Below are 115343 nucleotides of genomic sequence, written 5' to 3' on the forward strand. Positions count from 1 at the left end.
GCTTCGAATGCGGATACCCACTGGGCACGACAACCTCCCAAATCAATGGATGTTGTCTTGACCGTATGAATCTGCCGCGGATTTCTCGCCATCAAGTTCACGTTCGGCGCGCGCCTTACAGCGGCGGCGGCGCCCAGGGCAGGGTGATCGGGGCCAGACCCGGGATCTCGAGCACGTGCGACGGCGGTGCCGGCTCGGCGGGAGCTGCCGGCTCGGCCGGGGCCAGCGGCGGATGCGCCGGGTTGTCGACGGGCGAGGCCGGCGGCGCCGGCGGCACGGTCGTGTCGGTGACCGCCGGACTCGGTGCCTCGGCGGTATGGGTCACCGCCGACGAGGACGACGACGAGGACGACGACGAAGACGACGACGGCGCCACCGCTTCGGCACTCGGCGCGACCGCCGGAGCCGCGGCGGTGGTCGGGGTGTTGCTCGTCGGGGCGACGGTCGTGGCGGTGGTGACGGGCGCCTGTGCCACCGGGTGCGGGGCCACCGGAGCCGGTACCGCCGTCGCGCCGCCGGGGGCCTTGATGCTGCCGGTCATCGGCGCGGGTGTCCGCGGTGCCAGCGTGCAGAGCACCTGGTGGCTGCCGGCGGACCAGCTGGCCGGTCCGATGGGCCGGTGGTTGACGGTCAATGCGCTGGCGGACAAGGTCTTTGGTGCCAGATATGCGGCGGCCATCGTGAGGCAGGCGGGCCGCAGTACATCCTCCTGGTCGGCGTCCGAGGGCGGCGGGCCGTCGTGGAAGTGCGCGCCGAGATCGATGGGCCCGACGACCTCGACCGAGTGCGGCTCGGCGCAGTCCACGGGTACGAGGCCCGTCTGACCGCCCTTCATGTCGGCGCCCAGGCAGGTGCCCGGCGGCCACACCCGGGACTGGTCCTGCTCGGCGACCAGCCCGCGGAACGGCAGCTGCTCGCCATTCGGGCCGGGCAGCTGCAATCCGCACAAGGAGATGTGTGATCCGGAACCCTCGGCACCCACCGAGCGCAGCAGGCCGTACGCGAACCGGCCGTTGGGGTCGTAGCGCGGTCCGAGGTACCGGCGGCCCGACACGGCGCAGGATTCCTGGTCGCCGTCGCCCTGGACCGAGTTGACGACCTCGAACAGGTGCGGGCTGCTGCACTGGACGAAGGCGGGGCGCTGTGGCGGCTCCGGTTGCCAGGTCAGGCAGCTGCCGGCGTGCGCGCTGCGGAAGACGGCGTCGGTGTGGTCGGCTTCGGTCGCGCCGCCGGCGGACGGGCCGACAGCGGCCACGGTGACCACGCCGGCGATCAGCTGGGCGCACAGCAAAGCCGCTAGCAAAGCGCGGCGTGGCGCCCAGAACTTGACCGATAGCACACTCATCGGTGCCTAGCGTGACATATTCGGCCGATCTACGCAGCTTGGCGGATCGATCTCCACCGAGTCTCTACCGTCTCGTGACGGGCGGAGGACTACTTGAGCAAAGGGTCGCGGGGCAGTCCGAGAATGCGTTCGGCGATGGTGTTCCGGGTGATCTCCGAGGTACCGCCGGCAATGGTCATGGCGCGGTAGCCCAGGTAGGCCTGGGTGAGTGTGGGAGTTTGCCCGGTCACGGCCGCGGGACCGGCCAGCTTCATGCCCAGCTCCGTCTGCCGCTGCCCCTGCTCGGCGACGACCAGTTTGGTGACATTGCCCTCGGGTCCCGGACCGGTGCCGGCGATCGCGCGGCTGATCCGTCGCAGATTCAGCAGCCGCAGGGTGTGTCCCTCGGCGATCACCGCGCCGGCGCGGTCGCGCAGCCCGGCCGCCTGCTCCGGCGGTGCCGCGTCCAACAGGGCGACCAGGTCGTCCGCGCTGAAGCCGGATTGCGCGCCGGAGCCGCCGCCGATCGACAGGCGCTCGTTCCCCAGCGTCGCGCGCGCCACCAGCCAGCCCTTGTTGACGTCACCGATGACGTCGGCGTCCGGGACGAACACCTCGTCGAAGAACACCTCGTTGAAGTGGGCGTTGCCGGTCAGGCCCTTGAGGGGGTTGACGGTCACGCCGGGCGCCTTCATATCGATCGCCATCATCGTGACGCCGGCGTGCTTGGGAGCATCGGGATCGGTGCGCACCGTGGCCAGACCCCACTGGCAGTACTGGGCCAGGCTGGTCCATACCTTCTGGCCGGTCACCAGCCAGCCGCCGTCGACCTTCTTGGCGCTGGTGCGCACGGCGGCCGCGTCCGAGCCGGCCTCGGGCTCGGAGAACAGCTGGCACCACATGATCTCGCCGCGCAGCACCGGATACACCCAGCGCTCACGCTGGTCGTCGGTGCCGGCCTGGGCGATGGTCAGCGTCACCCAGCCGGTGATGCCGAGGTCGGGCCGCTCGACGTCACGGAACTCCTCCTCGATGGCCAACTGCTCCAGCACGCCCGCGTCCCGGCCCCACGGCTTGGGCCAGTGCGGCACCAGATAGCCGGAATCGACAAGGAAGTCCCGCTGCTCGTCCTCGGGCAGTGACCGCAGCGTGGCGACGGCATCGCGGGCGGCGGTGCGGTATTCGGCCGCTTCCTCGGGGAGGGCGAACGATGCGCCGTGGGCCCGGCCGGTGCGTTGTCCGTCGACCACATCGGCCAGCGGGTCGGCGCCGTCCGCGGTCAGCGCGGACAGCGTGAGGGCGCGGCGCAGATACAGGTGTGCGTCGTGTTCCCAGGTGAAGCCGATGCCGCCGTGCAGCTGAATGTTGTTCTCGGCGTTGAAGACCTGGCTGTGGATCGCCTGGGTGGCGGCCACCGCCGCGCCGAACCAGGCGTCGTCCAGATCGTCGGCGCGAGCCGCATCCCACGCTGCGGCGGTGGTGAGTTCGGCCGCCACCAGCATGTTGGCGGCGTGGTGCTTGACGGCCTGGAAGGTGCCGATGGTGCGGCCGAACTGCTCTCGCACCTTGGCGTATTCGACGGCCATTTCCAGTGCCGCCCAACTGATCCCGACGGCCTCGGCCGCGGCCAGGATGCGAAAAGCGGTGTGCGCCTTGGTCGCCGCATCGCGGATGACGGCGATCGCCTCGGCCTGGTCCAGCGTCACCGAGCCGATGCTGCGCGTGGTGTCCGCGCTGTCGAGCGGGGTGACGGTGACGCCGGTGGCCTGCGCGTCGACGACCACTACGTCGTCGCCGGCGACCAGGACCAGCAGCGCGGCATCGGGGGCGCCGAGCACCGTCGGGCTCTCGCCGAACACGGTGTGGGCAGTGCTGTGAACGTGGCCCGACAATCCCAGCGCGGCGACGGTGCTGCCATCGGCCAGCCCGGGCAGCAGCGCGGCACGCAACTCGTCCGTTCCGCACCGGTCGATGACGACGGCCGCGGCGACGGTCGGCAGGAACGGCCCGGGACACAGGTCGCGGCCTTGCGCCTCGAGTACCACCGCCAGCTCGGGCAACCCGAACCCGGACCCGCCGAACTCCTCGGGGATGGCCAGGCCCTGCCAGCCCAGATCCGCCGCGGCCGTCCAGAAACCGGCGGGATGCGACGGTCCGCCCTCGAGCGTGGCGCGGGCGGCGGCCCGGCTGCCGAGCCGGCGCAGCAGTCCCGTCGCCGAGTCCGCGAGGTCGTTGTGGTCGTCGGTGATCGCCAGCGCGGAGGTACCCATGGCTCGACTGTAAGCACGACGGTACGGCTTCGAATAGGTCCTGACCAGCTGTGATGCACTTCACAAATGAACAGTCGCCGAACTGTGACCGCGAATGTGCTGTGGCCCCGAAACCCCGTGGTCAGGCCGGTGTACGCTCGCGAAATGACGGCTCGACCGAACAATGATGTTCACAGCCCTTCCTTGGCCACCCGGCTGCGCTGGTTCATGGCTGCCAAGCCCTCCGATCACCTGTTGGCGATGGCCACGGCCGCCGCGTCGCTGCCCGTGATCGGCAAGAGCCTCGAGCCGCTCGGCGGCGCCACCGCGATGACCCTCTGGGGTATGCGGCACGTGCCCAGCTTCTGGGCGTCGACGTCGAAGGCTCTGTTCACTCCCAGCGTTGCCGAGATCCGCCGCGCCGAGCGCGACTGCACCAACGAGGTCGTTCGGGCCGCGCTGACGGGCGTCCTGCCCCCGGCCGAACTCGACATCGAGTGGCCGGCGCCGGAGCGCACGCCGCCGTTCTGGCGGGCACGCGAACACCGGCGCCAGGTGCACCGCACCTCGGTGCGCTACGGCGACAGCCCGTCGCAGCTGCTGGATGTCTGGCGCGCCGACGACCTGCCCGCCGAGCCGGCCCCGGTTCTGATCTACCTGCCCGGCGGGGCCTGGGTGCACGGCAGCCGGCTGCTGCAGGGCTACGCCCTGATGAGCCATCTGGCCCAGCAGGGCTGGGTCTGTCTGTCCATCGACTACCGCGTGGCCCCGAATCACCGTTGGCCGCAACACATCACCGACGTCAAGACCGCGATCGCCTGGGCCCGGGCCAACGTCGACAAGTTCGGCGGCGACCGCAATTTCATCGCGATCTCCGGCGGCTCGGCCGGTGGGCACCTCGCCGCGCTGGCCGGCCTGACCGCCAACGACCCCGAACTGCAGACCGAGCTGCCCGAGGGCGCCGACACCTCGGTCGACGCCGTCGTCGGTATCTACGGCCGATACGACTGGGAGGACCGGTCGACCAAGGAACGCGAGGAATTCGTCGACTTCCTGGAGCGCGTCGTGGTCCGGCGCCGCATCGACAAGCATCCCGAGATCTACCGGCAGGCTTCGCCGATCGCGCGCGTGCACCGCGACGCACCGCCGTTCCTGGTCATTCACGGCAGCGGCGACAGCGTCATTCCGGTGGCGCAGGCGCGGGACTTCGTACACGAGCTGCGCGCGGTGTCCGCTTCGACGGTCAGCTATATCGAATTGCCCGGTGCCGGACACGGTTTCGACATGACGGACGGTGCCCGCACGGGATCGATGGCCACTGCCATAGGGTTGTTCCTCGATGAGGTTCGCCGGAACCAGAACCAGCACTGCGTCGAAGAGGTCGTCTAGACCGATCGACCGGCCGAGGTTCTGACCCGAAGCGCAGGAGAGGTCGAGTGAAACGACTGAGTGGGTGGGACGCGTTCCTGCTGTATTCGGAAACGCCCAACGTGCACATGCACACCCTCAAGATTGCCGTCATCGACCTCGCCGGCCTGGGCGACCGCACGTTCGGCATCGACGAGTTCCGCCGCGTGCTCCGCGAACGCCTGCACAAGCTGGAGCCTTTCGGCTATCAACTCGTCGACATCCCGTTCAAGTTCCACCACCCCATGTGGCGGGAGCATGCCGAGGTCGACCTCGAGTATCACGTCCGGCCGTGGCGGGTGGCCGCCCCCGGTGGCCGCCGTGAACTCGACGAGGCGATCGGCGAAATCGCCAGTACCCCACTGGATCGCAGCCGTCCGCTGTGGGAGATGTACCTCGTCGAAGGCCTGGCCAACGGGCGGGTCGCCGTGGTCGGCAAGATCCATCACGCATTGGCCGACGGGGTGGCCTCGGCCAACCTGCTGGCGCTCGGCATGGACATCACCGAGGGTCCGCAGCGGGACAACGATCTGTACGTGACGGATCCGGCACCGTCGCGCGGCCAGCTCGTCCGGTCCGCGTTCGCGGATCACCTCCGGCAGATCGCGCGGTTCCCCGGCGTCGTGAAGTACACCGCCGACGGCATGGCGCGGGTACGCAAGAGCAGCCGCAAGCTGTCGCCCGAACTGACCCGGCCGTTCACGCCGCCCCCGAGCTTCATGAACCACGTCATCACACCCCAACGGCGTTTCGCCACAGCGACTTTGGCGCTCGCGGACGTCAAGGAGACCAGCAAGAAGCTCGGTGTCACCATCAACGACCTGGTGCTGGCGATGTCGTCGGGGGCGCTGCGCGAGCTGCTGCTGAAATACGACGGCAAGGCCGACCACGCGCTGCTGGCGTCGGTGCCGATGAGCTACGATTTTTCACCGGATCGTATCTCCGGCAACCGATTCAGTGGTGTGCTGATCGCGTTGCCCGTCGACGTCGACGATGCCGCGCAGCGCGTCCAGCAGGCCCGCGAGGCCGCCTTGCTGGCCAAGGAGAGTCATCAGCTGGTCGGCCCGGAGCTGGTCGCCCGGTGGGCGGCCTACATGCCGCCGGCGCCGATGGAATCGATGTTCCGCCGCCTGTCCAACAAGGACGGGCAGAACAAGGTGCTGAACCTCAACATCTCCAACGTGCCGGGGCCCCGCGAACGCGGCAAGGTCGGCGGCGCGACCGTCACCGAGATCTACTCTGTCGGACCGCTCACCGCGGGCAGCGGGCTGAACATCACGGTGTGGAGCTACGTCGACCAGCTCAACATCTCGGTGCTCGCCGACGGTGCCACCACCGACGATCCGCATGAGGTGACGGCCGGCATGGTCGCCGACTTCAAGCAGATCCGCAGGGCCGCAGGGCTTTCCGAGGAGCTGACGGTCGTCGAGACCGCCATGGCGCAGTAGATTTGCGCCCGGTGGTGCGTCAGTCCGCCGGGCGGTTGCGGAATCGTTTGTGGAGCACCTGGCGTGACACGCCCATGATCCGACCGATCTCGGCCCAGGTCCATCCGTTGGCGCGGGCCTGGCGGACGGCCTGCTCGTATTGCGTTTTGGCGCTGACGAGGTCGTCGCGAGCCTGAGCCAGCGCTCGTCGGCTGATGCCGCCGAATACATCCGCGGCTATTGGATCGGGTTCTGCGGGTTCGTCATCAAATGACCAATCGTCGTCGTCATCATCGACGTCAAGGCCATGTGCTTTTCGGAAGGCATCGCCGGCGGCATCGATCTCTTCGCGCGTCGGACGGCGTTGTTGTGGTTCCCACCAGGGCCGCTCGGTTGGGTAGGTCATGGCTGTACCTTCCGGGGTCGATCACTGGGGAAAGTATGTGCCGACGGACCGACACGTTTCGTGTGACCGAGACCGGTGCGACCCGTCTCCAAGTGTGTTCGGGCTGGGAGCCGTCACCTTGGGCTGACAGTGTCAACCCAAGGTGACGATGTCAGCCGTTGGTGACGGATCCAGATCGGACATGTCCATGACAGCGGCGCGGTCACGTACCGCGCCGGCCGGCCGGACCGCCCGCTAGCCGACACTCTCGGAGTCGGCGACCTTCGCCTTCTCCGCCCGCACCCACTCCAGGAACCGCGTGATCGCCTCGGCGGTGTAGCGGCCGTGCGCCGAGCCGAAGACGTCGAATGCGTGCTGCGCGTTGGGGATCTCGGCGTACGCCACCGGCGCCGGTGACTGCTCGCGCAGCGCTGCGACGAAGTCCCGTCCCTCCTGGACGTCGATCAACGTGTCGTTGGTGCCGTGCAGCACGAAGAACGGTGGCGCGTCGGGTCCGATCCGCTTGATGGGCGAAGCGTCGAGGAACACCTGCGAGTCGTTGGCGTACCGCTTCTTGATGATCAGCTGCTCGAGGGCACGCATCATCTCGGCGCGGCCGGGGCCTTCGAAGCCGAACCAGTCGTACCGGCCGTACACCGGGACTGCGGCCACCACCGAGGTGTCGGCATCTTCGAAACCGGGCTGCCACTGGGGATCTCCGGGAGTCAGGGCTGCGAGCGAGGACAGGTGACCGCCCGCCGAGCCGCCACTGATCGCGACGAAATCCGGATCGCCGCCGTACTCGGCGATGTGCTCCTTGACCCAGGCCAGGGCCTGCTTCACGTCGATGATGTGCGCCGGCCACTGATGTTTCGGGCTGACGCGGTAGCCGATGGACACGCAGATCCAGCCGCGGTCGGCCAGGGCGCCCATCAGTGGGTACGCCTGCGGCCGGCGATCGCCGAGCATCCAGCCACCACCCGGAACCTGAAGCAGCACAGGGGCTTTACCGTCACGCGGCAGGTCCGGGCGGCGCCAGATGTCGGCCAGGTTGGCGCGGTGCGGGCCGTACTTGACGGTGTCCTTGTTGTACTTGCGGCGCGACAGCATGGTGCGCCCGATGCCGGGCAGGCGCGGGACGCCGGGATCGGCCGGGTTGCGCGGACCGATCACGTCATCCAGCGGCTCCTCGAACGCGGGCCGCGAGCTCCGGCTGCGGGTGAGGATGTAACCCAGGATGGCCCAGGTGATCGCGTTGATGGCCAACGCGATTCGGCCGCTGGTGCCCGAGAAGGCGCCATGCCGGCCCCGGCGGATCGCGGACAGTATTGAGGAACTGAGCACGAAGCCGGCTGCTTCACTGGACGGCCAGCCGTACGCGAACGCGACGATGCCGGGGTTCCCGGACCGGGCCAGCGGGCTGGCCGCGTTGGTGGCGTTGACGAGACCGAGGACAGCCCGTAGCAGGGTCACCGTTTTACGCGCCATCGGCCAGCGCCTTCAGCTCGCGGCGGTCGATCTTGCCGGTACTGTTGCGCGGCAGCTCCGTGAGCACCGTGATCGACCGTGGCACTTTGTAATTGGCGAGGTTGTCGCGCACGTGCTGCTTGAGGACGTCCTCGGTGGCCGTTGCCCCGTCGGCCAGCACGACGAACGCGGCCAGGCGCTGGCCGTACTGCTCGTCGTCGACGCCCAGTACCGTGGCCTCGGCGACGTCCGGGTGGGTGGACAGCGTCTTCTCCACCTCGATGGGGTAGACGTTCTCGCCGCCCGACACGATCATCTCGTCGTCGCGGCCCACCACGAACAGGCGGCCCGCGGCATCGAGATAGCCGACGTCACCCGAGGACATGTAGTCCTGGTGGAAATCCTTTGTGGCGCCGGAGGTATAGCCGTCGAACTGGGTCGAGTTGCGCACGTAGATGGTGCCCACCTCGCCTGTCGGCAACTCGTTGAAGTCGGCGTCCAGGATCTTGATCTCGGTGCCCTCGGCCGGGCGGCCGGCGGTGTCGGGGGCGGCGCGCAGGTCGGCCGGCGTCGCGGTGGCGATCATGCCGGCCTCGGTGGCGTTGTAGTTGTTGTAGATGACGTCACCGAACTGGTCCATGAACGAGGTGACGACGTCGGGGCGCATCCGTGAGCCGGAGGCCGCGGCGAACCGCAGCGAGCGGCCGCTGTAGCGGTTGCGGATGTGGTCGGGCAGTTCCATGATGCGGTCGAACATCACTGGGACGACGCACAATCCGGTTGCCTGGTACTTGTCGACCAACGCCAGCGTGGCCTGTGGGTCGAACTTGCGGCGCGTGACGACGGTGCAGGCCATCGATGCCGCGAAAACCAGTTGCGAGAAGCCCCAGGCGTGGAACATCGGTGCGACGACGACGGTCGTCTCCTCCGTGCGCCACGGCGTCCGATCCAGGATGGCCTTCAGTGCGTCCAGCCCACCGCCGGAATGCTTGGCGCCCTTGGGAGTTCCGGTGGTTCCGGAGGTCAGCAGGATCACCCGGCTCTTCTCGCCGGTGCGTCGCGGCTGCAGCCCCAGGTGGTCGATGATGAGCGACTCGACGGTCAGCGGGTGGTCGTCGGTATCGGTCCACGCCACGATTCGCGTGGTGCCGGTCCGGCCCTCGAGCGCACGATCGACCGTCGCCGTGAACTCTTCGTCGTAGATGATGACGTCGACGTTCTCGCGGGCCACGACCTCGGCCATCGCCGGGCCGGCGAAGGAAGTGTTGAGCAGCAACACATCTGCGCCGATGCGGTTGGCCGCGATCAGGGAGTCGACGAAGCCGCGGTGGTTGCGTGCCATGATGCCCACGACCTTGGCCGAGGGCAGCGTCTGCAGGGCGGCGGCGAAGGCGTCGCCGCGCTTGTCGAGCTCACTGAAGGTCAGCGTGCCCAGCTCGTCGATGAGGCCGGGGCGGTTCCCGCAGCGTTGCGCGGAACTCGCGAAACCCGAAGTGACGCTCATGTTTTCGCGCGCCATGGCACCGGCGATCCGCACGTACTTGTCCGGGCGGAGCGGGGCGATGACACCGGCCCGCACCATGGTGTTGACCAGGCCCGCTGTCGCGGTCAGCTTGTCGGTGATTCCCACGGCCGGTCAGCCTATTACCGGGAAGCGGCGCTCTTCGGCGAGTTCGTCGAGAGCGTCCTGCATGACCTTGCGGACGTGCGCGTCGACGGCATCGACGTCGGGCTCATCGCCGGAGGCGAAGGCGATCGCCGTGGGATCGACGGGCGGCAGCACCTGCATGACGATCTTCGACGGAAGCGGCAGGTTCAGCGGCAGCACGGCGGACAGCCCGAACGGCAGCCCGATGGACAGCGGCACCACCTTGGCGCGCGCGGCGCGGGCGATGGGACCGAGCGCCTTGGCGATCTTCTCGCCGCGGGTCAGGAACAGCTGGGTCTCCTGGCCGCCGATGCCGACCATCGGCACGATCGGGACGCCGGCGTTGATCGCGGCCTTCACGTAACCCTTGCGGCCGTCGAAGTCGATCTTGTTGGCGTCGGTCGACGGCCGGTAGACGTCGTAGTCCCCGCCGGGGAACACGACGACGAGGCCGCCGGAGCGCAGTGCCTCGTCGGCGTTCTCGTGGCTCGCCAGGATGTAGCCGGTCTTCTTGAAGAAGTCCGCGGTCGGGCCGACCATCAGCATGGCGTGGCTGAGAGTGTAGACGGGGCGGTCGTAGCCGTATTTCTCGTAGAAGTGCGACGAGAAGATCGGCACGTCCATGGGCAGCATGCCGCCCGAGTGGTTGCTCACCACCAGTGCGCCGCCGAGGGGAATGTTCTCCAATCCGCGGACCTCGGATCGGTGATAGACCTTCAGCAGCGGTCGGAGAATCCCCATGACCTTCTCGGTCAGCTCCGGGTCGAATTTGGTGATTTCGGGCAGCTTGGCCACGGTTTCTCCTCTGACTGCGGCAAAAACTAGAACATGTTCTAATTTTCGATTATTCACTGGTTGACCGCCGGACGCCAATCCCCTGTGGCTAGCATCACCGTCGTGACCGAAGAAGCCACCAGCGAAGATGCTGTCCTCGTCGAACAGCGCGACCGCATACTGATCATCACCATCAATCGGCCCCAGGCCAAGAACGCTGTCAACTCAGCGGTCAGCAAGGGCCTGGCCGCCGCCGCGGACCGCCTCGACGAAGACCCGGGACTGTCCGTCGCGGTGCTGACGGGAGCCGGCGGCTCGTTCTGTGCGGGCATGGATCTGAAGGCCTTCGCCAAAGGCGAGAACATCCTCTCGGATCGCGGCCTCGGCTTCACCCAGCGTCCGCCGGCCAAGCCGCTGATCGCTGCTGTCGAGGGCTACGCCCTGGCGGGTGGCACCGAGCTGGCGCTGTCGGCCGACCTGATCGTCGCGTCCAACGCGGCGGCCTTCGGCATCCCCGAGGTCAAGCGCGGCCTGGTCGCCGGCGCCGGCGGGTTGCTGCGGCTGCCGCAGCGCATCCCGTACGCCATCGCGATGGAACTCGCCCTCACCGGTGACAACCTGACCGCGACGCGGGCGCACGAACTGGGCCTGGTCAACGAGCTGACCGAGCCCGGTGGCGCACTCGATGCCGCGCTCGCGCTGGCTGAGCGGATCACCGCGAACGGGCCGCTCGCGGTCGCCGCGACCAAGCGCATCATCGTCGAGTCGTCCGACTGGTCCGACGCCGAGAAGTGGGAGAAGCAGGGCGCCATTCTGGGGCCGGTCTTCATGTCGAAGGATGCGCGCGAGGGCGCGGTGGCCTTCGCCGAAAAGCGCGCGCCGCAGTGGACCGGTAGCTGAGGCTGCCGACCATCGGCTCAGCCGATGCTGCTACCTCGGTTTCTTTTCCGGCTGCTGCACGGGGCACTGCTGCTCAACCCAGTTGTTGAGCGTGCGGCTGAACTGGCTGCGGTCGGGATCGCTGCTGTGCAGGCCGTTGGTCTTGACGAAATGCGTCACGGCGGCCTGCACATCGGCCGGCGGGTGGAAACCGTTGATGGTGTCCCCGGCTGCCTTCGAGTCCTCGGGGGACGCGCCGGACATCAGGTTCACCACCGCGCCGGTGAGTTGCAGGCACGTCCCGCCGTCGAGCTGACGGCTGGTGGGTGACGGCGGCGCTTCCGCCGCGGGCGTGCTCGGGGCGGCCGAGGAACTCTGCGCCGGAGCGCTCGACGTCGAGGAGGTCGGCTGCGCCGGCTGCTTGTCACCCGAACATCCGGCCAGCAGCAGGGCGGCTGCCAGCACGGCGGTCTGACCGCCGATGAGTCGCCGCGACGTCATGTTCTCCCGGTAGCGCATGTGTTTGTTCTACCGGGAGACGGCTGTCGTCGGCCAGTGGGGTCAGACCGAGGCGACGAAGTCGCTGCTGTAGAACTCGGCCGGGCTCTGCGAATGCGGCTGGGGCAGATCGACCGCGACCCAGACGCCGGTGGTGCCGGGGGCGACGGGCAGCTGGACGGTGGCGCTGCCGTTGCCCCAGCCGTCGGTGCTCAGCGGGGCGGTGCCGATGCTCGGGTCGCCCGGCAGGCAGCCGAGGGTGGCATGCGGTGCCGGGATCACGCGGACCGTGTACTGCGCGTTGCGCGCGCCGTCGAGCATCTCGATGTGGGCGGTGGCGGTGCGCCCATCGGAGGTGATCTCCGCCGTCGGGACTGCCGGGAAGCGGAACTTCATGTAGTTGATCGGCTGCCGATCGCAGGTGTAGGCCCGCGACATCAGGGTCTGACGGGCCGTGCCGGCGGCCTGGGCGGGCGCCGCGACGACGGTCGCGGCGGGCAGGGCGGCACAGACGGCCAACGCGGCGAAAGCGCCACTCTTCTTGGACATGTGTCGAGTTTTTACCGAGACCGCCGGTAGCGCAGTGGTGGCCGTCACAAGCGGACGGAACGCACTTTCCGCGCGGATATTGACTTAGGTCACAACGGGTTTCCGGTGCGGCCCACCGTCACATCCCAGGCGTCCGTCGTCGCCGTGCGGTCGGCCAGTCTCCGGGCGTGCCGACCGGTGCTACCGAACTCATCGGCCCAACTGCGAGCGCGCAGGGTGGCGCGCCACAGCGGATGTTCCGCCGTGGTGCCGATGGCGCCGTGCAGCTGATGGGCGATGGTCGTCACCGGGGCGACGGCCCGGCCGACGGCGACCTTGGCCACCGTGGTGGCGTAGGCGGTGCGGTCGTCGCCGAAGCCGTACCGAGCGGCGGCGGTGATCGCCAGAACGGTTGCCGCTCTGGCGCGCTCGATCTCCCCGAGCATCGTGGCCAGCGAGTGTTGCACGGCCTGGAACGCCGCGAGCGGGCGGCCGAACTGTATGCGCGTCTCGGTATGCGCGACGGTCAGTTGTGCGGCCGCATCGAAGGCGCCGACGATCTGCACGCAGCGACACCAGGCGCCGCGGATGGTCAGCTCGTCGGCGACCGCGAGTGGAAGCTGGACGACATCGGCTGCCGCGGTGTCGAATTCGACGATGGCGCGGAGCTCGCCGGCGAGATTGTGTCCGTCGTCGACGAGTGTCGGTGCGTCGCGCAGCGCGACGTACAGGGCGTCGGCACCTCGGGTGGCCACCACGACGGGCCCGCATTGTGGCCAGGTGGCGACGCCGTCCACCGCCAGTGTGAGCGGCCCCGATTCCGGTATCGGCAGTCCGGCTTCGGCGGCCAACCATGTTGCCAGCACGTCGGTTTCGGCGATCGGTACCGCGGCCCCGTGGCGGGCCAGAGCGCCCAGCACTACGGCCGTGGCGGCGGGCCCGGCGTCGGCGTCACTGCTCAGCCGGGTCAGCCCTGAACCCTCGGCGGTGCGCCACAACGCGTCGTCGAACGTCAGCGGCAATGCCCGCGCGGGCGCGGCCGTCCGGCCGATCTGCTCGGCCAGTTCGCGCAATTCCGCATACTCGTCCGAATGCTGTTCGGCAGCAACCTGTTTGGTCCAGTTCTTGGCGACGATGCCGCGCAGGACCTCATTCGTGCCGCCGCGCAGCGTGAACAGCGGTGCGTGCACGCGGGCGGTGTCCAGCATCGTCTGCAGCCGCCGGCGGTCGGGGCCCTCGTACTGGTCCAGCAGCTCCGCGGCGATCTCGACGGAATCCTGTTCGAAGCGGGTGCCGAGGTCCTTCACCAGTGCGGCGGACACCGCGGCGTCCTGGCCGGCCGTCAGCGCCCTGGCGACCGATATCGAGAGTTGGCGCACCGAGATCATCCGTGCCATCAGGTCGCCGACGTCGGCGCGGGGTTCGTCCCGTAGTGCCTCGACGAGGGCGAAAAGCAGTGTGGCCGTGGACAGGAAGCGCTCCGGCCCGCTGCGCTCGAAACCCAGTTCGGAGGTCACCTGATGCCAGCCGGCACCGACCGTGCCCAGCAGGTCGGCGTCGGTCAGCGCGACGTCGTCGAACAGCACCTCGTTGAAATGGTGCTCACCGTTCATCTGGACGATGGGCTCGATGGTGACGCCCGGAGCGTCGGTGGGGACGATGAACTGACTGAACCCCGCGTGCCGATGTTTCGGGTCCAGGGGGCTGGTGCGGGCGAGCACCACGATCTGGTGGGCCAGATGCGCACCGCTGGTCCAGACCTTGCTGCCGCTCAGCAGCCAGCCGCCGTCGGTGCGGGTGGCCCTGGTGGTGACGGCGGCCAGGTCGGAACCCGCCTCGTGCTCACTCATGCCGATGGCCGAATACAAAGTGCCGGAAGCTATTCGGGGTAGGAGCCGGCGCCGTTGCTCCTCGCTGCCGTAGCTCAGGAGGGCGGGCGCCACCTGTCGGTCGGCGATCCAGTGCGCGGCCACCGGGGCGCCGTGGGCCAGGAGTTCCTCGGTGACGACGTACCGGTGCATGTGGCTGCGCCCGCGGCCGCCGTACTCGACGGGGATCGTCAGCCCGACGAAGCCGGCCGCCGCCAGCCGCTTGCTGAAGTCGGCGTCCCACTTCGACAGCCAGCAGTCGACACCGGGCTGCCAGCCGAACTGCGCCGCGTCCTCGGCCAGGAACCGGCGCACGTCGTTGCGCAGTTCCGCCAGGTCACCGTCGTCGGCGCGGAGCGCGTCGAAATCGTCCATCGGGCAACAGTAATCATGGCGCCGCAGATTGTCGGTGGGTCACGGCATACTCGGCGAGATGGCGACCATCTACTACACCGCATCCAGCTTGGACGGCTTCATCGTCGATTCCGCGGGCAGCCTGGACTGGCTGCTCTCGCGTGACATCGACGTCGAAGGGCCGTTCGGCTACAAGGCGTTCGAGAAGTCCGTCGGTGCCCTCGTCCTGGGGTCGACGACGTACCAGTGGGTCGTCGAGCACGAGCCGGGCGACTGGCCGTACCCCCAGCCGACGTGGGTGCTCACGTCCCGGCCCGGCATCGTCGTCGACGGCCATCCGGTGCAGGCGGTGAGCGGTGATGTGGCGCAACTGCATCCGACGCTGGTCGAGGCGGCGGGCGACCGCGACGTGTGGATCCTCGGAGGCGGGGACGTTGCGGCGCAGTTCGTGACGGCCGGCCTGGTCGATGAACTGGTGGTGTCGTACGCGCCGTGCTCGCTGGGCGAGGGCGCGCCGGTGCTGCCGGTGCGCTCGGAGTGGCGGCTGGTGGAATCCGCCGTCAACAGGGACTTCGTGTGTGCGCGCTGGGCTCGCGCGGAAGGCTAACTGCCGGCGGTCGGCAGGCCGTTGTTCTTGACGAAAGCCTTTGCCTTGATCAGGAATTCGAGCTGAGTGGCAACATCGTGCAACGGCTCGACGCTGCGTGACGAGCGGCTCAGGATCACGGCGCCCTCGAGCGCGGCCAGGCAGGTGACGGCCAGGGTTGACGCGTCGGTGTCGCTGAAGCCTTCGGCGGCGAAGGCGTGTCCGAGCGCGGTGCGCCACCGGTCGAAGATCTCGGCGGCGATGGGGGTCAGGGTCGGCGCTTCGTCGCCCGACCCGACCGCCGCGGCGACCACCGGACACCCGGCGGTGAAGTCACTGTCGGCGAGGATGCGATCCCAGAACGTGACGAATCCGCGGACGAGGGCGATGCCGCCGTAGGCGGCGGAACCGTCGATATGGGCGGCAATCGCATCGCCGGCGAACTGCAGGGCCTCGATCAGCAGCTGGCTGCGGCCCTCGGGAAAGTGATGGTAGACCGAGCCGCGCGGGGCACCGCTACGGACCAGCACCTCGTCGATGGTCAGGCCCGCGGCGCCGCGTTCACGTAGCACGGCGGCGGCACTGCGCACCATCCGTTCCCGCGTGGCGCCCCGCTTGTTGACCGTCTTGGTGACGGGCTCAGCTGACGTCAATGCGTGACCCGGTTCCGCAGCTGCGTCATCCGATCCTGCACGCCCCGCGCCGCTTCACGCAGCCGCGCGTTGGCACCCAGGACGGTGTGCGTGAAGCGATGGCCCTTCACGTTGACCTCGACGACCCACATGGCGCCCTCCTTGATATGGGTCTCAGCATAAAACGTCGGACACATCGGGCCAAAGAATGTATTCCAGGTCACTAATGGGCGGCCACGGCGGCCAAATGTCGGCAAAATTATGGCTGGCTACATAATTCTGTGATCAGGAGTTCACTCCTGGGAATGACGCCCGAACTCGATGTGCAGACCGTCACCAGGGGTCTTCCGCGGGGGCGTTGTGGCTCCACCTCCGAGCGTGCGCTCAGATCGGGGATCTGGCCTGCAGGACGATCTGTCCGCACATTGGCGAAGATGTACGGCCGCGTTGATCACGAGCGTGCAGCCAGATCGAAGATCGGGCGAGAGGTGCGATCTGAGTGCACCCTCGTGGCGGGCAACGAGACGAGCAGACACAAAACTGCCCCCACTCCGAGGAGTAGGGGCAGTTTTGTTTCTGCTCGCGGAGAAAATTAGCCGGCGTTCTCCAGCGCGACGAGCGCGGCAGCGACGGCGAAGTACTTGTTGGAGCCGAGCTGGCGCACGGTCTTGATGTTGAATGCCGCGGCGAGGTGCTCGGCGTCGGAGTCACTGACCCCGGCCAGCGCGGCGGGCGATGCGTCGAGGATGTCCTTGAGGGACTTGTCCTCATATGCCTTGTCGAGCGACTTCTCGAGATCCACAGAGACAGCCATACGTTTCCTCCCAGATTGTTTGCCAGACCTTCGGACGGGCGTGACGCTATCAGCGTTCGCTGGGTGCCGCCTGGGATAAAACACCGGTGCTGAAAAGCCGAATGGCCACCCGGCCGGGTCCCCCGAGGGGCGAAGGACAAGGCGCGGATGGCCATCCGGACGAAGGCAGTACTGCTTACTCCGGGGTGTAGCCGAACGGCATGAGCACGCTCTTGGCCTGGCAGTAGGCCTCGATGCCCTCGGGGCCGTTCTCGCGGCCGATGCCCGAGTTCTTGTAGCCGCCGAACGGCGCGCCCGGATCGAAGGCGTACATGTTGACGGCGTAGGTGCCGGTGCGAATCTGCGAGGCGATCTTCATGGCCCGCGGGATGTCGGTGGTGTAGACGCTGCCGGCCAGGCCGTAGTCCGAGTCGTTGGCGATCCGGATGGCGTCCTCTTCGGTGTCGAAGGGGATGATCGCCAGCACCGGGCCGAAGATCTCCTCCTGGGCGATGGTCATCGAGTTGTCGACATCGGCGAACACCGTCGGCTGCACGAACCAGCCGGAGTCCAGGCCCTCGGGACGGCCGCCGCCGGTGGCGATGCGGGCGCCTTCCTCGACACCCTTCTTGATGTAGCTCTCGACGCGCTCGCGCTGCTTCTCGCTGATCAGCGGACCGATCATGGCGGCCGGGTTGTCCGGCAGACCGACCTGCATGGCGGCCGCGCCGGCGGCCACCTTCTCGACGACCTCGTCGTACCGCGACCGCGGGGCCAGGATGCGGGTCTGTCCGACGCAGGCCTGGCCGGTGTTCATCAGGCCCGAGAACAGCAGCATCGGGAGGGTGGAGTCCAGGTCGGCGTCTTCGAGGATGATCGCCGCGGACTTGCCGCCGAGTTCCAGGGTGCAGGGCTTGAGCCGCTCGGCGGCGACCTTGCCGATCTCCTTGCCGACGGCCGAGCTGCCGGTGAAGGTGAACTTGTCGATCTCGGGGTTGGCGGTCAGCGCGCGGCCGGTCTCGGGGCCGCCGGGCACGATCGACAGCACGCCCTCGGGCAGGCCGGCGTCGGCGAAGGCCTGCGCCATGGCGAAGACCGACAGCGGCGTCTCGGCGGCGGGCTTGAGGACGACGGTGCAGCCGGCCAGCAGGGCCGGGCCCAGCTTGTTGGCGGCCAGGAAGAACGGCACGTTCCACGCGGCGACGGCGGCGACGACGCCGATGGGCTCACGGGTCACCAGGGTCTGGCCGTAGATGCCATCGCGGATGTCGCTCCACTGGAACTTGTCCGCGGCACCTGCGTAGTAGTTGAACGACGACATGGCCGCGCCGTACTGCATCATGTCGACGATGCTCGGCGGCTGGCCGGTCTCGGCGGAGAGCAGGAACTTCAGCTCGTCGGCGCGCTCGGTCATGATGCGCGACGCCTCGGCGATCACCGCGGCGCGCTCGGCCGGGGACATCTTGGGCCACGGGCCCTCGTCGAACGCCTTGCGTGCGGCGGCGCAGGCGGCATCCACGTCGGCCTTCGAGGCCAGTGGCACCTTGCCGACGAGCTCGCCGGTGGCCGGGGAGTGCACCTCGATGACGTCCGACGTCGCGGGTGCGGTCCACTGACCGCCGATGAACAGCTGATCCCACTCGGTTTTGAATGCCGTGCTCTGTGTCATGGCCGTCACACTACCCAGTTTTCGGCCAAACGAGAACATGTTCCAATTAGGTCATTCAGCTGGGCCGGAGCACCAACACCAGGTTGCTCGTCAAGAACTCCTGTAACACCGGTACAGAAGTCGCACGCCAGGCCCATCGCGGGTGGTAGCGAGGGAATGCGGCGACCAGCGCCCCCGTGCTGCGCGCCCACTCCAGGCCAGCCGCGGCCGATACCGCGAACAACGACGATCCGTAGTCGTTCTTCGGCCGGTGGCCGTGTTTGCGGGTGTACATCTCGGCGGCCCGCCGGCCGCCGAGGTAGTGCGTCAGCCCCATCTCGTGGCCGCCGAAGGGACCCAGCCACACCGTGTACGACAGGATCACCAGCCCGCCCGGCCGGGTCACCCGCAACATCTCCCGGCCCATCAGCCACGGTTCGCGGACATGCTCGGCGACGTTCGACGACAGGCAGACGTCGACGCTGCCGTCGGCGAACGGCAGGGCCATGCCCGAGGCCCGCACGAAGGTGCCGGCGCCGTCGGGTTGGGCGGCCGGGCCGGCATGCATCTCCCGGGGGTCGGGTTCGACACCGATGTATGTCATTCCGGCGCTGGAGAATTCGGTGGCGAAGTAGCCGGGGCCGCCGCCGACGTCGAGCACCGTGGCGCCGTCGGGTGCGGCTCCGTTGAGGTCGCGCCAAAGGCCGTCCACCAGGGCGACGGTGTCCCGGGCGAGGCCGCCGTAGAAGCGGGCCGGGTCACTCTGCTCGAAACGGAACTCGCTGAGCAGGCGGATCGAGCGGGCGAGGGTGGCCCGCTCACGCGTGATGACCAGTCGTTTGGCTGCCCAGCGATTCACTCCGCAACCCTACTGACCGGTACCCTTCATTCGATGCCAGACCACCCCCAGCAACCCGCTGGATCTCCTGACGAGATCCGGTCGGTGCTGCTGCTCTGCTGGCGGGACACCGGCCATCCCCAGGGCGGTGGCAGCGAGACGTATCTGCAGCGCATCGGCGCGCAGCTGGCCGAGTCCGGGGTGCGGGTGACGCTGCGGACGGCGCGCTATCGCGGGGCGTCGCGCACCGAGGTCGTCGACGGCATTCGGATCAGTCGCGGCGGCGGCCGGCTGTCGGTCTACATCTGGGCCGGGCTGGCCATGGTGCTGGCCCGTGTCGGGCTGGGTCCGCTGCGCGGCGTCCGGCCGGATGTGGTGATCGATTCGCAGAACGGCATCCCCTTCCTGGCTCGCTTGGCCTACGGCCGGCGCGCGATGGTGCTGGTGCATCACTGCCACCGCGACCAGTGGCCGGTAGCTGGGCGGTTCATGAGCAAGTTCGGCTGGTTCGTGGAGTCGCGGCTCTCGCCCCGGCTGCACCGCAACAACCAGTACGTGACGGTGTCACTGCCGTCGGCCCGGGACCTGGTGGACCTGGGTGTCGACGCTTCGCGGATCGCCGTCGTCCGCAACGGGGTCGACCTCGCTCCGGCGGCGTCCCTCGCGCTGCCCCGCGCGGCCGAGCCGCGCATCGTGGTGCTGTCGAGACTGGTGCCGCACAAGCAGATCGAGGACGTGCTCGACGCCGTCGCGCTGCTGGCGCCGGTCGTGCCGGGACTGCGCCTGGACGTCGTCGGCGGCGGCTGGTGGGACGAGCGGCTGGTCGCGCACGCTCGCCGGCTCGGCATCAGTTCCGCGGTGACGTTCCACGGCCACGTCGACGAGGCCACCAAACACGAAGTGCTGCAACAGGCTTGGGTTCATGCGCTGCCGTCGCGCAAGGAAGGCTGGGCGCTGGCCGTCATCGAGGCCGCGCAGCACGGCGTGCCGACTGTCGGCTACCGGTCCTCGGGCGGCCTGACCGACTCGATCGTCGACGGCGTCACGGGCCTGCTGGTCGATGACCACCGCGGTCTGGTCACCGCGCTCGAGACCCTGCTGACCGACGCCGTCCTGCGCGACGAGCTGGGTGCCAAGGCGCAGGTGCGGGCGGCTGAATTCTCGTGGCCGCAAAGCGCTTCCGCGATGCGGACCGTTGCCGAAGCGGTCCGGGACGGCAAGTTCGTCAACGGGATCGTCTGACGTCGCATCCGGGCCGCGCAGTACTGCCGCCGGGCGTCCACGCCCACCCCGGAAATTCTGCGTGACGGCCAGCCAAATCTGCCGTTTTGCTGTTGGACACCGCCGGGCCGCATAAACTGACGGCCAAGTCAAATTTAATAGCAATGAGGGCCGCCTGCGGGTTCCGGCTTTCGCGGTGTCCCTCGAATTTTGCGGATCCAGGCAACTGGGCCCGGTGATGCAGTGCGTTCGAACTCCGTTCTCATTCATGTAATTGGATATACCGCTCCATCGAAGTACCACCGGGTCTGAGGAGTTGAGCATGTGGAGTTGCCGATGACGCTTTCGACGTTCGGGCTCACGCGGCTGGCGAGTTCACGCACGGTCTGGCAGCCGCATTACGCGCGTCGTGTGCTGCTCACCGACGCCGCGACCATCGTCCTCGCGATGCTGTTCGCACAATGGGTCCGATTCGGCGGAGTGGGCTACGGCCCGTCGGCCTCCATGCTCTATACCGGGTACTCGCTGGTGCTGGCTTGCCTGTGGCTGGGCGTGCTGACGCTTCATCACGCCCGATCGGCGTCGATCCTCGGCTGCGGCATCGAGGAATATCGCCGCGTCGTCGCCGCATCCTTCTGGACGTTCGGGGTCATCGCGATCGTGGCCCTGCTGGCCCGCCTCGAGATCGCGCGCGGCTACCTGGCTCTGGCATTCCCGTTGGGCACCATCGGATTGCTCATCGGTCGCAAGCTGTGGCGGCGGCGGGTGCGGGCGCGCCGACAGGCGGGCGAATGCCTGACATCCGTTCTCGCCATTGGTGATCGGGACGCCATCGCCGTCCTGGCAACTGAACTCATGAACGATCCCGGCGACGGTTATGTGGTGGTCGGCGCCGGCATCCCGGGAGACCCCGGCGCGCGCGGCGACGTCATCAGGGTCGGTGACCGGATGATCCCGATTTTCGGCGACGAGAACGACGCACTCGGTGCGCTCGGCGACCGCTGCGCCGCCGACACCGTGGCGCTGACCGACGCCGAGCACTTCGGTGTCGCCGGAATCCAGCGGCTCACCTGGCGTCTCGAGGCATCCGACGTCGACCTGGTGGTGTCGCCCGGCCTGCTCGACGTGGCCGGCGCGCGACTCGCGATGCGGCCGGTGGCCGGCATGCCGCTGCTGCACGTGGAAAAGCCGCAGTACCACGGTGCCAAGAGCTTTCTGAAGAAGGCGTTCGACTTCGGCTTCGCGCTGGCGGCGCTGATCGGGACGGCGCCGCTGCTGGTGCTCGCGGCCATCGCCATCAAGATGACGAGTCGCGGCCCGGTGTTCTACCGGTCGGAGCGCATCGGGCTGGATGGTGAGCCGTTCACGATGATCAAGTTCCGCAGCATGGTGGTCGACGCGGAGGAGCGCCTCGAAGACCTGCTGCCGTCGAACGAGATGGCCGGCGGCGTCATGTTCAAGATGCGCGACGACCCGCGGGTGACGATGGTCGGAAAAGTGTTGCGCCGCTACAGCATCGACGAACTGCCGCAGTTCATCAACGTGCTCAAGCAGGACATGAGCGTCGTGGGCCCCCGGCCACCACTGCGCCGGGAGGTCGAGACCTACAACGGCGATATCAGGCGCAAACTGCTCGTCAAGCCGGGTGTGACGGGGCTGTGGCAGATCAGCGGCCGGTCGAACCTCACGTGGGACAAGGCTGTGCGCCTTGATCTTTCGTACGTCGACAACTGGTCGATGCTCACCGATGTCGGCATCATCCTGAAGACCGTCAGCGTGGTGGCTCGCGGCGAAGGGGCGTACTGAGGCCCCGCCATCGCTGGATCACCATCGCGGTCAGGGCTCCGATCAGCACGCCCAGCCACACCACGTGCGCGGCGATCAACGATGCCCGTCCCGACGCCGCGGGCGTCGTCCCGCCCACTCGGTACAACGCAATGTCGTTGTCCCGGTATGCGATCGGTAGCGACAGCGGCGGAGCTGAGCCTTCCACCACCACCCAGCCCACCCCGGCCGCGGCCAATTGGTGCACGTCGGCGCCCCGCAGCAGCAGGTCCTGCACCCGCCGCGCCCGCACGCCCTCGCCGGGCACGGTCCGGCCCCCGATGACGAGGTCACCGGTCGCCAGCACGTCGGCGGACACCCAGCGCGGCAGCGGGTCGAGTACGGCCGTCGGGCCGGCCCAGGGGAACTGGCGGATGACGTCGGGCGGCAGGACCGCGACGGGTTTCGGGTCCGAGTTGATCTGTGCGGCAACCGCGTACCAGCCGGCCGGGTACTGCACCGACCGCAGCTGGCCGCCGACACCCCAGGCGAGGTCGGGCAGCGCCGCCAGCACCACTACGCAGCAGCCCGCAGCAGCGAAAGCCGTTGGTAGCCAGCGCCGTAGCACCGCCACCGCGGCCGCCGCGGCCAGGGCATAGCCCGGCATCGCCAGGGCCACCCACTTCTGTCCGTCACGCAGCACGCCGGTGCTGGGGACGGTCCGGATCAGCCAGTCGAGGAACGCCGACCCCGGGTCGGTCGCCAGCAGCGCGGGCACCACCACGGCGACGACGGCGAGCACCAGCAGCGGCCGGGCCGCGGTCACGGACCACGCCTTCCGCGCGCCACAGGCCACCACCGCCAGCAGCGCGACGGTCCCGACCACGGCCCACAGCGTCGTGCGGGACACCGGTACCGCCGCGGCGTTCCAGATGCCGCCGAGCCCGGCCAGGCTGCCCAGCGTCCCGAGCCCCGGTTCGGCCCGCGCCGCGAACGCCGGCACTCCGGCACTGGCCACCGGTAGGACCGAGCGGGCGACGACCGTCGCCACCAACCAGGGCAGCGCCGCTCCGACCGCGGCGGCCAGTGCGACCCACACGCCGCGCCAGGTGCGCGAACACGCCAGCGCCACCACCAACGCCAGCAGCAGGCCCGTCGGCGTCAGCCCGGCCAGCGCGATCCAAAAGACGAGGCCCCAGGGATTTGTGCACGACTTTTCGCGCTCACCGCGGAAAATCGTGCACAAATCACTGGAGAAGGCGACCCAGGGCAGGCAGCCGTAGCCGACGAGCAGGCTCCAGTGCCCCTGCAGCAGTCGCTCGGCGACGTAGGGGTTCCACACCGCGACGGTGACGGCCACCAGCTGCCCGCCGAGGCCGGCGTCCAGCACCGCGGCGGCCAGCTTCGCCGCGCCCCAGCCGGCGAACCACAAGCCGAGGATCGTCAGCCCCTTGACCAGCACCCCGCCGTCGACGACGGGCGAGAGGACGGCCAGGAAGAAGTCCTGCGGCAGGGCCCGGGGCGCGGCCTCGGACAAGCCGAGGGCGGCGTCGGATAGGTAGGACCGCGGCGTCGAGACCGCGTCACGCAGCAGCAGATAACCGGGCGCCAGCAGCGGCGCGGTGACAGCGAGCGTCAGCCCCAGCGCGTACAGCGCCGGCAGGGCACGACGAAAAGCGATCAGATCCGGTCCGGTGGCAGATCGGTCGGCCGCTGGGTGGGCAGCTTCTCGGTCATGGCCTCGGCCGCGGGCATCGGGCCGGAATCGGTCTCACGCCGGCCGAAGAAGCCGTGCCCGGCGGCGTCGAGGCCCGGATCGATCAGTGCGGCCTGCGACCGCAGGCTGTACCCGGCGAGCAGCACGCCACCGACCAGGAACACCAGGCCCAGGCCACCGAAGGTGATGGGCAGGATGCGGTCCCACAGGGCGAGCTTGTCGCGCTCGTCGTGGGCGGCGGCGACCTGCGACTCGACCGTCTGCTCGTTGGAGGTGACGGTGTAGTCGGCGAACGTCACCTCGGGCTTGAGGGCGTCACGCGAGTAGTAGTGGAAGCCGCGGTCCTTCTCCTTGACGATGGTGCCCGAGACCGGGTCCACCCAGAAGGTGCGCGCCGCGGCGTAGTAGCGCTGCATCGTGATCGGGTCGGTCGGCTCGGCCGACGGCACGCCCCACAGTTCGGCGCGCGCGGTCACCGAGCCGTCTTCATCCTTGTCGTACAGCGACGAGTACTTGATGGGCTCGACCAGCTTGCCGTCGGCGTCGAAGCCGACGTTCTGCGTGAACTTGTAGACCGACAGCCCGTTGACGTCTTCTTCGCCCTCGTAGTTGGCGTCGTACGCCTTCTGCGCGATCGGGTCGAACACCTGGTAGGTCTTCTTCTCCGTGCTGAACGGGAAGCGGTAGCTCAGCCCGGTGTGGGGCAGCGCGATGTTGGTCGGCGGGTTCTGGTCCTCGATGGTGCGTGGCTTCTGCACCGAGCCGGCCGCACCCGTCACCGCCGCGGCAGTGGTGCGGTTGAGCGTCACGGTGTCGACGAGCGCGAGCAGCAGGCCGTTGTCCTGCTGCTTGTCGGTGCGGCGCACCGTGCTGCCGACCTGCAGCGTCACCACATCGGCGTTCGCCGGGTTCTCGACACTGATCTGGCGTTGCAGCACCAGCGGCACGTTCTTGTTGACGACGAACTTCTCGCCCAGCAGCGACGCGGGGTCCAGCGCGGTCCCGGTGCCGTTGCTCACCAGCGTGGTGTCGATGTCGAGCGGGATCTTGGAAATCTTGCCCGACGTATAGGTACTCAAGAGCAGAGCAGCAATCAGCAGGGCGGCGCCGAGCCCCATCAAGACGCATGCCGCGATTCGCAACCCCACAGCGCGGTTCAACCCGTGCTCCTTACTTTGTCTGCCAGCCACACAGCAACCCGACTGACCCTAACAGCCCTTACTAAGGCACACCCTCAGAGTGGTGTGCGGGTGTCGGTGAGATTCGCCGCCGAGACCGGGCACCCGGCACACTGGGGTCGTGGGCGACCTGGGACACGACACCGCGGGCAGTGCTGAGGTGAGCGGCACCCGCAGTTTCCTGCCCGCTGTCGAGGGCATGCGGGCCTGTGCCGCCATGGGCGTCGTCCTCACTCACGTGGCGTTCCAGACGGCCAACAGCAGCGGCTGGTACGGCCGCTTGTTCACCCGGTTCGACCTGGCGGTCGCCGTGTTCTTCGCGCTGTCGGGCTTCCTGTTGTGGCGCGGGCACGCCGCCGCCGCGCGCGGCCTGCGGCACCGGCCGCCGACGGGCCACTACCTGCGCTCGCGCATCGTCCGCATCATGCCGGGCTATCTGGTGGCCGTCGTGGTGATCCTGGCGCTGTTGCCCGAGGCGCACGCCGACCTGACGGTGTGGCTCGCCAACCTCACGCTCACCCAGGTCTATGTACCGCTGACGCTGACCGCCGGGCTGACGCAGATGTGGAGCCTGGCCGTCGAGGTCAGCTTCTATCTGGCCCTGCCGCTGCTGGCGCTCTTGGCCCGCCGGTTGCCGGTGGACTGGCGGGTGCCCGCCATCGCGGCACTGGCGGTGGCGAGCTTCGCGTGGCCTGCGCTGCCATGGCACCTGCCGTTCGGCGTCAACCAGATGAACTGGCTGCCGGCGCTGTTCTCGTGGTTCGCCGCCGGCATGCTGCTGGCCGAGCTGACCGTCATGCCCGTCGGCCGCATGCACCAGCTGGCCCGGCGCCGCTGGGTGATGGCGGCCATCGCCGGGGTCGCGTTCGTCATCGCGGCGACGCCGCTGGCCGGCAACATCGGACTCGCACCGGGCGCCGTCAGCCAGGTCGTGGTCAAGACGGCGATGGGTGCGGTGGTCGCCGGGGCACTGCTGGCGCCGCTGGTGCTGGACGCACCCGGGACGCCGCACCGGATCCTCGGCAGCACCACGATGGTGACGTTGGGCCGCTGGTCCTACGGCCTGTTCATCTGGCACCTCGCGGCGCTGGCCATGGTGTTCCCGGTGATCGGTGAGTTCCCGTTCAACGGCCACATGCCGATCGTGCTGATCTTGACCTGGATTTTCGGTTTCGCGATCGCCGCCGTCAGCTACGGATTGATCGAGTCGCCCTGCCGCGAGTTGCTGCGCCGCTGGGAATCCCGGCACGCCCCGTCACCGCGGGACAGTGCGATCACGGACGTTCCGGAGCCGGCCTCGGTCGGATAGCCGTGTTTCAGGCACCACCGGAGCGCGTCTGGTGGCGAAGGTGCCGGCGCACCACCGTGCGCACGACGCGGCGTCGGGTGCGGGCCATCGGCCCGGTCGCGCGGATCTTGTGTGCGAATCGTTCGCCGGACTCCTTCAGCCGGTCTTTGACAGCGTCGATGTCGGTGTCCACCAGGGCATGGTGGCGCTTGCGCCAGGTGCCGGCGATCATGACTGCCTCGATGTTGGCGATGTCGGCTTGCAGTGCCGCGGCGACCGGGTCGTGCGCGGGCCACAGGTTCAATGCCCGGGCGTCGATGACGACCAGATCGGCCTGCATGCCAGGGGCGAGGTGGCCGACCCGGTCGGACAGGCCCAGGGCGCGGGCACCGTGGACGGTCGCCCAGGACAGTGCCTGCTTACTGGTTGGCGCGGCGGTCGGTGCGCTCAGTCCGGTGCGGCGCAATTCCAGGTCGTGGGTCAGTCCGCGCTGGCGGGCCAGGGTTATCCGGGCGGCGGTGAGAACTTGGCCGGAGACAGCGGTTTCGGTGTCGGTACCCAGTGACGGGGCCGCGTGCGCACGCAGCAGTTGTTCGGTGATTGACGTGCAATGTCCTTGCCCCAATTCATTTTCCGGGGTGGAGGTGAAGCTGGCTCCCGCGTCGACGAGGCGCTTGACCCAATCGTCGGTCAGGCCGGTGCCGTGCACGATGTTGGCGTGTGGCCCCCACAGGCCCGCAGCGCCGACAGCTGCCCAGCCCTTGGCGGGGGCTCCCGCGCTCTGGTGCATCGAGGCGATCACGCCGCGTTCAAGGGCGGCCCGCAAGTCCCCGATCGCCACGTCGGGTGTCGACAATTGCGGGCCCTTGATGGCCATTCCCAGCGTGAGCAGTGTGCTGTTGGCGACCGGCCCGTCGAGGAGCCGGTCGACCTCGCGCACGTCATGCGGTTTGGTCGGGCCGCCGTGCGGGGTGCCGTGCAAGAAGACCGCGCGAATGCCGGCGGCGGTCAGCGCGTCGATGGCGGCATCGGCGTGCTCCGGAGTCAGGCAGTTGTGACACCAGTCGCCCAAGGTGGTTGTCCCGCAATTGATCTGGTTCAACGCGCCGGCCAAGGTGCCGATGTACATGTCTTCGGGTCGGTATCTGCGGGCGACGTGGCCGTGGGTGTGGGCGAGGTATTCCAGCAATGACCAGTCCGCGCCGGCGAACCGTAGCGCGGTCTGCCAGGTGTGCAGGTGGGCATTGACGAGCCCCGGGATGACGATGCGGTCGGTGAGGTCGACGACGTCGGCGCCGGTGGGGTCGAGGCGGTCGCCCATCGTCGCGATTCGATCGTCCTCGATGAGGATGTCGGTGTGTTCCGTGTCGGGTCGATTCGGAGCCATGGTCACTACATGCGCGCCGCGCAACAGAATTCGGGTCACTCGTGATCTCCTGTACGGCCTTCGTGGGGCGCAGTAATAACGGATACAGTGTGTCCGATAATACTGGGAGGTGTCAACCACGCATCGACCGGCGACTGATGGCGCTAGTGGGTGGTGAGCGCGCTCAGGTCGGTGGTGAGGGCGCCGTTGCGGATGGGCACGCACGCGTCGGGGAAGCCCTGAACAATTTCGGCGCCGAGCCGGTCGAGCTCGTCGAGGAAGGCCGGCAGGTGACGCATCGCGCCTGTGGGCAGGTCGTGGATGACCACGACGCTCCAGTCCTGCTGGACGACATCGTGGAGGCAGCGCTGAACCCACTGTTCGGGTGAATCCCAGTCGTGGGGCACCGACGTCCACAGAACGCAGGTGTAGCGGTGCCGTTGCAGGTAATCGATTGTCGCCGAGTTGAACACGCGGCGGTCCAGCACGCCGCCACCGGCATAAGGGCGGAACAGCTTGTCGGGGTGCGCCAATGGGCCGATGGCGTCTTGGGCTGCGCCGATCTCGCGGTCGGGCAGCTCGGGGTCGTCGTGGTCACCGAACTGCACCGAATGAGTCATGGTGTGGTTGCCGATCCAGTGCCCGTCTGCCTTGGCGCGCTCGGCCAATGCGCGGGTGCCTGGTCGGGTGAGTTGTTCACCCACCACGAAGAACGTGGCCTTGATGCCGCGGTCGGCGAGCACGTCGAGCACTTCGGCGGTCGTCTCGGTCGGGCCGTTGTCGAAGCTGAGGGTGACTTTCATTGGCATCTCATGGTTTTCACGCTCCGCGAGCCCGCAGCCCGGCCACGACGAGGTCGGCGACGAATTCCGCGTGCCGGCGCACCGCGGTCGGGTCAAGGGGGTCGACGGGCTCGAGCATCGTCGCCAACGGGGCCAAGCTGAAGGGTGACGTAGCGCCGTGGGCCACGAGGAAGTGCAGGCTGCGCACATCGACGTCCGTCAGTACCCCGCGATCAACCAACGTCTTCAGTGGGGTGGTCAGCCGCGCATACAGCGGATGGATGTGCGCGTCGAACAGATACGTCAACCGCGGGCCGGGGTGTGCGCCTTCCACGGTGACCATCCGCAGTATCTCGGGATGGCGCGCGTGGACCTCGAGGAGCTGGATCAGGCCACGCCGCAGGGCCTCCATCAGATCACTGTCGGCGAGCTGGGGGTCGATGGTGATCTCGTCCTCGATTTCGCCGAACGCCCAATCCACCGCCGCGTACCAGAGGTCTTCCTTGGATCCGAACCGCTGATGAATGAGGTTGTGGCTCACGCCGAGTTCCCGATTGAGTGCGGCGGCCGAGGTGCCGTCGTAACCGTTCTCGGCGAACGTCTTCAGCGCCGCCGACAAGATGTCCGTCAGCGCGGCCGGTGACTCGGTGGCCGGCGGCCGGCCGCGGCGCTTGGCAGTGCTCATTTCGGAAGTTTAGAACAAGATGTTGACGACCATCAACTTTTCTGGATAACCTGCATCACATCACTTAGTTGATGACCATCAATTTAATGCGGGTGCGCCCGCGGGCGTCGCGTCTGGGCGCGGCGAGTGCGAAGAACCCCTCTCGATTCCGAATTCCCCACCCCGGCAAGGAAATAGTTGATGCAACGCGAAGAACACATGATCGGCGACACGTTCGCCTACCGGTTCACCGACCCGTCGGCCGACCACGTGCTGTTGGTACAACACGGCACTGGCGGCCACGGCGGGATCTACGACAAATTCGGCGCGCACTATGCCGGCCTGGGTGCCGAGGTGTGGTGCATGGACGCCCCCGGCCATGGCCGGTCCTGCGTCGACCGTCGCGCCGGGCAGTTCACCCTGCAGGAATGGGTCGACGCGGCAATGGCCGTCACCGACCACATCGTCGCCCACACCGGGTTGCCGGTGTTCATCAAAGGTTCCTCGCTGGGTACGGCGGCCGCCTATTGCGCCTACGCCGCGTCCGATGACTACGCCGGCGCGATCCTGATGGGACTCGCAATCCCGTCCTCGCCGCTGATTCCGGCCGAAAATCCTTTCCGCACTGCAGCATTCGAGCAGATGACCAGTTTCTTCGGTCCGGCGCTGCGCTTCGACATCGAGCAGTACATCGATTTCGACGAGGACTACGGCTTCCACGGCGCGGGTCGGCAGAAACACGCCGACCCGCTCAACACCTGGAGCTATGACCTGGCCGCGTGGGGCTCGATCATGCGGTACGACCCGGCTGTTCCGTTGGCCGACAACACCAAACCCATCCTGTTCGCCGTGGGCGAGAAGGACCCGATCTTCACGCCGGATATGGCCAGGGCGGTAGCCGGCGCGGCCGGTGGACCCGTGGATCTGCACATCCACCCCGACGCTGTGCACCAACTCATGTTGTTCCACACCAGCGGTTACTCGCAGGTCGTGCACGAGTGGTGTCAGCGACAACTGAAGAGCAGTCAGCACCAAGGGCAGGAGTGAACACCGCCATGTCGACCGTCATCCATCCGTCAGCAGTCAATCACCTGGCCATCGCGACCCGCGACATCAAAGGCCAGATCGAGTTCTTCAGCACCGTATTGGGGTGTGCGCTCAAGGCGTTGTATCCGATGCACGGCGCTGAAGGCTGCTGGCATGGCTTTGTCGAGCTGAATCCCAAGTCCTACATCGCATTTGTCTATCACCCCGGCAATCCCGATACGAAGCAGTACGGGGTCACCCACGCCGCCGATCCGACCGCCCCTGTCGCGCCGGGCGCCATGCAGCATGTCGCGCTGTGGGTGGACACCGATGACGAACTGCTTGCTCTGCGCGACCGGATCCGCAGTCACGGTGTCCCCGTCCTGGGGCCCATCGACCACGGGTTCTGCCGGTCGATGTATTTCGGCGGGCCGGAGGGAATCGTGCTCGAGCTGACCACCGGCGATGCGATCGATCCCGCGGCGTGGATCGATCCTGAAACCGTGGCGATCAACGGCATCAGCGCCGAGGAGTTGGAAACCTACAAGAACCCGGCACCGTTCGACCGGACCGAAACCCCGGTCGCCCAGCCGGCCTACGACCCTGCCAAACCGCACATGGCCTACCCGGACGAGGTCTACCAGCTGATCCTTGCCATGACCGACGAGCAGGTGTCGGCGATGGTCAGTTACCCCGACCCGCCCGTGCGGCTGGACTGACCGCCATGACCATCCACATCGAAACCCACACGAAGAGACGCTCATGAAACTCGCCAATTACGACGGACGTGCAGTCATTATCACCGACGCCGGCCTCGTCGACATCGGGAAGGCCTCCGGCGGGTCCCTACCCAGTCATCCCGACCACGCTGTCGCTGCCATTGACGCCGTGCAGGCCTGGTTGGCGGACCGCCAGCCCGAACCGGATATCCAGCTGAACGCCGCCGACCTGCTCGCGGATCTGAGCGTGCTCGGCCCGCCGGTCATCGCGCCGCGCCAAATCTTCGCTGTCGGGCTGAATTACGCCGACCACGGGACGGAAACCGGATTGGCGGTGCCTGACGAACCGCTGATCTTCACCAAGTTCGCGTCCTCGATCACCGGACCGGGCGGGACGATCCCCCTGCCCACCGCAACGTGTGATTGGGAAGTCGAACTGGTTGTCGTGATCGGCCGCGGTGGGCGCAACATCGGCGTCACCGATGCGTTGCGGCACGTCGCCGGATATTGCATCGGCCAGGACATCTCTGAACGGCAGTCACAAATGGCCGGTGCGCCACCACAGTTCAGCTTGGCCAAGAGCTACCAAGGATTCAGCCCCGTCGGCCCGTGGATCACAACGCTCGACGAGCTACCCGACGTCCATGATTTGGCGATTGCCACGGCACTCGACGATGAAGTCGTCCAGCAGGCCCGCACCAGCGACATGATCTTCGGCGTCGAAGCGCTCATCAGTCACCTCTCGACGGTGTGCGCGCTGCTACCGGGCGACCTCATCTTCACCGGTACCCCGGCCGGGGTCGGGTACTCGCGCACACCGGCGCGCTACCTCACCCCCGGCACGGTGGTGCGCTCAGCTGTCGAGGCGTTGGGCGAATTGCGTAACCCCTGCGTGGGGGTGCCGCCCTCTACCACCGGCGGGACCGCGACCCGCTGACCGCGATGGCTCCGGCCGCGACGACCGCAGCCGCGGCGGTCGCTGTCGTGGCGCTCAGCGTCCTGCTCGCTTGATTGCTCCCATCTCAGTTTCCTTGGTGCGCAACCTGACTCAAGCCATTGATGAGCAGTTCCAGGCCGAAGGCGAACTCCTGCTCCAGCGGCACGGGCAGATGATCGGCGACGCTGACGGTGGCCGGAAACGCCTGGGGATCCAGGGTCTGCCAGACCTCGACCTGGTCCGCGGCGCCTGCATCCGGTGGGGTCAACTGGGTCGCGAACCCCAGCACATAGCGCGCCAGTGTGGCGCACGCCTGTGCGGCCAGGGGGGCCGCGAAGCCTGATTTGAGCAGCAGTGCGATGGTCTGTTCGCGCTGGGTCATTGCATTGGGCCCGGTGGGGATCTTCTCAACCAGTAGTGGTGCCACGTGCGGGTGGCGCCGGAACACGTCGAACAGGCTGTGCGCCAACGTTTTGCAGGCATGCTGCCATGTCATGGCGTCGAGCGCCTCGTCGTCGATATGTGCCTCGGCCAACACGCTGTCGATCACCTGAGCGACCAGCTGGGCTCGGCCGGTGAAGTGTCGATACAACGTCGCGGTACCGGAGTCCAGGCGCTGGGCCAGATTGCGCATCGACAGCGCGTCGGCGCCCTCCTCGTCCAGGAGCGCAATGGCCGTCGCGATGATCCGGTCCAGCGGCACTCGCGGGCGGCCGCGCGATCGCCGCGGGCTCTGCTCCAACTCGGTGCTGGTACCTGACGTGCTCACGCCGCCAGTATGCCCACCCTTGACAGCCATTGCAATAACGGCAACACTGTATCCATTATGAATCTTCGCGATATCGATGTTCACGCGGACTCGCGGTTTGCCACCGTCGACGGCATGCGCATCCATTACCGGCGGTCAGGCAAGGGCCCGACGGTGGTGCTGCTGCACGGCAGCGCGTCGTCGCTGTACGGGGTGGAGGCCGTAGCCCAACGGCTGTGCGGGTCCTTCGATGTGATTCGCCTGGATCTGCCTGGTTTCGGGGTGACGGGGCCGCGTCCCGACGGCGACTATCGCGTCACCACGTACGCCGGGACGCTTGCCCGCATCTTCGACGCCATCGGCGTCGAGCGATGCGCCGTGGTGGGTAACTCGTTGGGCGGCAACATCGCCTGGAACCTCGCGCTCGATCATCCCGAGAACCTGCAGCTGACCGGTTTGGTGTTGATCAATGCCACCGGCTATCCCGACAAGGAACTGCCGGCCGCGATGGCACTGGCGCGCAATCCCATTGCGGGCCAACTGTTGCGGCGGTTCATGCCGCGCCGTGCCGTCGAGCGCAGTCTGCGCCAGGCCGTCGGGCCGAACTCCGACGTCGTCGATGCCGCGATGGTGGAGCGCGCGCACCGGTTATGGAACCGGCCCGGTAACCGCTCGGCGTTCATCGATTTCCTGTGCACCGACCAGGCCGACCGCAGCGGCGAGATCCCTAACATCGACGTGCCGACCCTGGTGCTGCGCAGCGCCGGCATGGACGGCCAGCACTTCACGCGCGACATCGCCGGCAGCATCGAAAAAGTCCATCCCAATGGCGGGCACCTGCTCCCCGAAGAAGACCCCGCCTGGGTAGCCGATGCGATCGCCGAATTCCTGAAGTCCGTCTCAGCCTAGGAACACCGAATGAAGTACTTCGTCGCGGCAGGAGAAGACCGCAGACTCGATGCTGCCACGCGGCGCACCTTGCGGGGCAACTACATCCGATTGTCAGATGGCATAACGCATTACGAGCTGGCCGGGCCTGACGGCGGCGACGTCGTCGTACTGGCGGGCGGGCTGACGATCCCGCTGTTCTACTGGGACGATCTGGCTGCCGAGCTCCACGCCCGCGGACTGCGGACCCTGGCCTACAGCGGCTATGGCCGCGGCTACTCCGATCGCGTCGTCGCCCCTTACGACGAGGCGCTGTTCGTCCGCCAACTCCGTGAGCTCGTCGAGTACCTCGACCTGCCCGCCACGCGCCACATGGTGGGCACGTCGATGGGAGCGCTTATTGCCATGGCGTACGTGGGTCAGCACGCCGGCAGCATGGCCACGCTGACGCTGGTGGGTCCTGCCGGGCTGAGCCGTCAACCTCTTGCACAGAAGCTGTTGGTGGGCAACGACATCACGGCCGGCTTCATCGCCAAGCGATTCGGGCGGCGTGTCCTCGATCGGCATCTGGGACACAATGTGGCAGACCCCTACCGCGCCGCCGTGCTGGCGGCGATGGTCGGCGACGCCGCGCGGTACGAAGGATCCATCTACGCGCTTTTCGAGACGCTGCAACACTTTCCGCTATTCGACCGCGCCGAGCTCTACCGGCGCACGGGCACGCTTGATCTGCCCACCCAGCTGATCTGGGGCCGTGAGGACCACGTCACGCCGATCAGCAGCCTGGACCGGGTCCGCGAACTGCTTCGGCCCAGCCAATGCCACGTCATCGATGACTGCGGCCACATGGCTCCTTTCGAACGTCCCCTCGTCGTCGCCGACCAATTGGCGACCTTCTACAGATCGGCTTGACCCATGACCACAACAAGCAGCACCACCGACGTCTTGATCATCGGCGCGGGGCCGGCCGGCACCGCGCTCGCGATCGACCTCGCCCGCCGCGGCGTGGCGGTACGCCTCATCGACAAGGCACCACACGCCTTCGACGGTTCGCGTGCCAAAGGCGTCCAACCGCGCACCCTCGAGGTCCTCGAGGACTTGGGTGCCCTACCCGACGTCCTCAATCAGGGCACCCTGTACCCGCCGATGGGCATCCACCTCGGCCCCCTCACCATCCCGTACCGCGCGATGGCCAAAGGCAAGCGCAGTGCCGACGTCCCCTACCCCGACACCTGGCTGATCCCCCAGCACCGCACCGACCGCGCACTGCATGCCCGGTTCGAAACCCTGGGTGGCCGTGTCGAATTCGGAACCGAGTTGACGGAATTCACCGACCACGGCACGCATGTCACCGCGCGCGTCACGACCACCGATGGTGGCGAGGACATCACCGCGCGCTACCTCGTCGGCGCTGACGGCGGCGCCAGCCGGGTCCGCAAGATCGTCGGCGTCGAATTCAGCGGTTCCACCGACGAGGCCGACCGCATCCTCATCGTCGACGCCGCGGTCTCCGGTGGGCTGTCGCGCAAGTACTGGCACGTCTGGCCTGGCGTCAAGGGTCGCTTCGTGGGCGCCTGCCCGCTGCCGCACAGCGACACCTTCCAGTGGATGATCCGACTTGCGCCCGACGAGCATCCGCCGCAAGACCTGGCTCAGATCAACGCGCGCATCCAGGCGCATACCCGCAACAAGCAGCTCGCGCTGCGAGACATCCAGTGGCAGTCGGTTTTTCGGCCCAACATCCGGCTGGCCGAGAACTACCGACGCGGCCGCGTCCTGCTGGTCGGTGATGCCGCGCATGTGCACACCCCCGCCGGCGCCCAGGGCCTCAACACCGGGATCGGCGACGCCTACAACCTGGGCTGGAAACTCGGCCAGGTCCTGGCCGGAGCCGACGATCGGCTCCTCGACACCTATGAACAGGAACGCCGGCCCATTGCTGCCGGCGTGCTCGGGCTCTCCACGAAGAAGTACGAGGGGATCGCCAAGCTCGACCCATCGAGCCTGCGGCGCGGAACGGACGAGAAACAACTCGCCCTGACCTACCGCGGCGGGCCGCTGGCGCCGCCGGCCGCCGACGACACCGCGACGCTGCGCGTCGGTGACCGCGCGCCGGACGCCGACCTCGTCACCGCGGACGGGCGCCGCGTGCGACTGTTCGACGCTTACCGCGGATCGCATTTCACCGCGCTGGCCTACGGTCGGCACGCCGCCGCCGCGCTGGCAGCACTCGAGTGGCCCACCGCGGGCGCGTCACTCGACCGCCTCGTCGTCGATGCAGGCCGCGGCGGCCCCGACGGCGTGTTCGGCGACCCGACCGGAGAATTCGCCAAGATCTACGGCTTGACGCGGGACACGCTGGTGCTCGTCCGCCCCGACGGTTACATCGGCCACATCGCCGTCCACGACCTCGCCGGAACAACGCGGGCCGCCGTGCAGGCCATGACTCCGCTGTCCTCCGTATCAGCGCCGTCGAAGCAGTTATGACGGTCGGCGCCGAGGCACGCACGTCGAGCAGTCGAAACCGAAGGGCCAGTGGCCCAGTGGCCACCGGGCTGCTGGCGTACGCGTTCGCCGTGATCATGGCCGGCACGACATTGCCCACCCCGATGTATGCGCTCTACGCCGACACCATGGGCTTCACCGTTCTCACCGGCACGGTGATCTACGCGGCCTACGCCGGTGGGGTGCTGGCGGCGTTGATGCTGTTCGGACGCTGGTCCGACGCCATCGGTCGACGACCGGTCCTGCTCGCCGGGGTCGCCCTCGCGGTCGCCAGCGCCGCGACGTTCCTGATGGCCGGCGATGTGACGACCCTGGTGGCCGCTCGGGTGCTGTCGGGACTGTCCGCCGGCATCTTCACCGGCACGGCCACCGCAGCGATCATCGAAGCCGCACCACCGAAATGGCGTACCAGGGCCGCCGCCATCGCAACCGTCGCCAACATCGGCGGCCTGGGTGCGGGTCCCTTCCTGGCCGGTGTTCTCGTCCAATACTGCCCGGCACCGCTGCAGCTGGCGTTCGCGCTGCACATCGTGCTGGCGGTGGCGGCGGGCCTTGCGGTCGTCGCGATTCCCGAAACATCAGCCAGGACTGGGCAACTTGGTATACAACGGCTGCAGCTTCCCGCGGAGGTACGCGGCACTTTCACCCTCGCCGCGATCGGGACGTTCGCGGGATTCGCCTGCATGGGGCTGTTCGCCGCGCTGGCACCGTCGTTCCTGTCCACCATGATCGGCATTCACAACCACGCCGCGGCCGGGCTGGTCGCCAGCTGCACCTTCCTCGCCTCGGCGATCGCCCAGGTGGCGGCCAACCAGACGCAGCCGCACCGCGCGATGGCCGTGGGTTGCGCGATGCTGGTGCTCGGCATGATCGCCTTGGTGGCGGCGCTGATCACCAGCTCACTGGCCGGAGTCGTCGCTGCCGCCGTCATTTCCGGTGCGGGACAAGGCATCAGCTTCAGCCGCGGCCTGGCCGCCATCACCGAGGCCACACCAATCGAGCGGCGCGCTGAAGTCAGCTCGACGCTGTTCGTGGTGGCCTACCTGGCCATCTCGCTGCCCGTCATCGGCGAAGGCCTGGCCGCACAGCACTGGGGGCTGCGCAGCGCCGGCATCGGTTTCGCCATCGGAGTCGGCGTGCTCGCGGCCACCTGCCTGATCGCGTTACCGGCCCTGCGCCGCCGGCGCTGACGGCTATCCGCTTTTCGCCTGCGGCGCGTCCCACAACGACGCCGCCAGCGCGGCCACCGAGACCAGCGCCAGGAACTGCACCCACGGCGAATGCCCGACGTAGCCGTCCACCGACCGCCACGGGTACGCGCTGAGCACCGCGCCGGCACCGATGAGGCCACTCGCCGAGGCGATGACGGTCCAGCCGTCCAGCCACCGCTCCCGCGACCTCAGCAGGAACCGGATGCCGATGGCTGCCGCGACGGTCGCCAGACCCGCGAATCCGGCCACCAGGACACCGAACCCGGCAAGAGCCACGCCGACCACCGCGGGACCCGGCTGCCAGGTCGGCGTCGGCTCGTCGTCGACGCGGCGCCGCATCGGCAGCAGCGCCAAGAGCGCCAGGATCGGGAGCAGTGCGAGCCCGCCGAACAACCCGATGCGGTACGGGGTGTTCAGCCCGAATGTCAGTGTGACGATGCCCGCGGTGCCGGCCGGCAGCACCCAGCCCTGCTGCCAGCCGTTGATGGTCACCGGCGTGAGGACGGCGCCGTTGGCGGTGTGGGCGGTCCAGCCGGGGTTGACGCTCTCGGGCACGACGAGCACCCGCTGCACCGGAGACGGCGTCACGTCCACCTCGCGGTGATCGGAGGTCCATGTCTTCAGCTGCGCGGGAGTTGTTGGGGCACTGTGGATGTGGGCGGCGAGCGGGCCCGTCAGGCGGGCGCCGACGACGGTGAAGAACGGGCCGGGGCTGATCAGCAGCTCCTGTTTCCCGGCGGGCAGTTGCAGCGGCGCGGATTGGCAGGGCTGGGCCGCGATGGGCTCGCTGTCCAGGAGCGCGCCGACGGTGGTGTGCACCGAGGTCTGCAGGAACTGGCCGGCGATCGCGACGATCGGTCCGCGGCCACACGGCAGCGTGATGGCGCGGCGTCGGTTGGCGGCCGCGTCGGCGGGGGCGATCGGCGCGCCGCGGTCGTCGAGGGCGGTGACCTCGGCGAGGCCGGGCGGCTTCACCTGGTCGAATCCCAGTGACGTGCGGTCGATCAGGTCGTGCCAGTCGAGGATCGACAGCTTGATGGTGTCGGTCTTCGTGGGGTTGAGCTTGATGGTCTGCGGGCCGTCGCCGATGCGTCGCACCTGCGGTCCGTTGCCGAGGTCGACGGCGACGACGGTCGGATGCGCCGGCAGCTCGGAGGCGCTGGGCGTGAGTCGCAGGGCGCTGACGGTCGTCGGCGCCGGCAGGTGCACGGTCAGGTTGGCACCGTTGCGGAACTGGACGATGCCCTGCGGCGCGACCCAGGCGGTCCGCGGATCGCCGTCGGTGGCGGCGTAGGCCGATCCCGCGACGTCGATGACGTCCGAGTCGCCGGACGCCCGGGTGGTGCCGGGCTGGCTCACCAGGTCGGCCAGGTGCGGTCCCTGCCGGGCCTGCACCCAGATCGTCGGGACGACGGCCGTCGGCGTCGGCACGGTGAGGGTGCGGCTCATGTTGACGGGTTCTTCGGGCGACTGCGCCATGGTGGCGGCGCACCGGACCCCGTTCGGGCCCTCGGCGCAGCCGGGCCGGCCCAGCTGATCATTGCCCAAATCCCATTGCGCGACAGCCGATCCCGCCGGCGGGCCGGGCACGTCGACGGTGTGCCGCAAGCTCACGGCGTGGGCGAAGCCGGACGCGTCGTACTGCGTCACAGAGAAGTCGGTGATGCCGAACTGCACGCCGGGCGAGCCGTCGTCGGTGCCGGTCGCGGTGAACCGGACCCAGGACGTCTCGCCGTAGGGCAAGGCGGCGGTCAATGGCTTGCCGGGCTGATCGAAGCGAATTGTGCTGGTGCCGTTGGCGGTTGCGACTTCGATACGACGCACCTGGGCGCCGACGGCGGTGGCGCTGGGCGTCAGGGTGATGGTCGCGTTGGTCACCGGATGGTCGAAGTCGACCTGAAGCCATTGCCCCACAGCGGTTTGCAGCGAGCTCGACACCCAGCTGGTCGAGGTGTCGCCGTCGATCGCGGCGGCCGGCCCGGCCGCTGTCGCCACGTTGGGCAGCGCGGTCGAATCGGACGACGAACTCGACGTGGTGATCCGTCCACCCGGCCACTGGCCGTAGGCCGTGGTGGCGCCGGGGCTCGGGTAGTCCATGACGCGGTTGTAGGTGCGCCGCGGATCGTCGGGGGCCCGGACTGCCGACGAGTGGTCGTCGACGCGTCCGTAGTCGGTCTCGCGGGCCAGCGGGGTATCGGTGGCGGTCACCTCTGGCACCGGCAGCCCGGCGCGTTGCGCATCGGACGTCAAGATCATGGGGCCCAACGGGTTTCGCCCCATCAGGCGGCGGCGCTCGTCGATGCGCAGCAGCGATTCGGGTCCGCCGTCGACGCGCGGCATGGTGTCGGTGGCGGCGAGGTACGGCTGGGTGGACACGGTGCCCGTCACGCGGTAGATCTCGACGGCTGGGTAGCGCGGCCGCAGGCCACTGTCGGAGACGAAGCCGTCCAGCGTGCCAGGGCCGACCGGGTCACCGAACTGGGCCACCCGCGTCAGGCCGGGGGAACCCTCGATGGCCCGGTGCACCAGCAGCGGCCGGGCCGAGCGCGAGTTGTCGGGGTCCAGGTCGTTGCGCACCACGATGAACGAAATGCCTTGGCGGTCCAGGGTGTCGGCCAATCCGGCGGACGGCCGGCCGGTCGCGAACAGGCGTTGCACGGAGTCCAGGGCGCGGATCGTTTCGGGCGGTGTCAGCGGAATCGAGTCGCGTACGCCCCATGCGCCGCGTTCCAGGACCTGCAGGGGTTCGTCGTGCGTGTTTCCCCAGACCTGGTTGGCGAAGGGCGCGCCCGGCGCGACGAGCACGCGGCCCGGCGTCTCGGCGTTGTGCGCGTCGAGCCAGTCCGCGGTCTGGTGCCAGTACTGCGGAATGGCGCGGTAGGCACCCGGTGCGGCGAGCCGACCCGTCCATGCCAGTGACGTGCCGGCGGCCAGCGCCGTCAGCAGCACTACGGCGACGGCCATCCGCTTGTCCCGCTCGAGGTGCGCGAACGCCTGGATCCATTCGCGACGCGGCGCGCTGCCGGGCAGTGGAATGCGGCCGAGCACGTGGGCCAAGCCCAGGGTCAACGGCAGCCGCAGCACGGGCTCGAGCTTGTGGACGTTGCGCAGCGGGGTGCCGGCAGCGTCCAGGAACATCTGCACCTGGTGCGCGATCGGCGAGCCCAGGCCACCGGAGTAGGCGACCGCGAGCAGCAGCAGACCGAACAGCAGCATCGAGATGAGGCGGCCCCGGGCCGGCATGCTGCGCATGGCCAGGCCCGCCATGCCGCCGGCGGCGACCAGCGTCGTGGCGAGCACCGCCACCGAACCGGTCACCAGCGACGAACCGGCCGTCGCGTTGGTCGCGACGAATGCCGTCCAGCCGTAGGTGCCGCGCAGCACCTCGGTGAGTGACAGCCACTGCGTCGTGACGCCCGACGACTCGATGAAGTCCAGGAACGGTGGGCTGATCCGGCCGAGCAGCAGCAGCGCGACCGCCCACCACAGGATCGCGAGCAGCGTGCAGCCGAACCACCACGCCGTGAAGCGCCACCAGCGGCGGTTGGGCCGGTGCGCGGCCCACCAGATGAGCGCGGCCAGGCAGCCGGTCAGCGTGGCGACGGCGTTGACGGCGCCCATCAGCGCAACGGCGACGGCCGAGCGCGCGGCCAGCTGCCGAACCCTCGGGTCACCACGCAGCGCCAGGATCACCGGCAGCAGCACCCACGGCGCCAGCATCATGGGCAGCGTCTCGGAGGAGATGGCGCCCAGCGTCGTCAGCGCCCGCGGGGACAGGGCGAACGCCACGGCGGCGAGCACGCGGGAGGACCGGCTGCCGATGCCCAGGGCCTCGGCGACCCGGATGACTCCCCAGAACCCGACGACCAGCAGCAACGCCCACCACAGCCGCTGCGTCACCCAGCCGGGCAGGCCGATGACGTCACCGGCGAGGAAGAACGTCCCGTGCGGGAACAGATAGCCGTAGGCCTGGTTCTGCGACTGGCCGAAGGGCAGGTCGCTGCTCCACAGATTCGCCGCCCGCGCCAGGAAACGCGCGGGGTTGGCGGTGAGATCGAGTTTGGTGTCGGGCGAGACCCGGCCCGGTGACTGGGCGAACGTCAGGACCAGTGCGACCGCGCTGACGACCCATAGGCAGCGCCGCGAGAGGGGCGCTACGGGATCAGCTGCGGTTGCCGTATTCGACCCGGTTGAGCACCGATGACGCTGGATCGCCCGATTGCAGCGTCGGCTTGGTGTCCTGCTCCAGCATCAGCGTGGTGCCGAAGACCGCTGCAGCGCCGAGCAACAGACCGACCACGATGCTGGCTCCGGCGGGCACGAGGAAGCGGTCCATGGCGCCCAAACTAGCATGACGACCTGCCTGGGCCCCGTTTCGGCGGCCGTCTCACGGGGTCCCGGGGGACCGCGACCGGAACCGTTAGGCTCGAAACCCATGTCCCTGCCCCGAACCCTCGGAGTGCTGGCACTGGTGTCCGGACTGGTGGCTGGTTGCTCGTCGTCGTCCGACCATCCTGCCGCGTCCAGCACGTCCAGCCAGGCCAAGACCACGTCGTCGTCGAGTAAGCCGATGGACGCGCCCGCCCCCACGGCTCCGCCGTGCGATCCGCACGCGCTGCTGAGCACGCTGACGCTGCGGCAGAAGCTGGCCCAGTTGCTCATGGTGGGCGTCAAGGACGCCGCCGACGCCCGTGCCGCGGTGACACAGCAGCAGGTCGGCGGCATCTTCATCGGCAGCTGGACGGACCTGTCCATGCTGTCGGACGGTTCGATCCCTGAGCTGCAGGCGGCATCCGGCGCGTTGCCGCTGGCGGTCAGCATCGATGAAGAAGGTGGCCGGGTGTCCCGGCTGAAGAAGCTGATCGGCAAGCAGGAGTCGGCGCGGGTGCTGGCGACGACGAAGACGCCGGCCGAGGTCCAGGCCATCGCCAAGGACCGCGGTCAGCAGATGAAGGACAAGTTCGGCATCACCATCGACTTCGCGCCCGACGCCGACGTCACCGAAGAGTCCGACGACGAGGTGATCGGCGACCGCTCGTTCGGTGCGACGCCGGACAAGGTCACCGAGTACGCCGGTGCGTACGCCGCGGGCCTGCGGGAGGCGGGTTTGGTTCCGGTGCTCAAGCACTTCCCTGGGCACGGGCACGGTTCGGGTGACTCGCACACCGGTGGCGTGAAGACCCCGCCGCTCGAGGCGCTCAAGGACAGCGACCTCGTGCCGTACCGGACGCTGACGACGCAGCAGCCCGTCGCGGTGATGGTCGGTCACCTGCAGGTGCCGGGACTGACTCTGGGCGACGACCCCGCCAGCCTCAGCAAGCCGGCCTATGACCTGCTGCGCAGCGGCGAGTACGGCGGCCCGCCGTTCGACGGCGTCGTGTTCACCGACGACCTGACCGGCATGGCCGCCATCACCCAGCACTTCGGCATCGCCGACGCGGCGCTGAAGGCGATCCAGGCCGGCGCGGACGTCGCCCTGTGGATCACCACCGACGGCATCCCGGACGTGCTGGACAAGCTGGAGGCCGCCGCGCGGGCCGGCCAGCTGGACCAGGCGCAGGTCGACAAGTCGGTGCTTCGGGTGGCGGCCATGAAGGGCCCGGGTGCCAAATGCGTGAAGTGAGCTGCTTGTTGCATACCCTGTTCTGATGGCAGGTGGAACCAAGCGGCTGCCGCGGGCCGTCCGCGAACAGCAGATGCTCGACGCTGCCGTGCAGATGTTCTCGGTGAACGGCTATCACGAGACCTCGATGGACGCGATCGCCGCGCAGGCCGAGATCTCCAAGCCGATGCTGTACCTCTACTACGGCTCGAAGGAAGAGTTGTTCGCGGCCTGCCTTGACCGGGAGCTGACGCGCTTCGTCGACACCGTCCGCGCGGACATCAACTTCGCCCAGAGCCCGCGCGACCTGCTGCGCAACGCGGTGCTGTCGTTCATGACGTACATCGACCGCAACCGGGCGTCCTGGATCGTGCTGTACACCCAGGCCACCAGCTCGCAGGCCTTCGCCCACACGGTGCGCGAGGGCCGCGAGAAGATCATCGACCTGGTGGCGCGGCTGCTCAGCACCGGTACCCGAAACCCGGAGCCGGACAGCGACTTCGAGATGATGGCCGTGGCCCTCGTGGGCGCGGGTGAGGCCATCGCGTCCCGCGTCAGTGCCGGCGACACCGACGTCAATGACGCCACCGAGCTCATGATCAACCTCTTCTGGCGCGGCCTGAAGGGCAAGCGCGCCGAGTCGTAGGTTTCTCGCGCTCCGGCGGCGCCGCGACGGTGCACACAGATCGCCCTCCCAGCGATTCTGCCGATCTGGTCGCACATTCGCGGACGGTCAGCCCGTCCCGGGCTCTCTCCCTTGGCACCTTTCGCCGGGAGCCGTCAACTTTCCCTGACGCGTCAAGGAAAGTTGACCACTCCAAATCGCATGTGTCACAGGAGAGAACAACACGCCGCCGGCAGCGACACGCCGGCGCCGGCCCGCCACGCCGCTGGTATGGTCCGATTCGAGCCAGTCGAACCCAACGCGGTTGGGTCAGGGAATCCGGTGCGAAACCGGAACTGACGCGCAGCGGTAAGGGGGACAGGCGGAGCAACGGCCACTGGCCCCACGTGGGCTGGGAAGGCGCTCCGGCCTGGATGATCCCGAGTCCGAAGACCTGCTGGCTCGGGTTCTCGCGGCCTGGCGGCGCGAGGTCCCGCCCACGCATGGACTCCGCGACCTGAGTCCCGGATCGGAAGGCGCCGCCGTGTCTCGACGTACCATTCTGCTTGTCTCACTGGTTGTTTCGCTCGTCTGCTCGTGTAGCGGTCCGCGGGCGACAGGAACCGTCAACGCTGGAACCGCCGGCTATCCCGTCACGCTGCAGAACTGCGGACGCACGGTGACGGTGAAATCGCCGCCGCAGCGCGCGGTTTCGATCAACCAGCCGGCCAGCGAGCTGCTCCTGGCGCTCGGGCTCGCCGACCGGATGGCCGGCACCGCGTCCTGGAGCGACGCCGTCCGGCCCGACCTCGCCGCCGACAACGCCAAAGCGCCTGTGCTGAGCCGGGATTTCCCGTCGTTCGAGCGGGTACTGGCAGAGAAGCCCGACTTCGTCTACGCGACGTTCGACTGGTCGTTCACCGATCAGGGCGTCGCCCCACGGGAGCGGTTCGAGCGCCTCGGGGTGCCGACGTATCAGTCCTCCAGTGAGTGCGGCGGTCAGGACGCGCCGCAGGCGCGGGCGTTGACGCTCGACGACATGTATGCCGAAATCGCCGATGTCGCCCGGATTTTCGGGGTTTCAGAGCGCGGGGACAAGCTGGTGTCGACGTTGCGGGCGCGCATGGCGACCGCAACCATCGGTCTCAGGGCCGACGGTGTCTCCCTGATGTGGTGGTACGCCGGTACCAGAACTCCGTACATCGCGGGCTGCTGCGGAGCGCCCGGCATCATCACCACCGCGGTCGGGGCGCGCAACGCGTTCGCCGACAGCAGGCAGTTGTGGCCCGAGATTTCGTGGGAGGCCATCCTGCAGCGTGACCCCGACATGCTGGTCCTCGCCGACCTCACCCGGGGCAAGGACGGCGACAGCGTCGCCGACAAGATCAAGTTCCTCGAAACCGACCCGGCCGCAAGCAAGTTGAAGGCCGTGCGGGAGAAGCGGTGGATCATCTTGCCGGCCAGCGCGATGGATCCGTCGCTGCGCAACGTCGACGCCGTCGAGACCGTCGCGTCCGGGCTCCGCGCATTCGGACTGGGCGGGAAGTCCTGACGGCGGTGCGCACCGCCGGGATGGTGGCGCTCGGCCTGGTCGGGCTGGTGCTGTCGATCGTGGCGGCCATGGTCATCGGGCCGGCCGACCTCGGCGTGGGTGACGTGTATGCCGTCGTCGCGCAACATCTTTGGGGACGCGCCGCCGACATCGCGCCGATCGATGACGGCATCGTCTGGGAATTGCGACTGCCCCGCGCGTTGCTCGCCGCGATCTGCGGCGCGGGCCTGGCGATCTGCGGCGCGATCCTGCAGTCGCTGATGCGCAACCCGCTGGCCGACCCGTTCATGCTGGGCATCTCGTCCGGTGCGTCCACGGGAGCGGTGCTGGTCGTCGTCGCGGGGATCGGTGGCGCCCTGACGCTGTCGGGCGGGGCGTTCGTCGGTGCGGTGCTCGCGTTCGTGCTCGTGCTGGCCCTCGCCGCGGTGTCCGGCGGCGGGCCGGACCGGGTGGTGCTGGCCGGGGTCGCCGGCACTCAGCTCTTTTCGGCAACGACCGCCTTGGTCGTCTTCTCCTCCGCCGACGCGCAGCAGACCCGCGGGGTGCTGTTCTGGTTGCTCGGCTCGCTGGCCGGGGCGAGCTGGTCTCAGGTGGCACTGTGCGGTCTGGTGTGCGCGGCGTGCCTGGCCATCTGCTGGCTGCAGTCAGATGCCTTGGACGCGTTCGCGTTCGGCCATGATGCGGCCGCCGCGCTGGGTGTCTCGGTGCGGCGCGTGCGCGCCGTCTTGTTGGCGACGACGGCTCTCCTGACGGCCGTGCTGGTGAGCGCCGCCGGCGCAATCGGTTTCGTCGGGCTGGTGTTGCCGCACGCGGCCCGGATGATCGTCGGGCCGTCGCACCGCCGGCTGTTGCCTGTCACCGCGATCACCGGCGCCATCTTCATGGTCTGGGTCGACGCCGCCGCCCGCACCGTATTCGCGCCGCAGGAGTTGCCGGTCGGCGTGGTGACGGCGCTCGTCGGTGTGCCGATCTTCATGTGGATTCTGGCTCGGCGCCGGAGGTTTCGATGACGAGCGGGCTCGCCGCTGAATCCGTCAGCTGGTCGACGGGCGGTCGGCTCGTCATCGACGGGGTGTCGCTGGTCGTGGCCGACGGTGAGACGCTGGGGCTGCTCGGGCCCAACGGCGCCGGCAAGTCGTCGCTGTTGCGGTTGCTGGCCGGGCTACGGCATCCCGACACTGGTGCCGTGCTGCTCGACGGACGTCCGCTCGCCGGTCATCGTCGTCGCGCGGTGGCGCAACGGGTCGCGGTGGTCGAGTAGCAGGTCAGCACCGAGCTCGACCTGACCGTCGGCCAGATCGTGCGGCTGGGCCGAATTCCGCACCGCGGCATCTGGTCTGGTGATACCGAGGCCGACCGCCGCGCCGTCGAGCGTGCCCTGCACCAGATCGAGACGACAGCCCTGCGCGACCGGGATTGGCGCACGCTGTCCGGTGGTGAGCAGCAGCGGGTGCAGATCGCCCGGGCGCTGGCCCAGGTGCCCCGCGAGTTGCTGCTCGACGAGCCCACCAACCACCTTGATGTCCGGCACCAGTTTGAGCTGATGGCGCTGATCCGCGCGCTGCCGGTGACGGCGGTGGTGACGCTGCACGACCTGACGCTGGCGGCGTTGTTCTGCGACCGGCTGGTCGTGCTCGACAAAGGGCGGGTTGTCGCGGCCGGGGCACCCGCCGAAGTCCTTACCGCGGAACTGATTTCGTCGGTCTACGGTGTTGCGGCCCGGGTCACGGTCGACGACACCGGCCGCCCGGTGGTCCACCTCCTCCCGCCTGGGTCGCCGAGCCCGAGGTAGGTCGCGAGAATCCACTGAACCTACTCGATCAACGTCACGTTGATTGCGAGCTTTGAGCCCGGTCTCCCAACATGTTTCGGCTGGAATCGTCAACTTTCCCTGACGGGTCAAGGAAAGTTGACGGCTCCAAATCGCAAGTGCCGCAGGAGAGCCGACACGCCCGGGCGCGCACGAGAGCTACAGCTCGGTGACCGTCGCCGTCAGGTGCGGGTAACCCTTCGACAGGTTGCGCAGGGCCAGCTCCCAGCCGCCGTCGATGGGCTCGACGTACAGCCCCACCTTGGCCGGCAGCAGCACGGGCTTGCCGAACTTCACGGAGTATCGAACGGCATCGGGTAGCTGGCCTTCGATGTTGGCCAGAACCGCTGCAGCGCTGAACATCCCGTGCGCTATAGCGGTCGGGAAGCCGAACAGCTTGGCGCCGATCGAGCTGGTGTGGATCGGGTTGTGGTCGCCGCCGACATCGGCGTAGTGCCGAATCTGGCCCGGCGTGATGCTGATGACCGCATTGGGCGGCGGCAGCTTCGGCTGCTTGACCGGCTCGGGCTTCGGCCCGCCGGACAGGCTGGTCCGCTGCTGGTGCAGGAACGTCGTGACCTGGTTCCACACCAGGTCATTGCCGACCTTGATGTCGGTGATGATGTCGACCAGCAGGCCCTTGCGGTGTTCACGCAGGTTCTCCGCCCGCACCGCCACGTCCAGCTTGTCCGTCACCTTGATGGGCCGGTACTGGGTGATGTGGTTCTCGATGTGCACCGAACCCATTGCGGCGAAAGGGAAATCGAAGCCGGTGACCAGCGACATCATGGTCGGGAAGGTCAGTGCGAACGGGTACGTCAGCGGCACGGTGTCGCCGAACCGCAGCCCGGTCACCGCGGCGTACTCGGCGACGTTCTTGGGGTCGATGGTCAGGCCCGACACCGTGACGGTGCGGGCCGGCAGGGTCGAGCCCCGCGACACGAACGGCAGCGCACCCGCCACCGCCCGTGCCATGTTGAGCAATCCGTTGGGTTGCGACATCAGGTCACGCTCCCAACAGGGCCTGGCCGCAGACCCGAATAGTGTTGCCGGTCACGGCATTCGACGCGGGGCTGGCGAAGTAGGCGATGAGCTCGGCGACGTCGACCGGCAGGCCGCCCTGGAACAGCGAGTTCAGGCGACGGCCGACCTCGCGGGTGGCCAGCGGGATGGCGTCGGTCATCTTGGTCTCGATGAAGCCCGGCGCGACGGCGTTGATGGTGACGCCCTTCTCACCGAACACCTCGGCGTACGCATCGGTCATGCCGATCATGCCGGCCTTGGTGGCGGCGTAGTTGGTCTGGCCGCGGTTACCGGCGATACCGGCCATCGAAGACAGGCCGACGATCCGTCCACCGGAGCCGATGGTGCCGTTCTCGACCAGGCCCTGCGCAAGACGTTGCGGCGCAAGCAGGTTCACGGCGATGACCGAGTCCCAGCGGGCGTCGTCCATGTTGGCGAGCAGCTTGTCGCGGGTGATGCCGGCGTTGTTGACGAGTATGTGAGCCTTGCCCCCCGAAGTTTCCGAGTGGTGCTCCGTCAGGTGGGCGACGATCTGGGCGACGGCGTCGTCGGCCGTCACGTCCAGGGCCAGCGCCGTGCCACCGACGGCCGCGGCGGTCTCGGTGAGTGCGTCGGCGGCCTGCGGCACGTCGATGGCGACGACGGCGGCGCCGTCCCGCGCGAACACGCGCGCGATCTCCGCGCCGATGCCGCGGGCGGCGCCGGTCACCAGCGCGACCTTGCCGGCCAGCGGCTTGTCCCAGTCGGCCGGGGCGACGGAGTCGGCGGCGCCGACGTAGAACACCTGGCCGTCGACGTAGGCGGACTTGCCCGACAGCAGGAAGCGGACGGTCGACTCGATACCCGAGGCGGCGGGCGAAGCCGCGGCGGACAGGTAGACCAGGCCGATGGTGGCGCCGCGCTGCAGCTCCTTGCCGAGCGAGCGGGTGAAGCCTTCGAGGGCGCGCTGGGCGATGCGCTCGTCGATGGTGGCGGCCTCGTCGGGCGTGGTGCCGACGACGACGACGCGGCTGTTGGCGGCGAGGTTGCGCAACACCGGGGTGAAGAACTGGTGGAGCTGCTTGAGCTGCTCGGGCTTGGTGATGCCGGTGGCGTCGAACAGCAGGCCGCCGAAGGAGTCGGCCCAGCGGCCGCCGACGTTGTTGCCCACGAGGTCGTAGTCGTCGGCGAGGGCGGCGCGCAGCGGCTCGGCGACACGGCCTTCGCCGCCGATCAGCAGCGGGCCGTTCAGCGGGGGTTCGCCGGCCTTGTAGCGGCGCAGCGGCTGGGGCTGCGGCACGCCGAGCTGCTTGGCCAGGAACGAGCCGGGACCGGAGGTGAGGACTTGGGAGAGGACGTCAGCCATTGCGGACCTTTCTGCGGACGTGTGTCGTATAGACGGAACCGTCTTGTCAGAGACGAACTTACTCCAGAGTAAGAACGGTGGGTAATATGGGCGTCAAGCAACATCTTGCCTCAGTCCTCGAACGTCAACGAACTGGAGAAAAACCGTGGCCGAGTCCAACAGCCGCCGCCGCGTGGCAGTCCTGGGTGGTAACCGCATTCCCTTCGCCCGATCCGACGGCGCGTACGCAAATGCCTCCAACCAGGACATGTTCACCGCCGCGCTGGACGGTCTGATCGACCGCTTCAACCTCAAGGGCGAGAAGCTCGACATGGTGATCGGTGGCGCGGTCCTCAAGCACAGCCGTGATTTCAATCTCATGCGCGAATGTGTGCTCGGCACCTCGCTGTCGCCGTACACCCCGGCCTTCGACCTCCAGCAGGCGTGTGGCACCGGTCTGCAGTCGGCCATCGCTGCCGCTGACGGCATCGCCGCCGGCCGCTACGAGGTGGCCGCCGCCGGAGGTGTGGACACCGCCTCGGATGCCCCGATCGCCCTCGGCAACGACCTGCGCCGCGTGCTGCTGAGCCTGCGCCGCGCCAAGTCGAACGTCGACCGCCTCAAGCTCGTCGGCAAGCTGCCGGCCGCCGTCGGCGTCGAGATTCCGGTCAACAGCGAGGCCCGCACCGGCCTGTCGATGGGCGAGCACGCGGCCCAGACCGCCAAGGAGATGGGCGTCAAGCGCACCGACCAGGATGCCCTGGCCGCCGCCAGCCACCAGAACATGGCCGCCGCTTACGACCGTGGCTTCTTCGACGACCTGGTCAGCCCGTTCCTGGGCCTGTACCGCGACAACAACCTGCGGGCCGACTCGTCGACCGAGAAGCTGGCCAAGCTCAAGCCCGTCTTCGGCGTGAAGCTGGGCGACGCCACCATGACCGCCGGCAACTCGACCCCGCTGACCGACGGCGCGTCGGTGGCGCTGCTGTCGACCGACGAGTGGGCCGCCGAGCACAACATCCCGGTGCTGGCCTACTTCGTCGACTCCGAGACCGCCGCCGTCGACTACGTCAACGGCACCGACGGCCTGCTCATGGCCCCGACCTACGCCGTGCCGCGCCTGCTGGCCCGCAACGGCCTGACGCTGCAGGACTTCGACTTCTACGAGATCCACGAGGCCTTCGCCTCCGTGGTCCTGGCGACGCTCGCGGCCTGGGAGTCGCCCGAGTACTGCAAGGAGCGCCTCGGCCTGGATGCGCCTCTGGGCTCGATCGACCGGTCCAAGCTCAACGTCAACGGCTCGTCGCTGGCCGCGGGGCACCCGTTCGCCGCGACCGGCGGCCGCATCGTGGCCCAGCTGGCCAAGCAGCTCGCCGAGAAGAAGGCCGCGAACGGAGGGACCGGGACCTACCGCGGCCTGATTTCCATCTGCGCCGCAGGTGGCCAGGGCGTCACCGCGATTCTTGAGGCGTAGACCAGCGATTTGTGCACGATTTTCCGCGCCGGCCGCGGATTTTCGTGCACAAATCGCTCGGGTGTAACGCCCCGCGAACCGTCAGCGATACCCCAAGTGCCTCGTGTTTCCGTCTGACCCCCGACCTGACGGAGGCACGGGGCACTCTCGTGTTCGGGGTGATTTGTGCACGATTTTCCGCGCGACCCGCGGATTTTCGTGCACAAATCCCTACAGCAGGGCCGCGAGGATCGGCACGTGGCTGATGGTGACGTCCTTGGCCGAGGTCGTCAGGGTGACGGGGCCCATCGCCCGGAGTTTCGCCAGCTCCTCGGAGGAGTCCAGCTCCTCGCGGTAGCGGGCCGCGAAGTCGTCGTACTGATCCAGATGCGCGTGGTACCACTTGCGTAGCTCGTTCGACGGCGCGACGTGCGGCATCCAGGTGCCGACGCGCGGGTCTTCCTTGGGGATCCCTCTGGGCCACAGGCGGTCCACTGTCACCCGTGGCGGCTGGGCTGGATCAACCGGGTCGTACACCCGCGCAGTGTCGATCATTTCGGGTCCTTGTGGATGGCCGCCGGGGCGGGCGGCGGGGTGAACAGGCTGCCTCCGACACTGCCACGCAGCGTGCGCACCGCAACCAGTCCCCAGGTACACAGCAGGAAGACGTACGCCACGACGGCGGCGACCCGGAACGCCGGCAGGCCGGTGTGCAAGGCGAGCTGCGACGTGCCGGTGACGAAGGTGCCGACGGGGAACGTCAGGCTCCACCACGTCAGCGCGAAGGGCATGCCGCGCCGCATGGTCCGCACGGTCAGCGCACTGGCGAGGCTGATCCACAGCACCGCGAAACCCCACACCGGGACGCCGAACAACACCGCGAAGATGTTCATGCCCGAGGCCAGCTCCGGGCTGATCGCCGAGGCTGCCGCCGTCCCCAGCAGCCCCGCGGCGGTGATGCCCTGCCCCAGCGGGCCCAGCACGATCCACAACGTCGGGACGCGGGCCGAGCCCGAAGTGCCGTAGTGCGCCAGCCGGCTCCAGATCATCGTGATGATGATCAGCGCGGCGATCAGCGACAGCCCGAACATCGCGAAGCAGCCGTAGAACATCGTGGTGCGGGCCGTGCCCGGCGGCAGATGCGGCAGCAGCAGGGCGCCGGAGGCCGCCGACACCATCGGGGGCACGACGGGCATCAGCCAGCCGCCGAACGCGGCGTCCGGGCCGACTTCCAGCTGCGTGAACATCAGGAACGGGATGGTCATCGCGGTGAACAGGCCCCCGATGGTGCCCGCGGTCCACAGGATCCAGTCGAGGTCGACGGCGAAGCGCGTGCCGATCAGGTCCTTGCCGAGCAGCAGTGCGCCGACGCCGACGGTCATCAGCGCCATCGGCGCCGCGCCGTAGAAGTGCGTCATCTGGGGGTTGCGCACCTGGCTGCGCGCCACCGTGGGGTGGCGCACCCACTGCACCGACACCGCGACGATCAGCAGCACCAGCAGCGCGGTGGCGATCACCCAGACGCCTTCGGCGAATCCCCGCAGCCCCGGCAGGTGCACCGGCAGGGACGCGGCCGCGGTCGCGACGATGCCCGTGCCCATTACCGACGCGAACCAGTTGGGTCCGAAATATTGCAGCCGGGCAGTCTCTGGCGCGTCGATCGTCATGGTTCGATACTCACAGGTGACACAATCCGGCCTCAAGGAGCATCCCGTGCAGATCAGCATCATCGGTTCGTTGAGTGGTCTCAAATCCCCCGTCGATGACACCATCGCGTACCTGAACCAGCTGCGTGACGAGGGCTTCCGCCGGGCCTGGTTCGCCCAGATGCCTTATGAGCCAGACCTTCTCACGGTCCTGACGGTCGGACTGCGCGAGGTCGACGGTATCGAGGCCGGCACCGGTGTGCTGCCCATCCAGAATCAGCACCCGATGCTGCTGGCGCAGCGGGCACTGACCATCAGCCAGATGGCGGGTGGACGCCTGCTGCTCGGATTGGGGATGACGCACCAGGCCGTCACCGAGGGCATGTGGGGCATCCCGTGGGACAAGCCGGTACGCCGGCTCAACGAATACCTCGACGGCTTGCTGCCACTGCTGAACGGTGAGAAGGCCGACGCCACGGGCGAGACAGTGACCACCCGCGGTGCGCTGATCATCCCTGGCGCACCGACCCCGCCGGTGTATATCGCCGCGCTCGGGCCGAAGCTGCTGCAGATCGCCGGACGGCGGTCCGCGGGCACCGTCACCTGGATGACGGGGCCGAAAACCCTTGCGGGCCATGTCAGTCCGACGTTGCGTCAGGCAGCCGCGGACGCCGGCCGCGCCGATGCGGTCCGGGTGGTCGCCGCGATTCCGGTGGCCGTGACCGACGATGTCGACGGCGCCCGCAAGCAGGCCGCCGAGCAGTTCGCGATCTACGGTCACCTGCCGTCGTATCGGGCGATGCTCGACCGCGAGGGCTACGCGGGTCCGGAGGACATCGCGATCATCGGCGATGAGCTGACGGTGCGCGACCGGCTGGCCGAACTCGAGGCCGCGGGTGTCGACGAGTACGTCGGCGTGACGTTCGAGCCGTCCGCCGAAGGCCGGGCCCGGACCCGCGCGGTGCTCAAAAAACTGGAATCCTGAGCAGGTTTGGCAAGGCTTCATTGGCTGGCGGATCGGCGCGGGCCCGCATAGCGTTGCAGGAATGGCGATCTCGTCCCATGATGCCGAGCCCCACGCGGGTTCGGTTGCGTCGAAGCTGAACTGGTTGCGCGCCGGCGTGCTCGGCGCCAATGACGGCATTGTGTCGACTGCCGGCATCGTCGTCGGTGTCGCGGCCGCGACGGTGGAGCGCGGGCCGATCTTCACCGCCGGTATGGCCGGATTGGTGGCCGGTGCGGTGTCGATGGCCTTGGGCGAGTATGTGTCCGTGAGTTCCCAGCGCGACACCGAACAGGCCCTGCTGGCCAAGGAGAAGCGCGAGCTTCAAGAAGATCCCGCGGCCGAACTCGAGGAGCTGGCCGGCCTGCTGGAAGGCCGGGGACTGTCGACGCCGACGGCCCGCACCGCCGCCGAGGAGCTGACCGATCACAATGCGTTTGCGGCGCATGCGGTGGTCGAATTGGGTATCACGCCAGGTGATTTGGCGAATCCGTGGGCGGCGGCGTTCTCGTCGGCGGTGTCGTTCACCGTCGGGGCGTTGTTGCCCTTGATCGCGATCCTGCTGCCCCCGATGGCGCTCCGCGTTCCGGTGACCATGTTCGCGGTGCTCCTGGCGCTGGCGATCACGGGCGTGGTGTCGGCCCGGCTCGGTGGCGCATCCGTCGGAAAGGCTGTGGCACGCAACGTGATAGGCGGCGCCCTGGCGTTGAGCGCCACCTATCTTGTCGGCCATCTCGTCGGCGGCGTCATCGCCTGAATCCGGTTGTGCGGGCCGCGGTTCTTGCCGGCGTCGCCTTAGCCCGACGGACCGCCGGCAGTTCTTACCGGCGTCGTCGCCTGAGCCCGACGGACCGCCCGCAGTTCTTACCGGCCGCCGCCCGAGCCCGACCGACCCCGCCGTCCTTGCTGGCGTTGTCGGCGTGTCGGAATTGGCGTGTCGGCTCTCCTGCGGCACATGCGATTTGGAACGGTCAATGTGCCTTGACCGTCAAGGCACATTGACCACTCCAGATCGAACATGTCCTAGAAGTCCGCGGGACCTGTCGGTGCCCGCGCGCATACTTCCCGAATATCTCTGGGGAGGGGTAAAGCATGGGTGGACCGAGTGATGACCCGTACATGCGTGAGCTGGGTCGTCGTGCGCTGGTGGATCTCCTGGGCGAGGAGGGCGCCTACCGTGCCCTCAATGGCCTCGATGACGACTTGCCCGACGATGACGTGTTCGAGGAGCGTGAACCCGAACCCGACCCGGTGTTGGCCGACTTCTACAGCGGAAACAGCGTGCGCGCCCTCGCCGATGCTCGTGACGGACTGGCCGCCGCGAAAGAGTGTTATGACCAGGCCGTCATCCAGGCCCGCTCGGCCGGGTGGACGTGGCCCGAGATTGCCCGTGTTCTCGGCGTTTCCAAGCAAGCCCTGCACAGCCGGTTCCGGGACCGGACACTCGATTAGTCGGGCGTCTGCCCGCACATGTTTCGTCTGGAGCGGTCAACGTGCCTTGACGGTCAAGGCACGTTGACCGCTCCAGATCGCATGTGCCAAGGGAGAGAGGTCTGCGCTGGGTCGGCCCGGCACGTGCCCACTGCCCGCGATCAGACGCGTTTCCCAAGCTCGTTCAGGCGCGTGCCCCCGGCTCATTGAGGAACGTGGCGATCACCGGTGCCAACTCGTCGGCGTTGGTGATGAGGTCGACGTGCCCGCCGGAGTGCAGGTGCAGGTGCGAATGCGGCATCAGGAAATTCATGATGCGCGCGTTGGCCACCGGGATGATCGGGTCGTCCGTGCCAGCCACGATCAGCGTCTCCTGACGGACAGCGGGCAACGCGTGGATGCTGGTCCACACTGCGCCGGCCATCAGCTGGTGCACGTAGCCCATCTTCGAACCCGCATGCAGCTGCTGCAGGAACAGCTTCGCGATGTCGTCGCCGTGCTGACGGACCGTGCCACCGTAGAGTTCCCCGGCGATCGAGGCGGCGTACGACGCATTCGAGAACCGCTTCGGCGTCAACATTTTCGCCAGCACCCGAGGATGCCCGGGAATCATTACCGCCCCGGTTCCGGTGGCCACCAGCACCAGCCGACGGCAGCGCCGCGGGTTCTGGAACGCGAATTGCTGTGCCAGCGCCCCGCCCCAGGACAGGCCCAGGACGTCGACGACGGTGAACCCCAGCTTGTTCAGCATCCGCCCCATGACCCAGGCCAAGTACGGAAAGCCATAGGGCGCGAACGATGTTGGCGATCCGCCGGTGCCGGGCACGTCGAACCGGATGATCGTGGTGTCCGGCAGGTGCTCGACCAACGGGTCGAGCACCTCGAGGCTGGCGCCGATGCCGTTGCACAGCACCAGTGGAACCGCATTGGGATCGGTGCCGCGGTCAACCCGGACCCGAAGCCGCTGACCGCCGACGGACACATACCGCTCGGTGACGGTCATTTCTGCAGCACGTACGTGCCGGGTGCGGGGCCGACGGCGATGAAGCCCTCGGCGCCCAGCGTCGTCGGGGCGTCGATGTCGTCGCCGCTGCGTTCGGCCAGCCACGCGACGTAGTCGGGCCACCAGGAGTCACTGGACTTTTCGGCCTCGGTCAGCCATTCCTCCGGCGTTCCATCGGTCACCTGGGCGATCCGGTACGACGCCTTCGGGTTCCCGGGCGGGTTGACCAGTGCCGCGATGTGGCCGCTGGTGGACAGCACGTAGCGGTTGTCCTTGCTGCCCAACAACTTCGCGCTGCGGTAGGTGGCCTGCCACGGCGAGATGTGGTCGGCGATGCCGCCGATGACGTAGGCGTCGCACGTGATCTTGGACAGGTCGACGGGTGTGCCGAGCATGCTCACCGCACCGGGCGTGACCAGTGAATTGTGCAGGCCCATCAACACCATGTCGCGGTGCAGTGCGGCCGCCATGCGGGTGGTGTCGGCGTTCCAGAACAGCACGTCGAACGCCGCCGGGCTGCGGCCCTGCACGTAGTTGTTCACCCAGTACCGCCACACCAGATCGGTCGGCCGCAGCCAGGCGAACATCTCGGCCATGGCTTTGCCGTCGAGATAGCACTTCTTCGCGGACGTGGCGATCGCGGCCTGTGCCGCGCGGTCACTCATTGCGGCAGAAGCGAATCCGGCGCGGTCCTGGTCCAGCACCGTCACCGCCAGGGTGAGGCTGGCGACTTTGTCGGCGTCGCCGGTCTCGGCCAGGTGTGCCGCGGTCATGGCGGTGATGATGCCACCGGAGCAGCTCGCCATCAGGTGGGCGCCGGCCGTGCCGCAGATCGCCCGCACCGCGTCGATGGCCTCGATGATGGCGGCGCCGTAGGCGTTGATGTCCCAATCCTTGTGCCGGGCCTGCGGATTGCGCCACGAGATGGCGAACACCTGCTGCTCCTGCTGCACGAAGTACTCGATCATGCTGCGGCCCGGAGCGATGTCCATGACGTAGTACTTGTTGATCACCGGCGGCACCATCAGCAGCGGCACTGTGTGGACGGTCGGGGTCTGGGGTGCGTACTGGATCAGCTCGAACATCCGGGTCTGCAGCACCACAGCACCTTTGGTGACGGCGACCGTCTCGCCGACGGTGTAGGCGTCCGGCTCGACCATGGCCGGCACCCGGGGTGACGACATCATGTCGCGGGCAAAGGCTTTCAAACCGCGGACGGCGCTGAGGCCGCCGGTGTCGATCATCGCCTTCCAGCCCAGCGGGCTGATCTACGGGTTGTTGGTGGGGGCCAGGCCCTCGATGGCGTTGTCGAAGACGAACCGCATGCGGGCTTCGTCGCGCCAGTCCAGATCGGCGTCGGAGAACAGCTTCTCAGCGGTGTCCGATGCGGCGAGGTAGCCCTGCATGATGCGGTGCAGGAGTGGATTCTGTTGCCACGCAGCGTCACTGAAGCGCTTGTCGGCGCGTTGTGGTGCCCGGTCGGAGTCGCCGGTGGCGATCTCGCCGAGCTCGCCGGCCAGCTCCTTGCCACGCTCCAGCAGAGTGCCGGGCTGCTTGGCCAGGCTGACGGCCATGCGGGCCCACGTCTGGTCGGGCAGCATCCGGCGGGCGAACGGTTTGGTGGCGCTGGTCAGTAGCAGGTCCAGTGGTGCGGCGAGCTCTTCGGGGTGCAGGGTTGCCATCTCAGTTGTCGCTTTCCGTTGTGGGGATGGTGATTTCGCGACGGAGGAGCTTCCCGGTCGGGCCCTTGGGCAGGTCGTCGAGGAACCAGATGCGTCGCGGGTACTTGTAGGCGGCCACCTGGCTCTTGACGAACTCGCGGAGTTCATCGGCGGCGACCTCGATGCCGGGCTTGAGGCTGACGGCGGCGCCGACCTCCTCGCCGAGCGAGTCGTGCGGGATGCCCACGACAGCCGCCTCGGCGACCGCCGGGTGGGTGTACAGCACCTCTTCGATCTCGCGGGGGTAGACGTTGAAACCGCCACGGATGATGAGCGCCTTCTTGCGATCGACGATGTAGTAGTAGCCGTCTTCATCGGTCCGGGCGATGTCGCCGGTGGCGAACCAGCCGTCGGCGTTGATGGCTTCCGCGGTGGCCTCGGGCAGGTTCCAGTAGCCCTTCATGACGTTGTGCCCGCGAATCTGGATTTCGCCGGGCTCGCCTTGCGCCACCTCGGCGCCGTCGTTGTCGACCACGCGCATCTCGACCCCCTCGACCGGCGTACCGATCGAACCGGGCTTGCGCGGCCGGTTCGGGTGGTTGAACGCCGCCACCGGCGAGGTCTCGGACAGGCCGTAGCCCTCCAGCACGGGGCAGTCGAAAGTCTTCTCGAAGTCCTGCAGCACCTGTACCGGGATCGCGGCGCCGCCCGAGACGGCGATCCGCAGCGTGTCCGTCGACGTCGTGCCGGCCGCGGCCAGCAGTGCCGAGTACATGGTCGGCACGCCCTCGAAGATGGTGACGCCGTCGCGCTCGATCAACTCGAGCGTCCGGGCCGGGTCGAAGCGCGGCAGCAGGCTCAGCGTCGCACCGGCCAGCACTGCCGAGTTCAGGCCACACGTCAGGCCGAACACATGGAACAGCGGCAGGCAACCCATGACGACGTCGTCGGGCCCGATGTTTAGCAGCGTCCGCACGCAGACGTCGGCATTACGGCCCAGGCCGCCGTGGGTCAGCTCGGCGCCCTTGGGCTTGCCCGTCGTACCCGACGTGTGCAGGACGACGGCGGTGTCGTCGCCGGCGCGCTCGACCGGCGCCGGTTGGGCCGGGAGGTCCGCGATCAGCGCCGCCAACCCGGCGTCGTCGACGATCCACCAGCCCGCGCTCGCCGCGGCGGCACCGGCCCGCGCTTCGTCGGCGAAGGCCGGCGGGGCGAACAGGGCCTTCGCCGTGGTGTTGGAGAGGTAGAACTCGATCTCGGGCGCCTTGAGCAGCGGGTTCATCGGCACCGCGACGGCGCCGGCGTACAGGATCCCGTAGAACGCGGCGGCGAAGGCCGGACCGTTCGGCAGCATGACGCCCACGCGGTCACCCGGTTCGATGCCGGCCTGCCGCAGCAGCGTGGCGACGCGGGCGGCGGCGTCGTCGAACTGGGCGTACGTGTAGGTCTGGTCGTCGCAGCGCAGCGCGACGCTGTCGGGGCGGCGGGTGGCGCTGGCGACGAGGTTCTGGCTCAGGTTGGTCATGTATCAAGCGTGATTCCGCGCGGTCCCAGAGGCGATGGTGGCGGGAACAACAGTGACCACCGCCAAATGTGACCGGCCACAATCGGCGCCTCGCCTAAGGTTGGCTGATGGCCGGGGTCGAGGAGCACATGCGGGAACTCAGCCGGATCATGCTGACGCGCGTGGAGACTCTCGGCGAGCAACTGGCCGACCGCATCTACAGCCGCATCGACGGCTACCGCACCACCCCGTCGGCGCGCGACAACGTGCGCGAAAGTTGCGTCGCCAACATGACTTTCGTGTTCCACACCCTCTGCGCTGACGGCGAGGCCGACCTGTCGCCGGCGGAAGCGACCGGCCGGCAACGCGCCGTCGAGGGCATCCCGTTGGCCGCGGTGATGACGGCCTATCGCATCGGTTTCCGCTTCATGTGGGAGAGCAGCGTCGCCGCCGCGCGGGAGGCCGGCATCCCGACCGAATCCATCCTCGAGGCCAGTGCGCGCATCTTCCTGAGCCAGGACGAGTTCACCCAGGCGATGACCGGCGCCTACCGCGAGCAGCTCACCAGCCAGATCATGGATCGGGAAGAGGAGCGGTCGGCTCTGGTCGAGGCGGTGCTGCTCGGGCGCATCACCGACAACCAGAGTCTCTGGGAGGCAGCCGATCTGCTGGGACTGCCCACGACGGGTCCGTATGTGGTTGCGGCGGCGGAGATTCCGGCCATCGGCAAGCTCGGGCTACCCGAGATCGCGAGCAAGCTCGCGGCCCGCGACATCCGCTCGGCCTGGCGCCTGCTGCCCGACCTGCAGGTCGGCGTCGTGCACCTGCGGCAGGACGCGACGTACGGCGTGCTGGTCGAGGTGCTGCGCAAGATCGCGACGGCGCGCGTCGGCCTGAGCCCGGCGTTCGCAAGTTTGGCGGAGACGGGCGAGGGCCTGCGCCTGGCCCGGCTGGCGGTGGCCGGCAAGCCGAGCCGCGACGGCTTCGTCTGCGCCTTCGACGACGCGCCGCTGGCGTTCGCCGCGGTCAGCGCGCCCGAGGTGATGAACCGCATCGAGGAGTCGGTGCTCGGCGGGCTCCGTGGGCTGCCCGCCGAGGAGCGGGCCGTCCTCTCCCAGACCTTCCAGGCGTGGCTCGACGCCGGTGGTTCCGCCAACGAAGCGGCTGCGGCAATCTTCTGTCACCCCAACACCATTCGGCACCGGCTGCATCGCATCGAGGAGCGGACGGGACGGTCCCTGTCCCGTCCCCGCGACGTCGCCGAGCTGTGCCTGGCGTTCGAGATCAGTCAGCGCCTGCCGGACTAGGTGGGGCTCGCGGGCCGGGCAGGGCGGGGCTCGGGTCGCGGCTCGGCTCGCGGGGCGCCGAGGCGTTGATCGTGCGGCTTGGCAGACGGCTACTCGCAGAGATTCTGCTGTGGCGCACAGTCAATGATCCCGGGAGTTCACCGTGCGCCTTGGCAGGCCTCCACTCGCAGAAAGTCGGCTGTGGCGCACAGTCAACCGGTGCGGAGATGGCCGGGGATCGAGTGTGCGTCCGGCATCACGCGGGCGCAGGCTATCCACAGTTCGCGATCCGTCCACAAGCGCCGCCTCCGGTGTGGCTGACACTGCAGTAGATGTCTGCGGCCGCGGAGACGGTGTCGCTATGACCGAACCATTCGTCGGTAGCGAGGCCCTGGCCTCCGGCATGCTCAACCGCTACGAGCTCAGCCGCTACTACCGGCTGCTCATGCCGAAGATCTACGTGGACAAGCGGACAGAGCTGTCGCTCCAGCAGCGCACGACAGCCGCGTGGTTGTGGACGGGTCGGGAAGGCGTCGTCGCGGGAGCCGCTGCGTCAGCTCTTCATGGCGCGAGTTGGGTGGCCGACGACATTCGCATTGAACTGATCAGCGCCAAAATCCGCGCACCTCGCGGCGTGGTCACTCGCCGCGACCTGGTCTACGGCGACGAGGTCACCCGCGTCGACGGGTTGCTCGTCACCAGCGTGGAGCGGACGGCGTTCGACCTTGGCCGTCGGGAGCTGATCGGATCTGCTGTGGCGCGCCTCGACGCCCTGGCTCGAGCTACCGGATTCACGGCCGACGATGTTCTGGCGCTGGCTACGCGCCACCCGCATGCCAGGGGCTTGAGGCAACTGGAGCCGGCGCTGGGCTTGTTCGACCCCGGCGGCCATTCGCCGCAGGAAACTCGATTGCGATTGACGTTGATCGGCGCGGGGTTTCCCAAACCTCAGACTCAGATACCGGTACCTGGGCCCGACGGCAACCCGAAGTATTTCCTCGACATGGGCTGGGAGGAACTGATGCTTGCGGTCGAGTACGACGGTGCGCAACATGCTGAGTCGCTCGCCTACGACATCGAGCGTGCCGACTACATCGCGCAAGTCGGGTGGACCCATGTCAGGGTTGCCGCAGGGCATCGCAAGGCGTCCGTGATTGCGCGGGTGGAGCGCGAGTGGAATCGCCTCTGGCGGCCAGGACTCGGAGTTGCCGGGCGCACGCCGCCCCTTCCAGGGCCTCCGCTGGACCTGATGCGTTGACTGTGCGTCTTGGCAGACGGCTACTCATAGAAGTTCTGCTGTGGCGCACGGTCAACGGGACGAGGGGACGCCCTCGCGTTGGGTGTGCGTCTACGCAGGCGCCGACTCGCAAGAGTTCTGCGCTGGCGCACAGCCAAAAACAGCAGCCCCCGGCGAATGCCGGGGGCTGCTGTTCTTGGTGAGGATCAGAAGGACGCTTCGTCCAGCTCCATGGCCTCGTTGTCGACGGACTCGATGACCGAGCGAACGCTGGTCAGCAGCGGCAGCATGTTCTTGGCGAAGAACGACGCCGACGCGATCTTGCCCTCGTAGAACGCGCGGTCGTCGCCGGTGGCGCCCTCGTCGAGCGCCTTGATGGCGACCGCGGCCTGCTTCAGCAGCAGCCAGCCGATGACCAGGTCACCGACGGCCAGCAGGAAGCGCACCGAGCCCAGGCCCACCTTGTAGATGGACTTCGGGTCTTCCTGAGCGGCCATCAGGTAGCCGGTCAGGCTGGCGGCCATGCTCTGGACGTCGCCCAGGGCGGTGGCGAGCAGCTCGCGCTCGGCCTTCAGGCGGCCGTTGCCGTCCTGGTTCTTGATCAGCTGCTCGATCTCGCCGGCGACGAACGCCAGGGCCTGGCCCTTGTCGCGGATGATCTTGCGGAAGAAGAAGTCCTGCGCCTGGATGGCGGTGGTGCCTTCGTACAGCGAGTCGATCTTCGCGTCACGGATGTACTGCTCGACCGGGTAGTCCTGCAGGAAGCCGGAACCACCGAAGGTCTGCAGCGACTCGGTCAGCTTCTCGTAGGCCCGCTCGGAGCCGACGCCCTTGACGATCGGGAGCATCAGGTCGTTGACCTTGAAGGCCAGCTCGGCGTCCACACCGTGAACGGCCTTGGCGACCTCGGGGTCCTGGAACGACGCGGTGTACAGGTACACGGCGCGCAGGCCCTCGGCGTAGGACTTCTGGGTCAGCAGCGCCCGGCGAACGTCCGGGTGGTGCATGATCGAGACGCGCGGAGCGGTCTTGTCCATCATCTGGGTCAGGTCAGCGCCCTGGATGCGGGTCTTGGCGTACTCGAGAGCGTTCAGGTAGCCGGTCGACAGGGTCGCGATGGCCTTGGTGCCGACCATCATGCGGGCCTGCTCGATGACGTCGAACATCTGCGCAATGCCGTTGTGGACCTCGCCGACGAGCCAACCGACGGCGGGGATGCCGTGCTGGCCGAGGGTCAGCTCACAGGTGGCCGAAACCTTCAGGCCCATCTTGTGCTCGACGTTGGTGACGAAGGCGCCGTTGCGCTCGCCGGGCTCACCGGTCTCGGGGTCGAAGTGGAACTTCGGCACGAAGAACAGCGACAGACCCTTGGTGCCCGGGCCGGCGCCCTCGGGGCGGGCCAGGACCAGGTGCATGATGTTTTCGAACAGGTCGTCCGAGTCGGCCGAGGTGATGAATCGCTTCACACCGTCGATGTGCCAGGTGCCGTCGGCCTGCTGGGTGGCCTTGGTGCGGCCGGCGCCCACGTCAGAACCGGCGTCGGGCTCGGTCAGCACCATGGTGGCGCCCCAGCCGCGCTCGGCAGCCAGAACGGCCCACTTCTTCTGCTCGTCGGTGCCGTTGTTGTAGAAGATTTCGCACATGCCCGAGCCCATGGCGTACATGTAGGCGGCCGGGTTGGCGCCGAGGACGTGCTCGATGAGGGCCCACTGCAGCGCGCGGGGCATCGGCATGCCGCCGAGCTCTTCCTTCAGGCCGACCTTGTCCCAGCCGCCGTCGAGCAGGGCACGCATCGACTTCTTGAAGGGCGCGGGCAGGGTGACGGTGTGGGTCGCGGGGTCGAAGACCGGCGGGTTGCGGTCGCCGTCGGCGAACGAATCGGCGATCGGGCCCTCGGCCAGGCGCGCGATCTCGTTGAGCATTTCACCGGCGGTGTCGGCGTCCAGGTCGGCGAACTTGCCTTCACCCATCGCCTTGTCTACGCCGAAGACCTCGAACAGGTTGAACACCTGGTCACGGACGTTGCTCTTGTAGTGGCCCACGATTTCTCCTCGATGAGATGGACTGTAGGGGTTGGGTACTCAGGGCTAAGTTACCCACCAGTAACTGGGGCTAACTATACCGCCGGGTAACTTCATCGCAAAGCAGTCAAGAGCAAATTTTTCGCAGCTAACCAACCCAGTGGTTGAACGGGGTGGTTTCGCGACCGGTTTATGGCCGCTGACCTGCAGTTTAGTCCGAATGTGATGTCCGCCACCGGAAACTTCCGGAACTGAGGATGACGTGTCAGTTGGGGCCAATGGGAGCCCTGTTGTGGCGTCTTCGCGGTGGATGCGAAGGCTTACGCCCGCCGTGATCTCAGCGCCCGAATCGGCGCGGTCCGACGGCAATCCTGGGGGGTCGCTGTGAGGCGGGTCACCATGCCGTGGTTATGTGAGGTATGCGTCGGGTAGCGGTGTGGGGCACAGGCAACATGGGGGCGACGGCGATCCGGTCGGCGGTCGCGTTCCCGGGGCTCGAGCCTGACAGAATTGCTCGCGCACGTCAATAACTTATTGACGCCAGTGCGGGGTATTTCTGGGCTGGTAGGCCCAAAGGACTGGGTGTGCACGCGGCCGGTTCAGACCGCGTGCACACCCGTCACAGTCGTCACTCCTGTGCGGCAGGTGCCTCAGGCTCGGCGTCGCCGGCAGCCTCGGCAGGCGCCGCAGCCTCCGCCGCCGACTCCGCCGCGGCCGACTCCTCAACCGTCGCCTCCGGTGCACCCGATGGCGCATCCGACGGCGGCAGCTGCGACGCCAGGTGCCCGGCGAGTTCGCCGAGGGTCGGGTAGTCGAAGATCGCCGTCGGGCTGATGTCGAACTTGCCGCCGAACTGACCGAACAACCGGTTGCGGAGCTCGACCGCCATCAACGAGTCGGTGCCCAGATCGAGGAACCGGCTCGTGGCCGCGGGCGGCTGCGCCAGGCGCAGGAAGCCCTGCACCTCCTTCTGCAGGAACTCGGTGATGAAGCCGGCGCGCTGGGCGTCCGGAATCTCCTGCAGCTGCCGCAGCAGCTCGCTGTCGCCGGCGGCCGCGGTGTCGCTGGTCGGCAACACCTGGTCGAGCAGCGGCGGGCGGATGCCGCCGAGCATCTTGGCGGCCCGCTGCCAGTTGGCTTTGAGGACCGTCGCCTGCGCCGCACCGTGGCGGATCACCTCACCGAGGGCAGCCAGGGCCGCCGACGGCTCGAGCGGCATCATGCCCTGCGCGCTGAGGTTCGCGGTGGCAGCCTGCGAGCTGGCCATGCCGCCGCGGCCCCACGGACCGAAGTTGACGGCCGTGGCCGGCAGACCCAGTGCCCGGCGGTGCGCGACGAGGCCGTCGAGCAGCGCGTTGGCCGTCGCGTAGTTGGCTTGCGCCGGTGAACCCAGCACCGCCGACGCCGACGAGTAGACGATGAAGAAGTCGAGATCGTCGTCCTGCGTCAGCTTGTGCAGGTGCAGCGCGCCGAAGGCCTTGGGGCCCAGGGTCTTCCGGAAGCGCTCCAGATCCTGCTGGGGCAGCAGCGCGTCGTCGAGCACACCCGCCAGGTGGGCCACGCCGGCCAGCGGCGGCAGTTCGGTGCGGATCCGGTCGAGCAACGCGGTAACCGAGGACTCGTCACCGACGTCGCCGGAGAAGACGTGCACCCGGCAGTGGAAGCGCTCCATCATCGCGTCGATGGCGCGCTGCGCCTCGCCGTCCGGCTCGCGCCGGCTGGTCAGCACGATGTCGCCGGCACCCAGCTGGGCCAGGTAGGCGGCGGTGTGCAGACCGAGCGCCCCGAGACCACCGGTCACCAGGTAGGTCCGATCACCGTGCGGCTGCAGCGGTTTCGGCATCTGCACCACGATCTTGCCGATGTGCCGGGCCTGCTGCATCCGGCGGAACGCCGTCTTGGCCTCGGTCAGCGGGTAGACCTCGGCGGGCACCGGCGTCCACTCACCCTTGGCCAGGCCGTCGGCCACCTCTTCCATGAGCCGCTGGATGTGCGCGGGATCGGTCATCATCGTCACGTCCAGCGCGACGATCTCGTAGTTGATGTCCGGCCGCGCCTCTGCCATGCGTTCGGGGGTCCAGATGTCGCGCTTGGCGATCTCGGCGAATCGGCCGCCCTGGGCGGTCGCGCGCACCGTGGCCTCGACGAAGCCCTCGTTGGTCAGGCTATTGAGCACCACGTCCACGCCCTCGCCGTTGGTGTCGGCGAGAATCTGGTCCGCGAAATCGGTTGTGCGCGAGTCGTAGACGTGCTCCACGCCCATCTTGCGCAGCGTCGCGCGCTTGTAGGTGCTGGCGGTGGCGAAGACGATCGCGCCCTTCTGGCGCGCCATCTGCACCGCCGCCAAGCCGACACCACCACTGGCGGCGTGGATCAGCACGCGGTCGCCCGGCTTGAGCTGCGCCCAGTCGAACGCCAACCGGACCGTCAGCGCCGCCGCGGGCAGCGTCGCCGCGTCGACCGGGTTGATGCCCTCGGGGACCACGGCGAGCAGCTGCTCCGGCACGTTGAGCCGGCTGGAGAAGGCGCCCTGCATGGAGCCGAACACCCGCTGCCCGACCTCGAATCGGGTGACCTCCGAACCCAATTCGGTGATGACACCGCACAGATCGCCACCGATGGGCCCCGGATCGCCCGGGTACAGGCCGAGCACGTTGAGCACGTCGCGGAAGTTGAGGCCGGCGGCCTCGATCCGGACCTGCACCTCGTGCGGCTCGGGCGGCGTCACTTCTTTCTCGGTCAGCCGCAGGTTGTCGATCGCGCCCCGCTCGGTGGGAGCCAGCACGTAGTCGTCGGAACGCGGCATCGGCAGGTGGCCGCTGCGCGCCCAGTGCATCAGCCGTGGCACGAGGAACTTGCCTTGCCGCAGTGCGAATTCCGACTCGGTGACGGGAGTGCCCAGAATGCCGGTCAGCCAGTTGGTGGCGTTGTCGTCGGCGCCGTCGAGGTCGACGAGCTTCAGCCGCAGGGTCGGCTGCTCGTTGATGACGGTGCGCCCCAGGCCCCACAGCGCGGCCTGCACGGGGTCGACGGGCTCGCCTGGCTCGGTGGCCACGGCGCGCTCGGTGACGATCCACAGGCCGCCGGTGAGGTTCAGCTTCTCCTCGGCGAGTGCGATCTGCATGCCTGCCAGCACGGTGCCGACCTCGGTCTCGAGGCGGGCCGCGACGTCGGCGTCCTCGTAGCCCGAAGCGCGCCAGACGATTCCGGTGACGGGGGAGCCGGCCTCGGCTGCCGTGATGATCGCCTGCTGCCAGGCGGCGGCGTCCAGGGTCTGGTCGAGCTTGACGGCCCCGGGGAGACCGGCGGCCAACTCGTCGAATCCCGCGACCAGCCAGGTGCCGGTGGTCGCTGTGGTCGCAGCTTCGGCCGCGTCAGTAACACCCGGTGCCGCACCCTCCTGCCAGCCCAGCGTGTACAGCAGGCGAGTGGTGTCGCCGCCAAGCCCGCGCATCAATGCCTCACGCGGTGCCCGCTTCACGGTGAACTCGGTGATGCCACCGAGGCGCTTGCCGTCGCGATCGAGGAAGTCGATGTCGAAGACCTGCGTCTCGTTGGTCAGCTCACTGGTGTGCCAGCGTGCCCGCGCGTAGAAGCGCCGCGGCATCTTCTCGCGCAGCTCGACCTGGCCGTACCGCAGCGGCAGGAACAGGTCGTGCATGCCGTGTTCGGCGGCCAGCAGCGCCGGGAAGGCCGGGAAGGCCACACCGGTGCACAGGTCCAGCAGGACGGGGTGGATGGGCTCGGTGCTCAGGTGCTCGGCGAGCTCGTCACCGACCGACACATCACCGATGGCCATGCCGTCGCGCACCCACAGCGACTTGAGCGACGTGGACCACGTTGGGCCCCATGCCAATTCCATGTCGTTGAAGGTCTCGAACAGCTGCTGCGGACGCAACCGCTCCATGCGCTCGACGACGTCCTCCATCGAACCGGCGACGTTGTCGGACGCGTCGGCCTCGTCGGCGCCGGCCAGCAGGGTGCCGTCGGCGTTGAGCGACCACTCGGCTTCCCGCACGCCGTTCGGGCGGCTGTGGACCTGGAACTTCCAGCCTTCGCCGCCCTCGAGGGTGCGGATGGTCAGCTGGGTCTCACGAGACGCCTTGTCGGGCAGGATGATCGGCTCGTAGAAGAAGACTTCCTTCACCCGCGCCGGTGCGCCGACCGAGGCCAGCGCCATGGCCGCGTACGTCGCGCCCGGCACCACGACGGTGCCGTAGATGACGTGGTGCGACAGCCACGGCTGCGTCTTGACCGACAGCACATTGCTGTAGATCGTGTCGCCGGTGGCCAGATCCTTGGCACTGCCCAGGATTCCGGACGTGGCGGCGGCCCCGCCGGAGCTCATTCCCACGACGTTGGCGGTCTTGGGCCAGAAGCGGCGCCGCTGGAACGGGTACGTCGGCAGCTCGACACGGTGTCCGCGGTTCTTGACCGAGAAGTCCGGCCGGTGCCCGCAGATGTACGTCGTGGCAAGCGCTTCGGTGATCTGACGCTGCGCGTTGGCACCCTTGCGCAGGGACACGATGGCGCGCGGGGTCTCGGCGCCCTCGGGCCAGCACTGCAGCGCGGCCGCGGTCAGGATCGGCTGCGGCCCGATCTCCATCAGCACCGAGCAACCCAGCGCCGCCACGGTCTTGACGCTCTCGGTGAACTGCACGGGCTGACGCGAATGCCGCCGCCAGTACTGCGCGTTGATGGGCGTCTCGGCAGTGAGGACCGAACCGGTCCGGTTGCAGATCAGCGGCAGGGTCGGCACCGCGAACTGGAACTGCGTTGCGAAGGCCTCGAATTCGTCGAGTACCGGGTCGAGCAGCTCCGAATGGAAGGCGTGGCTCGTCTCGAGCCAGGTGCAGCGCGTGGCGTCCTCGCTGCAGGCGGCGACGATCTGCTCCAGGTCCTCACCCGGACCCGACAGCACGGTGTTGCGGCCGTTGTACGCACCGACCGACACCCGCGGGAACGCCTCAGCAGCACGCTCCACATATTCGGGATCGGCGAACACCGCGACCATGCGGCCACCGGCCGGCAGGCTGGCGAACAGCCGGCCGCGCTCGGCGATCAGACGGGCGCCGTCCTCCAGACTGAACACCCCAGCCACGCAGGCCGCCGCGTACTGACCGACGCTGTGGCCCAGCACCGCATCGGGCTCGATGCCCCACGACTGCCACAAGCGGGCCAGGCCCATCTCGACGGCGAAGATCGCGGGTTGCGCGAACGCGGTGTTGCGTAGGGTCTCTGCCGCCTCGCGGTCGTTGCCGAACATGACCTCCAGCAGCGGGCGCGGCAGCATCGGGTCGACGGCCTGCGCGCACCGGCGTACGACGTCGGCGAAAACCGGTTCGGTGTCGAACAATTCGCGCGCCATGCCCGGGTACTGGCTGCCCTGGCCGGGGAAGAACCACGCCGTGGTCGGCGGGTCGGTGCATTCGCCCTTGAGCACGCCCGGCCGCAGCTTGTTCGCCACCAGGTCTTCCAGCAGGTTCTTGGCGTCGTGGACGGTGTTCGCGACCACCGCGGCGCGGTGCTCGAAGTGCGAACGTCCCGAACCGGCGGTGAAGCAGACGTCGGCGATCGAGGCGTCGGGGTGCGCTTCGAGCCAGTCGCGGTACCGCTGGGCGAGCGCCGTCAGGCCTTGGGCCGAGCGCGCCGACAGCGGCAGGACGCTGATCGGTTCGGCGGCAGGGGTTTCCGGTGTGGTCTCATCCGTGACGTCGTCATCGGCGGTGATCACCGGTGCCTCTTCCAGCAGCACGTGCGCGTTGGTGCCGGTGAAGCCGAAGGAGCTCACACCGGCGCGACGCGGACGGCCGTCGGTGTGCCACGGGGTGGGCTTGTCGACCACCTGGACGGGCAGCGAGTCCCACGGGATGTGCGGCGACGGCTTGTTGAAATGCAGGGTCTGCGGGAGCATTTCGTGCTCGAGCGACAACACGACCTTGACCAGACCGGCGACGCCGGCCGCGGATTCGAGGTGCCCGATGTTGGTCTTCGCGGTACCCATGAGCAGCGGCCGGTTGGCATCACGGCCGGCGCCATAGGCGGCCGCCGCGGCCTGGACCTCGATCGGGTCGCCGAGCGGCGTGCCGGTGCCGTGCGCCTCGAGGTAGTCGACGTCGCCGCCGCTGAGTCCGGCCCGGGCCAGCGCGGTGTTGATGAGTCGTTGCTGTGCACCACCATTGGGGACGGTGAGGCCGCTGGACGCACCGTCCTGGTTGACCGCGGTGCTGCGGATGACCGCGGCGATGCGGTCGCCGTCGCGCTGGGCGTCACTGAGCCGCTTGAGGACCAGGACACCGCAGCCTTCACCGCGGACGTAACCGTCGGCGGCGGCGTCGAACGTCTTGCAGCGGCCGTCGGGCGCCAGCATCCGCGCGCGGGACGCCGCGACGATGGACGCCGGGCTCAGCAGCACGTTGACGCCACCGGCCAGAGCCATGTCGCAGTCACCCGCGTGCAGGGCCTGCACCGCCTGGTGCACCGCGACCAGCGAGGAGCTGCAGGCGGTGTCGACCGCCATGGCCGGACCTTCCAGACCCAGCGTGAACGACACGCGACCCGCGATGGCGTTGAGCGCGTTACCGGTGATGAAGTGCGGTTCGAGATTTTCGACGGAGCCGCCCGAGAGCAGGTGCGAGTACTCGTTGGCGCCGACGCCGATGAACACGCCGGTTCGGCTGCCGCGCAACGCCGCCGGCGCATAGCCGGCCCGTTCCAGGCCTTCCCAGGCGATTTCGAGCATCAGCCGCTGCTGCGGGTCGATCCACACGGCCTCGCGCGGCGAGATGCCGAAGAACTCCGGATCGAAGGTGTCGACGCTGTCCAGGTAGCCACCGGAGCGGGTGTAGATCTTGCCCGGCGTCATGGCGTCGGGGTCGTAGAACTCGTCGACGTCGAAGCGGTCCTCGGGGATTTCGCTGATCGCGTCGACACCCTGAGAAAGCACCTGCCAGAACGCATCCGGATCGGGCGAGCCCGGGAAACGGCACGCCACAGAGACGATGGCGATGGGCTCGTCGGCAGCGGCGAGCGACTTGACCTCGGTGACGGCCTTCGTACCGGCCTTCTCGCTGAGGTTGAGGATGTCGCTGAGCAGGTAGTCCGCGACATCGGTGAGGCGGGGGTGGTCCATCGCGAGCGTCGCCGGAAGTTCCTTGCCGACACCCTGTTCCAGACGGCGACGCAGTTCGACGGCCATCAGCGAGTCCATGCCGAGGTCGAAGAATCCGGTCTCCTCGCGGATCTCGGAGGCCTCGATGCGCGTCACCTCGGCGACGGCGTCGCGCAGGTACTCCAAGACGAGCTTCTTGCGCTGCTGCACCGGCGCGGCGATGAGCTGCTCGACCAGTCGGGTGTTGCCGGACGCGCCGACGGCGCCGGCGGTCGCGGATTCGGGCACCTCACGGGCGACCTCGGCGAGCAGGGCACGGGACCCGGCCTGCGAGTAGATCGGCAGGAACTTGGCCCAATCCATGCGTGCCACAACGGCTTCCGCGGGGTTGCCACCGGCCACCATGACGTCGGCCATGCCGGTGAGGGCGTCGGCGGGGGACAGGGTGCGGACGCCGCGGCGCTCCAACTGGGCGCGGGCATCGGGGTCGGCCATACCGGCGGCGTGGCCGTTCCCGCCCGCCCCCCAAGGGCCGAAGTTGACGCTCATGCCGGGCACGCCCTGCTCACGCAGGCGCCAGGTCAGGCCGTCGAGGAACGCGTTGGCGGCGCTGTAGGCGGTCTGGCCGTAGCTGCCCCACACCGCCGAGATCGACGACGTGGACAGGAAGAAGTCCAGCTTCAGGTCGGTGACGGCTTCACTCAGGTACCAAGCGCCCCAGACCTTCCCGGAGAAGACGCGCTCCAGCTCGGCGTCTTCCAGGGTGGCCAGCGGCGTGGTGCTGTTCTCGCCGGCGGCGTGCACGACACCGGCCAGCGGCGGCAGTTCGGCGCGCAGGGTCGACATCAGGCGGGCGACGTCGTGCGGATTGGCGACATCGGCGGTGACGACACGCGTCTGGCAGCCGTACTGCTCGCGCAGTGCGTCAATGCGCTGCTGCGCTGCCTCACTCGGCGCGCGCCGGCTGGTCAGTACCAGATTCCGGGCGCCGTGCGCGGCCAGGTGACCCGCGATCTCCAGGCCGAGCGAACCCAGGCCACCGGTCACCAGATACGTTGCGTCAGTGCGCAATTCCAGCTGAGTCGGGTTCGGCTGCCCGGTACGGCGGACCAGGCGCGGCACGTGCACCCCCTCGGCGCGCAGCGCGATCTGGTCTTCGCCGCGCGGCGCCGCGATCACCTGGGTGAGCAACCGCGACCATTCCTCGGTGCTGCCCTCGGCCAGGTCGGCCAGACCGCCCCACACCTGGGGGTATTCCAGCGCTGCCGAACGGCCGAAGCCCCACAGACCCGTCTGCTCGGGTGCGACGGTGTCGGTGTCGGTAACGCGTTGTGCACCACGGGTGATCACCCAGATGGGCGCCCGCAGCTCGGCGGCGGCCGCCGCGCGGAACAGGCGCTGCGTGCCGCTGAGGACATGGTGCTGCACCCGCAGCACGGCCTGCATGGAAGCCCGGTCGGCATCGAGCCCGGCGACGTGCAGGATGCGCAGCGTCGGCTCCTCCTCGACAGCCGCGCGCAGGTCGGCCTCCAGCTGCTGCTCGTCGGCGTCGGAGCTCAGCAACCCGAGAACGCGGTGCCGGTGGCCGGCCCGGGTCAGGGCCTCGGTCAGCGGCGCGAGCACGGCCGCGTCGTCGCTGATGACGACCCACGCGGAGCCCTCGCCGACCTCCGCGGGCGCTCCGGCCGCGATCTTGTCCCAGCGGATTTCGTACCGGGCGTCCGAGACGGATTGCGCGGTGCGCTGCCGGTTGTGCTGGGCCGCAAGCTTGTTCAGCACTGCGGTCGTCGATTCATCGGTGCCGCCCAGCAAGGTGGCGAGCTCATCGATGCGGCCGTCTTCGAGCAGGCGGACGGCCTCGGTGGTCGCCCCGCCCATGTGCGCCGTGGCGGACGGTGCGACGCGCTCGTCGCGGAACCAGTACGCCTTGCGCTGGAAGGGGTAGGTCGGCAGATCGACATTGTGGGCCGAGCCGGGCCGGACGGCGGCGAAGTCGGGCAGGTGGCCGACGGTGTAGGTGGTGGCCAGCGCCTCGGTGATCTGCCGGTGGTCGGCGCCCTTGCGGCGCAACGACGCAATGGCGCGCGGTGCGCTCGTCGGGTCGGGCCAGGCGCGCAGGGCCGCGGCGGTCAGGATCGGCTGCGGGCCGACTTCGAGCAGTACCGCGCAACCGAGCTTGGCGAGCGTCTCGACGCCCTTGGAGAACTCGACGGGCTGACGTGCGTGCCGGCGCCAGTACTGGCCGTCGAGCTTGGCGGTGCGCCCCAGGGTGTCACCGGTGCGGTTGCACACCAGGATGCGCTGCGGCGCATTGAACGTGAATTGGTTTGCGTACGACTCGAATTCGTCGAGCGCCGGGTCCAGCAGCGCCGAGTGGAAGGCGTGGCTGGTCTCCAGCCAGTCGCAGCGGATGCCGTCACCGGTCAGCCCGGCGACAGCGCGTTCCAGGTCGGCGCCCGGACCGGAGAGCACGGTGTTGGCGCCGTTGTACGCGGCGACCGAGAGGCGGGGGTATTCGTCGGTCAGCCGCTCGACGCGCTCGGGTGCGGCGAAGATCGCCGCCATCCGGCCGCCCGGGGGCAGGTTCCCGAACAGGCGACCGCGCTCGGCGAGCAGGCGCATGCCGTCTTCGAGGCTGAACACCCCGGCGACGCAGGCCGCGGTGTACTGGCCGACGCTGTGGCCGAGCACGACGTCGGGCTCGAAACCCCACGACTGCCACAGCCGCGCCAGGCCCATCTCGACGGCGAAGATCGCCGGCTGGGCGTAGCTGGTGAGGCGCAACGTCTCATCCGGACCTTCGAAAATGACGTCCAGCAAAGGCTTTTCGAGCACATCGGCGACTGCGGCCGCGCACTGCTTCACGGTCTCGGCGAACACCGGCTCGGTCTCGAACAGCTCCTTGGCCATGCCGGCGAACTGGCTGCCCTGACCGGGGAACAGCCAGGCGGTCTTCGGCTTGTCGGCGGACGTGCCGCGCACCAGGCCCGGCGCCGGGCGGTCGTCGGCCAGCGCGCCGAGCAATTCGCGCGCGGAATCCAGGGAATTGACCACGAGCGCGGCACGGTGCTCGAAGTGGGCGCGGCCCGCACCCGCGGTGATGCAGACGTCCGAGAGGGTGGCCTCGGGGTGCGCGGTCAGCCAGGTGCGGTAGTCCTCGGCCGACTGCAGCAGCGCGGCCGGGGTTCGGGCCGACAGCGGCAGCACCATGAAGCGCCGGTCGTCAGGCTCCTCGGCCGGTGCCTGCGCCGGCGCGGCGGCGGGTGCTTCCTCAAGCAGGACATGGGCATTGGTGCCGGAGAAGCCGAACGAGCTGATGCCCGCGACGCGCGGCCGGTCGCCGCGTTCCCAGGTGGTGGCCTCGTCGACGACCTTCACCGGGATGCGGTCCCACGGGATGTGCGGCGACGGGTTCTTGAAGTGCAGGTGCTTGGGCAGTTCCTGATGCTCGAGCGACAGGATGACCTTGATGATGCCGGCGACGCCCGCGGCGGCCTCCAGGTGCCCGATGTTCGTCTTCACCGAGCCGATCAGCAGCGGGTTGTCGGCGTCGTGCCCGGTGCCGTAGGCCGCGGCCGCGGCCTGCACCTCGATCGGGTCACCCAGCGACGTGCCGGTGCCGTGCGCCTCCAAGTAGCCGACGTCGGCAGGCGACAGGCCCGCGCGCTCCAGCGCTTCGGCGATAACACGTTGCTGCGCAACACCATTGGGGACGGTCAGGCCACCCGAGGCGCCGTCCTGGTTGATGGCGCTGCCGCGGATGACGGCCCGGATCCGGTCGCCGTCGCGCACCGCGTCTTCCAGTCGCTTCACGACGATGACGCCACAGCCCTCGCCGCGCACATAGCCGTCGGCGGAGGCGTCGAACGTCTTGCACTTGCCGTCCGGGGCCAGCATGCGCGACTGCGAGAAGGTGATCATGGTCGCCGGGCTCAGGATGACGTTGGCGCCACCGGCCAGCGCGAGATCGCACTCGCCGAGCTGCAGGGCCTGGCACGCCTGGTGGACGGCCACCAGCGACGAACTGCAGGCGGTGTCGACGGTGACGGCCGGACCCTGCAGGCCCAGCCGGTAGCTGATGCGGCCGGCTGCCGCGGCGCCTGAGGTACCGATGGCCATGTAGGCCTCGATCTCCGGGTAGGTCAGTTCGGCCGAGGCCATGCCCAGGTAGTCGTGCGTTGCCAGACCGATGAACACGCCGGTCTGCGTGTTGGCCAGAGCGGACGGCGCCGTGCCCGAGTGTTCGACGGCGCGCCACGCCATCTCCAGCAGCAACCGCTGCTGCGGGTCCATCATCTTGGCTTCGCGGGTGGACACCCCGAAGAAAGGAGCGTCGAACCCGACGGCGTCTTCGAGGAAGCCGGCGCGGCGCGTGATGATCTTGCCGCGGGCGTCCGGATCGCCATCGAAGAACTCGTCGACGTCCCACCGGTCTTGTGGCACCTCGGATACGGCGTCCCGGCCTTCGCGCAGCATCTCCCAGAAGGATTCGGCGTCGGTGGCTCCGGGGAAGCGGGCGGCGTACCCGACGATCGCGAAGCTGGACGTTTCCGGACCTTCGATCGTTGCCATGAAAAAGCTGTCCTCCGCGTTTTGCCGGTGACGTCCGATCCCGCGCAGGAGACCGTGTTCAGCGCCAGAATTTATGTTGCGAACGGCCGGCCTCGACGATTGGTCGGCAGATCTACTTGACGGCCGGCTCAGTCATGAATGGCCAGTTGATCTTCCGAACGGCCACGGCCAGCTCATCTTCTGCGGGCCAGTATTACATGTAGGTTGCTGAAGCACGAGGATTATGTGCGCCGGTGGTGGGTGGTCAGCGCGGACCGCCCCACCAGGCGTAACGGCGCCGGCAAAGGTTGCCGGGGTATGTTGATGGCGCCAACAGTGTTGCCGGGCCTCTGTGTGCCCAAACCTGGGAGGAAAGTAATTGCGAATCGGGAAGATCACGATCGGAAAGATCGATGATTGGACGCCGATCCCAGGTGTTCTGACCTCCTGGCACCCCACCGAGGCGGCTCGCGAAGTGGCCCGACAGGCACCTGTGAGTTCGGTGCCGGTCAGCTACATGCAGGGCCAGCACATCCGCGGTGTCGTCGAGCGCACCGGTTCGGGCCTGGAGTACTCCCGGCAGATCATCGCGACGTGCGAAGTCCCTGGTCAGTGCGACATCGCGGCCATGAACGAAGCGCTGAACTCCTATCTGCGCAGGCACGACACCTACCTCAGCTGGTTCGAGTACACCGAGGACGGGGCGAGCGGAGCGACGGGAAATGGCACGGGCGAGATCCTTCGCCATACAATCCTCGACCCCGAGGACCTCGAGTTCGAGCCCGTCAACCACGGTGAACTGGCGGTCGAGGACGTCCGCAAGCACCTCGTGGACATCCCCACGCCGCTCGAGTGGGGCTGCTTCTCCTTCGGCATCGTCCAGAGCGAAGACAGCTTCAACTTCTACGCGGCCATCGACCACGTCCACGGCGACGCGGCGCTCATCGGCATCACGATGCTGGAGGCTCATGGCCGGTACACAGCATTGACAACAGGGGGCTCAGCGTTTGCTCTGCCCGACGCCGGCAGCTTCGACGAATGGTGCGTCCAGGAGCACGAGCGCACCTCGGCGCTGACCGTCGACTCTCCCGAGGTGCAGGCCTGGATCGAGTTTGCTGAGAACAACAACAACAGCATGCCGGAGTTCCCGTTGCCGTTGGGGAACGCCATGGAGCCGTCGGTCGGCGACATGGTCGGCGAATCGCTCATGGACCCCGAGCAGACGGCGCGGTTCGAGGCTGCCTGTGAGGCGGCCGGCGCCCGCTTCGTCGGCGGCCTGTTCGCCTGCATGGCCCAGGTCGAGCACGAATTGACCGGTGCTGCAACGTATTACGGCCTCACCCCGCGTGACACCCGGCGCACGTCGGACAACTTCATGACGCAGGGCTGGTTCACGGGACTGGTGCCCATCACCGTGCCGATCGCCGCGGCGACCTTCAACGAAGCCGCTTGGGCGGCGCAGGAGTCGTTCGACGGCAACCTCAACATGGCGCGGGTTCCGTACTACCGCGTCCTGGAGCTCGCACCGTGGCTGGACTGGCCGCGGCCCAACTTCCCGGTGTCGAACTTCCTGCACGGCGGCGCGGCGCCGCTCAACACCATCCTGGCCGCCACCGAGATGGGATACGCCAACAACATCGGCATCTACTCCGATGGCCGGTACTCCTACCAGCTGACCATCTACGTCTTCCGCTACGAGGGCGGCACGGTCATGGAGGTCATGTACCCGGACAACCCCATCGCCAAGAAGTCCGTGACCCGGTACCTGGAGGCGATGAAGTCGGTCTGCACGCGGATCGCCGACGGCGGGAACTGGTGACCACTTGCGACGGCTAGCCGATTTTGTGGTGCGGTGGCCTTGGGCGGTGATCGGCCTGTGGATCACGCTCGCGGTGGCCCTGCCCCTGGCCGTCCCCAGCCTCAACGAGATGGCCCAGAAGCATCCACTGGCGATGCTGCCCGCCGATGCGCCGTCGAACGTCGCCGCCCGGCACATGACCGAGGCCTTCAAGGAACCCGGTACCGACGACCTGCTGCTCGTCGTCCTGATCAACGACCGCGGCCTGGATCGCAACGACGAAGCCACCTACCGCAAGTTGGTGGACGCTCTGCGCGACGACCCGCACGACGTCGTCATGATGCAGGACTTCATCAGCACCCCGCCGCTGCGCAACTTCATGACCAGCAAGGACAAGAAGGCCTGGGTGCTGCCCGTCGGCCTGGCCGGCGCGCTGGGGACACCGCAGTCGTACGCCGCCTACAACCGGGTGGCCGACATCGTGCGGCACAGCACCGCCGGCAGCCCGCTGAAGATCCACTTGTCCGGACCGGCGGCCACCGTCGCCGACCTCACCGTCGCCGGTGAGAAGGACCGGATGCCCATCGAGATCGCCATCGCGGTCCTCGTGCTCCTGGTGCTGCTGATCGTCTACCGCAATCCCGTCACCATGATGCTGCCGCTCGCCGGCATCGGCATGTCGCTGGTGATCGCGCAGGCGACGGTCGCCGGACTGTCCCAGCTGACCGGGCTGGGGGTGTCGAACCAGGCCATCATCCTGTTGAGCGCCATGATCTTCGGCGCGGGCACCGACTACGCGGTGTTCCTGATCAGCCGCTACCACGACTATGTGCGGCAGGGCCTGGAATCGACCGACGCCGTCCGGCGGGCGCTGGGCTCCGTCGGCAAGGTCATCACGGCGTCGGCCGCGACCGTCGGCGTCACCTTCCTCGGCATCAGCTTCGCCAAGATGGGCGTCTTCTCCACGGTTGGCGTCTCGTCGGCCATCGGCATCCTGGTGGCGTTCCTCGCCGCGGTGACGCTGCTGCCCGCGATCATCACGCTCGTCGGGCCGCGGGGCTGGATCAAACCGCGCAACGAGATCACCGCACAGCTGTGGCGGCGGTCCGGCGCGCGCATCGTCCGCCGACCGAAGCTGCACCTGGTGGCCAGCCTGCTGGTGCTGCTCCTGCTGGCCAGCGCCGCGGGCTTCGCGAAGTTCAACTACGACGACCGCAAGGCCGTCGCAGCGTCGGCCCCGAGCTCCATCGGGTACGCCGCGCTCGAGAGCCACTTCAACGTCAACCAGTCGGTGCCGTCCTACGTCCTCGTCCAATCGCCGCGCGACCTGCGCTCGCCGCAGGCCCTCGCGGACCTGGAGCAGATGGCGTCGCGCATCAGCCAGCTACCGGACGTCGCCATGGTCAGCGGCATCACCCGTCCCCTCGGCGAGGTGCCGCCGGAGTTCCGGGCCACCTTCCAGGCCGGCCTGGTCGGTGACCGGCTGACAGAAGGCGCGGGCATGATCGGCCAGCGCACCAACGACATCAACCGGCTGGCCAAGGGCGCCGACACGCTCGCGACCAACCTCGCCGACGTGCGCGGCCAGGTCGGCCAGATCGCCACGCAACTGCAGACGACGCTCGACGCCTTCACCGCGATCCGCAGCCAGTACGGCGGCAACAAGCTGGTGCAGAACGTGGAAGTCGCGGCCAAGCTCGTCAACAGCGTCAGCAAGCTGGGCAACACCCTGGGGCTGAATTACACAGCGGCCAAAGACATGTTCGGCTGGGTCGGCCCGGTGCTGGCGGCGCTGCAGAACAACGCGGTGTGCGACCTCGACCTGTCGTGTGCCGAAACCCGCGGCCACTTCCAGCGTCTGGAAGAAGCGCGCCAGGACGGCACCATCGACGAGATCAACAAGCTCGCCGGGCAGCTGCAGACCATGCAGGACCAGAAGACGCTCAACGCGTCGGTGCAGCAACTCCAGAGTGCGATGACCAACCTGACGAAGGTGATGCGCACCATGGGGATGGACAGTCCCGCGGGCGCGCAGGCCAATCTGACTAAGCTCCGTCAAGGTGCCGATCGGTCGGCGAGCGGCAGCCGCGAAGTCGCCAACGGGGTCGACGAGGTCGTCGAACAGATCCAGCTGATGCGGTCGGGCCTCGACCAGGCCGGGGCGTTCCTGCTGTCGATGAAACAGAACGCGGGCGGCCCGACCCAGGCGGGCTTCAACATCCCGCCCGAGGTGCTGCAGCTCGAGGCCTTCAAGTCGGCGTCCAAGATGTTCATCTCGCCCGACGGGCACTCGGTGCGCTACCTCGTGCTCACCAAACTCGACCCGTTCAGCGCCGCGGCGATGGACCAGGTCAACACCATCCGCGACACCGCCCGCGGCGCCCAGCCGAACACGTCGCTGTCGGATGCCACGGTGTCGATGGGCGGCTATCCCGTGGCGCTCAAGGACACCCGCGACTACTACCAGAACGACATCCGGTTCATCATCATCGTCACCGTCGCGGTGGTGCTGCTGATTCTGATGCTGTTGCTGCGGTCGCTCATCGCGCCGCTGTATCTGGTTGGCTCCGTGGTGCTTTCGTACTTCGCGGCGCTCGGCATCGGCGTCGTGGTCTTCCAGTACCTGTTCCACCAGCCGCTGCACTGGACCGTCCCACCATTGGCTTTCGTGGTGCTCGTCGCGGTCGGCGCCGACTACAACATGCTGTTCGTCTCGCGCATGCGTGACGAATCGCCACACGGCATGCGGTACGGCATCATCCGCACGCTGTCGTCGACCGGCGGCGTCATCACCGCGGCCGGCCTGATCTTCGCGGCCTCCATGTGGGGTCTGCTGTTCTCCAGCATCGGTACCGTGATCCAGGGCGGCTTCGTCATCGGCGCCGGCATCCTGCTGGACACCTTCCTGGTGCGGACCATCACCGTGCCTGCCATGGCCACGCTCGTCGGAGAAGCGAACTGGTGGCCGTCCCGCCCGAAACCGCAGGGGAGCAACGTATGAACAAGCGACTTGCCAGCTCGTTGGCGATTGCCACCACGCTGTTGACGGTCGGTGCTTCCGGGCCCCTCGCCGACTGGATCGCGACGGCCGACGAGCCCTGGACCGGTCCCGGTTCCAGCTCTGACGCCGGCTCCGGCGGCCCGCTCGTGCCGGCCATCCCGCCGATCGGCACCCCCGGCCGTGGGTACGCACTCGGCGGCGCGCACGTCATGGGCATCCCGTACGACGAGTACATCCGTCGTACCGGCGCCGACTGGTTCCCGGGTCTCAATCGGGAGATCGTCGACTACCCCGCCGGCCAGGTGCAGGGCCACGTGCTCAGCGTCATCCCGGGCATCGACGAGCTACATCAGAAGATGCCCGAGATCGGCTTGAACGGCCCCAGCATTGGTGAGTCCGTCGAGGTCGGCAAGAACAACGTCATCAACCGCGTTCAGGCCGGCGGCCCCGGCACGGTGATCGGCCTGTCCGAGGGCGCCATGGTCGTGCACGCCGTGCAGGACCGGCTCGCGTACGACCCGGCCGCGCCGCCACCCAACGAGCTGTCGTTCGCCACCTACGGTGACCCGCTCGCCATCAACCCGTGGACGCAGAGCTTCCTGCGGCAGACCTACCCCGTCGGCAGCACGGTCCCCGCGCTCGACTTCCTGATGCCGCCGGTGGTCGACAGTCAGTACGACACTTACCAATTCATCTCCGCGTACGACAGCATCGCCGACTGGCCGGACCGCCCGGACAACCTGATGGCGCTCGCGAACGCCGTCGTCGGCCTCGCCACCGGCCACACCGCGGTGGCGTTCACCAACCCGAAGAACGTGCCGCCGCAGAACATCATCAAGACCGTCAACTCCCGCGGCGCGACGACCACGACGTACATGATCCCCGAGCAGCACCTGCCGCTCGTCGTGCCGTTCAAGTACCTCGGCATGTCCGAAGCGGACATGAATCACCTTGACGCCGTGATGAAACCCATGGTGGATGCGGGATATTCGCGCAACGACGACCCGGCGACCGCGCCCGTCACCGTCGATCCCGTCAACGGCTACGACCCCGCTGCCGCCACCGCCCCGGCCACGCAGGCCGCCTTCGGTGGTGCCGCCGACCCGGTGTCCCAGCTGATGTCGGGTATCAACTACGTGCTCAGCCACGGGCCGAGCGCGCACTAGGGGTTGCGCGTCCTCGCTCGGTCCGCGAGTGTGCGTACAGATCGCGAGAATCGCGTTTGGGGCGCGCTGGCAGCACATTCGCGGAACTGAGCGGGCTATCCACAGTGCGCGATCCATCCACAGATCGTGCCTTCGCGGTTCCCGCGATACCTGCGATGCCGCAATGTGAGTGCTTGTGCAGACCCCATTCATCGGCAGCGAGGCGGTTGCCGCCGGGCGAGTGCGGAAGCATCAATTGCGCTCCCGGTACACCGCGATGTTCCCCGACGTCTACACCGACAAGTCGGGTGACGACCTCACGATCTACCACCGAGCCACGGCGGCCTGGTTGTGGTCACGGCGCGGTGGGGTGATTGCCGGCCTTACCGCCTCGCGCCTGCATGGCGCGGATTACATCGAAGATCGCCTCCCGATCGAACTGGCCTGGTCGGGCCGCCGGCCACCAGCTGGAATCGTCACGCACAAGGTTCAACTGGCGGCAGACGACGTCGTTGTTCGCGGCGGACTTCCCTTCACCAGCGTTGAGCGGACGGCCTTCGACATCGGCCGCCGCGGCACCCTCGATGAGTCGATCGCTCGGCTCGACGCACTCGGCAACGCAACCGGTTTCACGGCGGATGCCGTCCGCCGGCTTGCGCTCGAACATCGCGGCGCGCGCGGCATGCGGCAATTGGTCGCCGCCCTCGACCTCTATGACGCGGGTGCCGAGTCGCCACCCGAGACCTGGTTACGGCTATTGCTCATTCGCGCCGGGTACCCGAGACCGACGACGCAAATTCCGGTGCGGAGTGCCGACGGCAAGCGGCAGTACTACCTCGACATGGGTTGGGAGAAATACAAGTTGGCAGTCGAGTACGACGGTGACCATCACCGGACGGACCCACGTCGGTTCGCCCACGACATCATTCGATCAGAGGACCTAGATGAGTTGGGCTGGACGCGGATACGAGTGGTCAAGCGGCACGCCGAAAGTGATGTGCTGGCCCGGGTGGCTCGAGCCTGGGCCGCGACTGGTGAACCCGCACCGGCATCCCTCGTCGAGCGTGCATCCAGATCACGGAAAATTGCGTAGGGATGCGCTGTCTGCACATTCGCGACGATGCGCGGCCCGGCGGTTCGCGAGCGTGCACACAGATCGCGGATCCGGGGTTCGGGAAGCGCTGGCTGCACATTCGCGGCCACAACGGCAACTAGATCCCCACCGCACCCGCGGTGACGAGCACAACACCCACTGCCGCCAGCAGACCCGCGACCTCGTGACGCTGGCGCGCGCGAATCCAGTTGTGCAGGTTGCTCATTGCGGTGCGCGTGCGTTGCGGTGCGATGAGGTAGGCCAGCAGCGGGATTTCGACCAGCGAGAACGCCACCACGTTGAAGGTCACCAGCGCACCCATTCGCACCCCCGCCTCGAGGTGCGCGGCGGCGATGACGGCCAGCGCCGCGAGATAGTCGACCGAGGGCAGCGCGATGCCCAGGCCCGCGACGCCCGCGACCCACAGCGACCGCCCGGTGAGCAGCCGGGTCAGCCAGTCCGGGACGGTCCGCTCGCGCCCCTTCGTCACGGCCAGCAGCACTGCAGCCACCAAGGCCAATACGCCGATCACGATCTGGACCGTCGGCAGGTTGAAATGTGCTGAGGCCCAAGCGGGTAACCGGGACTCGAGGAAGAACAGCACCACCGCGCCGACGGACAGGCCCATCAGGAAACCGCCGCACAGGAATGCCGCCAGCTGCAGGTGCGGGCGCGGCCGGTTCAGCATGACAACGGACATGCCGATGCGGAACGGCTCCAGGCTGACCGCGATCGCCATCACCAGCAGGGTGATCCACATGCGGTGCGGTTACGCGTCCAACCGGATGAACTGTCCCTGCCGATACTGCTCGACACACGCCGACCGCCGCATCTTGCCGCTCGTGGTGGTCGGGATGGACCCGGCTTCCACCAGAACGACGTCGGCGACCTGCAACCCGTGTGCCCGCGAAATCGCCGCCACCACATCGTTTTTCAGCCCGTCGAGCGTCGCGGCATCGGCGCGCGCCTTGAGCTCGATGATGGTGACCAGCTGGTCGGTGTGGTCGTCGGTCACGGCGATCGCCGCCACCCGTCCCCGGCTGATCTTCTGCACCGTCGCTTCGATGTCGTCGGAGTAGTGGTTGCGGCCGCGCACGATCAGCATGTCCTTGATGCGGCCCACGATGAACAAGTCGCCATCTGAGATGAAGCCCTGATCCCCGGTGCGCAGCCAGCCCGTCCCGGGGGTGCCCTCGGGGGCGTTCACCAGGGTCGCGTCGAAGGCGGACCCGGTCTGCTCGGGCTTGCGCCAATACCCGGCGGACACGTTGTCGCCACGGACCCAGATTTCGCCGACGACGCCGTCGGGGCACACCTGGCAGGTGTCGGCATCGACGATCTCGAGGAGCGGCGAGGGCGCCCGCCCGTACCGCATGAGCGGCGTCCCACCGGGTTTGCGCAAGGCGATGCCCTGCGTCAGTTCTTCGGCGGCGAACTCGACGACCTCGGGCGGCCGGCCGTGCGCACCGCTGGCCACATAGAGCGTGGCCTCGGCCAGGCCGTAGGACGGCACCATCATCTCGGGCCGGAAGCCGACGGCCGCGAAGCGCTCGTCGAACTTGATCAGGGTGGGCGGGTGGATGCGCTCGGCGCCGTTGTTGATGCCGATGACGCCGCTGAGGTCGAGCTCGGCCATCTCCTCGTCGGTGACGCGGCGCGTAGCGAGATCAAACGCGAAGTTCGGCGCCGCCGACCACGCCGGGTTGTTCCGCGACAGCGCCTGCAGCCAGCGGACCGGGCGCGTCAGGAAGGCGATCGGACTCATGAGGTCGGCCTTGTGGCCGGAGAAGATGGGCACCGCGATCCCGAGCACCAGGCCCATGTCGTGGTAGAAGGGCAGCCACGAGACCAGCGTCGACCCCGGCGGCAGCTCGCCGCCGTGCTGCGACAGCAGATCGGCGAGCAACTGCTCGATGTTCACGCGCAGGTTCTTGTGCGAGATCATCACGCCGGCCGGCAACCGCGTCGACCCCGACGTGTACTGCAGGTAGGCGATGTCCGGGCCGGCCGGCACCTCTTCATCGAAGTCCCGGTCCGCGTCCAGATCGAGCGTGTCGACGGCGATCACGGCGACCATCGAGGCACCGTCGTCCACGTTCTGCGCGGCGATGTCGAACGCGGCCGCGGTGGTCAGCACGACCGTCGGCGACGTGTCGGTGATGACGGCGCTCACCCGCTCGTCATGCGAACCCGGTAGCGGGACCGACAGCGGCACCGCGATGAAACCCGCCTGCATGGCGCCCAGGAACCCGACGATGTAGGCCAGACCCTGCGGCGCGATGATCAGCGCGCGGTCGCCGGGGACGCCGTGCATGCGGAGCTCGTGCGCCACGTTGAGGGTGCGACGGTACAGCTGGGCCCAGGTCAGGCTCTCGGTGACGCCGTCCCAGTCGTGGTCGTAGTCGGTGAAGGTGTAGGCCACGTCGTCGGGAGTCGCGCCGGCGCGCTCGCGCAGCACGGACAGAATCGACGCATCGGACATGGCGCCAGGTTACTCAACTCACATGTGACCGGTGGTACCTGGTTTGCCGGCGCGGGTTACACCGATCACCGAGGCCGGGCTCTCCACAGACACCTTCCGTCGGGAGCCGTCAACTTTCGTTGACGGTCAAGGAAAGTTGACGGCTCCAAATCCAATGTGTCGAAAGAAGAGCCGATCAACGGAAACCGGTGCATGTCCCCCAATCGGGGGACGCCGATTTCGTCCGGTCGAGGGCCCGATCAGCGGACTGACCTGGGCCGTCGGTTCCGCGAAGGTTGTTTCAACGCCAAAACGGCCCACAACCTTCAGGAGACGATATGACCACCACGACCGTGACCACCCGCTCCCGCTTCACCCGCCGTATCGCGGCCGCCGCCGCCCTGGTGGCAGCGCCGGCGCTGGCGTTCGGTCTCTCGCCCGCCGCCCACGCGGAGACGGGCACGCAGCATTTCATGGAGTGCGACCTCACCCACAAGGACGACAAGATCTGGGACGGCGTGAAGCCGCCGGCGCACGGCGTGGGAGAGCACTCGCCGAAGAACCCGGGTCACAACTTGCAGGTCCAGTGGCCGGGCAATGACTCGACCCGTGGCTTCGCTGTGCACCCGGGCAAGCACGACATCAAGGCGGTCCAGGATCTGCTGGTGGTGCCGACGGTCCGGGAGACCGGGATCGAATGCCCCAACCTGCTGCGCTCGGACGCCCCGAACTACTTCAAGGACGCCTACGACTCGATCCACTTCGGGAGCTCGCCGGACTGGGCCCTCGGCATCAACTCGCAGGACGGCCGCGGATACGACCAACTGCACATCCACCTCACCCGGCTCTACGGCCCCGCCCGCGAAGACATCGACCGGGCGGTCAAGGCCGGCAAGGTCAGCAAGGACGAGCACAAGTGGGTCGACCAGGTCATCGAGGTCACCGACCACGACAAGACCTTCGTCCAGAACAGCAAGCATCAGTACCGGGCCTGGAACGCGAACGGCATCGACACCAACTTCTTCGCCAAGCTGAACGACGACGTCGTCACGCCGCTCTACAACCACGGCAACAAGCACGCCGCGATGGCGCACGAGACCATGCTGGTCACGCTCAACCACGAGGGCAACGGGCTCATCGTCCTGGCCAGCGACACCAACAGCGGCATCCACGGTGTCGACCAGATCGAGGGCATCATGGACAAGCGGTAAGGCCATGCGTCGACCGGCGGCCACTCGGGCGAGTCTCGAGTGGCCGCCGATTCGCGTTCTGGCAGTTACGATCCGACCATGTCGCTGCCCGATGGATCGGTTTTCGCCGGTTTCACCGTGGTCAGGAAATTGGGTGCCGGCGGCATGGGTGAGGTGTATCTGGTCCAGCATCCGCGGCTGCCCCGCACCGACGCGCTGAAGGTTCTGCCGGCCTCCCTGTCCGCCGATGCCGAATACCGGCGGCGCTTCGAACGCGAGGCCGACGCCGCGGCGACGTTGTGGCATCAGCACATCGTCGGAGTGCACGACCGCGGCGAATACGACGGGCGCCTGTGGATCTCGATGGACTACGTCGAGGGCTCCGACGCGGGCAACGTCCTCCGGACGCAGTGCCCTCGTGGGATGCCGCGGGACCAGGTGATCGCGATCGTCACCGCGATCGCCGACGCGCTGGATCATGCGCACAGCCGAGGACTGCTGCACCGCGACGTCAAACCCGCGAACATCCTGTTGGGCGCAGGCGGCCCCGGTCGCGGGCGGGTACTGCTCGCGGATTTCGGGATCGCCCGGCGCGTCGACGATTTCGACGGCCTGACGTCGACGAACATGACGCTCGGCACGCCGAACTACGCGGCGCCCGAGCAATTGCTCGGTGAGCCGCTGGACGGTCGATCCGACCAATACGCTTTGGCCGCCACCGCTTTTCAGCTACTGACCGGCCAGCCCCCAGGTGGCGATTCGACGCCCGTCGTGCTCATCAGCCAGCGTGTCAGTGGTGTGGTGCCACGGCTGGCCGATGTCCGCCCGGACCTCGCCGACCTGGACCCTGTGATGGCCATTGCGATGGCCCGCCGGCCCGCTGACCGCTTCCGTTCGTGCGGGGATTTCGCCGCGGCGCTGGCGCGTGGTGCGGCGGCGACGGTGCCCCCGATCGCCACCGCGCACGCGGTACCCGGTGTGCCGACTGTCGCATCCGCGCCGTCGCCCGCGCCCATGGGCCTTGTGCGCCAAGCGGATCCGTCGTCAACGCCGCGGTCCGGAATGAGTCCGACGGCCTGGGCGCTGATCGGCGTGGGGATCCTGCTGGTGGTGGCGTTGGTCTTCGTCGGCGTCGTGCTGATGCGCGGGCATGACGGACGCAGCGGCCCAACGACTTCGGCGGAGGCCACGACGACCATGTCCGAGCCGACGGGCGTGACCGTGACGTCGGTCGATTCCACCGAGCCGGAGCCCCCGACCTCGCTGGTGCCCACCACCGCGCGAATGGTGCTGCCCGACGCCGACACCCGCGGCTTCACCACCTACAACGGCGCCGCCCGGTGCACGGGAGCCGACGAGGCCGCGATGATCCTGCGCACCGCGCAGTCGGCGGTCGTGATCTGCCGCAGCAGCGTCGGGGTGCTGTATTACCTGGGCTATCGAATCTCCGACGGTGCGACGATCCGCTTGGGCACCGTGAACGAGTCCGGCGACGGCTTCGTCGCGTTCAACGATCCCGATGCCGCCGAGTACCACGTCTCGTCGTCAGGCCTGGAAATCGTGCAGAACGGCAAGACGCTGGCATCCGAGCCTGCGGTGGAGTCGGCTCGGTGAGCACCTGACGCGGTGCGCGTATGTCAGGATGGCCGGGTGAAAGGCATCATCCTGGCCGGGGGCGCGGGCACGCGACTACACCCCGTCACCGCCGGGGTGTCCAAGCAGCTGATCCCGGTCTACGACAAGCCGATGATCTATTACCCGCTGTCCACGTTGATGCTGGCGGGGATCACCGACATCCTCGTGATCACGACGCCGCTCGACGCGCCGAGTTTCGAACGGCTGCTCGGCGACGGTTCGCAGTACGGCGTCTCGATCAGCTATGCCCAGCAGCCGTCGCCCGACGGGCTGGCGCAGGCCTTCACCATCGGCGCCGACTTCCTCGGCGGCGACAGCGTGGCGCTCGTCCTCGGCGACAACCTGCTGTACGGCCCGGGCCTGGGCACGCAGCTGCAGCGGTTCAACAACGTCGACGGCGGCGCGATCTTCGGCTACTGGGTCGCCGAACCGTCGGCCTACGGCGTCATCGAATTCGACGATGCCGGGCAGGCGGTTTCGCTCGAGGAAAAGCCCGCGGTGCCGAAGAGCAACTACGCCGTGCCGGGGCTGTACTTCTACAGCAACGACGTGGTGTCGATCGCCCGTGAGTTGAAGCCCAGTGCCCGCGGCGAGTACGAGATCACCGACATCAACCGAACGTATCTGGCGCAGAACCGGTTACGCGTACAGGTGCTGCCGCGCGGCACGGCGTGGCTCGACACCGGGACGTTCGATCAGATGACCGACGCCGCCGAGTTCGTGCGGACCATCGAGCGCCGCACCGGTCTGAAAATCGGGGTGCCCGAGGAAATCGCCTGGCGGCGTGGCTATCTCAGCAGCGACGAGCTGCGCGAGCGCGCCGAGCCGTTGGTGAAGTCCGGCTACGGCACATACCTGCTGGACCTGCTGAGCAGGGGGTACTGATGGCACGGCTGCTGGTCACCGGGGGCGCCGGATTCATCGGCGCCAACTTCGTCCGGTACGTCCTGGCCCACACCGACCATCACGTCACGGTGCTGGACAAGCTGACCTACGCGGGCAACCGGGAATCCCTTGCCGGCCTGCCCGAACAGCGGATGACGTTCGTCCTGGGTGACGTGGCCGACGCCGCGCTGGTCGACGAGCTGATGGCGACGACGGACATCGTGGTGCACTTCGCCGCCGAATCGCACAACGACAACTCGCTGCGCGATCCGGAACCGTTCCTGCACACCAATGTGGTCGGGACGTTCACGCTGCTGGAGTCGGTCCGCAAGCACGGCACCCGACTGCACCACATCTCGACCGACGAGGTCTACGGCGACCTCGAACTCGACGACCCCGCCAAGTTCACCGAACGCACGGCCTACAACCCGTCGTCGCCCTATTCGTCGACCAAAGCCGGCAGTGACCTGCTGGTCCGGGCCTGGGTGCGCTCGTTCGGTGTCCGCGCCACAATCTCCAACTGCTCCAACAACTATGGGTCCTACCAGCACGTCGAGAAGTTCATTCCGCGGCAGATCACCAACGTGCTGTGCGGTATCCGGCCGAAGCTGTACGGCGCGGGCCGCAATGTGCGGGACTGGATCCACGTTGACGACCACTCGTCCGCCGTGCTGACGATCATCGAGAAGGGGCGCCTCGGCGAGACCTATCTGATCGGCGCCAACGGCGAAAAGGACAACAAGACCGTCATCGAGATGATCCTGACGCAGATGGGCCAGCCGTCCGACGGCTACGACCACGTGACGGACCGCGCCGGACACGACCTGCGTTACGCCATCGATTCGACCAAGCTGCGCACCGAACTCGGTTGGTGGCCAAAATATGTCGACTTCGCCGACGGGCTGAGCGCCACCATCGCCTGGTATCGCGACAACGAGGCATGGTGGCGTCCGGTCAAGGACGCCACCGAAGCGCGCTACGCGAGCCAGGGCCAGTGAGCGATGGGCAACCCGTGACCGAGTACGGAAAACCGTTGTCCGCCAATGCCACACCGATTCCGGGCCTGACCGTCTGGGACCTGCCCGTGCACGGCGACAACCGCGGCTGGTTCAAGGAGAACTGGCAGCGCGAGAAGATGACGGCGCTCGGGCTGCCGGATTTCGGGCCCGTGCAGAACAACATCTCCTTCAACGACGCGGCGGGCACGACCCGCGGCATCCACGCCGAACCGTGGGACAAGTTCGTCTCGGTGGCGACCGGCCGGATCTTCGGCGCCTGGGTCGACCTGCGCGACGGCCCGACGTTCGGCGCGGTGTTCACCGCCGAGCTCGATCCATCGCAGGCGGTATTCGTACCCCGCGGGGTCGGCAACGCGTTCCAGACCCTGGCGCCCGACACCGCGTACGTCTACCTCGTCAACGACCACTATTCGCCTGACGCACAGTATGTTTCGGTGAACTTGGCCGACGAGACGCTGGCCATCGACTGGCCGATTCCGCTCGAACGCGCCGAGCTCTCGGCCAAGGACCGGACGCATCCGCGGCTGGCGGACATCCAGCCGGTCGCACCGCGAAAGACGTTGGTACTGGGCGCCGATGGCCAAGTCGGCCGGGCCCTGCGCGCCGAATACGGTGACGACCCCAGCGTCGAGTTCGTCACCCGCGAGCAGGTGGACCTGTCCGGTGACCTCGAGTCGGTGCTGCGTTGGCAGGACTACGACACCGTCATCAACGCCGCCGCGTACACCGCCGTGGACGCGGCCGAGACCCCGACCGGGCGAGCCGACGCCTGGGCCGTCAACGTCACCGGCGTTGCGGCGCTGGCCCGTATCGCGACCGCCCGCGGCCTCACGCTGGTGCATCTCTCCAGTGACTACGTGTTCGACGGCACTTCCGACTCGCCCTACCGGGAGGACGACCCGATCGCCCCGCTCGGCGTGTACGGCCAGACCAAGGCGGCCGGCGACCAGATCATCGCGACGGTGCCGCGGCACTACATCCTGCGGACGTCGTGGGTGATCGGGGACGGCCGCAACTTCGTGCGGACCATGGCGTCGCTGGCCGAGCGCGGCGTCGACCCGTCCGTGGTCGACGATCAGGTCGGGCGGCTGACGTTCACCTCCGAGCTGGCCCGGGCGATCCGGCACCTGACCACGACCGGCGCGCCGTACGGGACGTACAACGTCACCGGTTCGGGCCCGGCGATGTCGTGGGCGGACATCGCCCGCCGGGTGTTCGAGCTCTCCGGCCACGATCCGGCGCGGGTGACAGGCGTCAGCACCGAGGCCTACTTCGCCTCGGCGACCGGCGCGGTGGCCCCGCGGCCGCGCAACAGCGTGCTCGACACCCAGAAGCTGGAATCAGCGGGATTCATACCCGAGGCGGCCGAAGACTCGCTGGCGCGCTACCTCGGCCGGTAGCAGGGCGTTCCCGCCAAGCGGACGCTTGCTCGGGTGCCTCGGGGAGTGCCATGTGAAGATGGACGGACTATGAGCTCTACAGATCTCAGCCCGGCATCCCTGCGCGCGGCGTTCGGCCACTTCCCGATCGGTGTCGTCGCCATCGCAGCCCACGTCAACGGCGAGAAGGTCGGCCTGGCCGCCAGCACCTTCGTGCCCGTGTCGCTGGAACCGCCGCTGGTGTCGTTCTGTGTGCAGAACACGTCGACCACCTGGCCGAAGCTCAAGGACCTGCCGGCCCTGGGCATCAGCGTGCTGGGCCAGCAGCACGACGCCGCGGCGCGCACGCTGGCCGCCAAGACCGGTGACCGCTTCGCCGGCATGGAAACCGAGGCACGCGACAACGGTGCGCTGTTCATCCACGGCACCAGCGTGTGGCTCGAGACGTCGATCGATCAGCTGGTCCCCGCCGGCGATCACACCATCGTGGTCCTGGCGATCAGTGACATCGTCATCAACCCCGACGTCGAGCCGATGGTCTTCCACCGCAGCGCATTCCGCCGCCTGGAGGCCTGAGACTCAACCACTGCGCCGTGATGATGCCCGATGCCGCCGCACGGCGTCGCGGTTGGCGCAAGGGTGGCTGCAGTATTTCTGCGTCCCCGGTCGAGTGAAGTCGACGAAGGCGTTCGAGCAGCCGGCCCGTGCACATCTGCGTATCCGGTGCAGGCCCCGGTCAGTGAGGTACTGGGCCGCAGCGGCGCTGGTAGCGCCGGCCAGGGTGGCGGCGAATCCAGCGTCGGGAGCGCGGTAGTGCAGGTGCCAGCCGCTGCCGTCGTGATTGGTGATCGACGGACTGGTCGTATAGCGGTCCAGCAGTTCATTGAGAACGCTCACCCGGTCTTCATCGGTGCGTGCCTCGACCAGCTTTTCCCACTGCTGTAAGAACTCTCGCACGTGACGCAGGTCTTCGGCCGTCGCATCTTGGTCGGTCGGCATCGCCCGGGCGGTCCATCGATCCTGGAGCTCGGCGGGCGTGGATGCGGGCCGGTTGAGCAGGTCGGTCACGTTCTGCAACAGTGGCGCGGTGTAAGGGTTTACACGCACAAGGGCATTACATCAACGTGGCACTGTGCCGTCAACATCCTCCGCATCGAAGTCCAGTCAACGTATCGCCGTGGTCAACCGGCCGGCAGACCGACGCCCGCTGTTGGCATGTTGCGCCGCAACGTTTCTTCTCCTCGTCTACACCACGGTGGTAACGGTCAGTGCCACCACCATCGCTGACGACTTCGGGACCGGATTCACTGTCGCGCAGTGGATCGTCGACGTCTACACGCTCGCCCTCGCCGCCCTGGTCTTGGCCATGGGAACTCTGGGTGACCGGATCGGGCACCGCCGGCTGTTCCTGCTCGCCTTGGCCGCATTTGGCGCCGCGTCATCGGTCTGCGCGCTCGCGGGCTCCGGCGGTCAATTGGTTGCCGCCCGTGCCGCCCAAGGTGTCGGCGGCGCAGCGATATTCGCGACTGCAGTGCCGCTGCTGGCACAGTGCTATGCCGGGCGCGCCCGCGGAATCGCGTTTGCGGTATGGGGCGCGGTGGCCGGCGCGGGCAGCACGGTCGGCACCCTCGCCGGGGGTGCCGTCACCGAATTCGTCAGCTGGCGTTGGTTGTTCGCCGCCGCAGTGCCCGTGTGTGGCATCGCGTTACTCCTCGGCGTTGTCTCACTACCGCGTGAGCACCACCGCGGTGGCCGAGTGGACCTCGCAGGCGCAGCGCTGATCACGGTGGCGATGACCGGGCTCACCTACGCCATGATCAACGCCGGAGAACACGGATGGACCTCGACCGGCACGGCCGCCGGCGCTGCGACAGGTCTGGTGTCTGCCGGCGTGTTCGTCGTGGTTCAACGCCGCGTTGCCAATCCGGTCTTGCCTGCCGGCCTCTTCGCCACCCGCGGCTTCACCGGCGCGCTCGCCGCCTCGTTTGCGTACTATTTCGCCGGTTTCGCGGTATTGCCCGCGCTGTCTCGCTGGCTGCAGGGCACCGCAGGCATGAGCGCACTGCAGGCGGCGCTCATCCTGACCATTCAGCTGGTGGCCTTCATCGCGGTATCGCTAGCCCTCAGCGCCCGTCTGCACGACGCCCCGCCAAGTTGGGTGCTCGGAGGCGGCACGGTCCTGACCGGACTGGCATGTCTGTCGGGCGGCGCCGTCGTCACCCGGCCGGAGTGGACGACGTTCATCGGCGCGCTGGTGGTGTCCGGCGTCGGAGCGGGGATCGTGTCACCCGTGCTGCCCGCCGTCGCCGCAACCTCGGTACCACCGGTTCGTGCCGGAACCGCGGCCGCCGCGGTCAACGCGGCTCGTCAGCTCGGTCTGACCATCGGCGTTGCGCTGTGCGGCGCGCTGGCCGCAACCGGTGACCCGGCCGCCGGCATCTCGACACCTGGCCTGAGCGCGGCGTTCATCGTCGCGGGGCTGGTTGCGATCTGTGGTGGAGCAGTGAGCTTCGGATTGCTCTCCGCCTAGCGCCCGCGTCAGGGCCGGGAGGCCAGCTCCTGGCGATACCCCGCGACCCGCGCCTCGAGTTCAGCGGCGTCGTCAGGCCGCCCTTCCTTGCGGGCCAGTTCGGCGCGCAAGGAAAGCTCGCGGATCGCGGTCCGAATGTCGTCGACGCTGTGCGTTTCTGATTGGCCCATCTGGCTGCCTTTCGTCACGGATTGGCTGCCCTTCCGAGCGTACGCCGAAACATCGCCGTCCCCGCCGGATCGGCAACCTACCGCCGGAAGAGCTTGTTCCCCAGCCAGACGATCGGGTCGTACTTGCGGTCGGCGACGCGCTCCTTCATCGGGATCAGTGCGTTGTCGGTGATCTTGATGTGCTCGGGGCAGACCTCGGTGCAGCACTTGGTGATGTTGCAGTAGCCCAGGCCGAACTCGTCCTGCGCCATGTCCTTGCGGTCGAGGGTGTCGAGCGGGTGCATGTCCAGCTCGGCCACCCGCATCAGGAAGCGCGGCCCGGCGAACGCCTGCTTGTTCTCCTCGTGGTCGCGCACCACGTGGCAGGTGTTCTGGCACAGGAAGCACTCGATGCACTTGCGGAACTCCTGCGACCGCTCGACATCCTCCTGCTGCATCCGGTACTCGCCGGGCTTGAGGTCCTTCGGCGGCGCGAAAGACGGTATCTGGCGCGCCTTTTCGTAGTTGAACGACACGTCGGTCACCAGGTCGCGCATGATCGGGAACGCCCGCAGCGGGGTGATGGTGACGGTCTCGGCCGGGTCGAACGTCGACATGCGCGTCATGCACATCAGCCGGGGACGGCCGTTGACCTCCGCCGAACACGACCCACACTTGCCGGCCTTGCAGTTCCACCGCACCGCCAGGTCCGGGGCCTGCGTGGCCTGGATGCGGTGGATGATGTCGAGCACCACCTCGCCGTCGTTGACCTCGACCTTGAAGTCGTCGAGACCGCCGCCGGTGTCGTCCCCGCGCCAGACCCGCAGATTGGCTTGGTAGCTGTTGCTCATCGCTAGCTCCGTTCCGGATGGGCGGCCAATTCGGCGTCGGTGTAGTACTTCTCCAGCTCGGACAGCTCGAAGCAGGCGAGCAGTTCGGCCGGCATGGGCACCTGCTGCTCCGGGGTGACGGTCACGTCGGGGACGATCGGGTCACCGCCGCCCGCACTGCACACCAGCAGGATGTTGCGCCAGTCGGCGCTCATCTCCGGGTAGTCGTCGCGGGTGTGGCCGCCGCGGCTCTCGGTGCGGGCCAGCGCGGCCTTGGCCACGCACTCGCTGACCAGCAGCATGTTCCGCATGTCGACGGCCAGGTGCCAACCGGGGTTGAACTGCCGGTGGCCCTCGACGGTGATGTTGTGCATCCGGCGCTTGAGCTCGTCGAGCTTGAGCAGTGCCTGCTCGATCTCTTCCTTGGTGCGGATGATGCCGACCAGGTCGTTCATCGCCTGCTGCAACTCGGTGTGCAGCGTGTACGGGTTCTCCGCGCCGACGTGTTCGTCGAACGGCGCCAAGGCTTCCCGCGCCGCGGTGGTCAGGGCGTCATCGGAGACGACCGGCCGTGCGGGCAGCGCCTTGACGTACTGCGCCGCGCCGAGGCCGGCCCGCCGGCCGAACACCAGCAGGTCGCTCAGCGAGTTACCGCCGAGCCGGTTCGAGCCGTGCATCCCGCCCGAGCACTCACCGGCCGCGAACAGGCCGGGCGTGCGGGCCGCACCGGTGTCGGGATCGACCTCGATGCCGCCCATGACGTAGTGGCACGTCGGCCCGACCTCCATCTCGTCCTTGGTGATGTCGACCTCGGCCAGCTCCATGAACTGGTGGTACATCGACGGCAGGCGCTTCTTGATCTCCTCGGTGGGGATGCGCGAGGCGATGTCGAGGTAGACGCCGCCGTGCGGGGTGCCGCGGCCGGCCTTGACCTCGGAGTTGATGGCGCGCGCCACCTCGTCGCGCGGCAGCAGGTCAGGGGTGCGGCGTGCGGAGTCGTTGTCCTTGAGCCACTGGTCGGCTTCTTCCTCGGTCTCGGCGTACTGACCTTTGAACACCGAGGGGATGTAGTCGAACATGAAGCGCTTGCCCTCGGAGTTCTTCAGCACTCCGCCGTCGCCGCGCACGCCCTCGGTGACGAGGATGCCCTTCACCGACGGCGGCCAGACCATGCCCGTCGGGTGGAACTGGATGAACTCCATGTTGATGAGCGTCGCGCCGGCTCGCAGCGCCAGGGCATGCCCGTCGCCGGTGTACTCCCAGGAGTTCGACGAGACCTTGAACGACTTGCCGATGCCGCCGGTGGCCAGCACCACGGCGGGCGCTTCGAACAGCACGAAGCGGCCCGACTCACGCCAGTAGCCGAACGCGCCGGCGATGCGGTCGCCGTCCTTCACCAGCTCGGTGATGGTGCACTCGTGGAACACCTTGATGCGGGCCTCGTAATCACCCGTCTCGGCGAAATCCTCCTGCTGCAGCGAGACGATCTTCTGCTGCATGGTGCGGATGATCTCCAGGCCGGTGCGGTCACCGACGTGCGCCAGGCGGGGGTAGGTGTGGCCACCGAAGTTGCGCTGGCTGATCCGGCCGTCCTTGGTGCGGTCGAACAGCGCGCCATAGGTTTCCAGTTCCCAGACGCGGTCCGGTGCTTCGCGGGCGTGCAGCTCGGCCATACGCCAGTTGTTCAGGAACTTGCCGCCGCGCATGGTGTCACCGAAGTGCACCTGCCAGCTGTCCTTGGAGTTCGCGTTGCGCATCGAGGCGGCGCAGCCGCCCTCGGCCATGACGGTGTGGGCCTTGCCGAACAGCGACTTACACACCACCGCCACGCGCAGGCCCTGCTCCCGGGCTTCGATGACCGCACGCAACCCCGCCCCGCCGGCTCCGATTACGACGACGTCGTACTCGTGCCGTTCGAGTTCAGCCATGAAATAACTCCAAATTGTTGTGAATAGCGGTGAAAATCAAGACGTTTGACTCAGCCGACGAATCGCAGGTCGCTGAACCACCCGGCGGACACCGCCATGACGTAGAAGTCGGTGAACATCAGGGTGCCGAGGGTGATCCACGCGTACAGCTTGTGGCGGGTGTTGAGCTTGCTGACCTGCGTCCAGATCCAGTAGCGCACAGGGTGTTTCGAGAAGTGCTTGAGCCGGCCGCCGGTGACGTGCCGGCAGGAGTGGCAGGACACCGTGTAGACCCACAGCATGATGACGTTGCCCAGCAGGATGATGTTGCCGAGCCCGAAGCCGAAACCGCTGGGCGAGTGGAACGCGACGATGGCGTCGTAGGTGTTGATCACCGAGATGATGGCCGCGATGTAGAAGAAGTACCGGTGGGTGTTCTGGATGATCAGCGGGAACCGCGTCTCACCGGTGTACTTGGCATGCGGTTCGGCGACGGCGCACGCGGTCGGGGACTGCCACACCGTGCGGTAGTAGGCGCCGCGGTAGTAGTAGCAGGTCAGCCGGAACAGCAGCAGGAACGGCAGGGACAGCGCCGCGAAGGGAATCAGCGACAGCGGTCCGTCGGCCGGCAGAATCTGGGGCCAGAACTCGCTGGCCGCACCACACTTGACGCTCAGACACGGCGAGTAGAACGGCGTCAGGTAGTGATAGTCCGCGACGTAGAAGTGGTCCCGCTGGAAGGCGCGCACCGTCGCGTAGATGACGAACGCGGCGAAACCCAGGTCGATGAGAATCGGGGATTTGAGCCAGTTGTCGGTCCGCAGGGTGCGCTGCGGTATCTGCGCACGCGTGGGGGAGAAGACGCCGGTCCCGGGGCGGTTGGCGGCGGGTGCGCTCACGAAAGCATCCTCGATTTCGGTTGGGGGCAGGGCCTACCTATGAAGTTGTGGGACGGGCGGTGTCGGGCACGACGGCCGTCGTGCCCGAGTCGGTCAGCCGCCGACGCCACCGTCGTGGTCGTTCCAGAATTCGCTGGAGTAGTCGTGGTCGGGGATCACGATCTTTTCCTTGGCGTGCTGGGTCTTGATGCCGCGGCTGAATTCCAGCTCTTCGATGTCGATGTCCAGCCGCTCGATGTCGACGGCCAGGCGCTCGGCGTCATTCGCGATGCGGCGGGTGGCGGGGGAGTCCCCGTATTTGGCGGCCAGCGAGCTGACGGACCGGCGCAAACTGCCGATCAACTCGTGCAGTTCGGTGAGCTCAGTGGTGGTGGACATCGGGCGACCTCCTTGGGCTGAAGGGTGTCATAAATCACAGTACGACACCGGATGCTAGTCAGATCCGGAGATGAAAGTGAGACAGGTCACGTTTGTCGCGACGGTGTCGGCATGTCTCGGCAGTGGCTGTCGGTACGGTATGACCATGTCCGACGCGGTTCTGGCGCAGCGCGCCGAAGCACTATTGGCCCTGCACCAGCCGGGAAATCCGGTCGTCCTCCCGACTGTGTGGGACGCCTGGTCGGCGAAGCTCGCGGTGTCGGCCGGGTTCGTCGCGCTGACGGTCGGTAGCCACCCCGTCGCCGACTCGGTGGGCAAGCCCGACGGCGAAGGCATGTCGTTCGACGACCTCACCACGCGCGTCAGCCAGATCACCGCGGCCGTCGACGTGCCGGTGTCGGTCGACATCGAATCCGGTTACGGCGAGGCCCCGAGCCGCCTCATCTCCGGGCTGCTCGCCGCGGGCGCGGTGGGTCTGAACATCGAGGACACCGTGCACAAGGACGGCGGCCGCATCCGCGACGCGCAGGAGCACGCCGACCTGGTCGGTGAATTGCGCAGGGCGGCAGACGCTTCCGGGGTCCACGTCGTGATCAACGCGCGCACCGACCTGTTCCTGCGCCAGATCGGTGACGAGGCCGACCGGTACGAGCGCGCGGTGCAGCGGTTGCAGCTGTGCGCGGCGGCCGGCGCGGATTCCCTGTACCCGGTGGGCCGCCACGATGACGACACCTATCGCCGCCTGGCCGCCGACCTGCCGTTGCCCATCAACGCCATCGCGATCCCGGAGTCCGACGATCCCGCGTCCTTCGGTCCGCTGGGCGTCGGCCGCATCAGCTTCGGGCCGTTCCTGCAGCGCGCTCTGGGTACGGTGGCCGCCGATATTCTGGCGCGGTGGCAGTGAGCGAGCCCGACGGCGCCGAGGAGAACTACGGGTTGTGGTGGGCCGCAGGCGTTGCCGCCGCGATCCTGCTGATCATCCTGATCTACCAGGTGATCCAGACCTCCGAGGAGTCCGAGCAGCCGTCCGGTCCCGTCGGTGACTCCACGGTCTTGACGACGTATCCGACGACTACCAAGCGGACGACGACCCGGACCACCACGACGACGACCACCACCACCACGACTACGACGACGACGACGGAAAGCACGTCGGAAACGTCGACGACGGACGACACGACGACGTCGACCAGCACCTACACGCCGTCGAGCACCTCCGGTTACGGGACGACGACCACCACGACCACGATCTACAACCCGTACACCACCCCGACCACCGCCCCGCCTGCCGGCGTCGGGTAGCTCGGAAGCCCAGGTCTGTGACCGGGGCCACTCACTTCACCGGCGTTTGCCGAGGCCTGTGAGAAGAGCGTGACGGTCGATTCACACGCGGCAACACAATCCGCAATATCGGCTTCCTACCTTTTGGGGCATGGACGCGAAGAACCTTGTGGTCGTCGGCCACGGAATGGTCGGGCATCGCCTGGTCGAGGCGCTGCGCTCGCGGGATACCGCGGGTCAATGGCGCATCACCGTGCTGTCCGAAGAAGCGGACGCGGCATACGACCGCGTCGGGCTGACGGGTTACACCGAGCACTGGGACCGGTCGAAGCTGGCGTTGCCGGGCAACGGGTATGACGGCGACGGGCTGGTCGACCTCGTGCTGGCCGACAAGGTCGGCGGTATCGACCGCGCCACCAAGACGGTGGTGACCGAGTCGGGCCGCGGCATCTCGTACGACAAGTTGGTCCTCGCCACGGGCTCGTACGCTTTCGTGCCGCCGGTGCCCGGCCACCAGCTCGACGGCTGCTTCGTCTACCGCACCCTGGACGACCTGGACGGCATCCGCGCCGCGATGCAGCGCTCGGCCGAACACGGCAACAACACCGGCGTGGTCATCGGTGGTGGTCTGCTCGGTCTGGAAGCGGCGAATGCGTTGCGCCAGTTCGGCATGCAGGCCCACATCGTCGAGCGGGCGCCCCGCCCGATGAACCAGCAGCTCGACGACGCCGGCGGTGCGCTGCTGGCCCGCATGATCGGCAAGCTGGGCATCTCGGTGCACCTGGATGTCGGCACCGACGCCATCGAGCCGCTCGACGAGGGCGTGCGCGTGCTGCTCAGCGACGGCACCCTGATCGACGCCGGCCTGGTCATCTTCGCCGCCGGTGTACGTCCGCGAGACGAACTGGCCCGCGACGCCGGTCTGGACATGGCCGAGCGCGGCGGCGTCCTGACGGACTTGTCGTGCGTGACAAGCGATCCGGACATCTACGCCGTCGGTGAGGTGGCTGCGGTCGAGGGCCGGTGCTACGGCCTGGTCGGTCCCGGTTACACCACGGCCGAGGTGGTCGCCGACCGCCTGCTCGGGGGTGCCGCCGAGTTCCCCGAGGCCGACATGTCGACCAAGCTGAAGCTGCTCGGCGTCGACGTCGCGAGTTTCGGTGACGCGCAGGGCGTCACACCCGACTGCCTGCAGGTCGTGGTCAACGACCCGGTGAAGCAGACCTACGCCAAGCTGGTGCTGTCCGACGATGCCAAGACCCTGCTGGGTGGCATCCTGGTCGGCGATGCGTCGGCGTACGGCGTGCTGCGCCCGATGGTCGGCGAGGCGCTGCCCGGTGACCCGCTGGCGCTCATCGCTCCCGCCGGGTCCGGTGACGGCGCAAGCGCTCTCGGTGTGGGTGCCCTGCCGGACGCCGCGCAGATCTGCTCGTGCAACAACGTCACCAAGGGCGACCTGTGCGGTGCGATCGAAGGCGGCTGCAGCGACGTCGCCGGCCTCAAGGCCTGCACCAAGGCCGGCACCTCCTGCGGCTCCTGCGTTCCGCTGCTCAAGCAGCTGTTGGAAGCCCAGGGCGTCGAGCAGTCCAAGGCGCTGTGCGAGCACTTCCCGCAGTCGCGCGCCGAGCTCTTCGAGATCATCTCGGCCACCGAGATCCGGAAGTTCTCCGGGTTGATCGAGAAGTTCGGCACCGGAAAGGGTTGCGACATCTGCAAACCCGCCATCGCCTCGATCCTGGCGTCGACCAGCAGTGGCCACATCCTCGACGGCGAACAGGCCGCCCTGCAGGACTCCAACGACCACTTCCTGGCCAACATCCAGAAGAACGGCAGCTACTCGGTGGTGCCGCGCGTCCCGGGTGGTGACATCACGCCGGAGCAGTTGATCCTGATCGGTGAGATCGCCAGGGACTTCGGGCTTTACACCAAGATCACCGGTGGCCAGCGGATCGACATGTTCGGTGCGCGGGTGGACCAGCTGCCTGAGATCTGGCGGCGCCTGGTCGACGGCGGCATGGAGTCCGGGCAGGCGTACGGCAAGTCGCTGCGCACCGTCAAGAGCTGCGTCGGTAGCGACTGGTGCCGCTACGGACAACAGGATTCGGTGCAGATGGCCATCGATCTGGAGCTGCGCTACCGCGGACTGCGGTCGCCGCACAAGATCAAGATGGGTGTCTCGGGCTGTGCCCGGGAGTGCGCCGAGGCCCGTGGCAAGGACGTCGGCGTCATCGCCACCGAGACCGGCTGGAACCTGTACGTCGGCGGCAACGGCGGCATGACACCCGCCCACGCGCAGCTGCTGGCCGGTGATCTCGACGACGAGACGCTGGTCCGCTACATCGACCGGTTCCTGATGTTCTACATCCGCACCGCGGACCGGCTGCAGCGCACGGCGCCGTGGGTCGACCAGATGGGTCTCGACCACGTCCGCGACGTCGTGTGCAACGACTCTCTCGGCCTGGCAAGCGAATTCGAAGCCGCCATGGAACGGCACGTCGACGGTTACTCCTGCGAGTGGAAGGGCGTGCTGGAGGACAAGGCCAAGCTGACCCAGTTCGTCTCGTTCGTCAACGCGCCCGACGTCGCCGACCCGACCATCGCGTTCACTGAACGCAACGGCCGCAAGGTGCCGATCGGCATGCCCACCGTCCCGCCCGCCAAGAGTTGATCAGGAGGCCACGATGACGCTCAACGACCTTTCCGAAGTTGCTCAGTACCAGGACCGTTCGGAGTGGACCGCGGTCTGCTCGTACCACCGGCTGGTGCCCGGCCGTGGTGCCGGTGTGCTGCTGCCCGACGGCTCGCAGGCCGCGCTGTTCCGCCTGCACGACGGATCGCTGTACGCCGTCGGCAACATCGACCCGTTCTCCGGTGCGGCCGTGATGTCCCGTGGGCTCGTCGGTGACCGCGCCGGCCGAGTCTGCGTGCAGAGTCCCATCAAGAAGCAGGCCTTCGCCCTGGATGACGGTGTCTGCCTTGATGATCCCTCGGTGAGCCTGCCCGTCTACCCGATCCGGGTGTGGGCCGGGCTGGTCGAGATCGGCCCGCTGGGCGTCGACGTAGCGGCCTGATCGCGGGCTGGGCGTCAGTGCGAGCAGCTGTTGTCCTCGATGGTCTGCAACACCCAGTACGCCGTGAACTCGATGATCAGCGCGATCTCGGCGATCAGCACGGCATGATTGAAGCCGTCGAGACTCAGGTGCAGCACCACCGCGGTCAGCAAGCTGGCGGCCATCAACAGTGAGATCGTCTGGTACGCGCCACGGTAACGACTTCCACACGCCGGCGCGGTGCCGAAAGCCGAGCTGAACACCGTCAGCACGATGGCGCCGAACATGACGGCCGCGGCAATGCCGTGGGCGTTGATCCGGAACCAGTCCGGGGCCACGATCAGCACCACGACGCCGGTCCCGAGCACCGCGCGCTGCAGCCACCTCGCGGCGGCACCCAGCACGGTGCCGGGCCGCTTGGGCCGGAACAACAACCACGACGCGGCGCGTGAACCGGCGAGCACCACCGTGACCGTCCAGGCGTTGAACAGTACGGCCGACCCCGTCTGCACTGCCACGGGATCAGCTGTGCCGCACTGCAGTACCGGCCGCGTGGTGGGGACGACGGCGATCACGAAGGCCAACACCCCGGCCAGGTTGAGCAGCGTGTTCTCGGTGTCGCTGGCGCCCTGGTAAACGATCAGCATGGCGCCGATGGCGAACAGCACGCCCACGAACACGGCATGCGCGGTGGTGAAGTAGTAGGCGCTGATCGACGTCTGCCAGCACGTGGCGTGCGCGCGCTCGACGGCCAGCGCGGCACCCAACAGCACGGCCATGACCACCATGCCGCCACGGAGAAACCGGTAGGTGTCCAGCGCTACGTCATTGCCCGTCCGCTTGGCCATGTCTCCAGTATGGGCCGCGATATCCCCCACAAATGGGCGGTACCCCTTGCGTTTCCGCCGAAAACCTAGGCGGCCAGCGACAACCGGGCCGTCCGGAACCGGTGTGCCACCAGCTTGGCGACGCCCGGGTGCCGGCCCAGCGGGTCGGTCACCACGTCGGCTCCGCAGGTGTACAGCCGGTCCTGGAAGAGTCCGTCGGCCAAGAGGTATGACGCGACGGCGACGCGTTCGGCGCCGTGCTTCCGCAGCCGGGCCACCACGTCGCCCACCCAGTGCGTGCCACTGATCGCGAATGCAAGCTCGACGCGGCTGCCCAGCGTCGCCGACAGCATGGCGCAAGTCCGGCGCAGGTCACCGGCAGCACGCGGGTCCGAGGTTCCGGCAGCCGCCAGCACCACGGAATCCGATGGGCGCCAGCCCGATTCGATCAGCCGGTCGGCGAGCACCCGGACCATTGCGGTCGAGGGCCCGAGTGCCGGCGTCACCGTGACGTCCCGGTGGCCACTTTCGGCGATGCCGGCGGGGATGTCCTTGTGGACGTGGTAGCCCGACGACAAGAAGGCCGGGACGACGACGGCGGGGCCGGGCGGCAGCGTCGACAGCACCTCGGCCGGTGTGGGCCCGAGGACGTCGACGAACGCGGTGTGCACGCGACGGTCCAGCAGTCCGCTCACCTGCTCGGCCAGCTCGCCGATCATCGCGACGCCCGAGCCCTTGCGGGTGCCGTGGGCGACCAGGACGGGGTTCATCGTGCACCTACCGAGTAGTCGTCGACCGCCAGCCGGTAGCCGCGCTTCACCACGGTCGCGACGATCTCCTTGTCGCCCAATGTGGTTCGTAGCCGCAGCACCGCGGTCTCGACGGCATGGGTGTCCGAACCGCTACCCGGCAACGCGGCCAGCAGTTCCTGCCGCGACACCACCGCACCGGGCCGCAGCGCCAGCGCCCGCACGATGGACATCCCGGCCGGGGAGAGGTCTTTGACCACCCCGTCGACCACGACGCAGGTACCGCGGATCTCGAGATCGTGTCCGGCGGCCCGCAGCTTTCGGGTCTGCAGCACGGGGAGCTCATCGGCGATGTGGCGCGCGAGCGCACCCAGGCGCATGCGCTCGGGGGCTGATGTCGGCACCCCGAGCCGGGCCAGCGGCCGCGCTGTCACCGGCCCGACGCACATGGCGTGCACCGGGCCCCGAAATGCTTCCAGCACTTGGTCATTGATGCCGAGCTCGGTCGCGCGCATCAGGGTCGCCGCCACCGCGGGCGCCGAGGTGAAGCTGACGGCATCGAGCCGGCGCTCGGCGATATCGCTGACCAGCGAGTCGAACGCACCGCCGGACGGCACCGGCTGCCACCGGTACACCCGGATCGGGACGACGTCTGCACCCGCCCGACGCAGCTCGTCGAGGAACTCGGGGAACGGGTCCCACTCATCGGTGGCGCCGTGCAGCTGCACGGCGATCCGCATGCCGGCGATACCGCCCTGCAGCAGGTAGCCCAGCACCTCGCGGGACGACTCGGAATCGGGTGACCACTCCTCGGGCAGGCCTGCCGCCCGCAGCGCACCGGTGGCCTTGGGGCCGCGGGAGACGATCCGGGCGCGGCTGAGGGCATCGGTCAGCTCGCCCGACACGCCCCAGTCGTCGGCGGCGGACATCCAGCCGCGGAAGCCGATGCCGGTCGTGGCGATCAGGACGTCGGGCGGCACTTCGAGCAGCGCCTGGGTGTTGGTGCGGAGCTCGTCGTCGTCGGGCAGCGGGACCATCGAGATGGCGGGGGCAGCGATCACCGTCGCGCCGCGGCGGCGCAGCAGGGTGCACAGCTCATCGGCACGTCGTGCGGAGGTCACCGCCACCCGAAATCCGGTGAGCGGGGCCCGTTCGGGATCACTCATGCGTTCAGTGAAGGGACAGCGTGTTTCCGGCTGGTTACCCGGCCATTGCTCAGCGGTGTCGGCGCCCCGGAAACGGTGACGTTTATGTCACATGCGGTGCTGAACTGGGCTTTTGCGGGCAAAAACCTCACAAGGCCTCACCAGACGTCGCCCTCGCGCCAGTCACAGGTGATGTCGGCGGTGGTGTCGACCTCAACCGAGACCGGCAGCACGAACAGCGAATGGTCGTCTTCGGGCGTGCGATTGACACCGGCGGGCGCCAGCACGGACGTCGTGCCCCGCCACGGCAGCCAGCCGCGTGCGGTGTAGATCGGCCGTCCCGCATCCGAGGAACTGAGCGCCCCGATCTCGTAGGCGCCGCGGATCACCTGCTCGACGGCGTCGAGCACCGCCGTGGCCAGGCCCTGGCCCCGCCAGTCCTCGCGGACCGCAACGGCTTCGACGTAGCCGCACCGCAGCGCGGTGTTGCGGTACATCAGCCGGCGTTGGACGACCGCACCGTGCGCGATGATCGCGCCGTGGCGGCAGACCAGCGCATGCATGCCGCCCAGTGAGTGCTCCCAGTCGGCATCCGAGAAATCGCCGTCGTAGGCGTCGATGACCATCTGCCGGGCGCCCTCCCGGGTCTCGGCATCCAGATCAGCGGTGTGGACCAGTCGCGCCGTGTGAACGTTGTGGACGCGGGAGAGATCCGTGGGGTGCACCCCCTCGTTCTACCAGGATTGCGCAGCCTGCGCTGGTGCCTGTGCGGGTTCAGGCGCCAAACGGATGACGCGGCCTGGACCAGTGCATGCGCACGTGCTGACCGGGCCGGATCTGCCCCACTTTGTCGATGTCGTGGTCGGCGACGACACCGATCACCGGGTACCCGCCGGTGACCGGATGGTCGGGGCCGAGGATCACCGGTAAACCGTTGGGCGGCACCTGAATTGCGCCCCGTGTCGCGCCCTCGCTGGGCAGCTGGCGGTCCGGCCAGCGGTGCTGCAGGGGCCGGCCGTTCAGCCGCATGCCGACGCGGTCGCTGCGATCGGTGACGATCCACTCCGTGTGCACCAGGGCGTCGGGGTCGACGAACCAGTCATCACGCGGGCCGGGCACCACCAGCAGCTCCAGCAGGTCCTCGGCGATGGCCGCCACGGGCGCCTGATCCAGCTCCGGGAACTCCGCGGTGTGCGCACCGATGGTCAGCATGTCGCCGACCTGCAGCGGCCGCGGGCCGATCGCGGACATCACGTCGTAGCTGCGGGAGCCGAGCACCGGGTCGACGACGAAGCCGCCGCGGACCGCGACGTAACTGCGCAGACCGGTGTGGGGCGCACCCAGGGAGATCACCTCGCCGTCGTGCGCGTAGTGGATGCTGTTGGTGCCGAACGGGATTCCGTTCGCGGAGGGATCGGCGTCGGCGCCGGTGACGGCCACCGCCACGCCCTCTTTCCCGCCGCCATGGACCCGGGCAGAAAAGCCACCGAACGTCACCTCGATGGTGGCGCGGTCGTTGGGGTTGGCCACCAGCCGGTTGGCCAGCGTGTGTGAGCGGCGATCGGCCGCGCCCGAGCGGCTGACGCCCATGTGGGCCAGGCCGGGCCGGCCCAGGTCCTCGACGAGCGCGAGCGGGCCGGTCTTGAGGATTTCGAGTGTTGCGGTCATGGTCGCGCTCCTAACCGATTGCCCGGAACTGCACGTGCATGCCCGGAATCAGCAACGCCGGCTGCTCCCGTTCGAGGTCCCACAACGTGGCGTCGGTACGGCCGATCAACTGCCAGCCGCCCGGGGTCTCGCGCGGGTAGACGCCGCCGAACTCACCGGCGAGGGCCACCGAGCCCGCCGGCACGCGCGTGCGCGGCTCGCTGCGGCGCGGCACCTGGAGTCGCTCGTCGCCACCGACCAGATAGGCGAAGCCCGGCGTGAAACCGCCGAATGCGACGCGCCACAGCGACCCGGTATGGGCGGCGATCACCTCGTCGGAGGTCAGCCCGGTCAGCTTGGCGACCTCGTCGAGATCGGTGCCGTCGTACACGACGTCGATGGTCACGTCGGCCTGCTGCGGGGCGCTGGCCTCGGTGTTGTCGATTTCGCCGAGGCGGAGCTTGGACAGCCGCTGTGCGGTGGGAATCTGATATCGCGGTGCGGCGAGCTTGATCAGGATGGTCCGCGACGCCGGCACGATGTCGAGCACGCCGGGCAAACCCGCCGTGCGCAGCGTGTCGGTCCACGCCAGGACCTCGGCGGTGCTGTTGAATTCCAGGAGCAGCGCCTGGTCGCCATAGTCGCGGACGGTGCCGAGCATCGTCATGTCAACTTTGTCCACTGTGACGGTCATCACTCCAACCTACCCGCGAGTAGCCGGTAATTAACGCGTCCTTACGCACTCGCCAGAAGAGCCTTAACAACCGCTCAGACAGCAAATTCGTACGTTGGTTCGTGCCGCTTGATGTAGCTGATCACCCGGTACGTCACCGGCAGGAAGATCACCTCGACGGCGGTCTTGTACAGCCAGCCCTGGCCGGTGTAGACGACGAAGTCGTGGAGGGTGCTGATGCCGATGGCGTTGGCGGCGATGGCGCAGAACACCAGCGTGTCACCGAGCTGCCCGGCGAACGTCGAGCCGACCAGGCGAGCCCACAGGTGCTTCTCCTTGGTGCGTTCCTTGATGGCCACCACGACCCACGCATTGATCGTCTGCCCGACGATGAAGCCGGCGAGCCCGGCGATGATCAGCTGCGTGTAGGAGTGCACGACGTTCTCGAAGTGCGCCTGGTTCGGGTAGAAGTCCGCGGCCGGCAGGTAGATCGTCGCCCAGAAGGTCAGGGCGGCAAGGATATTCATGGCGAAGCCGAGATAGATCGCCCGCCGCGCGGCCTTGAAGCCGTACACCTCGGACAGCACGTCACCGATGATGTAGGTGAGCGGAAAGACGATGAAGCCGCCGTCGGTGATGATCGGCCCGAAGGCCACGCCCTTGGTGGCGGTGACGTTCGAAATGATCACCAGGGCCGTGAACACCGCGATCAGGATCGGATAGTAGGCCGATCCGACCTGCGCGAAGCGGGCGTGCTGGTCGGGGCGCTCGGCGACGGTCACGTCGAACATCTTGGCAGGCAGAGCTGCGAGTGCAACCTCAGGCCAGCGCGGCGGTCAGCAGGGGTGGCAGCTGATCGGCCACGGCGGGGTAGGACAGCACCGAGGCGAATGTGATGGCCGCGGACAAATCCTTGTTGGGGAAGACGATCCGGTTGGACTTGGCCTGGCTCAGTTGTGCGATGGTCGGGTCGGCCAGCACCGCGGGCCGCTGTTCGTCGGCGTCGAGCGTCCAGATCAGCACGTCGGCGTCGCGGAACGCCGTGGCGATCTGGTCGCGGGGCACGAAGGCGTGTTGCCCCTTGGTGAACGAGTCGAGTCCGCCCGGCAGGGCGATGCCCATCTCGGTGAGGAAGTCGGTGCGCCAGCCCGCCGGTGTGATCTCGACGCCGTCCGCAGTCGGAAGACCGTTGACGATCAACATCTTTCGGCCACCGAGCCGCGGGTTGGCCTGCCCTGCGCCGGCGAACTTCGCATCGACGCCGTCGATGAGTCGCTTCATGTCGTCGGCCTTGAAGACGGCCTGCCCGATGACGGTGGCCTGTTCTTTCCAGGGCTCGAAGAAGGCGTCCTGGCCGGACTGGGCGATCGTCGGGGCGACCGCCGAGAGCTTCTTGTAGGTGTCGGCGTCCAGTCCCGCGTTGGTGGCGATGATGAGGTCGGGCTTCAGCGCGGAGATCTTGTCCACCTGGATGCCGTCGTTGAGGTTCAGGACGACCGGCTGGGCCGGGCCGAGCGCGGGCTGCGCCCACGGCCACACGGCGAATGGCTGATTCCCGAACCACTCGGTCACCGCGATCGGGACGACGCCGACGGCCAGCAGGTCGTCCTGCCCGGTGAGGCCCGCGCACACGACACTCTTCGGCGGCGCCGGAATGCGGGTGGATCCGAACGCGTGATTGATCGTCACCGACCCGTCGCCGGCGACGGTGCCCGAGGCCGGCGGCTTGGAGCATGCGGCGACCATCGCGGCACCGGCCGCACCGACGGCCAGTGCCAGGAAATTACGGCGCGAGCGGTTCGGGTACACGTCGTGAGTCTTGCATCTGCCTCGCGGAATGGCTCTGCTAACACGCGAACGCACCCGGGGCGGCTGGTGTGTGACGCGCCAGGATGCCGTTACCGACCGAATTCCCGGGATGGTTTGCCGACAACGTAAATATCGATGGCGGGGAAGCTGCGTGCCGATGGGGAAGGGTAAACATACCCTAGGTATGTACCTTATTGGACTATTAGCTGGGCGCGCGTGTGCCGTGGCCCGCCAAACTTTCGGTGGCCAGGTGCTTTCGCGGGCGGGTATCCCAAAAATGGCAGTTAAATGCCGATATGTAACACACGTTTCCCCTGGGGCAGGTGGTCCAGTCGTTACCCGTGGTTTGGCGCATTGGGTTAGCGAGAACCGCGCAATGTCAGTCGTTTGACGTATCGTCGGGCCGCCTGTGGCCATGCTCTAATGGGAACGGACGTCGTTCTTCGGCGGACAAGAGGAATTTGCTGGGAGGCTGCTATGACGATCGATTCGAGCGGGCTGCGCGGCTCGCGGCGACATAGTCGGGCCGAGGTGCGTCAGGGGCTCGGTTCGAAGCGACCGGAGCGCGTCGTCACCCGGCATCTCCCCGAATTGCTCATCGGAATGCGGTGGTTGTTCGACACGGCCCAACCGGACGGCGCGATGGTGAGCGCGGGCGGTCAGATCGTGCGTTCCGGCCGGCGGACGTTGCGGTTCCGGCCGGTCGACTGGCAGGGCCACGCCGTGATCGAGATCGTCGGCCCGGCCGCCGCCGGCGACCCCTCGCCGCGCGCCGAGTTGGAGGCGTACGTCCAGGCTCTCGACGACATGGGTGAAGACGTGGTGGCCAGCTGGATCGGGCGCCGCGGCCAGGTGCGCAGCATCGCTTTGGCCCGCCCCGTGCATCCGACGCTTCGTGCCGCGGTCGACCGTTATGTGGCCGGCTGCGCCGAGCATCCCGGTCAGCAGTGCGCGTGTGGCCGCAGGGCCCGTGACTGCAGCGTGTCGCTGCGCGCGGTGGAGCGGGCGGTGGGCCGTCATCAGGTGGAGTTCGACGCCCTCGCCGGGCCGTGGCCCGATGCGCTGGACCCGTCGGGAGAGCTCGGTCTGGTCGCCGCCGGAATGGTGCCGCAGGTCGCCGAACAAAAAGTGGCCGGAAGCGCCGTCTGACCGTTTCGCCGGTATTACGGCCATAGGTCGTTAAAGCTTCATTTCCCGTTCGGTTATCGCAATGCCCGAACAATCTTTATTATTCCGTTACGGACACTGCGGGGGCGGTGCCCGGCATTAATTGACGGAAGCGTCTTATATGGCGGCGGGAGGTGTCGTTGCGATGACTGCGCGCGTGATCACCGGTCAGTTGTTGGCGGCTCTGGCGGTGGCTGCGTCAGGCCTTTCTGCCCCCGCATCGGCTGACGTCGGAACGGGCCAGATGGCGGCCTGCGCCGAACGCGGCAACCCGCTCGACTGCGTGCCGACGAATGCCGCCGCCAACGCAGCGGAGCTCGCCTATCTCACCGAGCTGCACGGCCGCATGCAGAGCAGCGATGCCGATCTGCTCAAAACCGGGCGCCTGACCTGCAATATGTTCGTGTACGCCGGTCAGCCGACCGGCGACGCCGTCAACGACATCTCCAAGTCCCTGAAGGTGAACAAGGCCTCCGCGACTTTCGTGATGGATATGGCGATGGTGCATCTGTGCCCCGGTTTGAACATCGGCGCCGACGGAGTGCCGCGCCCTCGCTATTGAGATGGCAGTGAATTCACGCCGAACCGGCGCGAAATCGATGTAGGTAAGCGGGCCAGTCCCAGGTATTCAGGAATTCGTTTGCGGCGGAGTAGCCGTTGTCATATAGCCGCTTCCGGTCGGCCTGGGAAATGTCGAAATTCAGGTATCCGATGCCGGCGGCGTCGACCACTATCGTGCGCGCCGCGACGGATGGCTGCCGGAGATAAGTCTGGTCGTGACCGAGCAATGCGGTGTTGATGAGGTTCTCCAGGAGATGCGGGGCTCCGGGCAGATCGATCACCGGTGCCAGACCCGGGCTCGGGTCGCCGTCACCCTGGGCCGGTCGCTGTGCCGTCACAGTGATGCCGAAGCTGGGCCAGCGCGGGACCTTGCCGTCGGTGCGATCCAGCGAGTACATCGGGAAGTTCGACAGCAGCCCGCCGTCGATCAGCGTCGAGGTCGTCCCCGCGGCGCTCGTGATCGTCACCGGCCGGAAGAAGAACGGGATGGCCATGGACGCGCTGACAGCGTCCGCGACGGACTGTTCGTCGGGGTCGAGGCCGTACATCCGGCGGTAGTCCCACGGTAGCCGGACCAGCGTGCCGCGGGTGATGTCGGCGACCGTGACGACCAGGCGGTAGCGCTGCTCCGGCGGCAGCTCGCGGTCGTCGAGCGCCAGATCGCCGAAGGTCCGTACGCCCAGATTGCGCAGCTCGCCGTCGACCCAGTCGTGAATGGCGTCGCCGCGGTACATCCCCTGGCCACGGAAAGCCGTCCAGTACTTGCCGAGCACCGGGATTCGGCTGGTGCCAACGGGATCCAGAAATTTGCGATAGGGCAGGGACATCGCCAGTTCCCGGAGTTGGGCACCGGTGAGTTGGCACCCGGCCGGCTGACGACGGTTCGCGGCGGCGATGACGGCGCCCACGAGGGAGCCGGCCGACGTCCCGGACACCCGGCCGACGCGGTAGCCCGCGTCGCCCAGAGCGACGACGGCCCCGACCAAACCGATTGCCTTGACGCCGCCACCCGACAGCACCAGATCGGCGGTCTTGACCGGGACCGCAGGGGAGTCGTCGGGCCTGTGCGCCATCGGTGACGATGCTAGGTGAACGCCCGCGGTTAGCCTTGGACGGCAACGGATTGTGACGGCGGAGCGGGCGCTCGTGGCGGTGTGGCGGGCGTTACTCGGCCACTCAGCCGATTCTTAGGCGCAGACTAAGCCGCCCTCAGTACCCGTCCCTAATGTTGCTGGCACAACGAGGGATTCACCGGAGAGGGGGTGGCGAATGGAGCATCGGTACTGTGACCGCATGTTGGCGGCACGCGCGTTTGTATTGGCAATGTCCACGATTCTTCTCGTCCCCACCGCGGTGGCATCCGCAGACGACGATGCGCCCCCGCCCGGGCCACCGCCGGTCTCGTTCACGATGACCTCCGGGGCACCGATTCGGGACGGCGCCACCTACGGCGTCGGCACGGTGATCGTCGCGCACTTCGCCGCTCCGGTCGATGAGGCCGCCGCCGCGCGGGATCTGGTGGTGACCGCGAACCCGCCGGTTGCCGGGTCGTGGCACTGGGTGAACAACACCACCGCGCACTGGCGCCCGCCGCAGTACTGGGCGCCGGGCACCGTGGTGTCGGTGGCCGGGGGCCCGACGTTCAACATCGGCGCGTCCCACGTGTCGATCGCCGATGACAAGACCAAGAAGGTCACCGTCTACGACGGCGGCGCACTGGTGAAGACCATGCCGACCTCGATGGGGCGCGGCGGCACCGAAACCGTCAACGGCAAGACGCTGAGTTTCTGGACCCAGCCGGGGGTTTACACCGTGCTCGACAAGAGCAATCCGGTGGTCATGGATTCGTCGACGTACGGCCTGCCGATCAACAACCACCTCGGGTACAAGGAGACCATCCCGTACGCCGTGCGCGTCAGCACCGATGGTGTGTACCTGCATCAGCTCGACGCGACGGTGTGGGCTCAGGGCAACACCAACACCAGTCACGGTTGTCTGAACCTGAACCACGACAACGCGCAGTGGTTCTACAACTTCTCCGTACCCGGCGACGTGGTCGAGGTGCGGAACACCGGCGGCAAGCCTTTGGAGCTGTGGCAGAACGGCGACTGGAGTGTGCCGTGGGACCAGTGGTGATAACGATGCGATCAAAGTTGAATCTCGGTCGCGTCGTTGTGACGCACGCCACAACGCATTAGGTACACTGGTCAGTGTCACGGCAAAAGGCCTAGTCACGACCGGTACTTAGCCGATAAAATTAGATAGCTGGAAATATCAGTTTGAGGTCAGGAGTGGTCGTGGGAGCAGTAGCGCATTTGCCGAACCAGTTCGAGTCGGCACAGCCGGCGGCGGACGCATCGTTGATGGATCTGCTGTCGACGTGTTCGGGCATCATCGAGTCGACCTTCGCCGACCGCATCCGCGAACTCGGTGGCACGGAAGCCGAAATCCACCAGCTGTCGGGTTCGGCGGCCTACGCGGTGTTCGCGTGGTCCACGGGCCGCGGCTTCGGCGCCTGATTCCGTAGCCCGGCAGCGCCGCGGTGCTGCCAGGGCCCGGCCGGCCCGCCATTCCAACCCCTACTCACGCTTGTGCCCGTCTCCGAGCGACAACCTCGTCGCGCGGAGGCGGGCATTTTGCGTGCCAGGGGTACGTGCGCTGCTCCCGTACCGGCCGGCTTCGCGAATGTGTGCGTGAGTTCAATCGTGACGGCGATCTGACGCCGCGATCGAACCCAGGGACCGTCGGCGGCCGGAGAATGTCCCTGGCTGCAGTCGGGATGGCCGTCGGTGCCTCGTGACTGAAACGACGTATCTCGCAATTGGGGAGTTCTCTACAGAACAAAAACGCCGCGCTGAGAGGCGATCTCAGCGCGGCGCTTTTCGGTACGACGGGTCAGACGGTCGCGTCGACCTTCTCGGCGGGGGTCGGCCACGGCACCGGCTTCGGCCGCTGACGCACGATCTGCGGCCACCAGAACCACTTGCCCATGAGGGCGGCGATCGACGGCATCATGAACGACCGGACGACCAGGGTGTCGAACAGCAGGCCCAGGCCGATCGTGGTGCCCACCTGGCCGATGATGCGCAGCTCGCTGATGATCATCGACGACATGGTGAAGGCGAAGACCAGGCCGGCGTTGGTGACCACGGAGCCGGTGCTGCCCATCGCGCGGATGATGCCGGTGTTGAGGCCGGCCTGAATCTCTTCCTTGAAGCGGGCGACCAGCAGCAGGTTGTAGTCCGCGCCGACGGCCAACAGGATGATCACCGACATCGGGATCACCATCCAGTGCAGCGGTAGCCCGATGAGGTACTGCCAGATGAGGATCGACATACCCAGCGACGCGCCGAGCGAGATCGCCACCGTCGCCACGATCACCGCCGCCGCCACCACCGCCCGGGTGATGAGCAGCATGATGACGAAAATCAGTGCGAGAGCGGAGATTCCGGCGATCATCAGGTCGTAGTCGGAACCCTCGGCCATGTCACGGAAGGTCGCCGCGCTGCCGGCCAGGTAGATCTTCGAGCCCTCGAGCGGGGTGCCCTTGATCGCTTCCTTGGCGGCCAGCTTGATGGCGTCGATGTGCGAGATGCCTTCGGGCGTAAGCGGATTGCCCTCGTGCTGCACGATGAACCGCACCGACTTGCCGTCCGGCGAGATGAAGTTCTTCATGCCGCGCTTGAAGTCGGCGCTGTCGAAGGCCTCCGGCGGCAGGTAGAACGAGTCGTCGTTCTTCGACTTGTCGAAGGCCTCACCCATGGCGCTGGAGTTCTTCTGGCCCTCGGCCTGCTGATCCAGCTGCCCCTTCTGGGTGGCGTACATCATCTGCATGTACTTCTTCATGTTCTTCATGGTCTCGATCTGCGGAGGCATGACCGTGACCATCTGCTTCGTCAGCGCGGACATCTTGTCCATGTCCGGGATGACGGACTGGAAGTCATCCGTCATGGTGTCGATGCCGTCGAGGGTGTCGAACACCGACCGCATGGACCAGCAGACCGGGATGTCGTAGCAGTGCGGTTCCCAGTACAGGTAGTTGCGGATCGGCCGGAAGAAGTCGTCGAAATCGGAGATGTGGTTGCGCAGATCCTCGATGTCGTACAACATGCCGTGCATCTTGCCGACCATGCTGTCCATGACGGTCGACATCTGGACCGTGATGCCCTGCATCTTGGTCATGGTGTCGATGCTCACCTGGATGTCACCGATCTGCTTCTGCATATCGTTCATCATGTCCTGCTGGTACTTCTGGTTCATGACCTGCGTGGTGCTCTGCATGCCCAACTGGAACGGGATGGTCGAGTGCTCGATCGGCGTGCCCTCGGGCCGCGTGATGGCCTGCACCTGAGCGATACCGGGAACGGCCACAATGGCTTTCGCGATCTTGTTGATCACGAGGAAGTCCGCCGGGTTGCGCAGGTCGTGGTCGGTCTGGACCAGCAGTAGGTCGGGATTCATGCGGGCCGGGGAGAAGTGCCGGGTGGCGGCCGCATAACCCTCGTTGGACGTGAGGTCCGCGGGCATGTACTGGCGGTCGTCGTAGCTCGTCTTGTAGCCGGGGATCGCCACCAGGCCGACCAGCGCCACCGCGATGGTGGCGACGAGGATCGGGCCCGGCCAGCGGGTGATCGCCGCACCGATCTTGCGCCAGCCCCGCACCCGCATCGCGCGCTTGGGTTCGAGCGTCTTGCCCCACTTGGTGACCACGGTGATGAGCGCCGGGCCGAGGGACAGCGCGGCGAACACCACGGTGACCATGCCGATGGCCAGGGGGATGCCCAGTGTCTGGAAGTACGGCAGTCGAGTGAAGTGCAGGCAGTACGTCGCGCCGGCGATCGTCAGACCCGAACCGAGAATGACGTGCGCGGTGCCGTGATACATGTCGTAGTAGGCGTCCTCTTTGGACATGCCCGCGGTGCGCGCTTCCTGATACCGGCCGATCAGGAAGATGGCGTAGTCGGTCGCCGCCGCGATGGCCAGCATCGGCAGCA

Annotated in this window: 90 protein-coding genes, 4 pseudogenes and 1 riboswitch (1 of these 95 running past the window's edge); of the genes and pseudogenes, 44 read left to right on the top strand and 50 right to left on the bottom strand. The window is 67.9% G+C overall.

From position 1 onward, the window contains the following. Window positions 1–115: 115 nt before the first annotated feature. Entirely contained in the window at window positions 116–1345 is a 1230-nt protein-coding gene (locus tag ACJH6J_RS11940) for a septum formation family protein (protein ID WP_406802141.1), read from the bottom strand. An 89-nt stretch (window positions 1346–1434) separates the two neighbouring features. Beyond that, complete coding sequence (locus ACJH6J_RS11945) at window positions 1435–3594, bottom strand: acyl-CoA dehydrogenase (protein ID WP_406774778.1); 2160 nt, start codon at window positions 3592–3594, stop codon at window positions 1435–1437. A 144-nt stretch (window positions 3595–3738) separates the two neighbouring features. Here ACJH6J_RS11945 and ACJH6J_RS11950 point away from each other — a divergent pair, with 144 nt between their 5' ends. Then, window positions 3739–4962 carry an alpha/beta hydrolase fold domain-containing protein gene (locus tag ACJH6J_RS11950; protein WP_406784922.1) on the top strand — a complete coding sequence of 408 codons (1224 nt, stop codon included), beginning with the start codon at window positions 3739–3741 and terminating at the stop codon, window positions 4960–4962. Window positions 4963–5009: 47 nt separating this feature from the next. Beyond that, window positions 5010–6428: a wax ester/triacylglycerol synthase family O-acyltransferase gene (locus ACJH6J_RS11955; protein ID WP_212807955.1), complete on the top strand. Its 1419-nt coding sequence runs from the start codon at window positions 5010–5012 to the stop codon at window positions 6426–6428. Between the two features lie 19 nt (window positions 6429–6447). On the opposite strand, the gene ACJH6J_RS11960 is transcribed toward ACJH6J_RS11955, so the two are convergent. From ACJH6J_RS11960 to ACJH6J_RS11975, 4 genes are all read right to left on the bottom strand, one after another. Then, window positions 6448–6813, bottom strand: a complete 366-nt coding sequence (locus tag ACJH6J_RS11960) for a hypothetical protein (RefSeq protein WP_212807956.1) — start codon at window positions 6811–6813, stop codon at window positions 6448–6450. 234 nt (window positions 6814–7047) lie between these two features. Beyond that, the gene (locus tag ACJH6J_RS11965; protein ID WP_212807957.1) at window positions 7048–8280 is read right to left on the bottom strand and encodes an alpha/beta hydrolase; all 1233 of its coding nucleotides are present in this window, start codon (window positions 8278–8280) and stop codon (window positions 7048–7050) included. Then, window positions 8270–9841 (bottom strand): acyl-CoA ligase FadD12, encoded by a 1572-nt coding sequence (fadD12, locus tag ACJH6J_RS11970; RefSeq protein ID WP_244872893.1) that lies wholly within the window; start codon window positions 9839–9841, stop codon window positions 8270–8272. Before fadD12 ends, ACJH6J_RS11965 begins: the two co-directional genes overlap by 11 nt. Window positions 9842–9895: 54 nt before the next feature. After that, window positions 9896–10648, bottom strand: coding sequence for a lysophospholipid acyltransferase family protein (locus tag ACJH6J_RS11975; RefSeq protein WP_244872892.1), 753 nt, complete (start codon window positions 10646–10648; stop codon window positions 9896–9898). A 147-nt stretch (window positions 10649–10795) separates the two neighbouring features. Between ACJH6J_RS11975 and ACJH6J_RS11980 the strand changes: the two genes are divergently transcribed. Next, window positions 10796–11581 carry a crotonase/enoyl-CoA hydratase family protein gene (locus ACJH6J_RS11980; RefSeq protein ID WP_212814458.1) on the top strand — a complete coding sequence of 262 codons (786 nt, stop codon included), beginning with the start codon at window positions 10796–10798 and terminating at the stop codon, window positions 11579–11581. A gap of 30 nt (window positions 11582–11611) precedes the next feature. Here ACJH6J_RS11980 and ACJH6J_RS11985 read toward each other — a convergent pair whose 3' ends face one another. The 4 genes and pseudogenes from ACJH6J_RS11985 to ACJH6J_RS12000 all read right to left on the bottom strand — a co-directional run. Continuing rightward, entirely contained in the window at window positions 11612–12079 is a 468-nt protein-coding gene (locus tag ACJH6J_RS11985; protein ID WP_318984790.1) for a hypothetical protein, read from the bottom strand. 42 nt (window positions 12080–12121) lie between these two features. Continuing rightward, window positions 12122–12607, bottom strand: a complete 486-nt coding sequence (locus tag ACJH6J_RS11990; RefSeq protein ID WP_406784923.1) for a hypothetical protein — start codon at window positions 12605–12607, stop codon at window positions 12122–12124. Between the two features lie 89 nt (window positions 12608–12696). Beyond that, window positions 12697–13506 carry an acyl-CoA dehydrogenase family protein gene (locus ACJH6J_RS11995; RefSeq protein WP_406784933.1) on the bottom strand — a complete coding sequence of 270 codons (810 nt, stop codon included), beginning with the start codon at window positions 13504–13506 and terminating at the stop codon, window positions 12697–12699. 204 nt (window positions 13507–13710) lie between these two features. Next, a pseudogene (locus ACJH6J_RS12000) lies at window positions 13711–14829 on the bottom strand (acyl-CoA dehydrogenase family protein); the annotation flags it as partial. Between the two features lie 58 nt (window positions 14830–14887). On the opposite strand from ACJH6J_RS12000, the gene ACJH6J_RS12005 reads away from it, so the two are divergent. Further along, window positions 14888–15415, top strand: a complete 528-nt coding sequence (locus ACJH6J_RS12005; protein WP_406784924.1) for a dihydrofolate reductase family protein — start codon at window positions 14888–14890, stop codon at window positions 15413–15415. Here the strand turns inward: ACJH6J_RS12005 and ACJH6J_RS12010 are convergent. The 5 genes from ACJH6J_RS12010 to ACJH6J_RS12030 form a co-directional block, all read right to left on the bottom strand. Continuing rightward, window positions 15412–15987 (bottom strand): TetR/AcrR family transcriptional regulator, encoded by a 576-nt coding sequence (locus ACJH6J_RS12010; protein WP_406784934.1) that lies wholly within the window; start codon window positions 15985–15987, stop codon window positions 15412–15414. The two genes, ACJH6J_RS12005 and ACJH6J_RS12010, sit on opposite strands and share 4 nt — an antisense overlap. 56 nt (window positions 15988–16043) lie before the next feature. Further along, on the bottom strand, window positions 16044–16178 hold the full coding sequence (locus ACJH6J_RS12015; protein WP_267320492.1) for a hypothetical protein: 135 nt from the start codon (window positions 16176–16178) through the stop codon (window positions 16044–16046). A 440-nt stretch (window positions 16179–16618) separates the two neighbouring features. Next, window positions 16619–16840, bottom strand: coding sequence for a hypothetical protein (locus ACJH6J_RS12020; RefSeq protein WP_073694599.1), 222 nt, complete (start codon window positions 16838–16840; stop codon window positions 16619–16621). Between the two features lie 175 nt (window positions 16841–17015). Further along, window positions 17016–18488, bottom strand: coding sequence for an aldehyde dehydrogenase (locus tag ACJH6J_RS12025; RefSeq protein ID WP_406784925.1), 1473 nt, complete (start codon window positions 18486–18488; stop codon window positions 17016–17018). Between the two features lie 55 nt (window positions 18489–18543). Further along, window positions 18544–19302, bottom strand: coding sequence for a class I SAM-dependent methyltransferase (locus tag ACJH6J_RS12030; protein WP_406784935.1), 759 nt, complete (start codon window positions 19300–19302; stop codon window positions 18544–18546). Window positions 19303–19359: 57 nt separating this feature from the next. On the opposite strand from ACJH6J_RS12030, the gene ACJH6J_RS12035 reads away from it, so the two are divergent. Both ACJH6J_RS12035 and ACJH6J_RS12040 read left to right on the top strand, forming a co-directional pair. Further along, window positions 19360–20547 (top strand): glycosyltransferase family 4 protein, encoded by a 1188-nt coding sequence (locus tag ACJH6J_RS12035; protein ID WP_318984787.1) that lies wholly within the window; start codon window positions 19360–19362, stop codon window positions 20545–20547. Between the two features lie 315 nt (window positions 20548–20862). After that, window positions 20863–22332 (top strand): sugar transferase, encoded by a 1470-nt coding sequence (locus ACJH6J_RS12040; protein ID WP_318984786.1) that lies wholly within the window; start codon window positions 20863–20865, stop codon window positions 22330–22332. Here the strand turns inward: ACJH6J_RS12040 and ACJH6J_RS12045 are convergent. Both ACJH6J_RS12045 and ACJH6J_RS12050 read right to left on the bottom strand, forming a co-directional pair. Then, window positions 22298–23953: a hypothetical protein gene (locus tag ACJH6J_RS12045; protein WP_406804026.1), complete on the bottom strand. Its 1656-nt coding sequence runs from the start codon at window positions 23951–23953 to the stop codon at window positions 22298–22300. The genes ACJH6J_RS12040 and ACJH6J_RS12045 overlap by 35 nt on opposite strands. 17 nt (window positions 23954–23970) lie before the next feature. After that, window positions 23971–25167, bottom strand: coding sequence for a DUF3068 domain-containing protein (locus tag ACJH6J_RS12050; protein ID WP_318984785.1), 1197 nt, complete (start codon window positions 25165–25167; stop codon window positions 23971–23973). A 217-nt stretch (window positions 25168–25384) separates the two neighbouring features. Here ACJH6J_RS12050 and ACJH6J_RS12055 point away from each other — a divergent pair, with 217 nt between their 5' ends. After that, on the top strand, window positions 25385–26494 hold the full coding sequence (locus ACJH6J_RS12055; protein WP_406804027.1) for an acyltransferase family protein: 1110 nt from the start codon (window positions 25385–25387) through the stop codon (window positions 26492–26494). A gap of 7 nt (window positions 26495–26501) precedes the next feature. Here ACJH6J_RS12055 and ACJH6J_RS12060 read toward each other — a convergent pair whose 3' ends face one another. The 3 genes from ACJH6J_RS12060 to ACJH6J_RS12070 form a co-directional block, all read right to left on the bottom strand. Beyond that, window positions 26502–27899 (bottom strand): amidohydrolase family protein, encoded by a 1398-nt coding sequence (locus ACJH6J_RS12060; protein ID WP_406803989.1) that lies wholly within the window; start codon window positions 27897–27899, stop codon window positions 26502–26504. Window positions 27900–28003: 104 nt separating this feature from the next. Beyond that, a complete protein-coding gene (locus ACJH6J_RS12065) occupies window positions 28004–28642 on the bottom strand; it encodes a polysaccharide deacetylase family protein (RefSeq protein WP_406803990.1) in 639 nt (212 codons plus the stop codon). 16 nt (window positions 28643–28658) lie between these two features. Continuing rightward, window positions 28659–29306, bottom strand: coding sequence for a TetR/AcrR family transcriptional regulator (locus ACJH6J_RS12070; protein WP_318984782.1), 648 nt, complete (start codon window positions 29304–29306; stop codon window positions 28659–28661). Window positions 29307–29486: 180 nt separating this feature from the next. Here ACJH6J_RS12070 and ACJH6J_RS12075 point away from each other — a divergent pair, with 180 nt between their 5' ends. From ACJH6J_RS12075 to ACJH6J_RS12085, 3 genes are read left to right on the top strand one after another with little or no spacing between them, the layout of a single operon-like run. Then, window positions 29487–30332 carry an alpha/beta fold hydrolase gene (locus tag ACJH6J_RS12075; protein WP_318984781.1) on the top strand — a complete coding sequence of 282 codons (846 nt, stop codon included), beginning with the start codon at window positions 29487–29489 and terminating at the stop codon, window positions 30330–30332. An 8-nt stretch (window positions 30333–30340) separates the two neighbouring features. Then, complete coding sequence (locus tag ACJH6J_RS12080; RefSeq protein ID WP_406803991.1) at window positions 30341–31030, top strand: VOC family protein; 690 nt, start codon at window positions 30341–30343, stop codon at window positions 31028–31030. Between the two features lie 43 nt (window positions 31031–31073). Then, complete coding sequence (locus tag ACJH6J_RS12085; RefSeq protein ID WP_406803992.1) at window positions 31074–31967, top strand: fumarylacetoacetate hydrolase family protein; 894 nt, start codon at window positions 31074–31076, stop codon at window positions 31965–31967. 85 nt (window positions 31968–32052) lie between these two features. On the opposite strand, the gene ACJH6J_RS12090 is transcribed toward ACJH6J_RS12085, so the two are convergent. Next, window positions 32053–32736: a TetR/AcrR family transcriptional regulator gene (locus tag ACJH6J_RS12090; RefSeq protein ID WP_318984778.1), complete on the bottom strand. Its 684-nt coding sequence runs from the start codon at window positions 32734–32736 to the stop codon at window positions 32053–32055. Between the two features lie 9 nt (window positions 32737–32745). Between ACJH6J_RS12090 and ACJH6J_RS12095 the strand changes: the two genes are divergently transcribed. The 4 genes from ACJH6J_RS12095 to ACJH6J_RS12110 are packed head-to-tail and all read left to right on the top strand — an operon-like array spanning window position 32746 to window position 37298. Next, window positions 32746–33624 carry an alpha/beta hydrolase gene (locus tag ACJH6J_RS12095; protein ID WP_346416509.1) on the top strand — a complete coding sequence of 293 codons (879 nt, stop codon included), beginning with the start codon at window positions 32746–32748 and terminating at the stop codon, window positions 33622–33624. A 9-nt stretch (window positions 33625–33633) separates the two neighbouring features. Further along, window positions 33634–34515 carry an alpha/beta fold hydrolase gene (locus ACJH6J_RS12100; RefSeq protein WP_318984777.1) on the top strand — a complete coding sequence of 294 codons (882 nt, stop codon included), beginning with the start codon at window positions 33634–33636 and terminating at the stop codon, window positions 34513–34515. A gap of 3 nt (window positions 34516–34518) precedes the next feature. Continuing rightward, complete coding sequence (locus ACJH6J_RS12105; protein ID WP_406803993.1) at window positions 34519–36090, top strand: FAD-dependent monooxygenase; 1572 nt, start codon at window positions 34519–34521, stop codon at window positions 36088–36090. A gap of 56 nt (window positions 36091–36146) precedes the next feature. Next, window positions 36147–37298: an MFS transporter gene (locus tag ACJH6J_RS12110; RefSeq protein WP_371824505.1), complete on the top strand. Its 1152-nt coding sequence runs from the start codon at window positions 36147–36149 to the stop codon at window positions 37296–37298. Between the two features lie 3 nt (window positions 37299–37301). On the opposite strand, the gene ACJH6J_RS12115 is transcribed toward ACJH6J_RS12110, so the two are convergent. Next, a complete protein-coding gene (locus tag ACJH6J_RS12115) occupies window positions 37302–41531 on the bottom strand; it encodes an alpha-(1->3)-arabinofuranosyltransferase (protein WP_406804028.1) in 4230 nt (1409 codons plus the stop codon). After that, window positions 41482–41655, bottom strand: coding sequence for a DUF2613 domain-containing protein (locus ACJH6J_RS12120; RefSeq protein WP_020103457.1), 174 nt, complete (start codon window positions 41653–41655; stop codon window positions 41482–41484). Before ACJH6J_RS12120 ends, ACJH6J_RS12115 begins: the two co-directional genes overlap by 50 nt. Before the next feature lie 99 nt (window positions 41656–41754). Between ACJH6J_RS12120 and ACJH6J_RS12125 the strand changes: the two genes are divergently transcribed. The 5 genes and pseudogenes from ACJH6J_RS12125 to ACJH6J_RS12145 all read left to right on the top strand — a co-directional run bounded on the left by ACJH6J_RS12125 (window position 41755) and on the right by ACJH6J_RS12145 (window position 46869). Continuing rightward, window positions 41755–42942 carry a glycoside hydrolase family 3 N-terminal domain-containing protein gene (locus ACJH6J_RS12125; RefSeq protein ID WP_406801644.1) on the top strand — a complete coding sequence of 396 codons (1188 nt, stop codon included), beginning with the start codon at window positions 41755–41757 and terminating at the stop codon, window positions 42940–42942. A 25-nt stretch (window positions 42943–42967) separates the two neighbouring features. Continuing rightward, on the top strand, window positions 42968–43567 hold the full coding sequence (locus ACJH6J_RS12130) for a TetR/AcrR family transcriptional regulator (RefSeq protein ID WP_073697390.1): 600 nt from the start codon (window positions 42968–42970) through the stop codon (window positions 43565–43567). Window positions 43568–43815: 248 nt separating this feature from the next. After that, window positions 43816–44002: riboswitch (cobalamin riboswitch) on the top strand. A 67-nt stretch (window positions 44003–44069) separates the two neighbouring features. Further along, entirely contained in the window at window positions 44070–45077 is a 1008-nt protein-coding gene (locus ACJH6J_RS12135; protein WP_406801645.1) for an ABC transporter substrate-binding protein, read from the top strand. A 20-nt stretch (window positions 45078–45097) separates the two neighbouring features. After that, window positions 45098–46087, top strand: coding sequence for a FecCD family ABC transporter permease (locus tag ACJH6J_RS12140; protein ID WP_406801698.1), 990 nt, complete (start codon window positions 45098–45100; stop codon window positions 46085–46087). After that, a pseudogene (locus ACJH6J_RS12145) lies at window positions 46084–46869 on the top strand (ABC transporter ATP-binding protein). Before ACJH6J_RS12140 ends, ACJH6J_RS12145 begins: the two are co-directional and overlap by 4 nt. 177 nt (window positions 46870–47046) lie before the next feature. Here ACJH6J_RS12145 and ACJH6J_RS12150 read toward each other — a convergent pair. Beyond that, entirely contained in the window at window positions 47047–47889 is an 843-nt protein-coding gene (locus tag ACJH6J_RS12150; RefSeq protein ID WP_406801646.1) for a MaoC/PaaZ C-terminal domain-containing protein, read from the bottom strand. Window positions 47890–47893: 4 nt separating this feature from the next. Continuing rightward, complete coding sequence (locus ACJH6J_RS12155; RefSeq protein WP_406801647.1) at window positions 47894–49255, bottom strand: 3-oxoacyl-ACP reductase; 1362 nt, start codon at window positions 49253–49255, stop codon at window positions 47894–47896. Between the two features lie 145 nt (window positions 49256–49400). Between ACJH6J_RS12155 and ACJH6J_RS12160 the strand changes: the two genes are divergently transcribed. Then, complete coding sequence (locus tag ACJH6J_RS12160; protein ID WP_406801648.1) at window positions 49401–50708, top strand: acetyl-CoA C-acetyltransferase; 1308 nt, start codon at window positions 49401–49403, stop codon at window positions 50706–50708. Between the two features lie 210 nt (window positions 50709–50918). On the opposite strand, the gene ACJH6J_RS12165 is transcribed toward ACJH6J_RS12160, so the two are convergent. Beyond that, window positions 50919–51242: a DUF488 domain-containing protein gene (locus ACJH6J_RS12165; RefSeq protein WP_406801649.1), complete on the bottom strand. Its 324-nt coding sequence runs from the start codon at window positions 51240–51242 to the stop codon at window positions 50919–50921. Next, window positions 51239–52354 carry a TDT family transporter gene (locus ACJH6J_RS12170; protein ID WP_406801650.1) on the bottom strand — a complete coding sequence of 372 codons (1116 nt, stop codon included), beginning with the start codon at window positions 52352–52354 and terminating at the stop codon, window positions 51239–51241. Before ACJH6J_RS12170 ends, ACJH6J_RS12165 begins: the two co-directional genes overlap by 4 nt. On the opposite strand from ACJH6J_RS12170, the gene ACJH6J_RS12175 reads away from it, so the two are divergent. The 3 genes from ACJH6J_RS12175 to ACJH6J_RS12185 all read left to right on the top strand — a co-directional run bounded on the left by ACJH6J_RS12175 (window position 52353) and on the right by ACJH6J_RS12185 (window position 54788). Then, window positions 52353–53318, top strand: coding sequence for a TIGR03564 family F420-dependent LLM class oxidoreductase (locus ACJH6J_RS12175; protein ID WP_406801651.1), 966 nt, complete (start codon window positions 52353–52355; stop codon window positions 53316–53318). The two genes, ACJH6J_RS12170 and ACJH6J_RS12175, sit on opposite strands and share 2 nt — an antisense overlap. 61 nt (window positions 53319–53379) lie before the next feature. Further along, complete coding sequence (locus ACJH6J_RS12180) at window positions 53380–54093, top strand: VIT family protein (RefSeq protein ID WP_406801652.1); 714 nt, start codon at window positions 53380–53382, stop codon at window positions 54091–54093. Window positions 54094–54428: 335 nt separating this feature from the next. After that, window positions 54429–54788, top strand: coding sequence for a hypothetical protein (locus ACJH6J_RS12185; protein WP_406801653.1), 360 nt, complete (start codon window positions 54429–54431; stop codon window positions 54786–54788). A 163-nt stretch (window positions 54789–54951) separates the two neighbouring features. Here ACJH6J_RS12185 and phaZ read toward each other — a convergent pair whose 3' ends face one another. The 3 genes and pseudogenes from phaZ to ACJH6J_RS12200 form a co-directional block, all read right to left on the bottom strand. Further along, window positions 54952–55770, bottom strand: a complete 819-nt coding sequence (gene phaZ / locus ACJH6J_RS12190; protein ID WP_406801654.1) for a poly(3-hydroxyalkanoate) depolymerase — start codon at window positions 55768–55770, stop codon at window positions 54952–54954. Beyond that, a pseudogene (locus ACJH6J_RS12195) lies at window positions 55767–57452 on the bottom strand (PHA/PHB synthase family protein). The gene phaZ and the pseudogene ACJH6J_RS12195 overlap by 4 nt, the downstream one beginning before the upstream one ends. 1 nt (window position 57453) lies before the next feature. After that, complete coding sequence (locus tag ACJH6J_RS12200) at window positions 57454–58956, bottom strand: long-chain-fatty-acid--CoA ligase (RefSeq protein ID WP_406801655.1); 1503 nt, start codon at window positions 58954–58956, stop codon at window positions 57454–57456. Window positions 58957–59063: 107 nt separating this feature from the next. Between ACJH6J_RS12200 and ACJH6J_RS12205 the strand changes: the two genes are divergently transcribed. Both ACJH6J_RS12205 and ACJH6J_RS12210 read left to right on the top strand, forming a co-directional pair. After that, on the top strand, window positions 59064–60242 hold the full coding sequence (locus ACJH6J_RS12205; RefSeq protein ID WP_406801656.1) for a PucR family transcriptional regulator: 1179 nt from the start codon (window positions 59064–59066) through the stop codon (window positions 60240–60242). A 340-nt stretch (window positions 60243–60582) separates the two neighbouring features. Then, complete coding sequence (locus tag ACJH6J_RS12210; protein ID WP_406801657.1) at window positions 60583–61479, top strand: DUF559 domain-containing protein; 897 nt, start codon at window positions 60583–60585, stop codon at window positions 61477–61479. Window positions 61480–61664: 185 nt separating this feature from the next. Here ACJH6J_RS12210 and ACJH6J_RS12215 read toward each other — a convergent pair whose 3' ends face one another. Both ACJH6J_RS12215 and ACJH6J_RS12220 read right to left on the bottom strand, forming a co-directional pair. Beyond that, a complete protein-coding gene (locus ACJH6J_RS12215; RefSeq protein WP_133425841.1) occupies window positions 61665–63500 on the bottom strand; it encodes an acyl-CoA dehydrogenase in 1836 nt (611 codons plus the stop codon). A 607-nt stretch (window positions 63501–64107) separates the two neighbouring features. Continuing rightward, a complete protein-coding gene (locus tag ACJH6J_RS12220) occupies window positions 64108–75162 on the bottom strand; it encodes a type I polyketide synthase (protein ID WP_406803994.1) in 11055 nt (3684 codons plus the stop codon). A gap of 358 nt (window positions 75163–75520) precedes the next feature. Here ACJH6J_RS12220 and ACJH6J_RS12225 point away from each other — a divergent pair, with 358 nt between their 5' ends. The 4 genes from ACJH6J_RS12225 (at window position 75521) to ACJH6J_RS12240 (ending at window position 82178) form a co-directional block, all read left to right on the top strand. Beyond that, window positions 75521–76960, top strand: a complete 1440-nt coding sequence (locus ACJH6J_RS12225) for a condensation domain-containing protein (protein ID WP_406803995.1) — start codon at window positions 75521–75523, stop codon at window positions 76958–76960. Between the two features lie 4 nt (window positions 76961–76964). Further along, window positions 76965–79940, top strand: a complete 2976-nt coding sequence (locus ACJH6J_RS12230) for an RND family transporter (RefSeq protein ID WP_406803996.1) — start codon at window positions 76965–76967, stop codon at window positions 79938–79940. Then, window positions 79937–81106 (top strand): acyltransferase PE, encoded by a 1170-nt coding sequence (gene pe / locus ACJH6J_RS12235; RefSeq protein ID WP_135356778.1) that lies wholly within the window; start codon window positions 79937–79939, stop codon window positions 81104–81106. Before ACJH6J_RS12230 ends, pe begins: the two co-directional genes overlap by 4 nt. A gap of 175 nt (window positions 81107–81281) precedes the next feature. Next, a complete protein-coding gene (locus ACJH6J_RS12240; RefSeq protein ID WP_406801659.1) occupies window positions 81282–82178 on the top strand; it encodes a hypothetical protein in 897 nt (298 codons plus the stop codon). 118 nt (window positions 82179–82296) lie between these two features. Here ACJH6J_RS12240 and ACJH6J_RS12245 read toward each other — a convergent pair whose 3' ends face one another. Then, window positions 82297–82938 (bottom strand): GAP family protein, encoded by a 642-nt coding sequence (locus tag ACJH6J_RS12245; protein ID WP_406801660.1) that lies wholly within the window; start codon window positions 82936–82938, stop codon window positions 82297–82299. Window positions 82939–82947: 9 nt separating this feature from the next. Then, window positions 82948–84660 carry an AMP-binding protein gene (locus ACJH6J_RS12250; RefSeq protein WP_406801661.1) on the bottom strand — a complete coding sequence of 571 codons (1713 nt, stop codon included), beginning with the start codon at window positions 84658–84660 and terminating at the stop codon, window positions 82948–82950. Between the two features lie 317 nt (window positions 84661–84977). Between ACJH6J_RS12250 and ACJH6J_RS12255 the strand changes: the two genes are divergently transcribed. The 6 genes from ACJH6J_RS12255 (at window position 84978) to ACJH6J_RS12280 (ending at window position 91323) form a co-directional block, all read left to right on the top strand. Continuing rightward, window positions 84978–85850: a CDP-diacylglycerol diphosphatase gene (locus tag ACJH6J_RS12255; protein ID WP_406803997.1), complete on the top strand. Its 873-nt coding sequence runs from the start codon at window positions 84978–84980 to the stop codon at window positions 85848–85850. A 78-nt stretch (window positions 85851–85928) separates the two neighbouring features. Then, entirely contained in the window at window positions 85929–87443 is a 1515-nt protein-coding gene (locus ACJH6J_RS12260; protein ID WP_406803998.1) for a serine/threonine-protein kinase, read from the top strand. Between the two features lie 36 nt (window positions 87444–87479). Continuing rightward, window positions 87480–88349, top strand: a complete 870-nt coding sequence (rfbA, locus tag ACJH6J_RS12265) for a glucose-1-phosphate thymidylyltransferase RfbA (RefSeq protein WP_212808001.1) — start codon at window positions 87480–87482, stop codon at window positions 88347–88349. After that, complete coding sequence (gene rfbB, locus ACJH6J_RS12270) at window positions 88349–89347, top strand: dTDP-glucose 4,6-dehydratase (protein WP_406803999.1); 999 nt, start codon at window positions 88349–88351, stop codon at window positions 89345–89347. The genes rfbA and rfbB overlap by 1 nt, the downstream gene beginning before the upstream one ends. Window positions 89348–89361: 14 nt before the next feature. Next, window positions 89362–90768, top strand: coding sequence for a dTDP-4-dehydrorhamnose reductase (rfbD, locus tag ACJH6J_RS12275; RefSeq protein WP_406804000.1), 1407 nt, complete (start codon window positions 89362–89364; stop codon window positions 90766–90768). Window positions 90769–90837: 69 nt separating this feature from the next. Continuing rightward, window positions 90838–91323, top strand: a complete 486-nt coding sequence (locus ACJH6J_RS12280; protein WP_406775412.1) for a flavin reductase family protein — start codon at window positions 90838–90840, stop codon at window positions 91321–91323. A 3-nt stretch (window positions 91324–91326) separates the two neighbouring features. On the opposite strand, the gene ACJH6J_RS12285 is transcribed toward ACJH6J_RS12280, so the two are convergent. After that, on the bottom strand, window positions 91327–91815 hold the full coding sequence (locus tag ACJH6J_RS12285) for a CGNR zinc finger domain-containing protein (protein WP_406775411.1): 489 nt from the start codon (window positions 91813–91815) through the stop codon (window positions 91327–91329). Window positions 91816–91879: 64 nt separating this feature from the next. On the opposite strand from ACJH6J_RS12285, the gene ACJH6J_RS12290 reads away from it, so the two are divergent. Continuing rightward, complete coding sequence (locus tag ACJH6J_RS12290) at window positions 91880–93277, top strand: MFS transporter (RefSeq protein ID WP_406775410.1); 1398 nt, start codon at window positions 91880–91882, stop codon at window positions 93275–93277. An 8-nt stretch (window positions 93278–93285) separates the two neighbouring features. On the opposite strand, the gene ACJH6J_RS12295 is transcribed toward ACJH6J_RS12290, so the two are convergent. The 5 genes from ACJH6J_RS12295 to ACJH6J_RS12315 all read right to left on the bottom strand — a co-directional run bounded on the left by ACJH6J_RS12295 (window position 93286) and on the right by ACJH6J_RS12315 (window position 97440). Continuing rightward, window positions 93286–93447: a hypothetical protein gene (locus ACJH6J_RS12295; RefSeq protein WP_406804001.1), complete on the bottom strand. Its 162-nt coding sequence runs from the start codon at window positions 93445–93447 to the stop codon at window positions 93286–93288. Between the two features lie 77 nt (window positions 93448–93524). Beyond that, window positions 93525–94277 carry a succinate dehydrogenase/fumarate reductase iron-sulfur subunit gene (locus ACJH6J_RS12300; RefSeq protein WP_029121197.1) on the bottom strand — a complete coding sequence of 251 codons (753 nt, stop codon included), beginning with the start codon at window positions 94275–94277 and terminating at the stop codon, window positions 93525–93527. 2 nt (window positions 94278–94279) lie between these two features. Beyond that, on the bottom strand, window positions 94280–96184 hold the full coding sequence (locus ACJH6J_RS12305; RefSeq protein ID WP_406804002.1) for a fumarate reductase/succinate dehydrogenase flavoprotein subunit: 1905 nt from the start codon (window positions 96182–96184) through the stop codon (window positions 94280–94282). Window positions 96185–96234: 50 nt separating this feature from the next. Next, window positions 96235–97062, bottom strand: a complete 828-nt coding sequence (locus ACJH6J_RS12310) for a hypothetical protein (protein ID WP_406804003.1) — start codon at window positions 97060–97062, stop codon at window positions 96235–96237. A gap of 93 nt (window positions 97063–97155) precedes the next feature. Further along, window positions 97156–97440 (bottom strand): hypothetical protein, encoded by a 285-nt coding sequence (locus tag ACJH6J_RS12315; RefSeq protein WP_064986061.1) that lies wholly within the window; start codon window positions 97438–97440, stop codon window positions 97156–97158. A 145-nt stretch (window positions 97441–97585) separates the two neighbouring features. Here ACJH6J_RS12315 and ACJH6J_RS12320 point away from each other — a divergent pair, with 145 nt between their 5' ends. From ACJH6J_RS12320 to nirD, 4 genes are all read left to right on the top strand, one after another. After that, window positions 97586–98344 carry an isocitrate lyase/phosphoenolpyruvate mutase family protein gene (locus ACJH6J_RS12320; RefSeq protein ID WP_064986207.1) on the top strand — a complete coding sequence of 253 codons (759 nt, stop codon included), beginning with the start codon at window positions 97586–97588 and terminating at the stop codon, window positions 98342–98344. Next, window positions 98335–98742: a hypothetical protein gene (locus tag ACJH6J_RS12325; RefSeq protein WP_212808006.1), complete on the top strand. Its 408-nt coding sequence runs from the start codon at window positions 98335–98337 to the stop codon at window positions 98740–98742. Before ACJH6J_RS12320 ends, ACJH6J_RS12325 begins: the two co-directional genes overlap by 10 nt. A gap of 130 nt (window positions 98743–98872) precedes the next feature. Next, on the top strand, window positions 98873–101389 hold the full coding sequence (nirB, locus tag ACJH6J_RS12330; RefSeq protein WP_212808007.1) for a nitrite reductase large subunit NirB: 2517 nt from the start codon (window positions 98873–98875) through the stop codon (window positions 101387–101389). Between the two features lie 13 nt (window positions 101390–101402). Continuing rightward, window positions 101403–101792: a nitrite reductase small subunit NirD gene (gene nirD / locus ACJH6J_RS12335; protein ID WP_406804004.1), complete on the top strand. Its 390-nt coding sequence runs from the start codon at window positions 101403–101405 to the stop codon at window positions 101790–101792. Between the two features lie 14 nt (window positions 101793–101806). Here nirD and ACJH6J_RS12340 read toward each other — a convergent pair whose 3' ends face one another. The 8 genes from ACJH6J_RS12340 to ACJH6J_RS12375 form a co-directional block, all read right to left on the bottom strand. Then, window positions 101807–102619, bottom strand: coding sequence for a hypothetical protein (locus ACJH6J_RS12340; RefSeq protein ID WP_133425855.1), 813 nt, complete (start codon window positions 102617–102619; stop codon window positions 101807–101809). Window positions 102620–102684: 65 nt separating this feature from the next. After that, complete coding sequence (locus tag ACJH6J_RS12345) at window positions 102685–103368, bottom strand: sirohydrochlorin chelatase (RefSeq protein WP_133425856.1); 684 nt, start codon at window positions 103366–103368, stop codon at window positions 102685–102687. After that, a complete protein-coding gene (locus tag ACJH6J_RS12350; protein ID WP_318984749.1) occupies window positions 103365–104513 on the bottom strand; it encodes a uroporphyrinogen-III synthase in 1149 nt (382 codons plus the stop codon). The genes ACJH6J_RS12345 and ACJH6J_RS12350 overlap by 4 nt, the downstream gene beginning before the upstream one ends. Before the next feature lie 137 nt (window positions 104514–104650). Then, window positions 104651–105217 (bottom strand): GNAT family N-acetyltransferase, encoded by a 567-nt coding sequence (locus tag ACJH6J_RS12355; RefSeq protein WP_133425858.1) that lies wholly within the window; start codon window positions 105215–105217, stop codon window positions 104651–104653. A gap of 49 nt (window positions 105218–105266) precedes the next feature. Further along, window positions 105267–106160, bottom strand: coding sequence for a 5-oxoprolinase/urea amidolyase family protein (locus ACJH6J_RS12360; RefSeq protein ID WP_133425859.1), 894 nt, complete (start codon window positions 106158–106160; stop codon window positions 105267–105269). A gap of 10 nt (window positions 106161–106170) precedes the next feature. After that, on the bottom strand, window positions 106171–106833 hold the full coding sequence (locus ACJH6J_RS12365) for an allophanate hydrolase subunit 1 (protein WP_212808010.1): 663 nt from the start codon (window positions 106831–106833) through the stop codon (window positions 106171–106173). 74 nt (window positions 106834–106907) lie between these two features. After that, window positions 106908–107603 carry a queuosine precursor transporter gene (locus ACJH6J_RS12370; protein WP_133425861.1) on the bottom strand — a complete coding sequence of 232 codons (696 nt, stop codon included), beginning with the start codon at window positions 107601–107603 and terminating at the stop codon, window positions 106908–106910. 28 nt (window positions 107604–107631) lie between these two features. Further along, window positions 107632–108621, bottom strand: a complete 990-nt coding sequence (locus tag ACJH6J_RS12375; protein WP_212808011.1) for an ABC transporter substrate-binding protein — start codon at window positions 108619–108621, stop codon at window positions 107632–107634. Window positions 108622–109098: 477 nt separating this feature from the next. On the opposite strand from ACJH6J_RS12375, the gene ACJH6J_RS12380 reads away from it, so the two are divergent. Further along, window positions 109099–109770 (top strand): hypothetical protein, encoded by a 672-nt coding sequence (locus ACJH6J_RS12380; protein WP_133425863.1) that lies wholly within the window; start codon window positions 109099–109101, stop codon window positions 109768–109770. Between the two features lie 163 nt (window positions 109771–109933). Beyond that, the gene (locus tag ACJH6J_RS12385) at window positions 109934–110350 is read left to right on the top strand and encodes a DUF732 domain-containing protein (RefSeq protein WP_212808012.1); all 417 of its coding nucleotides are present in this window, start codon (window positions 109934–109936) and stop codon (window positions 110348–110350) included. 13 nt (window positions 110351–110363) lie between these two features. On the opposite strand, the gene ACJH6J_RS12390 is transcribed toward ACJH6J_RS12385, so the two are convergent. Further along, a complete protein-coding gene (locus ACJH6J_RS12390; RefSeq protein ID WP_406801662.1) occupies window positions 110364–111422 on the bottom strand; it encodes a patatin-like phospholipase family protein in 1059 nt (352 codons plus the stop codon). A gap of 307 nt (window positions 111423–111729) precedes the next feature. On the opposite strand from ACJH6J_RS12390, the pseudogene ACJH6J_RS12395 reads away from it, so the two are divergent. Beyond that, a pseudogene (locus ACJH6J_RS12395) lies at window positions 111730–112485 on the top strand (L,D-transpeptidase); the annotation flags it as partial. A gap of 161 nt (window positions 112486–112646) precedes the next feature. After that, on the top strand, window positions 112647–112868 hold the full coding sequence (locus ACJH6J_RS12400) for a hypothetical protein (protein WP_131810278.1): 222 nt from the start codon (window positions 112647–112649) through the stop codon (window positions 112866–112868). A gap of 376 nt (window positions 112869–113244) precedes the next feature. Here the strand turns inward: ACJH6J_RS12400 and ACJH6J_RS12405 are convergent, their stop codons facing one another. Beyond that, on the bottom strand, window positions 113245–115343 hold the 3' portion of the coding sequence (locus ACJH6J_RS12405) for an RND family transporter (RefSeq protein ID WP_133425867.1). It continues 796 nt past the right edge of the window; only the last 2099 of its 2895 coding nucleotides appear in the window; its start codon lies beyond the right edge, outside the window; the stop codon is at window positions 113245–113247.

The sequence above is a fragment of the Mycobacterium sp. SMC-18 genome (assembly GCF_045310895.1).
Lineage (GTDB): Bacteria > Actinomycetota > Actinomycetes > Mycobacteriales > Mycobacteriaceae > Mycobacterium.

What these genes read in the sequence shown, in the direction of transcription:
- ACJH6J_RS12130 (WP_073697390.1), top strand. Translation starts at nt 42,968, where the DNA reads ATGGCAGGTGGAACCAAGCGGCTGCCGCGGGCCGTCCGCGAACAGCAG.
- ACJH6J_RS12210 (WP_406801657.1), top strand. Translation starts at nt 60,583, where the DNA reads ATGACCGAACCATTCGTCGGTAGCGAGGCCCTGGCCTCCGGCATGCTC.
- ACJH6J_RS12320 (WP_064986207.1), top strand. Translation starts at nt 97,586, where the DNA reads ATGTCCGACGCGGTTCTGGCGCAGCGCGCCGAAGCACTATTGGCCCTG.
- ACJH6J_RS12370 (WP_133425861.1), bottom strand. Translation starts at nt 107,603, where the DNA reads ATGTTCGACGTGACCGTCGCCGAGCGCCCCGACCAGCACGCCCGCTTC.
- ACJH6J_RS12125 (WP_406801644.1), top strand. Translation starts at nt 41,755, where the DNA reads ATGTCCCTGCCCCGAACCCTCGGAGTGCTGGCACTGGTGTCCGGACTG.
- ACJH6J_RS11975 (WP_244872892.1), bottom strand. Translation starts at nt 10,648, where the DNA reads ATGGGGATTCTCCGACCGCTGCTGAAGGTCTATCACCGATCCGAGGTC.
- ACJH6J_RS12260 (WP_406803998.1), top strand. Translation starts at nt 85,929, where the DNA reads ATGTCGCTGCCCGATGGATCGGTTTTCGCCGGTTTCACCGTGGTCAGG.
- ACJH6J_RS12155 (WP_406801647.1), bottom strand. Translation starts at nt 49,255, where the DNA reads ATGGCTGACGTCCTCTCCCAAGTCCTCACCTCCGGTCCCGGCTCGTTC.
- ACJH6J_RS12170 (WP_406801650.1), bottom strand. Translation starts at nt 52,354, where the DNA reads ATGACGATCGACGCGCCAGAGACTGCCCGGCTGCAATATTTCGGACCC.
- ACJH6J_RS12070 (WP_318984782.1), bottom strand. Translation starts at nt 29,306, where the DNA reads ATGAGCACTGCCAAGCGCCGCGGCCGGCCGCCGGCCACCGAGTCACCG.
- ACJH6J_RS12140 (WP_406801698.1), top strand. Translation starts at nt 45,098, where the DNA reads ATGGTGGCGCTCGGCCTGGTCGGGCTGGTGCTGTCGATCGTGGCGGCC.
- ACJH6J_RS12315 (WP_064986061.1), bottom strand. Translation starts at nt 97,440, where the DNA reads ATGTCCACCACCACTGAGCTCACCGAACTGCACGAGTTGATCGGCAGT.
- ACJH6J_RS12015 (WP_267320492.1), bottom strand. Translation starts at nt 16,178, where the DNA reads ATGTGGGTCGTCGAGGTCAACGTGAAGGGCCATCGCTTCACGCACACC.
- ACJH6J_RS12150 (WP_406801646.1), bottom strand. Translation starts at nt 47,889, where the DNA reads ATGTCGCAACCCAACGGATTGCTCAACATGGCACGGGCGGTGGCGGGT.
- ACJH6J_RS11965 (WP_212807957.1), bottom strand. Translation starts at nt 8,280, where the DNA reads ATGGCGCGTAAAACGGTGACCCTGCTACGGGCTGTCCTCGGTCTCGTC.
- ACJH6J_RS12175 (WP_406801651.1), top strand. Translation starts at nt 52,353, where the DNA reads ATGGTTCGATACTCACAGGTGACACAATCCGGCCTCAAGGAGCATCCC.
- ACJH6J_RS11960 (WP_212807956.1), bottom strand. Translation starts at nt 6,813, where the DNA reads ATGACCTACCCAACCGAGCGGCCCTGGTGGGAACCACAACAACGCCGT.
- ACJH6J_RS12345 (WP_133425856.1), bottom strand. Translation starts at nt 103,368, where the DNA reads ATGAACCCCGTCCTGGTCGCCCACGGCACCCGCAAGGGCTCGGGCGTC.
- ACJH6J_RS11990 (WP_406784923.1), bottom strand. Translation starts at nt 12,607, where the DNA reads ATGTCCAAGAAGAGTGGCGCTTTCGCCGCGTTGGCCGTCTGTGCCGCC.
- ACJH6J_RS12295 (WP_406804001.1), bottom strand. Translation starts at nt 93,447, where the DNA reads ATGGGCCAATCAGAAACGCACAGCGTCGACGACATTCGGACCGCGATC.
- ACJH6J_RS11985 (WP_318984790.1), bottom strand. Translation starts at nt 12,079, where the DNA reads ATGCGCTACCGGGAGAACATGACGTCGCGGCGACTCATCGGCGGTCAG.
- ACJH6J_RS12220 (WP_406803994.1), bottom strand. Translation starts at nt 75,162, where the DNA reads ATGGCAACGATCGAAGGTCCGGAAACGTCCAGCTTCGCGATCGTCGGG.
- ACJH6J_RS12100 (WP_318984777.1), top strand. Translation starts at nt 33,634, where the DNA reads ATGAAGTACTTCGTCGCGGCAGGAGAAGACCGCAGACTCGATGCTGCC.
- ACJH6J_RS12035 (WP_318984787.1), top strand. Translation starts at nt 19,360, where the DNA reads ATGCCAGACCACCCCCAGCAACCCGCTGGATCTCCTGACGAGATCCGG.
- nirD (WP_406804004.1), top strand. Translation starts at nt 101,403, where the DNA reads ATGACGCTCAACGACCTTTCCGAAGTTGCTCAGTACCAGGACCGTTCG.
- ACJH6J_RS12025 (WP_406784925.1), bottom strand. Translation starts at nt 18,488, where the DNA reads ATGACACAGAGCACGGCATTCAAAACCGAGTGGGATCAGCTGTTCATC.
- pe (WP_135356778.1), top strand. Translation starts at nt 79,937, where the DNA reads ATGAACAAGCGACTTGCCAGCTCGTTGGCGATTGCCACCACGCTGTTG.
- ACJH6J_RS12350 (WP_318984749.1), bottom strand. Translation starts at nt 104,513, where the DNA reads ATGAGTGATCCCGAACGGGCCCCGCTCACCGGATTTCGGGTGGCGGTG.
- ACJH6J_RS12040 (WP_318984786.1), top strand. Translation starts at nt 20,863, where the DNA reads ATGACGCTTTCGACGTTCGGGCTCACGCGGCTGGCGAGTTCACGCACG.
- ACJH6J_RS12385 (WP_212808012.1), top strand. Translation starts at nt 109,934, where the DNA reads ATGACTGCGCGCGTGATCACCGGTCAGTTGTTGGCGGCTCTGGCGGTG.
- ACJH6J_RS12120 (WP_020103457.1), bottom strand. Translation starts at nt 41,655, where the DNA reads ATGGACCGCTTCCTCGTGCCCGCCGGAGCCAGCATCGTGGTCGGTCTG.
- ACJH6J_RS12255 (WP_406803997.1), top strand. Translation starts at nt 84,978, where the DNA reads ATGACCACCACGACCGTGACCACCCGCTCCCGCTTCACCCGCCGTATC.
- ACJH6J_RS12280 (WP_406775412.1), top strand. Translation starts at nt 90,838, where the DNA reads ATGAGCTCTACAGATCTCAGCCCGGCATCCCTGCGCGCGGCGTTCGGC.
- ACJH6J_RS12245 (WP_406801660.1), bottom strand. Translation starts at nt 82,938, where the DNA reads ATGTGGATCACCCTGCTGGTGATGGCGATCGCGGTCAGCCTGGAGCCG.
- ACJH6J_RS12075 (WP_318984781.1), top strand. Translation starts at nt 29,487, where the DNA reads ATGCAACGCGAAGAACACATGATCGGCGACACGTTCGCCTACCGGTTC.
- ACJH6J_RS12105 (WP_406803993.1), top strand. Translation starts at nt 34,519, where the DNA reads ATGACCACAACAAGCAGCACCACCGACGTCTTGATCATCGGCGCGGGG.
- nirB (WP_212808007.1), top strand. Translation starts at nt 98,873, where the DNA reads ATGGACGCGAAGAACCTTGTGGTCGTCGGCCACGGAATGGTCGGGCAT.
- ACJH6J_RS12005 (WP_406784924.1), top strand. Translation starts at nt 14,888, where the DNA reads ATGGCGACCATCTACTACACCGCATCCAGCTTGGACGGCTTCATCGTC.
- ACJH6J_RS12205 (WP_406801656.1), top strand. Translation starts at nt 59,064, where the DNA reads ATGGCCGGGGTCGAGGAGCACATGCGGGAACTCAGCCGGATCATGCTG.
- ACJH6J_RS12010 (WP_406784934.1), bottom strand. Translation starts at nt 15,987, where the DNA reads ATGGTGCGCAGTGCCGCCGCCGTGCTACGTGAACGCGGCGCCGCGGGC.
- ACJH6J_RS12020 (WP_073694599.1), bottom strand. Translation starts at nt 16,840, where the DNA reads ATGGCTGTCTCTGTGGATCTCGAGAAGTCGCTCGACAAGGCATATGAG.
- ACJH6J_RS12095 (WP_346416509.1), top strand. Translation starts at nt 32,746, where the DNA reads ATGCCCACCCTTGACAGCCATTGCAATAACGGCAACACTGTATCCATT.
- ACJH6J_RS12390 (WP_406801662.1), bottom strand. Translation starts at nt 111,422, where the DNA reads ATGGCGCACAGGCCCGACGACTCCCCTGCGGTCCCGGTCAAGACCGCC.
- ACJH6J_RS12360 (WP_133425859.1), bottom strand. Translation starts at nt 106,160, where the DNA reads ATGACCGCAACACTCGAAATCCTCAAGACCGGCCCGCTCGCGCTCGTC.
- ACJH6J_RS12165 (WP_406801649.1), bottom strand. Translation starts at nt 51,242, where the DNA reads ATGATCGACACTGCGCGGGTGTACGACCCGGTTGATCCAGCCCAGCCG.
- phaZ (WP_406801654.1), bottom strand. Translation starts at nt 55,770, where the DNA reads ATGACCGTCACCGAGCGGTATGTGTCCGTCGGCGGTCAGCGGCTTCGG.
- ACJH6J_RS12065 (WP_406803990.1), bottom strand. Translation starts at nt 28,642, where the DNA reads ATGAAAGTCACCCTCAGCTTCGACAACGGCCCGACCGAGACGACCGCC.
- ACJH6J_RS12085 (WP_406803992.1), top strand. Translation starts at nt 31,074, where the DNA reads ATGAAACTCGCCAATTACGACGGACGTGCAGTCATTATCACCGACGCC.
- ACJH6J_RS12250 (WP_406801661.1), bottom strand. Translation starts at nt 84,660, where the DNA reads ATGTCCGATGCGTCGATTCTGTCCGTGCTGCGCGAGCGCGCCGGCGCG.
- ACJH6J_RS12380 (WP_133425863.1), top strand. Translation starts at nt 109,099, where the DNA reads ATGACGATCGATTCGAGCGGGCTGCGCGGCTCGCGGCGACATAGTCGG.
- ACJH6J_RS12300 (WP_029121197.1), bottom strand. Translation starts at nt 94,277, where the DNA reads ATGAGCAACAGCTACCAAGCCAATCTGCGGGTCTGGCGCGGGGACGAC.
- ACJH6J_RS12365 (WP_212808010.1), bottom strand. Translation starts at nt 106,833, where the DNA reads ATGACCGTCACAGTGGACAAAGTTGACATGACGATGCTCGGCACCGTC.
- ACJH6J_RS11940 (WP_406802141.1), bottom strand. Translation starts at nt 1,345, where the DNA reads ATGAGTGTGCTATCGGTCAAGTTCTGGGCGCCACGCCGCGCTTTGCTA.
- ACJH6J_RS12200 (WP_406801655.1), bottom strand. Translation starts at nt 58,956, where the DNA reads ATGACCAACCTGAGCCAGAACCTCGTCGCCAGCGCCACCCGCCGCCCC.
- fadD12 (WP_244872893.1), bottom strand. Translation starts at nt 9,841, where the DNA reads ATGGTGCGGGCCGGTGTCATCGCCCCGCTCCGCCCGGACAAGTACGTG.
- ACJH6J_RS12080 (WP_406803991.1), top strand. Translation starts at nt 30,341, where the DNA reads ATGTCGACCGTCATCCATCCGTCAGCAGTCAATCACCTGGCCATCGCG.
- ACJH6J_RS12305 (WP_406804002.1), bottom strand. Translation starts at nt 96,184, where the DNA reads ATGGCTGAACTCGAACGGCACGAGTACGACGTCGTCGTAATCGGAGCC.
- ACJH6J_RS12055 (WP_406804027.1), top strand. Translation starts at nt 25,385, where the DNA reads ATGCGGGCCTGTGCCGCCATGGGCGTCGTCCTCACTCACGTGGCGTTC.
- ACJH6J_RS12180 (WP_406801652.1), top strand. Translation starts at nt 53,380, where the DNA reads ATGGCGATCTCGTCCCATGATGCCGAGCCCCACGCGGGTTCGGTTGCG.
- ACJH6J_RS12340 (WP_133425855.1), bottom strand. Translation starts at nt 102,619, where the DNA reads ATGGCCAAGCGGACGGGCAATGACGTAGCGCTGGACACCTACCGGTTT.
- ACJH6J_RS12185 (WP_406801653.1), top strand. Translation starts at nt 54,429, where the DNA reads ATGGGTGGACCGAGTGATGACCCGTACATGCGTGAGCTGGGTCGTCGT.
- ACJH6J_RS11950 (WP_406784922.1), top strand. Translation starts at nt 3,739, where the DNA reads ATGACGGCTCGACCGAACAATGATGTTCACAGCCCTTCCTTGGCCACC.
- rfbB (WP_406803999.1), top strand. Translation starts at nt 88,349, where the DNA reads ATGGCACGGCTGCTGGTCACCGGGGGCGCCGGATTCATCGGCGCCAAC.
- ACJH6J_RS11945 (WP_406774778.1), bottom strand. Translation starts at nt 3,594, where the DNA reads ATGGGTACCTCCGCGCTGGCGATCACCGACGACCACAACGACCTCGCG.